The sequence below is a fragment of the Goodfellowiella coeruleoviolacea genome (genome assembly GCF_024171785.1).
Lineage (GTDB): Bacteria > Actinomycetota > Actinomycetes > Mycobacteriales > Pseudonocardiaceae > Goodfellowiella > Goodfellowiella coeruleoviolacea.
This window is the reverse complement of the sequence record NZ_JAMTCK010000004.1, coordinates 168297-283639: the sequence shown is the minus strand read 5'-3', so window position 1 is coordinate 283639 and position 115343 is coordinate 168297. Positions and strand designations below refer to the sequence as shown.

Genomic DNA, 115343 nt, shown 5'->3' with positions numbered 1-115343 from the left:
GTCGTGACGATCATGCTGGGGGTGGGCGTCGCCGAGCGCACCGGCCTGTTGTCCGCGTTGATCCGCGCGGCCTTCGGCGGCAGCAGGGGACGGCTGCTGCCCTACGCGGTCGGCGTCATCGGGGTGTCCGCCAGCGTGATGGCCGACTCGTCGATGATCATCATCCCGCCGTTGGCCGCGATGGTGTTCAAGGCCGCGGGCCGGCACCCGGTGGCCGGCCTGATCGGCGGGTTCGCCGCCGCTGGCGCCGGCTACTCCACCGCGCCCGTGCCGACCAGCCTGGACGCGCTGTTCTCCGGGATCAGCAATGCCGTGGCCGAGACGCTGCCCAATCCGGGCACGCCGGTCACCCCGGTCTCCAACTACTACTTCAACCTGGTCTCCTCGATCGCGCTCGGCCTGCTCGCCGGCTGGTTGATCGACAAGGTCATCGAGCCACGCCTGAACCGCACCAACGTGCCCCGGGACGAGGCCGGCGACCCGGACACCAGCGACCCGGACACCAGCGACCCGCAGACCAGCGATCCGGGTACCCGCGCCCCGGACGCCACTGACCCGGACGCCACTGACTCGGACGCCACTGACCCGGACGCGACTGGCGGCGCGGGGCCCGCCGGGCCCGGCACCCCTCGGCCAGCCGGCGGCACACCTCGCGCCGGCAAGGCAGGTGCTGACACGGCAGGCACCGACACGGCAGGTGCTGACGCGGCAGGTGCTGGCTGGCCGGCCGGCGCGGACGCCGACGCGGAACCCGGTGCCGGGCAGGCGGCCAGGGTCGAGCTGACCGCGGTGGAGCGGCGTGGTCTGCGCTGGGCCGGACTGAGCCTGCTGGTGACCGTGGTCGCGCTGGTCGTGCTCACCGTGTGGCCGGACTCGCCGATGCGCAACGAGACCGGCGGCTACCTGCCCAAGTCGCCCCTGATGAGTTCACTCACCACACTGATCTTCCTGGTCTTCCTGGTGCCCGCCATCGCCTACGGCACCACCGTCAAGGCCGTCACCAGGCCCGGGGACGTGCCGAGGCTGATGGGTGGGGCGATCCGCGACCTGACCGGCTTCCTGGTGCTGGCCTTCATCCTCGGCCAGTTCATCGCGCTGTTCAACTGGACCAACATCGGCACCTGGCTGGCGGTCAGCGGTGCGGACCTGCTGCGGACTCTCGGCCTGGACGGCTACCCCGCGTTCGTCGGCTTCATGGTCCTGGCCTCGCTGTTGAACCTGTTCATCATCTCCGGTTCGAGTCTGTGGACGTTGATGGCGGCCGTGTTCGTGCCCATGTTCGCGCTCCTCGGCTTCGAGCCCGGCTTCGCCCAGGCGGCGTTCCGGGTCGGCGACTCGGCCACCCAGGTGATGACGCCGCTCAACCCGTACATGATCGTGCTGCTGACCTTCCTGCGCCGCTACGAACCCCGGGCCGGCATCGGCACGCTGGTGGCCCGCATGGTGCCGTTCGTGGTGCCGTTCTGGGTGACCTGGGCGCTGATCCTGACCGTGTTCTACTTCGCCGACCTGCCGCTGGGACCGGGCATGGGAATCCACATCGGACAGTGAGCGGACCCGTGCCGGACTCAGGCTGTGCGGAGCACGGCGAGCAGTTCCGGGCCGCGGGCGACCAGCCGGTGGTGGGCCAGATCGCCCCACCACCGCGCGGCGACCACCCCGCTGGCCACCCCGACCAGCACGCCCAGCCAGGTCAGCACCGGAAGGTCGGTGAGCACGCCGACCAGGTCGATCAGCACCACCGGTCCGGCCGCGACCAGCAGCAGCAGGCTCATCACCAGCTGCCGCAGCGCCGCGGCGCAGCCCGGGTTGTTGCCGGCCGCGAACGGATTGCCGTTGCGCTGGCTGGGCACGGGGTAGGCGGCGTAGGTGGACAGCAGCAGCACCACCCCGGCACTGCCGCCCAGCACGGCCGGGGTCAGCCCGAGCACCCACGGGTAGACGCCCGGATCGCCGCTCACCGCGGGCAGCACCAGGGCCGCGGCGATCGCCACCGGGCTGACCAGGATCAGCCAGGCCAACTGCCGGCCACGCACGTCGGCGCGTTCGGCACCCGGGGTGACCAGGGTCTGCCACAGGGCTGTGCCGTCGAATCCGAACAGGTTGCCGGCCTGCAGGCAGCACAGGCCCAGCGCGAACAGGCCGCCGAACGCGATGGCGTCGACCGCTCCCCTGCTGCTGACCGTGGTGATGACCGGCAGGGCCAGCCCGATCAGCAGCGGGGAGACCAGGGTCACCCGCCGCCGGGCATCCCGCCGCCAGGTGCGCAGCTCCTTGGCGGCCACCGCGCCCACCGGCCCGGCCGGCAGCAGGCTGCGCCGCCCGGACCGGTCCGTCCGGCCGCCGCGCACGGCGGCACCCCCTGCCGAGGCCACCCTGGTCATGCGGGCCCGCAGCAGCCCGGCCCAGGCCGGCACCAGCAGCACCACCAGCACGGCCAACCCGGCCAGTGGCGCGGCCACCAACAGCCAGTCGGACCGGCCGGCCGCGTGCACCGCGACCACGCCCCAACCGCTGGGCAGGGCACGCAGCACCGCGGAGAACACCGGTGACTCGCGGTGCAGCAGCACCGGGCCGAGGGTCTCGAAGGCCAGCCGGACGGGGACGAACGCCAGGCCCACCAGGGCGGCCAGCACCACGCCCACGTCCCGGCCCCGCCGGGACCGCAGCACCGCGCCAAGGCCGGCGAACACCACCCGGGACAGCAGCACGGCGAAGGCCAACTGGAGCAGCACCGCCAGCACGGCCACGACTGCCGCGACCGGACCAAGCCGCAGGCCCTGGACCACCAGCCCGCACAGGGCCACGGCCGTGGCCAGCGGGGCCACCCCCACCAGCGCGGCGGCCAGGAACCCTCGGGCCAGTGCGGTCGACCCGATCGGCAGCAGCCGGAAGTGCTCCGGTTGCAGTGTCTCGTCGCTGCCGCCGGTCACCAGCGGCCCGAACAGCCAGCCCAGGGTCCACACGGCCAGCAGCGCGGCGGTCAGGTCGACGCTGACCTCGGGGTCGCCCACGTCCAGCCCGCAGACCAGCGCGGTGCCCACCCCGGCGATCAGGGCGAACAGTCCACCGACCAGCACCGCCGCGGCTCGCCTGCCGCGCACCGAGTTGCGCAGCATCCGCAGCTTCATCCGGATCAGGACGCCAACCACGACAACCCCTCCTGTCCCCCGACGCGCCCACCGACCAGGTCCACGAACGTGGCCTCCAGGCTCTGCCCGCCCCGCACCTGGTCCAACGGGCCACTGGCCACCACCCGGCCGCGCGCGATCACCGCGACGTGGTCGCACAGCTGCTCGACCAGCGCCATGACGTGGCTGGAGAGCACGACCGCGCCGCCGGAGGCCACGAACCGCTGCAGGATGGTGCGGATGGTGGTCGCCGACACCGGGTCGACCGCCTCGAACGGTTCGTCGAGCACCAGCAGCTTCGGTGCGTGCAGCAGCGCCGCGGCCAGCCCGATCTTCTTGCGCATGCCCGCCGAGTAGTCGACCACCAGGGTGCGTTCGGCCGAGTCGAGTTCGAGCACGCCGAGCAGTTCCGCGGCCCGCTGGGCCACGGTGGCCGCGTCGAGGCCGCGCAGTTGACCGGTGTAGGTCAGCAACTCGCGCCCGGTCAGCCGCTCGGGTAACGCCAGGCCGTCCGGCAGCACCCCGACCAGGCTCTTGGCCCGGACCGGGTCCTCCCACACGTCGACGCCGAAGATCCGGGCGCTGCCCGCGTCCGGCCGCAGCAGCCCCACCGCCATGGACAGCGATGTGGTCTTGCCGGCGCCGTTCGGGCCGACCAGCCCGAAGAACGATCCCCTCGGCACCGCGAGGTGCACCTGGTCGACGGCCGTGTTCCCGCCGAAGGCCTTGCACAGCCCGGTGAGCAGGAGCGCGGGCGCGTCCGGTGCCGCCCCGGCCCCGTAGGCGGGCAGGTCAACAGGTTCGCCAGGTCGCATGGCTCAACCCCCAGTCCGGTCGGTTCAGCCGGCGGGTGGGTGCGCCGCCGGCAATAAAGTGATATCACATTGCTAGACGTTCGCGGTGGCTCCACCCGAACCTTGAGCCCAGATGGAGGTAGCGATGGCGCAGCCGCTGACCGGCGTTGAGATGCCCACGCCGGAAGTGCGCGAGCGGGCGGCGTTCCAGCTGCCCGGGATCGTGATGTTCCTGGTCGCGCTGGCACTGGTGGTGGTGGGCGTCGCGGGTGGCGCCATGGTTAGTGACACCGGCGGCCCACTGCTGGTCGTCCCCGTGGTGTTGACCCTGCTCGGCGTGCTCACCTTCCGCGGGCTGCTGGCCGTGTCCCCCGGCGAGGCCCGGGTGCTGCAGTACCTGGGCCGCTACACCGGCACGGTCCGCACCGACGGACTCTGCTGGGTCAACCCGCTGACCACGCGCAAACCCGTGTCGACCCGGATCCGCAACCACGAGACAGCGGTGATGAAGGTCAACGACGCGGACGGCAGCCCGATCGAGATCGCGGCCGTGGTGGTCTGGCAGGTCGACGACACCGCCCAGGCCGTGTTCGAGGTGGACGACTTCGTGGCGTTCGTCAGCATCCAGACCGAGACGGCCGTGCGGCACATCGCCACCAGCTACCCCTACGACCGGCACGACACACCAGGGCTGTCGCTGCGCGAGAACGCCGACGAGATCACCGAGAAGCTGTCCGCCGAGATCTCGGCTCGGGTCCGCTCGGCCGGGGTGCGGGTGATCGAGTCCCGCCTCACCCACCTGGCCTACGCCCCCGAGGTCGCCCAGGCCATGCTGCAGCGGCAGCAGGCCGGCGCCGTGGTCGCGGCCAAGCAGCGCATCGTGGAGGGCGCGGTGGGCATGGTCGAACTGGCCCTGTCCCGGCTGGCCGACCAGGAGGTGGTCGAACTGGACGAGGAACGCAAGGCCGCCATGGTCAGCAACCTGCTCGTCGTGCTGTGCGGGGACCGGGCAACGCAACCGGTGGTCAACACGGGGTCGCTCTACCACTAGGCCCGCGACATGGCCGAGCGCAAGAGCTTCCTGCTCAGGCTGGACCCCGCGGTGCACGACGCGCTGAGCCGCTGGGCCAACGACGAGCTGCGCAGCGTCAACGCGCAGATCGAGTTCCTGCTGCGGCGGGCACTGGCCGAGGCGGGGCGGCTGCCCGACAACGCGGGCCGGCCGGCCCGCCGGGGCAGGCCGCGCAAGACCACGCCACCCGAACGACCGGAGACAGAACCACCCGGCACGGAACCACCGGACCCGAGCGGACCAGGGGATTAGGCGGGGCGGGCTGGTCGGCGCCGGTCCGCCGCACCCGTCGCTGTCCACGCCCGAGGCCGTTGTCGATTACCAGAAAGATCCGTTGCCGGACCCCGAGAAGACCAGGAGAGCAGGACTTCCCATGACAGCCGAGTCCCACGTGCGCGTCGACGGTCGGCGCCTGGCCTACGTCGACTTCGGCGGTACGGGCGCTCCGGTGTTGGCGCTGCACGGCCACTTCGGCCGGGCCCGGATGTTCGCGCCGCTGGCCGCCGCGCTCGCCCCCGGCCACCGGGTGATCGCCCTGGAGCAGCGCGGGCACGGGCACAGCGACCGCGCCGCCGAGTTCACCCCGGCCGGCTACGTCGCCGACGCCGCCGAGTTCCTGCGCCGGCTCGACCTCGGCCCGGTGGTGGTGCTCGGCCACTCCATGGGCGGGGTGGTCGCGTTCCAGCTGGCCGCCCGTCACCCGGAGCTGGTGCGCGCGCTGGTCGTGGCGGACGCCGCCGCGCGCAACCGGCAACCGGAGGTCGCCCACCCCGTGCTGGACGTGCGGGGCTGGCCCCGGCGGGCCCCCACCCTGCGGGCGCTGCGCGACCAAGTCGAGGCGCTCGGCATCCCCGATGCCACCTACTTCCTGGAGAGCGCGGTCGAGCACCCGGACGGATGGGGATTCCTGTTCGACCAGGCCGACATGATGGCCTCGCAGCAGGCGCTGGTGGGCGACTGGTGGCCGGACTGGCTCGCCTCGACCTGCCCGGCACTGCTCGTGCACGGCCAGGACAGCATCGTCCTGCCCACGGCCATGGCCAGGGAGATGGCCGGGCAGCGGCCCAACACCCGGCTGCGCGAGTTTCCCGGTTGCGGCCACTGGGTGCACGACGACGACCCAGTCGGTTTCGCCCACGCCGTCCAGGAGTTCCTCGACACGGTGTGAGCGTTGGAGGGGCCGGATCACGGCGGTGCGGCGGTGGGCCGGGCGAGCGGTACGGCCGGCGGTCGGCCGCCGGCCCGGTTCGCCTTTCCCACCTGGAATTCCCCGTTCCACCCCAAATGCCTGTCGGTCCACCCGGTAAGTTCGCATCGTCCGGACGATCACTGGGCGGCATCGCACGAACAGGATCTGGTAGGGGATCGACAGGGGGCAGCAGCCCATGCCGGAAGAGTCAGGGCGGATCGACCCACGGTTTGGCAGCGCACTGCGCCAACTGCGCATCGACCGGGGGTTGTCCCAGCAGGACCTGTGCCGGGTCATCCCGTGCAGCGCCGGCTGGTTGAGCCGGGTCGAGGCGGGCACCGGCGTGCCCACACCCGACTTCGTGCGCAGGTGCGACGAGGCCCTGCGGGCCGACGGCGCCCTGGTCACCCTGGCCAGGCAGGCCGGCGTGGGACAGCAGTCCCGGCGCCGGCCGGGACGCCCGGCCGCGCACCGCCCCGCCCAACTGCCGCAGACCGTCTCGGCCACGTTCGTCGGGCGCGACGGTGAGCTGACCGAACTGGACGCGCTGCTCGACGAACGGCCGAACGAGATGGTCACGGTCATCATCGACGGCCTGGCCGGGGTCGGCAAAACCTCACTGGCACTGCGCTGGGCGCGGCGCATCGCCGACCGGTTCCCGGACGGCGCGGTGTTCCGCGACCTGCGCGGCTTCGACCCGACCGGGCACCCGGCCGACCCGGAGGAGGTGCTGGAGGGCCTGCTCGTCGACCTCGGGGTGGCCGCGTCCACCGTGCCGCCCACGGCCGAGCGCCGCGCGGCGCTGTTCCGCAGCGTGCTCGACGGCCGGCGGGTCCTGCTGGTGCTGGACAACGCGGCCACCAGTGAGCAGGTCCTGCCGCTGCTGCCGGGCACGCCCGGCTGCGCGGTGATCGTGACCAGCCGCCGACGCCTGTCCGGCCTGGCGGTGCGCACCGACGGCCACCGGGTGACGTTGGGCCCGCTGGACCGCGTCGAGTCCGTGGCGTTGCTGCGCCAGCTCATCGGGCCGCGCGCGGAAGCCGAACCCCGCGCCGCCGCCGCCCTGGCCGACCAGTGCGGACACCTGCCGCTGGCGCTGCGCATCGCCGGGCACCGGGCCGCCAGCCGGCCCCGCCTCGACCTGTCCGAACTCGTGGACGAACTGGTCGGTGAGGAGCAGCGGCTGGAGGCGCTCACCACCCTCGACGACGTGACCGTGCGCGCCGCGTTCTCCTGGTCCTACCGGGATCTCGACCAGCGGGCGGCCCGGATGTTCCGGCTGCTGGGCCTGTACCCGGGTGAGTCGATCAGCACCGGGGCGGCCGGCGCGCTGGCCGGGGTGCCCGTCGGCCAGGCCAGGTCCACGTTGGACGGACTGACCAACGTGAACATGCTGGAGGAGGTGGCGCGTGACCGGTTCCGGTTCCACGACCTGCTGCGCGACTACGCGGCCGAGCAGGCGACCGCCGAGGAGGGGCCGGACGAGCGGGAGCAGGCCATCCGCCGGCTGGTCGACTGGTACGTGCACACCTCGCACCTGGCCAGCCTGCTGGTCGCCCCGCAGCGGCCGACCAACCTGGAGCTGATGCCGGCGGCCGCCGGGGTGGCACCGGTGCCGCTCGACTCCACCGAGGCCGCCCTGGCCTGGTACGACGCCGAACTGGCCAACCTCACCCCGATCACCCGGCTGGCCACCGACCACGGCCTGTTCGTGCAGGGGTGGCAGTTGCCGGTGACGCTGTGGAACTACCTGCAGCTGCGCTGCCCGTGGGCGGTGTGGGAGGCCACCCACCGGATCGGCCAGGAGGCCGCGCGGGCCTGCGGCGACCGGCTCGGTGAGGCGTGGGTGAACACCAACCTGGGCTACGGGCTGCACGCGCGCGGCGAGCACGACCAGTCCGAGGCCTGCTACCAGGCGGCCCTGGCGATCCGCCAGGAGATCGGCGATGTCCACGGCCAGGCGTGGACGCTCAACGGCTGGGGGTTCACCGCGCTGGACCGGGGGGACGCCGGCCGCGCCGAAGGGCTGTTCGAGCAGGCGCTGCCGCTGTTCGAGGCCGTGGGCGACCAGCACGGCCGGGGGATCGCGCTGGCCGCGCTCGGCGACGCCTGCCGGGCCCAGCACCGGGACGGCGACGCGCTGCGCCGGCTGACCGAGGCGTTGCGCGCCTTCGAGGACATGGGCGACGACCACGGCCAGGGCTTCACCCTGGTCAAGTTCGGCGAGCTGTACCGGGGGGCGGGCAACCTGGAGCAGGCGCTGGAGCACTTCACCCGGTCGCTGGTGTGCCGGCGGCGGGCCACCGACCGCCCTGGCGAGGCCGACTCGCTGGAGCGGCGGGGCAACGTGCTGGCCGAACGGGGCCACCCGCTGGCTGCCGCCCGCTCCTGGGACGAGGCGGTGGCCATCTACGAGGAACTGGGCGATCCGCGCGCCGCCGAGCTGCGGGAACGGGTGGCCAGGCTGCGCACCGGGGTGTCGGCCGGTCGGGGCTTTGACGCGTCGAGCCGGGAGATCAGCTGAGCCGGCGGGCTCCCGCCCGGAGCGGGGCCGCTGCTCGCACTGCCGCTGCCCGCCCTGCCCTGCTCGCACTGCCGCTGCCCGCCCTGCCCTGCCCGCACTGCCCTGCCCGCAGGGCCCCTGCTCGTACTGCCAGGTGCGCCCCGCCCGCTGCTCGCTGCCTTGGCCGCGGTGACGGGCGGGCGCGGCCAGCGGCGGCGCCGCGCGGGTCAGGCCGAGGGCATCAGGGCGTGCTGGATGCGTGTCAGCACGGCGGGCATGTCCGCGGCCACCGCGACCCGGACCGGCTTGCGGGCGTCGGCCGGATCGGCCGGGGTGTGGAAGCCGCGCCGGTCCACCAGGGTGGCGCCGCGCGTGCGGGTACCGGCCAGTTCCACCACCACCTGGTGCTCCTCGTAGCGCGCGAGGCTCGGCTCCAGCAGGATCACCGCGGCCACCGGGTCGTGCAGCAGGCAGCCCCGCTCGCCGCGCGCCCCGCCCATCAACTGGCTGTAGACGTGGACGTACTGGGCGAGGACCTGGTGGGCGAACTGGGCGCGCGGGCCGCTGTGGTTGGCCAGGGCGTCCAGCCAGTCGGAGCCGACCCAGGCGTGCGCGGTCACGTCCAGTGGCACGACCGTGAGGGCGAACCCGGCGGCCAGGACCAGTTCGGCCGCTTCGGCGTCGTGCCAGGTGTTGGCGTCGGCGTGGGCGGTGACGTTGCCCGGCACGTCGATGGCTCCGCCCATCCAGACGACCTCGCCGACCAGTTCGGGCAACCGCGGTTCCAGCAGCAGCGCCAGGGCGATGTTGGTGAGCGGGCCCAGTGCCAGCACGGACAGCTCACCCGGGTGCTGGCGGGCCAGGCGGACCAGTTGTTCCGCGGCGGACTCCGCGACCGGCCTGCCCTGGGGCGCGGGCCCGGTGTGGCCGCTCAGCCCGTTCTCGCCGTGGATGAACTGGCCGGTGAGCAACTCCTCCTGGTTCAGCGGCAGGTTGGCCCCCACGGCCACGGGCACGTGGGGCAGGCCGGCGGCTTCCAGGATCCGCAGCGCGTTGTCGGCACCGGTCGCCGAGGGCACGTTGCCGTGCACGGTGCCGACCGCGACGATCTCCACCTCGGGCTGGTCCACCAGGTACAGCAGCGCGACCGCGTCGTCCACGCCGGGATCGGTGTCCACCACAAGACGTCGGCGCTGTGTCTGCGCTGTCATGCCGGTCCTTTCCACCACCAGTTCGCCGAATATGCCATTTACCGTGGCTGATCGCCCCTTTCCTGGGTAGCTCCCGGGCTTTCCTGTTCATTCAGGAAACCCAGGAAACCTTCTCTCCGCGGCCGTCACGTTCGATAGTTGACTGGATCCAACCGGTAACGGTGCTGGCGGATTCGCTTCCCGAATGGGGGTTCGGGGATCGGTGGCCAGATGGGGAGGGTCCTGTGGTGTTCGGCGCGCGCACGACGCTGCGCGAACGCCGCGCGCGCGAACACGTGACGCGCGCGCGAACGCGGCAGCGCGATCAGGTGTGCCCGTGGAGCCGGCGCCCGCAGGCCGACTCCGGCCGGGCTGACCGTGCCCGGCCGCGACCGGGAACGCGGCCGGCTCCGGCCGCGTCACTTCCTCCGGACCGTTGGCCGAGGTTGGCCGTGCTGAGGCTGTCGGTCGCCGACGGGGACACGCGCTGGCCGTTGTCTCGCGGGCGCCACACCGGCGGTGAAGGGGTTGGGCAATGAGTCGATCTGGTGATGGGCCGGGCCACGCACCTCCCCGGGCAGGAGTGAACTCGACGCGCGCCGCACGCTCGACCCGGCTGGGGGCTGGGCGACTGGGGTCCGCGGTGGGCAGGACGGGAAAGGCGATCCGCGCGGTGTTGTGCTGGCCACGCTCGTGGGCGTTGTGGGCGCAACCGCGCCGCGAGGTGGTGTACGCGCTGGCCGTGGAGGCGGTCGCGGCGGTGGCCGTGGGCGTCGCGGTGTGGCGCCACCCGCCGGTGTCCGGCCAGGACTGGGCCATGGCCGGCCTGCTGTCCGTGGGCGCCACCGTCTACCTGGTCGGCACCCGACGCCAGGAGGAGCGGCGGCGCGCCGACCGCGGGTACAACCGGGTGCTGATCGACCTGGGCGGTGTGTGGTCGGTGGCCGCGATCATGCTGCTGCCGACCATGCTGGTGGTCGGCGTGATCCTGGTGTTGCGCCTGCAGCGGTGGTTCGTCGCGCGCCGACCGGCCTACCGGTTCGGTCATTCCACCGCGAGCATCCTGCTGGCCGCCACCCTCTGCCGGGCGGTGCTGGACTGGGCCGGCCCGCCCACCTGGTCGAACCCGCCCCTGGCGCACATCGCCCTGGTGTGCGCGGTCGGCGCGCTGTACTCGCTGGTGCAGGCCGCCGTGGTCGGCCTGGCCATCGTGCTGGCCTCGCCGACCCGCCCCACCTGGGGGATGGCGATGGGCACCCGGCGCGACAACCTGGAGGCCGCGCTGGGCACCGGCGTGGGCCTGCTGACCGCGCTCACCGCCAAGACCGCGCCGGTGTTCGTGGTGCTGATCGCGGTCCTGCTCGTGGCGCTCGCCCGGATCCTGCGGGACAACGAGGAACTCCGCCAGGACGCGCTGGACTCCCGGCGGGACCACAAGACCGGGGTGCTCAACCCGCAGGGCTGGACCGAACAGACCCAGCGGGTGCTGCGCCGGGCCCGACCGGACACGCCGATCGCGCTGCTGGCCCTGGACCTGGACCACTTCAAGCGGGTCAACGACACCTGGGGGCATCCGGCCGGCGACGCGGTGCTGCGCGTGGTCGGCGCCGTGCTGCAGTCGTTGACCAGGCTGGACGACATCGCCGCGCGCGACGGCGGCGAGGAGTTCCTGGTGCTGTGCCCGAACACCACGGCGAGCGAGGCCGTGGAGGTGGCCGAGCGGATCCGCGCGGCGATCGCCACGGTCCAGGTGCAGACCACCGACAAACGCGGCCAGGAGATCAGCCTGTGGGGCCGGCAGGCCCAGCACGACGAGGACGGCAACCCCATCCCGTCCCGGCAGCGGGTGCTCAGCGCGTCCATCGGGGTGGTGGCCCTGACCGGCCGGGAGGCCACCCTGCGGCGGCTGCACCAGCACGCCGACGCCGCCCTGTACACGGCCAAGGACAACGGCCGCAACCGGGTGGAGGTGGCCAGCCCCGCCGCTCCGGTGGTGCCGGCCCAGACCGCGGTCGCCGCGCCCGTCTACGCCGCTCGCCGCTCGTGAGGCCGCGGGTGCTCAGCCCGCGGCGAGCTTCCAGCCCAGGCTGAGCACCAGGGTCACCACCACGGTCAGGAACACCCGGCGGACGAACGCGGACCCCCGGCGCAGCGCCAGCCGCGCGCCGAGCACGCTCCCGGTCACGTTGCAGCAGGCCATCACCGCGCCCAAGCCCCACAGCACCTTGCCAGCCGGGATGAAGAACAGCAGCGCGCCGAGGTTCGTGGCGATGTTGACGATCTTGGCGGTGGCCGAGGCGCGCAGGAACGCGTAGCCGATCAGCCCGACCAGCAGGAAGACCAGGAACGACCCGGTGCCCGGCCCGGCGAGCCCGTCCCAGAAGCCGATCACCGCGCCGCCCCCGGCCATGGCCAGGCGCCCGGCCCACCGCCCGAAGCGGGGTGCCTCGGCCGCGCCGAGTTCCGGCTTGCGCCAGGTGTAGAGGCCGACCCCGACCAGCGCGACCAGCACCACGACGTTGAGCACGGCGGAGGGCAGTGCGTCGGCGAAGGCGGCCCCGGCCACCGAGCCGGCGAGCGCGGCCACCGCCATGGGCACCGCCGCCGACCAGTCTAGGCGGGTCCGCCGCACGTAGGTGCCGGCCGCCGCGGTGGTGCCCACCACCGCGGCCAGCTTGTTGGTGGCCAGCGCGTACACGGCTTCTCCACCGGGGGCGAGCAGCAGCATGGCCGGCAGCTGGATCAGACCGCCGCCACCCACCACCGAGTCGACCGCGCCGGCGAGGAACGCCGCGGCACAGAGAAACAGCAGCCCGGCCAGGGACACCTCGCCGAAGCCCGCCCAGTCCAGTGGAGTCGTCACTCGGACAGGCTAATGAGCCGGCCCGATCAACAAACTGGCCGACCGGTCCTGAACAGCGGCAACACCGGAGTTTCACGAGCGGGCGACAGGTCAGGTGACCAAGGACACACCACGCTGTCCAGTCCGGGCGAGAACGAGGAGTCATCGAGCCGGCCGGCGGCCACCCGTTCGGGGGGCAGAGCTTCGCCTGATTGGGAGCAGCCCCTCAGCCGCTGTTATCATCGCTGGTCGTGCCGTGTGGCATTCCGTCAGGGAGGAAGGCCGCCGGTCCGCGCACCAGGATCGGGCGTGGGTGGCGGCGCCACGACAACGCGGCACCAGAGTCGAGACGAAACCGAGGACATTCGCGTGGCCAACATCAAGTCACAGCTCAAGCGGATCAAGACCAACGAGAAGGCGCGGCTGCGGAACAAGGCCGTGAAGTCGTCGCTGAAGACCGCGATCCGCAAGTTCCGCGAGGCTGCCGAGGCCGGTGACAAGGAGAAGGCCACCGCGCTGCTCCAGGACGCCTCCCGCAAGCTGGACAAGGCCGCCAGCAAGGGCGTGATCCACGCCAACCAGGCCGCCAACAAGAAGTCGGCCATGGCCAAGCGCGCCAACCAGATCTGACTTCGGCTGCCCAGCGGCTGACGACAACGGCACCACCCGGGTCCACGGGTGGTGCCGTTGCCATGTCGACACCCCGCACCGGGGTGCCCGAAACCGGGTGCCGGCGGAAGTCGATTGCCCGGGAACCGCGAACCGCCCTAGCGTCTCCGCCGTGACGCCACCCCTGCGCACCCGTCGGCTGACACTCACCCCGTACGAGCGCGCGGACGAGGAGGACTTCGTGGCGTTGCTGGGCGACGAGAACGTCTCGCGCTGGATGGGTGACGGCCCCATGCCCGAGGCTGCGATCCGGGCACTGTTCGACCGGGTCTTCACCAAGGTCTACCCGCGGAACCTGTTCGACGTCTGGGCGGTGCGCGACCGGCGCGACGGCCGCTACCTGGGGCACGCCGAGATCAAGCACACCGAGGTCGTGGCCGGCCACGAGATCATCTACGCCCTCGCGGCCCACGCCTGGCGCCAGGGCCTGGGCACGGAGCTGGCCGAGGCCGTGACCGACTACGGCTTCGCCGTGCTGGGGCTCACCGAGGTGCACGCCACCGTGGCCGCGCCCAACACCGCGTCGCTGGCCCTGCTGGCCAGGATCGGCTACCGGCACGTGCGGGACATCGTCGAGGACGACGGCGAGCTGGTGCGCGTGCTGACCCGCCGGCGGCAGGACCACGGCCGGGTGCCGCTCAGTCCTGCCGATGCGCCGACACGATCCTGACCACGGCCCGTTCCAGCGCGTAGTCCGCGTCCGCGGCCACGCCCTTGACGTCGGCGTTCAACTCGGCGACCACCTGCATGGCCGTGGCCAGGCCGTGCTGGCCCCAGCCCCGCGCCTGCCCCTGCGCCTTGCGCACCTTCCACGGCGGCATGCCCAGTTCACCGGCCAGCCGGTTCGGGTCGGCCCGGCCGACCGCGGACACCCTGGCCACGGTGCGCACCGCGTCGGCGAGCGCGTCCGCCACCAACACGTGCGGCACGCCCAGCTGCATGGCCCAGCGCAGTGCTTCCAACGCGCCGGCGTAGTCGCCGACCACGGCCTTCTCCGCCACGGCGAACCCGGTGACCTCGGCCCGCCCCCGGTGGTAGCGGCGCACCGCGGCCGCGTCCACCCTGCCGCCGGTGTCGGCCACCAGCTGGGAGGCGGCGGCGGCCAGTTCCCGCAGGTCAGAACCGACCGCCTCGATCAGCGCGGCCAGCCCCTCGGCGTCGATCCGCCCGCCGGCGCGCCGAACCTCCTCCCGGACGAAGGCCTCCCGCTCGTTCGCCCGGGTGATCTTCGGGCACTCGACGACCCGGGCGCCGGCCTTGCGCAGCGCGGCCGGCATCTCCTTGGCCAGCTTGCCCCGGCCTCCGCCGGTGTGCACCACGACCAGGGTCACGCCGTCGGCCGGCTGCGCGCAGTAGGACAGGATCGCCTCGGCGATCTCCTTGCCGGCGTCCTGGGCGGCCTCCAGCACGACCACCCGCCCCTCGGCGAACAGCGACGGGCTGACCAGCTCGGCCAACTCGGGCGGGGTGAGTTCGCTCACCCGCACCCGGCTCAGGTCGGCCTGCGGGTCGACCTGCCTGGCGGTGGCCAACACGTCCCGCACCGCGCGCTCTACCAGCAGTTCCTCTTCACCGAGCACGAGGTGCAACGGATCGATCGGGCCGGCGGTCCCACTCACGCCGGCCATCCTCCCACGCGCCCGTGACACCCCGCCCGCTCCCGGATGGTGGACCTCACCTGGTCAGCCCGGGACGCGATGTCGTAGCGTGACCGGCACAACTGAACAGCTCATCCAGAGGGGCAGAGGGATCGGCCCGAAGAAGCCCCGGCAACCGGTGTCGGCCACACGCGTGCACACGTGACTGCGCGAGGCCGTCGATGACCACGGTGCCAATTCCGGCCCGCTGACGCGGGAAAGATGAGGAGAGACCTCGCGATGACGACTGTCGATGCCCCGGCGACCGCCGCCACCACCTTTGACCTCGGTCCGGCCCGCGCGCTGTCCTGCCGGGAATGCGGCCACCAGGTTCCGCTCGCCGCCGAGTTCGCCTGTGGTGAGTGTTTCGGGCCACTGGAAGTGGCCTACGAGTTCGGCCCGATCACCCGGGCCACCATCGAGTCCGGCCCCAAGTCGATCTGGCGCTACCGCGACCTGCTGCCGGTTCCGTCCGATGTGGACCGACACCCCAACACCGAGCCCGGGCTCACGCGCCTGGTGCGGGCCGACCGGCTCGCCGCCGCGCTGGGCGTGAAGCGGCTGTGGGTCAAGGACGACACCGGCAACCCCACCCACTCGTTCAAGGACCGGGTGGTCGCCGTCGCCCTGGCCGCCGCCCGCCAACTCGGGTTCACCGTGCTCGCCTGCCCGTCCACCGGCAACCTCGCCAACGCGGTCGCCGCGGCGGCGGCCAGGGCTGGCTGGCGGTCGGTCGTGCTGATCCCCTCCTCGCTGGAACGCGCCAAGGTGCTGACCACGGCGGTGTACGACGGCGCGCTGATCGCCGTGGACGGCAACTACGACGACGTCAACCGGCTGGCCACGGAACTGGCCGCCGAGCACGAGGACTGGGCGTTCGTCAACGTCAACGTGCGTCCCTACTACGCCGAGGGGTCCAAGACCCTGGGCTTCGAGGTCGCCGAACAGCTCGGTTGGCGGCTGCCCGAGCAGGTGGTGGTGCCGGTGGCCTCCGGCTCCCAGCTGACCAAGGTGGACAAGGGCTTCCGGGAACTCGGCGAACTCGGTCTGGTGGAGCCAACGCCCTACCGGGTGTTCGGCGCGCAGGCCACGGGCTGCTCGCCGGTGGCCGCCGCCTACAAGGCCGGCCAGGACGTGGTGGCACCGGTGCGGCCGGACACCATCGCCCGGTCCCTGGCCATCGGCGCCCCCGCCGACGGCCCCTACGTGCTCGACGCGGTTCGCCGCACCGGTGGCGCGGTCGAGGACGTCAGCGACGAGGAGGTCGTCGAGGGCATCCGACTGCTGGCCAGGACCGAGGGGATCTTCGCGGAGACCGCGGGTGGGGTGACCGTGGCCACGGCCAAGAAGCTGATCGACACCGGCAAGCTCGACCCGGACGCGGAAACCGTCCTGCTGATCACCGGTGACGGCCTCAAGACCCTGGACGCGGTCGCCGACAGGGTGGGTCCCAAGGCGACGGTGCCGCCGTCCAGCAAGGCCGTGCGCGAGGCACTCGGCTTCTGAACCTCCTGTTCTGTCCGAAGCGGACATTCCTGGGTGGCCGGCGCGCCGGCCACCCAGGCGCGGCAGCGGAGGGCGGCAGGAGTCGCCCGCCGTCATCCGCGCCGCGGGCTCACGGTGGCGCCCCAGCCGTGGCCAGCCGCGCCACTCGCAGGCCGGCCGGGCTGGCCAGCACAGCGCTGTCGCCGTCCCGGTCGGTGCGCAGCACCATGGCGCCCTGCTCCCCCAGTGTGTCCACTATGGACTGGTTGGGGTGCCCGTAGCGGTTGCCCGCTCCCACGCTGATCAAGGCCACCCTCGGTCGCACCGCCGCCAGGAACCGGGGCAGCGAGTTCCGCGACCCGTGGTGCGGCACCTTGAGCACATCCGCGCTCAGGTCCACACCGCTGTCCAGCAACTCCTGCTGGGCGGCCACCTCCACGTCTCCGGTGAGCAGCACCCGCCCGGCCGGTGTGGTCGCGCGCAGCACCAGCGAGGCGTTGTTGACCGGCGACTCGTCGCCGCCGACCAGCTGGCGCGGTCCGAGCACCTCGATGACCAGCCCCGGCCAGGACAGCCGCTGCCCCGCGCCCAGCTCCACCAGGGGGACACCGGCGCGCTCGGCCTGGCCCCGCACCTCGTCCCACGCCCACCTCGGTTCACGCGACGCCCCCACCGCCACGGCCCCGACCTCGTGGTCGGCCAGCACGGCGCTCAACCCGCCGACGTGGTCGGCGTGCAGGTGGCTGAGCACCACCAGGGGTACGGTCCGCACCTCCAGCCGACGCAGGCAGCGGGCCAGCAACACCGGCTCCGGCCCGGTGTCCACCAGCACGGCTCGCCCCGGGTCCGCGGTGGCCAACGCGATGGCATCGCCCTGGCCCACGTCGCAGCCCACCGCCGCCCACCCGGAGACCGGCCAGCCGGGGCTGCCCAGCCGGGTGGGCAGCACCAGCAGCAAGGTCGCCGCCAACACCACCGCCAGCAGCGCGCGCAGCCTGGGCAACCGCACCAGGCCGACCACGGTCGCGGTCACGCCGAGCAGCAGCAGTCCACCACCCCACCCGCTGGGCCAGCCGATGGCGGCGTTCGGCACGGCGGCCGCGTGCCTGCCCACCCAGATCAGCCAGTTCACCTCCGGCTCGGCGAGCCGCGCCGCGAACTGGGCGATGCCCAGGTGCAGCGGGGCGGCAGCGGCAGCGACCACCCCGAGCACGGTGGCCGGCGCCACCACCGGGCCGGCGACCAGGTTCGCGATCACCGTGACCAGGCTGATCTGCCCGGACAAGCCGGCGATCAGCGGCGCGGTGGCCAGCGCGGCAGCCACCGGGGTCACCACGGCGTTGGCCAGCAGCGCTGGCACGCCCCTGGCGCGCAGCCGGGCCGACCACGCCGGCGCGAGCAGCACCAGCGCCGCCGTGGCCAGCACGGACAGGGCGAACCCCGGGGCCACACCCAGTTGCGGGTCATGCAGCACCAGCACGACGACCGCCGTCGCCAACGCCGGCAGCGCCGACCGCTCCCGCCCGAGCGCCAGGGCGAGCAGCCCCACCGCGCCCATCACCGCCGCGCGCAGCACACTCGGCTCCGGCCCGGCCAGCACCACGAACCCGGCCAGCGCCAGCAGCGCCAGGGCAGCGGACAGGCGTGGGCCGCAGCGCAGCAGCCTGAGCAACAGCAGCACCGCACCGCAGATGATCGCCAGGTTCGCCCCGCTCACCGCGGTCAGGTGTGCCAGCCCGGCCACCCGGAACTCATCGGTCACCTGCGGTGGCACGCCGGTCGTGTCGCCCACCGTCAACGCCGGCAGCAGCCCGGCGGGTTCCGGTGCGAGAACCGCGCAGGCACGCCGCAGCCCCGCGCGCAGCGACTCCGCGGCCCGCTGCCAGGCCGGTGCCGGAGCCACCTGCTGAGGTGGGCCGCGCACCCGCAGCACCGCGACGGTCAGGTCCCCGCCCCGGGGCGCGGCCAGGGTGCCGACCGCGGTCACCTCGTTGCCGGGCAGCAGGTCCAGCCAGCGCTCCGCGGGCGCCAGCAGCAGCACCCGGCCGTCGCGCTCGATCCGTTGACCGCGCACCTGCGCCGACCGGAGTTCGGCGCCCACCACCACCCGGTCGACGCCGCCCCTGCGCTCCCCGAACCCGGCTGCGGTCACACCGCGCGGCCGTTCGGTGAGCGTGACCCGCACAGTGGCGGGACTGTTCTGTTCCGCCAGCGAGCGCAGCGGGTGCACGCTGGCCCGGTGGGCGGGCACGGCGATCCAGACAACGGCGGCGAGCCCCGCGCCCAGCGCGGCGACCACGGCGGTGCGCGTGGCCCAGCCCCGCAGCAGGGCCGCGCCGGCGAGGCCGGCGGCGAGCAGACCGGCGCCCGCCGCGAACGGCCATCCGCACAGCAACCCGACCAGCGCGGACAGCCACACGGTCACCGCCGCCGGCACCAGCCGGAGGTCGACGCGGCGGGCGCCGCCGCCTGCCGGATCCGGCTCGCTGTCCTGGGCCGCCGCGTCCGCCCCAGTGGCCGACGAGGTGGCCGACGAAGTGGCCGACGCGCCACCCGCTGGTCCGCTGGCGGCGGCCGGCCCCGCACGCGACGGGCTGGCCGCCGATGCCGGTGGAGCATGCGGTGCCGTGGTGCCGGAAGGCCGCGCACCAGCGGACGGCGGGTCGGTGGGCGAGGTGCCTCTCGGTTCGCTCACGTGGTCACGAACTCCTTGAGTCGAGCCAGCCGGCCATCACCGATGCCGTCGACCTCACGCAACTGGTCAACTGAGTGGAACCGGCCGTGGCGCACCCGCCAGGCGATGATCCGCTGGGCGGTGACCGGACCGACACCGGGAATCGCGTCCAACTGCGCCTGCGAGGCGGTGTTGAGGTTCACCTTGGGCTGTGCGGCCGGCTCGCCCGAGGCGCCCGCGGTGTCACCGCCGAGGCCGTTCCCACCCGCGGTGCTCCCGTCGGCGACACCCCCGCCCGGGACGCCGTCGGCGGTCGCGGGCAGCGGAACACCCACCGCGATCTGCTCCCCGTCACCCAGCCGGCGTGCCAGGTTGAGGCCGTTGAGGTCGGCGTCGGCGAGCGCGCCCCCGGCGGCCTGGACCGCGTCAGCGACCCGCGCCCCCGCGGGCAGCGTGACCAAGCCGGGGCGGGTGACCTTGCCGATCACACTCACCACGAGTTGCTCCGACTCACCAGACCGGTCCGCCCGGCTCGACTCGTCGCCCCGGCTCGCCCGGTCACCAGCGGCGTCCGGCGCCGCGGTGGCGCTGACCGGTTGGCCGACGGACACGACCGGCAGCGCCGGCGCCGGTTCCGCCACCGGCCCACTGGTCAGCCAGGTGGCGATGGCAGCGAGTGCCGCGCCAGTGGACAGCAGCGCGCTGACCACCACGGCGAGCGCACGCCGCCGCCCGGAGCCGGGCATCCAGCGCCGGACGAGGCGGCCCACCCGGACCGACGCCGTCATCCTCCGACCACGGCCACCGGCAGCAGCGGTGGCCGCGACGTCGGACGGGTCCGCACTGGGCCCGCACACCGGGTCGGCAGCCGGCTCGGTGCGCGGTCGATGGGGCGGTGGATCGGGGTTGGTGGTGCTGCGCTCGGAGACGACCGTGAACACCACAGCCGGCTCATCCTCGGCTGCCCGCCCGGCGTCGCGGTCGCTCACGCGTGGAACGGCCGCCGTGAGCGGCTCGGCGACCATCCGGAACTCCGGTTGACTGGGCTCGCCCACCAACTGCGCCAACCCGGCGAGCGTGGCAAGGCGGCGCCGGGCGGAGCGAGCCTGGGTGCGGCTGCGTCTGGGGCTCAGTTCGACCATGCCGTCGACGCTAGGGCGACTGACCGCCCACACACCCGCCCCTGATCGCGAGCTGTGGACAAGTGGGGCAGCTGTGGATAACTCCGACTCGAAAGGGTGATGCGGACGAAATGTGTCGGGGGTGGGTGCAACACTGGACGGTTGGGCCAGCGGCACTCGTGTCGGCCGTCTGGGTGATCGCACCCAGTCCGGCCCCACCCGCGCCAGCTGCGGCACCGGTTGGCGCAAGCCACTGTCGGCGCGGCTCACCCGGTGTCCGGCCGACCGCCCTCCCCTGCCAGTCCGCCGGGTAGAACCACCACTCCCAGCACGCCCGGCCCGGTGTGCGCGCCGATCACCGCACCGACCTCGGAGATCAGGCAACCGGCCGACTGGGGCAGGCGCTCGTCCAGCCGGGTGGCGAGTTCGGCGGCCCGGTGCGGCGCGGCCAGGTGGTGCACGGCCAACGCCACCTGGCCCGTTCCCGCCGCCGCGGCGGCCAACTCCACCAGCCGGGACATCGCCCGGCCGGTCGTGCGGACCTTTTCCAGCGGCAGGATGCGGCCGTTGTCCACGTGCAGCACCGGCCGGACCGCGAGCGCGGTGCCCAGCAGTGCCGCCGCCGCACCGATCCGCCCGCCCCGGCGCAGGTGCTCCAGTGTTTCCAGGCAGAAGAACGTGCGAGTCCGCGCGGCCGCGTCAGCCGCGGCGGTCAGCACCTCGCCGAGCTGGCCGCCGGCGGCGGCCACGGCGGCGGCGCGCAGCACGGCGAACCCGAGCCCCATTCCGGCGGACCGGGAGTCCACCACCCGCACCCGGTCCGGGTCCACCTCCTCGGCGGCCAGCCTGGCCGCTTCCCACGTGCCGGACAGTTCCCTGGACAGGTGCACCGACACCACGGCGTCAGCCGATCCGGCCAGCGCCGAGCGGTAGGCCAGCGCCAGTTCGGCCGGGGTGGGGCGGGACGTGGTGACGTGCTGGTGTTCGGCCAGTGCCCTGGCCAACTCCCCCGGCCCCACGTCCACGCCGTCCAGGCCGCCGTGGCCGGCGCCGGACACGTGCAGCGGGACCACGCGCACGGAGTACCGCTGGGCAAATCCCTCCGGCAGGTAGGCGGTCGAATCCGTGACCACGGCGACAGGCACAGGTCCGGAGCCTACGGCTCCCGCCAGGCGGCCCACTGGCCCGGCCGCTCCCCATTCCCGTGCCGCGCCTGTCGCCACTGGAACTCCCGCGCCCCACATCGGGCGACCGGCGATCCACTCCAGGTCGGCGCCGATCAGCTGGTGGCTCAGCGCGCACCGGTCTCCGAAGCCCCCGCCTGGGTGGTCACCCCGCCCGCCAGGCCGGCCACGGCCTCGCCCACCCGCTGGTGCGCGGCCCACCCCCAGTGCATGCCGTCGGGGTTGCCGTGCCCGCCGCGCACGTGGTCGCCGACCAGTTCCGGCAGGTCCAGCAGGGTCACACCGGGGGTGGCCGCCGCCCACGCGCGCACCGCCCGTTCACCGGCGGCGCGTCCGGTGTGCACCTGGGCGTAGGCGTCCGCGCGATGCACCGAGGGCACCACGCCGATCACCGGCAGGCCGGGGCGTATCGCCCGCACGGCGCGCACGCAGTCGGCCAGGTAGCGCACGGTGAGCCGGGGCGGCAGCGCGACCGGCCGACCCCCGGAGATCCGGGCGAGGGTGGGCTGGGCGGCCAAGTAGGTGCGCCTGGCCAGCCGACGCACCCGGTCCGGACGCAGGTACCGCAGGCCCTCCCGCAGGTAGGTGGGCAGCGGTGAGGGCAGCGTGTCCATACTGCCCACCGCCAGCACCAGCACGTCCGCCCTGGGCAGCGCCGCCCACACCCGGGGGTCGCCGGTCAGTGCCCACCACGCGTCCCTGGCGGTCCAGCCGAACCCGGCGGCCAGTTCGACCCGGGCGCCCAGTGCCGCCGCGGCGATGTTGGGCCACAACCGCGGGTCATCAGCGGGCAGCGGGCCGGCCGGCCCGTGGAATGCCAGCGAATCGGCGAAAATCAACAGTTCCACGCCTGCGGCGCCCCTCGTGTCCGCTGCTGCTCTCTGCGTCCCTTGGACACAGCCAGGGGACCCGGTTGGGCGGTTGGCGCGCCGGCCAGACGCGCCGGGGTCAGCCGGTGATGCCGGCGTTGTAGGTGGACAGCCGCCAGGTCGGGGTGTCATCGGTCGGGCGGCGGGTGAACACCGTCCAGTGGCAGTTCCCGATCCCGGCGAGCTGCGGCCACACCGGCAGCGGCAGGCCGAGCAGCCGGGCGGTCAACGCGACGATCAGCCCGCCGTGCGCGCACAGCATCACCGTGCCGTGCAGGTCCCGGTCGAGTTCGGCGACAACGCGGGCGGCCCTGGCCGCCACGTCGACCCGGCTCTCCCCGCCGGGTGGCGCCCACTGCGGGTCGTGCTGCCAGGAGTGCATGACGCCTGGCCACTCCTCCTCGATCTCGCTGGCGGTGCGCCCCTGCCACTTGCCCAGGTTGGTCTCGCGCAGCCGGTCGTCAATGCGCAGCGGAACGCCGGTCGCACTGGTGAACACGGTCGCGGTGTCGGTGGCCCTGCGCAGATCGGAGGCCACCACCAGTTCGGGGGCGAACTTGGCCAACACCGGGACGGCGAAGCGAGCCTGGTTCCAGCCCGTCTCGGTCAGGGCCGAGTCCAGGTGGCCCTGCATGCGCCCAGACGCGTTGTAGTCGGTCTCGCCGTGCCGCCACAACACGAGCCGGCTCAGTGCCATCTCACAGACCCTTCCTGGCGCGGCGGTGTAAACCGGGAACCTGCGTCACTGCCCGTCGCCGGTCTCTGGCGTGTCCTGCGGGTCCTCGTCGCCGCTGGGCTCCTCGCCGCCCGCCGCGGCCATCGGGTCGAACGGGATGCGCGGGCAGTCCTTCCACAGCCGCTCCAGGCCGTAGAAGCTCCGCTCCTCCACGTGCTGCACGTGCACGACCACGTCGACGAAGTCCAGCAACACCCACCTGCCCTCGCGGGCGCCCTCACGCCGGACCGGCTTGGTGCCCGCGGACCGCATCTTCTCCTCGATGTTGTCCACGATCGCGCCGACCTGGCGCTCGTTGGGCGCGGAGGCGATCACGAAACAGTCGGTGATCACCAGCTGGTTCGACACGTCCAACACGACCACGTCGTGCGCTTTCTTGTCCGCCGCGGCGTTCGCGGCGACCAGCGCGAGTCGGCGCGCCTGTTCGGTGGCTGCCACGTCACTCCTTTGCTTCACGATCCTGTGGGTGACCGTGATCTGCCTGATTGTGCTGCTCGTACCCGTTCCCGTCGCACACCGGATCCGGACTGCACGAACTTGAGCAGCCTACCGGGCGACCGGAAACGAAAATGGGCCTCACGCGTCCTCAACCGGCTCGCGGTAGAGCCGGCGCTTGCTGATGTACTGGACAACGCCGTCCGGAACGAGGTACCAGACGGGCAGGCCGGCCGCGGTCCGCTCCCGGCAGGCGGTGGAGGAGATGGCCATCGCCGGGACGTCGATCAGGCTGACCGTTCCCTGCGGCAGGTGCTCGCTGACCAGGTGGTACCCGGGCCGGTTCACCCCGATGAAGTGGGCCAGGTCGAACAGGTCGTCGACGCGGTGCCAGGACAGGATCTGTTCGAGCGCGTCCGCTCCGGTGATGAAGAACAACTGGTCACCGGGGTAGGCGGTGTGCAGATCGCACAGGGTGTCAATGGTGTAGGTGGCGCCGCCCCGGTCGATGTCCACCCTGCTGACCGAGAACCGGGGGTTGGACGCCGTGGCGATCACGGTCATCAGGTAGCGGTCCTCGGCCGGACTGACCACTCGGTCACTCTTCTGCCACGGCTGGCCCGTCGGCACGAAGATGACCTCATCCAGGTCGAACCGAGCCTGCACCTCGCTCGCCGCGACGAGGTGCCCGTGATGAATGGGGTCGAAGGTTCCCCCCATGACGCCGATACGGCGACCGCTGGACATATTCGGGAAGCCTACGTCCCATTTCGGGCTGCTTCGCTCCCACCGGGGGGTGTGCGGGGCGACGAGTGACAAGAACCACGCACGAACCACCCGGGGCGGCCGCCGGTGCCGGACCGACCCACCAGGGCCGGCCCAGCACAGCACGGCACTTCTCCCGCCCGCACCGGCTCGGCCGGCTGGCCGGGCACGGCGCGTGGCCGGCGGTCACTGCTCGGGGGCCACCACCTCGCCGGTGGCGGCGTTGCGCACCAGGATCGCCTCAACCGGGCAGGACTCGGCCGCGTCGCGCACGGCCTCCGCGGGCTCGACCAGTTCGTTGATCGGGTGCGAGGTGTCCTTGACCAGCTCGAAGTGGTCCGGTGCGGTGCCAACGCACAAGCCCGACCCGATGCACGTGGCTCCGTCCACCTCGACGCGCCAACGCCCCTCAGTCATCGCAGTTCCCTCGTGGTCGGGGAAGCCGATCGGCTTCCTGACGGTTGTTCGTTATCCGCGCGTCTCGCGCACGTCCACCCTGCCACTGGCGCGCGAGCCCACCGCGGGGGCGCACCGGGCAGACGTCACGGCGCTCACCAGGCGACCGGCAGGGCCGACAAGCCCCGCACCAACCGCCCCTGCTTGAAGACCATCTCCTCGATCGGCACGGCCGGACGCAGCGTTGGGAACCGGGTCAGCAGGGACTTGAGCGCGATCTGCAGCTCCAGCCGCGCCAGCTGCGCCCCCAGGCAGTGGTGGACACCGTGGCCGAACGCCACGTGCGCGTTGTCCTGCCGCTCCAGGTCGATCTGGTCGGGGTTGTCGAAGACCTGGGCGTCCCGGTTGGCCGACGCGGTGCTGACGAGCACCGCCTCGCCAGCCTTGACCAGCACCCCGCCGAGTTCCACGTCCTCGACGGCGACTCGCGCGAACGCGGCCGAGTTGCCCAGCGGGATGAAGCGCAGGAGTTCCTCGACCGCGCTGGGCACCAGGTCCAGGTTGTCCCGAAGCTTCGCCAACTGCTCCGGGTTCGCCATCAGGGTGTAGACGAAGTTGCCGATCTGGTTCGCCGTGGTCTCGTGGCCCGCCACCAACAGGGTGATGCCGAAGTCCACCAGTTCGTCCTCGGTGAGCTTGTCGTCCTCGTCCCTGGCCTGCACGAGCACGCCGAGCATGTCGTCGCTGGGTGTGCGCCGGCGTTGCTCGATCAGTCCGGCCAGGTAGGCGCGGAACTCGGCGCGGGCCTGTTCGATCTCCTCGGCGGTGAACGCGGTCACCCCGAGCAGTTGGTCCGACCAGGCGCGGAACCGGTCCCGGTCGTCGAACGGCACGCCCAGCATCTCGCAGATCATCGTGATGGGCAGGGGCAGGGCCAGTCCCTCCACCAGGTCCGCCGGTGGCCCCTGCTCAGCCATCCGATCCAGCAGTTCGTCCACCACCTGCTGGGCGCGAGCGCGAAGCCGCTCGATCTGTCGAGCCGTGAACGCCTTGGCCACCAGCTTGCGCAGCCGGCTGTGCTCGGGCGGGTCCATGCTCAGGATCGTGGTGCCCTGCTGCCTGGCCGGAGTGGTGCGAGGAATGTCCTTGCCGACGGTGGCCGCCCGGCTGAAGCGCGGATCGGACATGACCGTCTTGACGTCGGCGTACCGGGTGGCCAGCCAGCCCTCGCCGCCGTAGGGCAGCCGCACGCGGGCCACGGGCTGCTCGTCCCGCAGGGCACGGTAGGTGGGGTCGAGTTCGAGTCCTCGGGCCTCGCTGAACGGGTAGGTCCGAGCTTCTCCGGCAGTGGTCATGACGCTGCTCCCTTCCCAGCAGCGAGCACTCACTCCACAAGTTGTAAGCACTCGCTTACATTGCCGGACAATAGAGTTTTGACCACGCAACGTCAATGGCTCACTCCACAGCGCACACCTGGCCGCTCACTCGCCTGGTCGGATGTCCACCCGTTCCAGCAGCGTGCGCACCGCCCGCAGCACGTGGTCGCGGACGGCCTGGGGGTCCGCGCTGGCCAGCGGCTCCGTGGGGAGCACCGAGCGCAGCAGACCGATGCCCAGCAGCCAGGCCAGCACCAGCACGGCACGCACGTCCGCGTCCTCGGCGCCGGTCAGCGCGGCAAGCGCGCCCGTGTACTCATCCCCGAGTTCCGCTCGGATCGCCGCCGCCGCCTCGTCGTGGCTGCTCGAGCGCAACAGCGCCACCAAGGGGTTCGCACTGCGCTTGGGCGAGTCCGGGTCGAGCAACAAGTCCAGCGTACGCCCGACGAGCCGCTCAGGAGGCGCGCTGTTGATCAGCTCCCGGCTCCGGTTCGCGATGACCAGCGCGAACAACTCGTCCTTGGTGCCGAAGTACCGGAACAGCAGCGCCTGGTTGACCCCGGCGCGCTCGGCGATGTCCCGCACGGTGGCGCGGTCGAAGCCGCGTTCGTTGAACAGTTCGGTGGCGGCGGCCAGCAGGGCAGCTCGGGTGGCCGCGGCGTCCCGGCGCCGCGCCGGTGGTTCACGGCCCTCCGTCACGCGCTGCCCTTCTCCCGCCCGAGCATGTCGGCAAGAACCTACGGTTCCGTGACGGGCAACGCCAGGAGGGTCGGCGGGCCGGCCCGCTCGCCACGAACGACCGGCCGGTCCAGGGGCTCGCCTCAGGACTTGCCGCGCACGTGGCCGTCGCCCCAGAGCACCCACTTGGTGGAGGTCAGTTCCGGCAGCCCCATCGGCCCCCTGGCGTGCAGCTTCTGCGTGGAGATGCCGATCTCGGCCCCCATGCCGAACTCGCCGCCGTCGGTGAACGCGGTGGAGGCGTTGACCATCACGGCTGCGGCGTCCACCCGGGCGGTGAACTGCCTGGCCGAGCGCACATCCGAGGTGACGATGGCCTCGGTGTGGCCGCTTCCGTGGGCGGCGATGTGCCGGATCGCCTCGTCCAGCGAGTCAACGACCTTCGCCGCGATGTCCAGGGAGAGGTACTCGGTGTCCCAGTCAGCGTCCACCGCCGGCACCACGCCCGACTCCACGTCCCCGGCCAGTGCGGCGAACCTCTCGTCGGCGTGCACGGTGACCCCGGCGGCGCGCAGTGCGCCAACGATCCTGGGCACGAACTGCTCGGCCACGTCGGCGTGCACCAGCAGCGTCTCGGCCGAGTTGCACACGCTCGGGCGCCTGGCCTTGGAGTTGACCACGATCTGCTCGGCCTGGTCGAGGTCAGCGGTGGCGTCCACGACAACGTGGCAGTTGCCCACCCCGGTCTCCACCGTGGGCACGGTGGCCTGCTCCACCACCGCGGCGATCAGGCCGGCCCCGCCGCGCGGGATGACCAGGTCGACCAGTCCCCTCGCGGTGATCAGGTGACGCACCGAGGCCCGGTCGTGGCAGGGCAGCAACTGCACCGCGTCCGCGGGCAGCCCCGCCGCGGCGACGGCGTCACGCAGGATGGCCACCAGCGCGGTGTTGGACTGCTCGGCCGAGGACGAGCCGCGCAGCAGCACGGCGTTGCCGGACTTCAGGGTGAGGCCGGCGGCGTCGACCGTGACGTTGGGGCGTCCCTCGTACACCATTCCGACCACCCCCAGGGGCACCCGGATCTGCCGCAGCTCCAACCCGTTGGGCAGCACCCCGCCGCGCACCGACTCGCCAACGGGATCAGGCAGCCCCGCGAGCCCGCGCAGCCCTTCGGCCACGCCGGCGATGCGCTGCTCGGTCAGGGTGAGCCGGTCCAGCAGTGCCTCGGACAGGCCCGCGGCCCGCCCCGCGTCCAGGTCGGCCCGGTTGGCCGTGAGCACCTCGCCGGCCCGCTCGGTGAGCGCGTCGGCCATCGCGTGCAGCGCGCTGTCCTTCTGCTGTCTGGTCGCCATGACCAGCTCAGCCGCTGCGATCCGGGCTCGACTGGCCGCGGCGTGGACCTGTTCGCGCAGGTCGTCCCCGGAGTTGCTGGTCTGGGCGAGGTCAGCGTTGGCGGTCGCGGTGCTCACGGGGAAAGCCTACGGCGTCTGGCCGAACGTCGTCGCCGCGATATCGGTTGGCCCGGCCCAGCAGACACCCGGCAACCGTGTCTGGTGGACACCCGCACCGTGTCCACCAGACGCAGAGGGATGCGGTATGGATGGGGGGTGGACGAACAGGCACTCCGGGAACTGGCCGAGCACCGACTGCGCGCCCTGGCCGGTCCCCACGCGCGACTGCGCCCCGACCAGTGGACGGCGATCCACGCACTGGTGGCTCAGCGCAGGCGCGCGCTGGTGGTGCAGCGCACGGGGTGGGGCAAGTCAGCGGTGTACTTCGTCGCCACGGCCCTGCTCCGGGAACTCGGGGCCGGACCGACCGTGCTCATCTCCCCACTGCTGGCCCTGATGCGCAACCAGGTGGCCTCCGCCGCACGGGCGGGTGTGCACGCCGCCACCATCAACTCGGCCAACCAGGACGAGTGGGCAGCGGTGCGGGACCAGGTGGCCGCCGGTGAGGTCGACGTCCTGCTGGTCAGTCCGGAGCGGCTGAACAACCCGGACTTCCGCGACTCCGTGCTGCCGAGGCTGACCGCGTCGGCCGGCCTGCTCGTGGTGGACGAGGCGCACTGCGTGTCCGACTGGGGCCACGACTTCCGCCCTGACTACCGCCGGCTGCGCACGCTGCTCGCCGACCTGCCGGACGGGGTGCCGGTGCTGGCGACCACGGCGACCGCGAACGACCGGGTGGTGCGTGACGTGGCCGATGTGCTGCTCACCGGCACCACCAGTGGCACCGCCACCGGCTCCGACGGTGACCAGCTGTCGCACCGCGATCCCCGGGACACCGTCGACGGGTCGTCCACGTCCTTCGACAACGGGGCCGGCACGCTGGTGCTGCGGGGTCCACTGGACCGGGAGAGCCTGCGGCTGTCCGCGCTGCGGCTGCCCACGGCCGAGGCCCGGCTGGGCTGGCTGGCCGAACACCTGACCGAACTTCCCGGCTCGGGAATCATCTACACCCTCACGGTGGCGGCCGCCGAGGAGGTGGCCGCGTTCCTGCGGGACCGCGGGTTCGCGGTGACCGCGTACTCCGGGCAGACCGATCCGGCCGATCGGGAGCGTGCCGAGCAGGACCTGCTGGCGAACCGGGTCAAGGCCCTGGTGGCCACCTCCGCGCTGGGCATGGGCTTCGACAAACCCGATCTGGGCTTCGTGGTGCACCTCGGCGCACCCGCCTCGCCCATCGCCTACTACCAGCAGATCGGCCGGGCCGGGCGCGGGGTGCGACGTGCCGAGGTGGTGTTGTTGCCTGGCGCGGAGGACCAGGACATCTGGGCCTACTTCGGTTCCCTGGCGTTTCCCGCCGAGCGCGTGGTGCGCCAGGTGCTGGCCGTGTTGGCCGAGGCGAACCGGCCGCTGTCCACCGCGGCGCTCGAACCCCGGGTCGACCTCTCCCGCACCCGGCTGGAGGTGGTGCTCAAGGTGCTCGACGTGGACGGCGCCGTGCGGCGCGTCCGCGGCGGGTGGGAGTCCACGGGAGTGCCCTGGCACTACGACGCCGACCGGTACCGCCGGATCGCCTCGGCTCGTCAGGCCGAACAGCAGGCCATGCTCGACTACCTGGCCACTTCTGGTTGTCGGATGGAGTTCCTGCTGCGCCAGCTGGACGACCCGCACGCGCGCCCCTGTGGCCGGTGCGACAACTGCACGGGACAGCGGTTGTCGGCGGAGGTGTCTGCGGGCGCGGCCACGGCGGCCGGGGAGCGGCTGCGCCGCCCCGGTGTTGACCTGGCTCCCCGCCGGCAGTGGCCCACCGGCATGGCAGCGCTGGGGGTGCCGGTGTCCGGACGCATCGGGCCGGCCGAGAACGCCGCCCCGGGGCGGGTGCTGGGGCGGCTGACCGACATCGGCTGGGGCACTCGGTTGCGTGCCGTGCTGGCGGAGTCAGCCGACGGGCAGGCGGTGGACGGTGCGCTGCCCGAGGATCTGGTGGCGGCGTGCGTTCAGGTGCTGGCGGCCTGGGACTGGGCCGCGCGACCGGTGGGCGTGGTCACCGTCGGCTCGCACCGCCGGCCACAGCTGGTGGCGAGTCTCGGCGAGCGACTGGCGGCCATTGGCCGGCTGCCGCTGCTGGGCGGCCTGACCCGCCGGCCCGGCCCGGCGCGGCGAGCCAACAGCGCCCAACGGCTGGCCGAGGTGTGGCACGCGCTGAGCCTGCCGGACGGCCTCGCCACCCGGTTGTCCACTGTGGAGGGTCCGGTGCTGTTGGTGGACGATCAGGTGGACAGCGGCTGGACCATGACGGTGGCCGCCCGGCTCCTGCGCCGGGCCGGCGCTCCGGCCGTGTTGCCGTTCGCCCTGGCCAGCACGAGCTGACCGGTCCGGCCACGGCCGTCGTGGGGACCGCTCCCCGCCGACCAAGGCCCCTGCGCCCAACTGCTCGTGCGCGGCTGACGTGCGGAGCTGTACTGGCGGAACACGCGCGACGGGTCACCGTGTGGTCGCTGACCGCGCACCACCCGCCGATGGCCGCGCCACTGGCCAACCGATGCCTCGCCGTTGTCCGACCAGCAATCCGCCCACCCTAGTACGTCTGCGGTGGACCACCGTTGGATTCACTCGTCCGATGAGCAGGTTGTCCACAACCCTGGTGGTTGTCCACAGCCATGGCTCCGCGAGCACCACCACGCACCGGGAACGACTAGGCTGGAGCAGGGCTCGCCCCCCGGTGGTGGGTGGGGGCTGGGCAGGCGGGGTCTCTGGAATGTGGCCCAGCGACACGCTGGATCAGGCTGTTCGAGCAGTACGGCTGCGTTGGGCAGCCGGAGTCGTCCCGGTCGGCCCCACGCGAACGCCGCATCGGGTACCGGCACAGCAGGTCACAGGAAGCGCAGCGGTACCAGGTCGTCGGCGTGCACGACCTCGCGCCGCTGTTCCGGTGGCAACTCGTGGCTGGAGCGGCCGATGAGGGCCGGCAGTTCCTCGGCGTCGAAGGCGACCACGCCCCGCGCGACCACCCTGTCCTCGACGTCCACCAGTTCCACCACGTCGCCCGCGTCGAACTCCCCGTCCACCGCGGTGATCCCGGCGGCCAGCAGGGACCGCCGGCCGCGCACCACCGCGGTCACCGCCCCGTCGTCCAGCCACAGCCGGCCTGCGGCACCGGCCGCGTGACCGAGCCAGAACCGGCGGGCCGACAGCCGAGGCCCGGTCACCGCGAACGCGGTGCCCACATCAGCCGGGCCCAGCGCGGCCGCCGCCTGCTCCGCCGAGGCCAACAACACCGGGATACCCGCGGACGCGGCCAACCGGGCCGCGGCCAGTTTGGACGCCATCCCCCCGGTGCCCAAACCGGACGCACCGGTCCTGCCGGCCCGCACACCCTCCACATCGGACGGACCCGTCACCTCGGCGATCCGCCGCGCGTCGCCCTTGCGCGGATCACCGTCGTACAGCGAGTCCACATCGGACAGCAGGATCAACGCGTCAGCCATGACCAGGTGGGCTACCAGCGCCGCCAGCCGGTCGTTGTCACCGAACCGGATCTCGTCGGTGGCCACGGTGTCGTTCTCGTTGACCACGGGCACCACACCGAGCGCCAACAGCCGGGACAGCGTGCGCTGGGCGTTGCGGTAGTGCGAGCGCCGCACCACGTCGTCAGCGGTCAACAGCACCTGACCCACGGTCAGGTGATACCGCTCGAACGAAGCGGCATAGGCGTGGGCCAGCGCCAGTTGCCCGACGCTGGCGGCCGCCTGCTGGGTGGCCAGGTCCTTCGGCCGGCGCTGCACACCGAGCGGGGCCAGCCCCGCGGCAATGGCGCCCGAGGAGACCAGCACGATCTGGCTGCCCCGCTCCTGCCGACTGGCGATGGCGTCCACCAGTGCGTTCAACCGGGCGGGGGCAAGGCCACCCGCCGCCGTGGTCAACGACGACGACCCGACCTTGACCACGACCCGACTGGCAGCCGCCACCGCCTTCCTGGCCGGGGACAACTCGGAAAGGACCTCGGTCACTCCCAGTCCTCGTCGGTCTCGTCGAACTCGTCGGCCCGCTCGCTGTTCTCACCGGTCTCGCTGTCCGGCCCGCTGCTGGCCCGGCGCGCCTGCTTGGCCGCCTTCCGCTCGGCAGCGGTGGCCCGGTCGCTGCGGTCAAGGCGCGGGTCGCTGCCCCGGCCAGCCATGGCCACGGCCACCCCCGCCGGCGTGGACGGCTCCCAGTCGAAGGTGACGCTGCCGATGGTCACCGGACAGCCGGGCACCGCACCCATCCCAGCCAGCATCTCCTCCACGCCGAGCCGGGCCAGCCGGTCGCCGAGGTAGCCAACGGCCTCGTCGTTGTCGAAGTTCGTCTGGCGCACCCAGCGCTCCGGGCGGTCGCCACGCACCACGAACCCCCCGGGGTTGTCCGGGTCCGGCTCCACCGTGAACCCGGCGTCGTCCACGGCCGCCGGCCGCAACACCACCCTGGTCGCCTCGGGTTCGGGCTGCGCGGCCCGGTTCTGCTCGACGATGCGGCCCAGCGCGTAGGTCAGCTCCCGCAGACCCTCCCTGGTCGCGGTGGACACCTCGAACACCTCAAGGCCACGCGCCTCGAAGTCGGGCCGGACCATCTCGGCCAGCTCACGTGCCTCGGGCACGTCAACCTTGTTGAGCACCACGATCCGCGGCCGCGCCGCCAGATCACCGCCCAACGACGGTGTGTACCGCGCGAGTTCCTGCTCCAGGGCGTCCACATCGGACACCGGGTCGCGGTCGGCCTCGTAGGTGGCGCAGTCGACCACGTGCACCAGCACCGCGCACCGCTCGATGTGCCGCAGGAAGTCCAGGCCGAGCCCCTTGCCGGCGCTGGCACCGGGAATCAGCCCGGGCACGTCGGCCATGGTGAACACGGTCTCCCCCGCGGTCACCACCCCGAGGTTGGGCACCAGCGTGGTGAACGGGTAGTCAGCGATCTTGGGCCGAGCCGCGGAGAGCACCGAGATCAGCGAGGACTTGCCAGCGGAGGGAAAGCCGACGAGACCGACATCGGCCACCGACTTCAGTTCCAGCACCAGGTCCCTGGCCTCGCCAGGCTCACCGAGCAGCGCGAATCCCGGTGCCTTGCGCGCCCTGGAGGCCAGCGCCGCGTTGCCGAGCCCACCGCGGCCGCCCTGGGCAGCCACGAAACGGGTGCCGTGGCCAACCAGGTCGGCCAGCACCTCGCCCTTGTCGGACAGCACCACGGTGCCGTCGGGCACGTGCAGCTCCAGGTCCTCGCCAATGGCGCCATCCCGGTGGCTGCCCTGCCCCTGCCGGCCGTTGGTGGCCTTGGCGTGCGGTCGGAAGTGGAAGTCCAGCAGGGTGTGCACGTTGGAGTCGACGACGAGCACCACGTCCCCACCCCGGCCACCATTGCCGCCGTCAGGGCCGCCCAGCGGCTTGAACTTCTCGCGGTGCACCGACGCACAGCCGTTGCCCCCGTCACCAGCAGCGGCGTGGATCACCACCCGGTCGACGAATCGGGACACTGCTCTTCCTTTCCTCGCGAGTGGCCCCGCCGGCGTCCTCACCTGCCAGCCACCCTGCAACAAAACGGCGAGGGGCGGGCCGGTATTCCGGTCCGCCCCTCGCCGGGGTGATGTCTGCGACGTGTCCCAAGAAGGCGGGCCAGAGGCCCACGAACCGGTCCGGCCGGTCTCAGCCCTCGGTTGGGACGATGTTCACGGTCTTGCGGCCACGCTTCTCGCCGAACTGGACCGCGCCAGCGGCCAGGGCGAACAGCGTGTCGTCGCCGCCACGACCAACGTTCACACCGGGGTGGAACTTGGTGCCGCGCTGGCGGATCAGGATCTCACCAGCGCTGACAACCTGGCCGCCGTACCGCTTCACACCCAGTCGCTGAGCGTTGGAGTCACGCCCGTTGCGGGAGCTGGACGCACCCTTTTTGTGTGCCATGGCTGCTCAGGTCCTTACTTGCCGGTGATCCCGGTGACCTCGACGCGGGTCAGCTTCTGGCGGTGACCCTGACGCTTGTGGTAACCGGTCTTGTTCTTGAACTTGTGGATGCGGATCTTGGGACCCTTGGTGTGCTCGACGACCTTGCCAGTCACCGAGATCTTCCCCAGGGCTTCGGCGTCTGCGGTGACGTCAGTGCCGTCCACGACGAGTAGCGCCGGGAAGGTGATTTCGGTGCCCGGCTCGCCGACGAGCTTCTCGACCTCGACGACGTCGCCGACAGCGACCTTGTACTGCTTGCCGCCGGTCTTGACGATCGCGTACATCAGGACGGAAGTCTCCTGCTACTCGACGGTGACGGGGCCACGCGAACGCCGGCTCCGCAAAGCTTGTGGTGCCGGGTTACGCACGACAGGGCCCACCGGATGGCGGGCCAGGTAACAGGCTACGTGGCCGCCGGGACAGAGGTCAAACCGGGGGTGCCTTGAGCCGCCACGACCAGGATCGACACCGGCACCCCGGAGCCGAGCAGCGGTGGCACCGCCGGACGGACCAGGGACAGCTCGGCACCGACCAGCCCCTGGTGTGCGGATGAGCGTCCAGAACGCCCGCCGCACCCCTGATGACGTTTTCGGGGGCGGTGTTGGTCAGCAGCCCCAGGTGCCCCTCTGGAGGGGTGACAGGCCACGCCAGAGCGACCTGGGGAACCGAGAAGGCGTGCGGCACCGAGGTGTGGGGCACCGAGGTGTGGGGCACCGAGGTGTGGGGCACCGAGGAACACCAGAGCGACCGAGGCAACAGGGAACGAAGTGGAGCGCGGGCGTTCCACAGCGGAACACGCAGCTACAACTCCGGGGCACTCACGAGCGGTAGTGGAACGGACGCGGATTTCCGACAGCGGAACGACACGGGCAGCCAGAGGCCAGCAGACTCAGTAGGGGAGCAACGGTCTTCCTTTCTGGAGCGGTAACGATCCTCAACGGAGCGGTAACGTTCCACAGAGGAGCTTGGCAACTCCGCGTGCCAGAGCGGAGCGCGGGAGTACCGGATCAGGACTTGGCAGATCAGCAGCAGCAGCCAGTGGTGGACTGTGGGGTGCCCCCGCCCGCCAGACCGGCGGGGCGTGACTGGCAGCCAGTGGAGTGCGCCACACCCGGCGCGGTACCCACACCCGGCGCGGTAGCCGACCCTGGCGGACTACCCAGATCCGGCGGGTGCGCAGAGCCAGCGGGGGCCGAGAGCCGTGGGCGTCGAGAGCCGGGGGCACCGAGAAACAGGGGACGGCCAGACACCGCCCTGTACGGCTGTCTGTCGCCCGACACGGCTGTCTGCGGGCGTGCGAACACCGTGGACAGCAGACTGCCCCAGCACCCGTTGCTGAGGCGGGTGCTGGGGCAGCGTGGTCGTTCCGCTGTGGAACTACCCAGGGCTACACGGTGCCGACGGGCGGGCCGGCCGGCCGCGAGGCGGCCCGGCGCACCGCGCGCCGCCGGGTGATCACCACGGGTTCGGCCTGCTCCCGCCTGGTGTCCTGCTGCTCGGTCGGCCCGGCCTGACCAGCCTGACCGGTCTGACCAGCGTTGGCCGTGTGGCCGTTGACCTGCCGGGGCTCGGTGGGTGCCGGCACGGTCACCGGCTCGACCGGTGCCGCCTGCACGCTGGGCCGGCCAGCCGCACGCCGGGCCACCCGGCGCTGCCGGCCGTTCTCCCGCCGGGGCTGTGCCGACTGCCCGGTCGACTCAGCGGAACCGGAACCGTCAGCCGGCTGGCCGGAAGTGGCCAGCCTGTCGGCTGCCGCCGGCTCGGGGGTCACCGGTTCCGGGTGGACCTGTTCCGGCCGGGGTGCCTCCCTCGGTGGCTCGACCCGCTGCTCGGGGGTGCGCTCCACCGGCCGGTGCTCGGCGACGCCGTTCGCCTCGGCCCGGTGCTGCCCAGCGCCGCTCCGCTGGTCTGCGTGCCTGGACTCGGACCGGCGGACGTGCCGCCGCCGGTGCGTGACCGGCGGGGCCTGGTCGGCGCGCACCTCGGCAGGTGCCTCGGCCAACGACGCGGCCGGCTCCTCGGCCGGGGCCGGCTGCTCGGTCACCCGTTCCTGCGCCGCCGGTGGTGGTGCCTGCTCAGCGGCTGGTGTGACCTGCTCCGGCACCACCGCGCCGGACTGGGCCGCCGCCGGCCGCCCGGTGTCCGTCCCGGCTGCTGCCGCCACCGGCTCAGCCTTGGCCGGTTCGGCCTGGGGCTGCTCCGCGTGGGCTGGCCCGGTCTGCGCTGGCCCGGTCTGCGCTGGCCCGGTCTGCGCTGGCCCGGTCTGCGCTGGCCCGGTCTGCGCTGGCTCGGCCTTGGCGGCCGGCTGCTGGGCGGGCTCGGGCGCGGGTTCGGCGTGTTCGCTGGCCCTGGCCCGCTGCTTGGCCTTGCGGCCCCCCTGCTGCTGTTGTCCGCCGTTCTGCTGGCCGGCGCCGTTGTGCGCGCCGACCGGCTCGGTGGACACCAGCACACCACGGCCTCGGCAGTGCTCGCAGGTGGTGCTGAACGCCTCCAGCAGGCCGGTGCCGACCCGCTTGCGGGTCATCTGCACCAGACCCAGCGAGGTCACCTCGGCGACCTGGTGGCGGGTGCGGTCCCGGCCCAGGCACTCGGTCAGCCGACGCAGCACCAGGTCCCGGTTGGCCTCCAGCACCATGTCGATGAAGTCGATGACGATGATGCCGCCGACATCGCGCAACCGGAGCTGGCGGACGATCTCCTCGGCCGCCTCCAGGTTGTTCCGGGTGACCGTCTCCTCCAGGTTGCCACCCGATCCGGTGAACTTCCCGGTGTTGACGTCGATCACCGTCATCGCCTCGGTGCGGTCGATGACCAGGTAGCCGCCCGAGGGCAGCCACACCTTGCGGTCCAGCGCCTTGAGCAGCTGCTCGTCGATGCGGTGCTCGGTGAACACGTCGGTGTTGCCGACGTGCCGCCGCAGCCGGCCGACCAGGTCGGGCGCCACGTGCCGGACGTAGGCGTCGATGGTGTCCCAGGCGCTGTCGCCCTGCACCACCAGCGCGGAGAAGTCCTCGGTGAACAGGTCCCGCACGACCTTGATCAGCAGGTCGGGCTCCTCGTAGAGCAACTGGGGAGCCTGGGCGCGCGGCTGGTCGGCCTTCTCCTTGATGACCTCCCACTGCGCCTGCAGCCGGCGGACGTCGCGGCCGAGTTCCTCCTCGCTGATGCCCTCCGAGGCGGTCCGGATGATCACCCCGGCGTCGTCGGGCACGACCCGCTTGAGGATGTCCTTGAGCCGCTTGCGCTCGATGTCGGGCAGCTTGCGGCTGATGCCGGTGGCGCCGCCGCCCGGCACGTAGACCAGGAACCGGCCGGGCAGGCTGATCTGCGTGGTCAGCCTGGCTCCCTTGTGGCCGACCGGGTCCTTGGTGACCTGGACCAGCACGCTGTCGCCGGTGGACAGGGCCTGCTCGATCTTGCGGGCCTTGCCCTCAAGGCCGGCGGCGTCCCAGTCGACCTCGCCCGCGTACAGCACGGCGTTGCGGCCCCGGCCGATGTCCACGAACGCCGCCTCCATGCTGGGCAGCACGTTCTGCACCCGGCCGAGGTAGACGTTGCCGACCAGCGAGCCGGTGCCGGTGGAGGTCACGAAGTGCTCGACGAGCACGCCGTCCTCCAGCACCCCGATCTGGGTGCGGTCGCCGCGCTCGCGCACGACCATGGTCCGCTCGACCGACTCCCGGCGGGCCAGGAACTCGGCCTCGGACAGCACCGGCACGCGCCGGCGGCCGGCCTCCCGGCCGTCCCTGCGGCGCTGCCGCTTGGCCTCCAGCCTGGTCGAGCCGCGCACGCCGCGCACCTCGTCCTGGGCGGCGGCCGAGTCGGCCTTGTCGTCGCGCACGTCTCGGACGTGCACCACCGTATTGGGCGGGTCGTCCTCGCTGAGCGCGGCCTCGTCGTCGGCCCCGCCCTTGCGGCGGCGCCGGCGGCGCCGACGCCGGGAGGTGGCTCCCTCGGTGACGTCCTCCGCGGTGTCCTCGGCCGGTTCCTCCTCGGCCTCGGCGGTCTCCTCCGGCTCGGGCTCGGCCTCCCGGTCCTCCAGGGACTGCTCGATGTCGTCGTCACCCCCGGCGCCCTTGCCCCGGCCGCGCCCACGCCGGCCGCGCCGACGCCGACGCCGGGCGCCGGTCTCGGTCTCCTCGCCGAACTGGCCGTCCACCTCGGCGGAGTCCTCTTCGGCCTGGTCGACCTCGTCCGGCTCGACGTGGTCGGTGACCGCGGGGGGCGGCGCGCTGGTCCTGGTGGCGGGCCGGGCAGCGGCCCTGGCCGGGGGCTGCTCCTCCCGCTGTTCCACCGGCTGGGGCGGCAGGAACAGCGGTGACGGCGGCGCGAACACCGGGGCCAGGCCGACTGGCGGCTCCGGCGCCGGCGTCGGCGCGACCGCGGCGGGCGGTTCGGCCCGATGTGTGGTGCTCTCGTCCTGGTCGACCACTCCGGCCTGGTCAGCGGCTTCGGCGGCGCTTCCCCCGGTGTTGTCCTGCACGGTGTCGTCCTGCTCAGGGGAGTCCTGCTCAGGGGCGTCCTGTCCAGGGGTGCCCTGCTCGGGCAGCAGGGCGTCCGCCACCTTCAGCGCTGTCTCGCGGTTCACGCTCGACTGCGCGCTGCGTACGGATTCGCCCAGGTCGGCGAGTACCGAGAGGACCTCCCGGCTGCTCACCCCGAGCAGTTTGGCCAGCGCGTGCACGCGCAGCTTGGGTGGCAGGTCGACCAACTCGGCGATTCCGGGTGTGGCCCAGTCCCCGCCGGTCGTCCCGGCGGGCGTGTCAGTGTCCGACATACGTCTCCTCCGCCCCCGGGCGCGTCCTTCCCCAGACGCGGCCGCACAGGGGCCTTTACTTGTCCGCTCTCCGCCGCTGCTGGCGGCGGGAATCCTTGCCTAACATCACCCGGCCCCGGATTGACGAACCCAGACCTCAGGCGACAGGTCCCCCGACAACGTCCTCGCCCGGCTCCTGCTCCCCAACCGCCGGTGCGGACGCCGCCGCCCTCTCCCGGGCGAACGGGTCGACTAGGCGGCCGTCGTCGTCGAGCCGTCCCTGGGCCATCCGGGTCGCCTTCGCGGGCACCGGCGGGACCAGGTCAGCGACGACGCGAAGCGCGCTCAACACGTCATCGGGTCGAACAGCAGGTGTGGTCTGCCGTACGACCGTTACGAGTATCCCACATGAGCGCGGCAGACCCGCCGAATCGTCTGGCTGAACGTGGCCGACTTCCGGTGGCGCGCCGTGGTCGGCCGCGCTCCCGGCGTCCTGGCCGGCTCCGGACACGGCGGTCGGGGCGGCGGTGTCGGTGCCGCCAGCCGCTGTCGAGTCGGCCACGACCTCGGCGGACACCACGGCCGGGCGGACGTCGATCTCGCGGCGGCCGTCCTTGGTGAGCCGCTCCACCTGAACCGATTCCGCGGCCAGCAGCGCGGCCACGGCGGTGCGCAGCTCGTCGGGGGTTACCCCGGGCAGTTCGATGCGCCAGCGGCTGGCCTCGATCCGGTCGGCCAGCGCGCCCGGACCCGCCTCCACGGTCTCCAGCACGTCCAGGCCGGGCGGCAGGGCCGCGTCCAGCGCTGTTCGCAGTGCCCGCGGGTCGACCGGCTCGACGACCTGGATCTCCACGTACTCGGCTTCACTGGCCACCCCGGTGGGGGAGGCGCCGATCCAGGAGACCTTGGGGTGCGGGTTGAACCCCTGCGAGTAGGCCATGGGCACCCCGGCCCTGCGCAGGGCACGTTCGAAGGTGCGCGCGACGTCACGGTGTGACGTGAAGCGCAGTCGGCCCCGCTTGGCGTAACGGATGCGCAGCTTCTGCACTGGCGGCGCCGACGGATTGGGCTGATCTTGACGGCTCAGGGCTACTCCTCCCGGCTGGTTGACATGTCCGCCAGGACGGTACCTGGGGGCGTATTTGGGCTTGTGCGCTTGTCTGGGCGAGCGAGCCTGGTTACCGTCCGGCTGAACACGGACAGTGGGCTCCCCGAACCAGGCCCGCCCAGCCCAGGAGGTCACGCGTGCCTCTGTTCCGCCGCGTCCGAGCCGTTGCGGTCAGCGCCGCGCTGCTCACGACCGGTTGTCTGACGATAGCGCCGCTGGCGGGCGCGGACCCGGCCGGTGAGTTCTCGCCCGAGTGCAGGCAACCGGGTCCCGTCCTGCGCTACCTCGTCGTCTTCGACCGAGGCACCTCCGAACAGACAGCGACCGGCGACATCCTCGCCGCGTGTGGCACCACGACCGTCTACTACCCGCAGATCGCGGTGGCCGTGGCCACCTCGCCCGACCCCGACTTCCTGCGGCGCATCGGACCGGACCGGGCCTACAGCGCGCAGGCCGAGGCCGTCTCCAGCAGGACGGGGACCGCGACCCGGCGCAAGGTCGACGAGGTGGAGACCAACCAGCGGACCGCGCGCGGCACGACCGGGCCGGCCCCGGACCGCACGGCCGAGCAGTGGAACATGGCCATGATCCGGGCCGACGAGGCACACAAGATCACGCTGGGTAGTCGCAGTGTGGTGGTGGGCGTGCTGGACTCGGGCGTTGACGCCGACCACCCCGACCTGGCCGGCGCGCTGGACCCCACCCTGTCCGCGGGCTGCCTGACCGGCCGACCCAACAGCAGCCCCTCGGCGTGGACGGCCACCACCTCGCCGCACGGCACGCACGTGGCCGGGATCATCGCCGCGGCCGACGACGGCCACGGCATCACCGGGGTGGCCCCGGGGGTGCGGATCGCCTCGGTGAAGGTGGTCGACGACGACGGTTACATCTACCCCGAGTACGCGGTGTGCGGCTTCATGTGGGCCGCGAGCACCGGGATGAGCATCACCAACAGCAGCTACTACATCGACCCGTGGGTGTTCACCTGTGCGGAGCAACCCGGGCAGGCGGTGGTCTACGAGGCGGTGCGCCGCGCGGTGGACTACGCCGCGGCCCGGGGGGTGCTGTCGGTGGCCGCCGCCACCAACGGTGGGGTCGACCTGAGCAACCCGGGCAAGGACACCCGCAGCCCGGACAACGCCCCGGCCGGCAAGCAGCGGCCCCGGTCGCTGGACAGTTCGTGCGCGGTGCTGCCCGGGCAGTTGCGCAACGTGGTGGCGGTCTCGTCGGTGGGCGCGCAGCGCCTCAAGGCCGGGTACAGCTCCTACGGGCTGGGCGCGGTGGACATCGCCGCGGCGGGTGGGGACCGCCGGCAGCAGCCGGACGGCCCTGGCCGGTCGTGCGTGCTGTCCACGGTGCCCGACGGCGGCTACGACTACTCGTGCGGCACGTCCATGGCGGCCCCGCAGGTGTCCGGGGTGGCCGCGCTGCTCGCCTCGACCTACCCGGGTGCCTCCCCCAGCCAGCTGCGCCGGTTGCTCAACAACCAGGCCAGCACGATCGCCTGCCCGGCCGACTACGACCTCAACGGCACCGGCGTGCAGGACGCGTTCTGCACCGGCTACTCCGGCTACAACAGCTTCTACGGGCACGGGCTGGTCGACGCGCTGGCCGCGGTCACCGTGCCCTGAACGCGCCACCGACACCGGCCCCGCCCCGGACCCGGCTGCCCCGCCGGTGGTGGGGTCGGGGCAGCCGCCGGGCGGTTCAGTGCCGGGTGAGCGCGGGGTTGCGCACGGGTGAGCCCTTGCCCACCGGGGAGATCGGCAGCAGGGTGCGGCCGCTGGGGCCCACCTCGATGTCGGTGCCCATGGCCGGGCACACCCCGCAGTCGAAGCACGGGGTCCACCGGCAGTCGTCCTGCTCCTGCTCGTCCAGGGCGTCCTGCCAGTCCGCCCAGAGCCATTCCTTGTCCAGCCCGGAGTCCAGGTGGTCCCAGGGCAGCACCTCGGTCTCGTCGCGCTCCCGGGTGGTGAACCAGGCCAGGCTCACGCCCAGCGGTTCGAGTTCGGCCGCGGCCGAGTCCACCCAGCGCTGGTAGGAGAAGTGCTCGCTCCAGCCGTCGAACCGCCCGCCAGAGCGCCACACCCGCTCGATCACCCGGCCGACCCGGCGGTCGCCCCTGGACAGCAGTCCCTCGATCAGGCTGGGCTTGCCGTCGTGGTAGCGCATGCCGATGTTGCGGCCCAGGCTGCGGTCGCTGTTGACCGCCTCGCGCAGCTTGCGCAGCCGACTGTCCACGGTGTCCGGATCGCACTGGGCGGCCCACTGGAACGGCGTGTGCGGCTTGGGCACGAACCCGCCGATGGAGATCGTGCACCGGATGTCCTTGCGGCCACTGGCTTTGCGGCCGGCGCGGATGACCTCCTGGGCCATCCGCGCGATCTGCAGCACGTCCTCGTCGGTCTCGGTGGGCAGGCCGCACATGAAGTACAGCTTCACCTGCCGCCAGCCGTTGGCGTAGGCGGTGCTGACCGTCCTGATGAGATCGTCCTCGGACACCATCTTGTTGATGACGCGGCGGATCCGCTCGCTGCCGCCCTCGGGCGCGAACGTCAGGCCGGAGCGCCGCCCGTTGCGGGACAGCTCGTTGGCCAGGTCGACGTTGAAGGCGTCAACGCGCGTGCTGGGCAGGCTCAGGCTGGTGTTGGTGCCCTCGTAGCGGTCGGCCAGTCCCTTGGTGATGTCGGCGATCTCGGAGTGGTCGGCGCTGGACAGGGAGAGCAGGCCCACCTCTTCGAAACCGGTGGCCTCCAGTCCTTTGTGCACCATCGCGCCGATGCCCTCGATGGAGCGTTCCCGCACCGGCCGCGTGATCATGCCGGCCTGGCAGAACCGGCAGCCCCTGGTGCAGCCGCGGAAGATCTCCACGCTCATCCGCTCGTGCACGCTCTCGGCCAGCGGCACCAGCGGCTGCTTGGGGTAGGGCCAGGCGTCCAGGTCCATGGTGGTGCGCTTGAAGACCCGGTAGGGCACCCGGTCCCGGTTGGGCACCACGCGCTGGATGCGGCCGTCCGGCAGGTACTCCACGTCGTAGAAGCGCGGCACGTACACGCCGCCGGTCTCGGCCATCCTGGTCAGCAACTCGTCACGGCCACCGGGGCAGCCCTGCGCCTTCCAGGTGCGGACGATGTCGGTGAGTTCCAGGACGGCTTCCTCGCCGTCGCCGAGCACGGCCGCGTCCACGAAGTCGGCGATGGGCTCGGGGTTGAACGCGGCGTGCCCGCCGGCGACGACGACCGGGTGCTCGTCGGTGCGGTCCGCGCTGTGCAGCGGGATACCGGCCAGGTCCAGCGCGGTGAGCAGGTTGGTGTAGCCGAGTTCGGTGGCGAAGCTGACGCCCAGCAGGTCGAACGCGCCGACCGGGCGGTGGGCGTCCACGGTGAACTGCGGGACACCGTGTTCCCGCATCAGCTTCTCCAGGTCGGGCCAGACCGCGTAGGTGCGCTCGGCCAGCACGTCGGGCTGCTCGTTGAGCACCTCGTAGAGGATCATCACGCCCTGGTTGGGCAGACCCACCTCGTAGGCGTCGGGATACATCAGCGCCCACCGGACCGCGGTGCTGTCCCAGTCCTTCACGGTGGCGTTGAGTTCCCCGCCGACGTACTGCACCGGCTTGGACACCCTCGGCAGCAGGGGTTCCAACTGGGGGAAGACAGACTCGACGCGCACCTGACCCATGCTAACGGCAGGCGGGCGGGGCGCACCGGTTGGCGTGGGCGATGCGCGCGGCCAGATCGGCCTTCTCGTTGCGGCCCCTCCGGCACGGCCACCGGTCCGGCGCGCGCCGGACCGGGAGAACAGTGCGGAGTGGAGCGCGCGCGTCCCACTGTGGAACCCGGCTGTTCCGTTCTGGGCCCGGCCCCACCCAGAGCGGTTTCTCACCCGGCTGGCACCGGTGCTTCTGGGCCGGCTCGCCCATCCGGTCCCGCTCCCCGAGCACCGCGTGTGCTCGAGGTGTTTGGCCCGGCCGGTGGCCGCGGCACCGCTGTCCGCCGACCATGGCCAGCAACCGCCGCGCGTTGTGACCGGCTGGGATCCGGCGCGCACGCCGATTCCCGAGCCGTTGTCGAAGACGCGGGCAGCGCACCCGACGCGACCAGCGGGCGGCGGCCAGCTCGCGTTCCACCGCGACCACTCCGGCGATCCGCTGGCGGGCCACCGCGACCTCGTCGACCACCGGGGTCGGCGGCCAGCTGGTGCGGCGGGCAGGGGCCGCTCCTGGCGCGCCGTCCGCTGGCTTCAGCCCCGGTGGAAGATCGTGGAGCGCTCGGGATCGGTGCTCTCGTAGGTCAGCTCCCCGTCGCTGCCGAGCCGCAGCACCGTGCTCTCCGGCTTGACGCAGCTGTAGCCGTCCTCGGGCTGTTCGGTCTTGTCGACCTCGGTGACGGTGAGTTCGTCGTCGGTGACGGCGGTCAGCACCAGACTGGCCACACAGCCACCGAGCGGGCGCCGGAAACTGCCGATCTCCTCACCGATGCCGTTGCTGGTGATGGTGATGGTCGCCTCGATGTCCTCGTCGTCCTCGTCCGCCGCCTCGAAAACGCCGGTCCGCCGGCCGACGAAGGCGTCAGGCACCTCACCCCGGCCCCGCCGCAGCGTGGCGGTGGCGTCGGTGTCGCGCCCCACGTAGGAGAGGGTGCCGTCCGCGCTCACCTCCAGGGTGATGCTGGCGGACTGGTCGCAGGTGTGGCGACCGGACTTCTTCGCGTCCAGCCGTTCGGTGACCTTGATCTTGGTGGCGGACACCGAGTCGAGCACGTAGGTCGAGGCGCATCCGGAGACCGGCCTGGTGGACCGGCCGATCTGGTCGCTGACCCGGCCCTCGGCGATGGCCACCACCACCGGGTAGGTCGCCCGCCCCTTGTCGGCCGGTTCGATGGTGCCGAACCAGTTGCCGATGAACGCCTGCGGCACGGTGCTGGCCGCCCCGTCCTGGACCGGGCCCGACGCCGTCGAACCGGTGGTGGCCTGGCCCGTCGCGCTCGTCGAGCCGCTCTGCTGGCCCTCGTTGGCGGCGCCGGACCTGATGTTGGCGGCCACCAGGGCGGTGATCGCCAGGGCGAGCACCCCGGCCACGGCGAGCCCGGTGACCAGTGTGGCGCGCCGCCGTTTCGGTGTGGGCGGCACTGGTGTCGCCGCGGCCGGCGCCGGTACCGGGGCGGTGTGTCCGGCCATGGCCGTGAGCGGGTGGTGGCCGGCGGCGGCCCGGAAGTCCGGCAGGCCGCCCTGGGGCCGGGTGGCGTGCTGGTCGGGTGTGCCGACGGGCTGCTGACCGGGGGTGGGCTGCCGGGTGGCCTCGGCCTGGGACCGCAGCAGCCGCGCGGTGTCGGCCCGCTCCCGCACGAGGTCGCGGGTCGCCGGGATCAGCCAGTCCCCGGACACCGGGCCGACGAGGTCGAACAGCTGCTCCGGGCTCGGCCGCAGCGCCGGGTTCCGGTGCAGGCACGCACCGACCAGTTCGCGCACCGCGGCCGGCAGCACGGTCAGGTCCGGGTCGGTGTGCACCACCCGGTAGAGCATCCTGGCCGCGGAGGTGTCCCCGAACGGGCTGGCCCCGGTCGCGGCGAAGTACAGCGTGCTGCCCAGCGAGAACACATCGCTGGCCTGGGTCAGTTCACCGCCCTCGACCTGTTCTGGCGACATGAACCCGGGGGTGCCGACCATGAAGCCGGTGGTGGTGAGCTTGCTGTCGGTCTCGGCCGCGCGGGTGATGCCGAAGTCGATGACCCGGGGGCCGTCCTCGGTGAGCAGCACGTTGCTGGGCTTGAGGTCGCGGTGGATCAGGCCCACCCGGTGGATCTCCCGCAGTGCCGCGGCCAGGCCGGCGGCCAGCGCCAGCACCGAGTCGGCCGGCAGCGGCCCGTGCCTGGCGACGGCGTCGGCCAGGGACGGCCCCGGCACGTAGACCGTGGCCAGCCAGGGCTGGTCAGCGGTGGGGTCGGCGTCCATCACGGCCGCGGTGTAGGCGCCGCTGACCCTCCTGGCGGCGGCCACCTCGTGGGCGAAGCGCTTGCGGAAGCGCGGCTCGGCGGCCAGGTACTGGTTGATCACCTTCACCGCGACCAGGCGTCCGTCCACGGACAGCGCCAGGTACACCCGGCCCATGCCGCCCGCGCCGAGCCTGCCGATCAGCCGGTACCGGTCGATGCTCGTGGGATCACCGGCCGCCAACGACTCCATGCCACCCCCACCCTGTCGTGCCACCAGGAAGACCCCCACGCCGGTTCCGCGACCACTGGCCGGACCTCGGACACACGGCCATCCCTTGGACGCGCCCCGGACCTTCCCCGTTCCCCGGAAGACCGTACTGGGTGGCGGAACCACCACAGCGGAACCGTCGGCCACCACAGCGGAACCGTGAGCCACCAGAGCAGAACCGTCGGCCACCACAACGGAGCAAGCGACTCCCACTATGGAGCTGTCACCTACCACAGTGGAGCGTGGAACTTCCACATCGAAGGCGTGCACTCCTGTCCTGGATCGGCCAGTCACCGCAACAGCAGCCGGGCGATCCGCTTGGTGGCCACCAGCAGTCCCACCACGGCCATCAGCACCAGGTACAGCACGTGGCCCAGCAGTCCCCAGTGGACATAGCCGGTGACCAGCCCGCGCAGCAACGCCACCCCGTGGTACAGCGGCAGGCACTCCACGGCGATCCGCAGTGGCCGGGGGTAGACCGACAGCGGGTAGAACGTGGTGGAGAACAGGAACAGTGGCATGACGGCCAGGTTCACCAGGTCGAAGTCCTGCCAGGACCGCATGAACGTGGTCGCGGCCATGCCGACGGCGGCGAACGCGAAGGCCACCAGCAGCGCGGCGGGCAGCGCCAGCAGGCCCCAGGCGGAACTCACCAGGCCCATGCCCAGCAGCACCACGACGAACCCGGCCGCGTACAGGCCGCCGCGCAGCAGCGCCCAGCTGGTCTCGCCGACCGCCACGTCCAGCGGCCCCAGCGGCGTGGACAGCACCGCGTCGTACAGCTTGGCGTAGCGCATCTTGTGGAAGATGTTGATCGTGGCGTCGTACACGGCGCCGTTCATGGCCGAGGCCGCCAGCAGTGCGGGCGCCACGAAGGCCACGTAGTCCATGGGCTGCCCGTCCGGCCCGGTCACCGTGGAGACCAGGGTGCCGAACCCCAGCCCGAGGGCGAACAGGAAGAACAGCGGTTCGAAGAACCCGGACACGACGGCCAGCCAGGAGCGCCGGTTCACCAGGAACGACCGCTCGACCAGCATCCTGGCCCGGCCCGCGTACAGGCCGGGCGGCACGATCCGCAGCAGCGGGCTGGGCCGCTGCTCGGTCTGGTCGCCGCGTCCCGGTCGGGGTGGCGCGGTCAGCTCGTGTGCCATTGCCGGTCTCCCATGCTCGTTCTCCCCCGGTGCCGACTCGCCCCGCACGCCTCGGCGGACCGGTCCGCCGGGCGCGGCCGCCATCGCGTCACACCAGCAGCCGCCGCGTGAACTGGCGCCGCGTCAGCAGCACCCCGACCGCCAGCACGGCCAGCAGGTATGCGAGGTGGCCCAGGGTGGGCAGCGGCGACATCGACTCGAACGCCGCCGCCCTGGCCAGTTCGGTGCCGTGCCACAGCGGGGTCACCCAGGCCAGCGGCCACACCCAGACGGGCAGCTGGGACACCGGGAAGTACGTGCCGGCGAACAGGGTCATCGGCACGACGACGAACCGGAACACCGCGTTGAAGCCCTGTCCCTCGTCGCGCACGCTCGCCGAGTAGGCCACCAGCGGGGCGCTGAACGCCATACCCGCCAGCACCGCGAAGACCAGTGACAGCAGCACGCCCGGCCCGGTGAGCGCACCGAACAGCGCGGCCACCACCAGGTAGGCCGCGCCCGAGGTGAGCAGCCGCAGCGCGATCCACAGCAGCTGGCCGGCCACCAGCTGTCCGGGGCTAATCGGGGTGGCGATGATGCCCCAGTAGGTCCTGGCCCACTTGAACGACGACAGCACCGGGTGGGTGGATTCGCCGGCCGCGTTCTGCACGGCGCCGGCCACCAGCAGGGCCGGCGCCAGGTAGGCCAGGTAGGGCAGGCCCTGGGTGGCCTCGCCCGGCCGCACCTGGGAGCCGAAACCGAACCCGAGGGCCAGCAGGTAGAGCACCGGCTGGACAACGCTGGACACCACGGTGGCCCGCCAGTTGCGCCGATACCAGGCCCACAGTCCCTCGACAACGAGCAGCGCGGCGCGCACCGACCCGACCGGCCGGGCCACGGCGGGCGTCCCGCCGGGGTCGGCCGCTGCTGAGGCGTTGTCCACCAGGGCTCCCCTCGTCCGGCTGCGCCGCGGCGGGCAGCCGGACCGCTGCCGTTGCTAGTCGACCAGGCTGCGGCCGGTGAGCCGCAGGAAAACGTCTTCCAGGGTGCTGCGCCGGATCAGCGTGCTGGCCGGGCGCACGTCGCGCTCGTGCACCGCGGCCAGGGACGCCTCGCCGTCGGCGGTGTAGAGCAGCAACCGGTCAGGCAGCACCTCGACCCGGTCGGCCAGGGTGGCGACCACGGGCAGGGCGTCCCGCTGGTGACCCGGGGCGAACCGGAGTTCGAGCACTTCCCTGGTGGAGTAGCGGGCGATGAGTTCGGCCGGTGAGCCCTCCGCCACGATCCGGCCGCCGTCCATCACCACCAGCCGGTCACAGAGCTGCTCGGCCTCGTCCATGTAGTGGGTGGTGAGGATGAGCGTGACGCCGGCGTGCCGCAGCTGGTACAGCCGGTCCCACAGCAGGTGCCGTGCCTGCGGGTCCAGTCCGATGGTGGGTTCGTCGAGCAGCAGCAGTTCCGGGTCGTTGACCAGCGAGCGGGCAATGGTCAACCGCCGCTTCATCCCGCCGGACAACGGTTCGACCTGGTCCTCGGCCCGGTCGCTGAGCTGGGCGAACTCCATCAGCTCCACGGCCTTGCGCCGCACCGTGTCCCGGGAGAGGCCGAAGTAGCGGCCGTAGACCTGGAGGTTCTGCCGCACGGTGAGTTCGTTGTCCAGGGTGTCCTGCTGGGGTACCACCCCCAGTCGCGCCCTGATCCGCGGGCCGTCCCGCTGCGGGTCCATGCCCAGCACCCGCAGTTCACCGGCACTGCGTGGGGACACGCAGGCGATCATGCGCATGGTTGAGGACTTGCCGGCGCCGTTGGGGCCGAGAAACCCGAAGGCTTCGCCGCGGCGGACCCCCACATCGATCCCGCGCACCGCCTCGACGTCGCCAAAGCGCTTCACCAGGCCGCTGGCGTGCACCAGGAGTGAGTCAGCTGCGGTCACGGGGCGGAACGGTAACCGAACCCCGCGCGGTGTTCGAGGTGTTTTGCGGCCAGGACGCGGGGTGGCCGCGGACCGCGGATCCGGATCGCCGCGCGGTGGTGTCACGTCGACGGCAGCGCGCGGTCGGCGTCTGCCGCCGGTGGCCGGCCGATCCCGTGGTCGGCCGGCCACGTTCAGCGCCCGGTCGCGATCGGTTCGCTCAGAGCGAGGGGAACCAGAGGGCGATCTCCCGCTGGGCGGATTCCGGCGAGTCCGACCCGTGCACCAGGTTGAACTGGGTCTCCAGGCCGAAGTCACCGCGCAGGGTGCCCGGGGTGGCCTTCTCCACCGGGTCGGTGCCACCGGCCAGCTGGCGGAACGCGGCGATGGCCCGCGGCCCCTCCACCACCGCGGCCACCACCGGGCCGGAGGTGATGAAGTCGAGCAGGTCACCGAAGAAGCCCTTGCCGGCGTGCTCGGCGTAGTGCTGCTCGGCGAGCGAGCGCTCCACGTTGCGCAGCTCCAGCGCGACCAGCTTCAGGCCCTTGCGCTCGATCCGGGAGACAACCTCGCCAACCAGTCCCCTGGCCACGCCGTCGGGCTTGACCAGAACCAGGGTGCGCTCACTCACGGTCGTTCGTTCTCCATTCGTTGCTTGCTCGTGGGGACACCCGCACGCGCGCGATGTCGGCCGGCGGCACGGCGTCGCCGTCCAGGAACTGATTCCGAGGGACACGGCAACGCCCGCCAGCGATTCCGGCAAAGCGTAACCGGACGGGGTGCCGGCCAGCGCGGGAGGCGGCCACGTACCACGCCGGCCGCGTGCGCGGGACGGACCAACCGGGTCAGGCGGGACGCAGCGTGGTCGACCAGAGGTCGGCGCCGGTGGCGTCGCGCAGCCACACGGTCAGCTCGCCGCTGCCGCCGTCCACGTACACCTCGCCAAAGTGCTGGAAACCGTCCAGCGGCGAGGTGTTCGCGGTTGGTGGGGCGTGGACGAACACCGCTTCCGGGCCGAACGTCGGGTCCAGGGCGTTCGGCCCGAACGCGCCGGCGTTGAGCGGACCGGACACGAACTCCCAGAACGGGTCGAAGTTCTGGAACGCGGCTCGGTCGGGCGAGTAGTGGTGGGCCGCGGTGTAGTGCACGTCCGCGGTCAGCCAGACCACGTTGCGCACCTTGCGCCTGGCGATCTCCCCGAGCACCCAGGCCAGTTCGTGCTCGCGGCCACCCGGCCCGCCGGGCAGGCCGTTGGCCACCGCCTCGATGTCCTGACCGTCCGGCACCACCAGGCCGATCGGCATGTCCGCGGCCACGATCTTCCAGGTGGCCCTGCTGCTGCTCAGCGCGTCCACCAGCCACCGGGCCTGTGCGGTGCCGAGAATGCGGCCGACGCCGTCCTTGGGTGAGGTGTTGGCGTCCCGGTAGGTGCGCATGTCCAGGATGAACACCTCGACCCGCCGGCCGTGGCTGAACCTGCGGTACACCCGCCCGTCCACGGCGCGGGCCGCGTCGACCGGTTGCCACTCGTGGAACGCCTGGAAGGCGCGGGCGGCCAGCACGTCCACCCGCTTCTCGGTGTACTCGGGACGGTCGTTGAGGATCTCGCCCGGATACCAGTTGTTGGTGACCTCGTGGTCGTCCCACTGGACGTGGGCGGGGACGGCCGCGGCGAACCGGCGCAGGTTCTCGTCGAGCAGGTTGTAGGCGAACTGACCGCGGTACTCGGCCAGGGTCTCAGCCACCTTGGACTTCTCGGCGGTGACCAGGTTCCGCCAGGTCCGGCCGTCCGGCAGGGTGACGTTCTCGGTGAGCGGGCCGTCCGCGTACACCGTGTCCCCGCTGTGCAGGAAGAAGTCGGGCCGCCGGTCGGCCATCGCCCGGTAGATGGTCATGCCGCCGAGGTCGGGGTTGATGCCCCAGCCCTGGCCGACCACGTCGCCGGACCACACGAACCGGACGTCGGACCGCCCGGTGGGCGCGGTGCGGAAGGTGCCGGTCAGGGCCTCGCTGCGGGTCCGGCCGTCCAGGTCCTCGGCGCACACCCGGTAGTGCACCTGCCGGCCGGGCGGCAGGTTGGTCAGCCGCAGCTTGCCCGTGCCATCCGTGTCCGGTGTCAGCAGCGGTCCCCGGACCAGCCTGGCGTTGCGGAACGACGGGTCGGCGCTCACCTCGACCAGCATCCGGGACGGCCGATCGGCCCTGGTCCACACGAGCGCGCCGGACGGGGTGACGTCCCCGGACTGCACACCGTGGGTGAGCACCGGTCGGTCGCGGCGCACCACGGCCGGGGCTGCCGGTTGACCGGCCTGGGCGGAGGCGGCGGGCACGCCGAGCGCTCCGGCGGCGGCCAGCGCGCCACCGCCGGCCACGCCGGCCCGCAGCACGGCACGTCGACCCATACGAGGCTGTTGGTCCATGTGCCGCGTTGTATCCGCCCAGGTCAACCAGCCCGCCAACCGCAGCCGTGCGGGAGGTGAACCCCGCGCGGCGGTTTCCCGCGACCGCGTCCACCGGACACGACCCGCGGTGCGGCGGTGCGTGCTGCACGCACGCCGACGGCACCCTGCTCGCAGGCCGTACCTGCCCGAGACCACCACCGACCTCGGCTGACCACAGTGGACTGACCACAGTGGACTCTGGCCGGATCGGGGTGGCCGGATCGGTCCGCACCCTGGCGTGATGGTGCCTGTTCCTGGCGCGGGGTCGAAGCCGAGACTGAGCCGGTGACCAACGCGCTTCTCGTCATCGACGTACAGGAATCCTTCTGCCAGCGGGCGAGTTGGCGGCTGGCGTCCAATCCGGACATCGTCGCCAAGGTCAACGCCCTGGTGGCCAAGGCCAGGTCGGACAACGACCTCGTGGTCTGGGTGCTGCACACCGAGCCGGGCACCGGCACCGTGTTCGACCCCGCCAACGGTCACGTCCGGCTGATGCGGGGACTGGTTCCCCGCGAAGGGGAACCAGTGCTGCACAAGACCGCGCACAACGCCTTCACCACCACCAACCTCCAGCGGTTGCTGACCGCGCGCGGCATCCGGGAACTCACCGTCAGCGGCATCCGGACCGAGCAGTGCTGCGAGACGACCGCGAGGATCGCGTCAGACCTGGGCTTCGACGTCACGTTCGTGACCGACGCGACCGCGACCGAGCCGCTCCGGCACTGGACGGCGCCGGCCGACATGACCCCGGAGCAACTGCTCGCCGACCCCAGGACGCTCAGCGTCGAGGACGTCATCACCCGCACCGAGTACGCGCTGGCCGGCCGCTTCGCCACGATCCGCACGGTCGCCGAGCTGACCGGGGCCGAGCACTGACCGCGTGCGCACCCCGTCCCAGCGGCTGCTCCCCCGGGAACGGACGCGCGCCCAGCGCGTGGCCCCGCTTCCGGGCCGCTCCGGCTGAGGTGGGTGGGCCGGCGGACGGGGAACCGAACCGCGCTCGTCCCTACTCGGTTTCCACCACGCCCGCCAGCAGCTTCGCGGTGCCCTCGGGTGCCTCCACCGGGAAGTGGTGGCTGCCCAGGTCGACGAGCACGATGTCGAAGCGGTCCCCGTAGCGGTCGATCGCCTCTCGCGTCACCAGGTCGCGTATCCCGAACACGGTGATCGGCTGCGGTGTCCCGCGCAGTGCCGCGTCCATGTCCCAGCGCACCAGGCCCTCGATGGAGCGCAGCCCCGCGGGCTGCCGCACCGCGACCATCTTCTCGAAGTACGCGTCCTTGAGCGCGGTGTCGGTGCCGGCCGGCGAACCTTCCTCGACGAGGCCCCGCACCCCACCGGCGAAGTCCGTGCGGAACACGCGCAGCATCGCCTCGGCCCGTTCCGCGCTCAGCGCGGGGAACAGGGACAGGTAGTGCAGCGCGTCGAGTGCGACCACGTGTGAGACCGTGTCGGGGAGCAGGCGGCCGACCTCGACGGCGACCGCTCCGCCGAGGGAGTGCCCGGCCACGACGCAGGTGCGCACCGACTCGGCGTCCAGCACCGCCGCCACGTCGTGCGCGAACTCCGCCATGGTCCAGACCTCGCGCGTGGAGCGCGACTCGCCGTGCTCAGCGAGGTCGATCGCGATGACGCGGTAGTTCTCGGGCAGGTGGTCGGTCACCGCGTCGAAGTCGCGGCGGTCGCACGCCCAGCCGTGGATGAGTGCCAGCGTCGGCCCTCCGGCCGGACCGCTGACCGTGTACCGGATGGTCGTGTGGCCCGCTCGCTGAACGTCGAGGTCCTTCCTGACCCTGCTCGTCGTGCTCGTGTTCGTGTTCGCCACGGTGTCTCCTTCCTCCGCGCCGGGGGACTTCGCTCTGGGGAACGCATGGGGCTGTCGTTGTGGACGACGTCGCATCGGGGAGCGACGCGTCGCTTGATGTGGTGGAGGTGTCCCGGCTCCGCTGCCGCCGGCCGGGGGCCTCGGCCTCCCACCCGCACGGGCCGTGACGGCGGGACGGGCCCGGCTCACGAGATGGTGCGGGGCAGCCCGAGGCTCAGCACGCCGGTCACCGCGATGGCGCCGAGCCAGGCCAGCAGCGCCGCCAGCAGCGCGTCCCGCATGCCCCACGGGCCGAGCAGAGCCAGGAACAGCGAGCCGATCGTCGCCACGCCGAGCGCGAGCGCTGCTTGCTGGGTCGTGGTCAGCACGCCGCTGCCCACCCCGGCGCGTTCGTGCGGCACGTCCGAGAGCACGATGCGGAAGAGCACCGGCAGTTGCAGGCCCTGGGCGAACCCGGTGACCACGAACGCGGGCGCCAGGCCCCACGCGCTCAGGTGCGGCCAGTAGCGCCACGACGTCAGGACCAGCAGGGCACCGCCAACCAACTGCAGCAGGCACGAGAACGTCACCAGCCGCCCCGCGCCGTAGCGGGCGACCAGGCGGGGGCCGGCGAACGAGGCGGCGAACACGGACAGCGCGAACGGTGCCAGCGCGACACCCGCGACCACCGCGGTCATCCGCAGGCCCTGTTGCAGTGCGATGGCCAGCACGAACATCAGGCCGCCGAAGCCGATCCCGAAGGGCGGCAGCAACGCGAGGCCGCGCCGCAGCGAGTCAAGGCGCAGCAGGCTCGGCGGTAGCAGCGGGGTGCGGCCCAGCCGGTCGGCGCGCGCCTCGACGCGGTGGAAGGCCAGCGCGAGGACCGGACTGGCCGCGAGCAGGACCCAGGTCCACAGCGGCCATCCCGCCGCCCTGCCCTCGGTGAGCGGCAGCAGCAGCGCGGCGAGCGCCGCGGCGAGCAGGACGGTGCCGGGGACGTCGACGGGTTCGGGCCGAGGGGAGCGGGTTTCCGGCACGGTCCGCAGCGACAGCAGCAGGCCCACCGCGGCTATCGGCAGGTTCACCAGGAAGATCGAGCGCCAGCCGGTGCCCCAGGGGTCCGCGGCGACGAGGAGGCCGCCGAGGATCTGGCCGACCACCATGGACAGGCCCTGGGTCGCGCCGTACAGGCCCACCGCCTTCGCCCGGCGGTGGCCGGTCGTCGCGGCGTGGATGGTGCCCAGGACCTGCGGCACCATCATCGCGGCCGTGGCACCCTGGGCCGCCCGGGCGACCACCAGCACCCAGGGGCTGGGCGCGAGCCCGCACGCGAGCGAGGTGAGTCCGAAGGCGGCCAGGCCCGTGACGAAGAGCCTGCGGCGGCCGAACGTGTCGCCCAGCCGCCCGCCGAGCACGAGCAGGACCGCGTAGGCAAGGCCGTACCCGGCCACCACCAGTTCGAGCAGTGCGGGGCCCGCGTCGAGGTCCTCCTCGATGGTGGGCAGGGCGACGTTGACGATGAAGAAGTCGATCAGCGGCAGGGCCGCGCCGAGCAGGACGGAGAACAGGCCGAGCGCGCCCAGTTCTGGCCGCTGGTGGTCGGGCAGGCCGTGGCCGTCATCGCTCACCGCGGTGGCGGGGACGGCGACCGGTGCCCTGGCCGGCTCTGGGCGGGTTGTTCCGCGAGTTTCGGTTCCACTCACGCCGTCGACGATTCGACACCCGTCAGCCTGTTACCAGAGTCTCTTTATCCTGGTAGAAAAACCACCTTGTAACAGGGTGGATCGTCAGGGCAGGGTGGCGGCATGAGAACCCGCGCCGACAGCGCCAAGGCCCCCAACGCGCGCCGGCAGGAGCTGGCCGACTTCCTGCGCAGCCGCCGCGAGCGGATCGCTCCCGAGCAGGTCGGCCTGGCGCGTGGTGCCAGGCGGCGCACGCCGGGGTTGCGCCGTGAGGAGGTCGCGCAGCTGGCCGCGGTCGGGGTGACCTGGTACACGTGGCTGGAGCAGGCCCGCGACATCCAGGTCTCCGCCAAGGTGCTGGACGCGCTGGCGCGGGCGCTGCTGCTGGACCCGAGTGAGCGCGCGCACCTGTTCACGCTCGGTGGGACGGCGGACCCGGTGCCGGAGGAGCCCTGCACGGTGGTCACCCCCGCCCTGCGGGCGATGCTGGATCGCCTCGACCCCTTCCCGGCCTGCGTGCAGAACGCGCGCTACGACATCCTCGCCTACAACCGCGCCTTCAGCCTGCTCATGTGTGACATGGACGGCCTGCCGAGGGAGGACCGCAACTGCATGTGGCTGGCCTTCACCAACGACCAGTGGCGGGCCGCGACGGGTGACCTGGAGGACGAGACCCGGGTCATGGTGGCGAAGTTCCGCGCCGCCATGGCCGAGCACGTTGCCGAGCCCGCGTGGAAGGCCATGCTGGCGCGGCTGCAGACGCTGCCGGAGTTCCGCGCGCTGTGGGACAGGTTCGAGGTGGTCGGGGTCTCCGACAACACCAAGCACGTCGACAACCCGCACGTCGGATACCTGAAGCTGCTGCACAGCAGCTTGTGGCTCGCCCCGCAGTCGGGCGCGCGGCTGGTCAGCTACGTGCCGGAGAACGACGAGACCAGGGCACGGCTGGAGCGGTTGCGGCTGCTGGCCGGCCCGGAACGCGCTGCCGGCGAGGCCGGCGAGCCCGCGGCGGCCAGTTCCGAGGGCGGCCGGGCGCCCGAGGACGACCACCGGCGACCGCGCCCCCAGCCGGCGCGCGCGAGGAGGCACGGCACCGCGCCCCTGGTGCCGGCCGAGGTCTGAGCCACACCGCCGGGCTGACCAGTCCACCGGCCCGGTGATCCGCCCGCTGGCCCACGCCGGTCACTGGCGCGCGTGGTCAACCCGCGCTTGGTGGGCCGGCTCGCCGGGCGGCCGTCGGCGCGGCCACGGAACCGGCCAACGCACCGGGGCGAGCCGCTGGCCTCGGTAGCCTGACCGGGTCATGGCACGCGTCGTCTTCCTCCTGGTTCCCGGGTTCCACCTGCTCGACCTCGCCGGGCCGGCCCAGGTGTTCGCCACAGCGGCCGACTTCGGCGTCGACTACACCCTGCACTACCTGGCCGAACAGCCCGAGGTGAGCGCCGCCCAGGGACTGCCGGTGCGGACCGGGACCACGTGGCCCACCCTGACCGCGGACGACCTCGTCATCGTTCCCGGGTGGCGGGCGCCGCGCCTGGCCGGCACCGCCCGGCTGACCGAGGCCAGCCTGCGGCGGTTGGTCGAGCACCACGCCGCCCACGGCACCGTGGCCAGCGTGTGCTCGGGCGCTGACGCGCTGGGCCGGGCCGGCCTGCTCGACGGCCGCCGCTGCACCATCCACTACGAACTCCAGGACGAGTTGGCCAGCCGCCACCCCAGGGCGATCGTGGTGCCGGACGTGCTCTACGTGTCCGACGACCGGGTGGTGACCTCGGCGGGCATCGCCAGCGGCATCGACCTCGCCCTGTACCTGATCGCCACCCGGCACGGCCCGGCGGTGGCCGCGGGCGTGGCCCGCGCCATGATCGTGCCCGTCCGGCGGCACGGCGACGAGCGGCAGGCCAGCGCCGTGCTGCGGCACCGCGCGCATCCCGACGACGTGGTGCACCGGGTGCAGGACCTGATCGACGCGCGGTTCACCGAACGCCTGCCCCTCGCCGAGCTGGCCAGGGCGGCCGGCTGTGGCGAACGCACGCTGACCCGCCTGTTCGTCCAGGCCACCGGCATGACGCCGCTGCGCTACCAGCAGGCGCTCCGCGTGGAACGGGTCGAACACCTCGTTGGCCATGGCGCGACCGTGGATGCGGCCGCGCGGGCCGTGGGTTTCGCCGACGCCCGCATGGTGCGCCGGCTGCGCGGCCGAGCGAGGACGTGACCGCCGGAACGCCTGCGCCGCCTGACGAAGCCCCGCGCCGCCGGTGCGGTGAGCGCGCGATCACCGCCGCGTCCACCGCAGTCACCGGCTTCTACGGGCAGAACGGGACGGCGATCCGCACCGCGGCTCGGGGTGGGCTCCGCTCGCTGCCGGAACCGGCATCACGGGTTTCGAGAACGGAATTCAGCCGCCCCGCACTGGACTGATCAACTCCCAGAAGGGGGCGCCGGGGTGCCGTTGACGGCAGCTCGCCGAACTGGAACTCCCGGCATCCGCTGTGGACGTCCCCCGCTCCCCTCCACCACCCTGGACAACACCGGCTGTGGTACCCAAGGGGTCATGGACGTTCACCTCCGTGACCTGCGGTACTTCCTGGCCATCGCGGAGGAGCTGAACTTCACCAAGGCAGCCAGCCGGCTGTTCATCTCCCAGCCGGCGTTGAGCAAGCAGATCCGCCAGCTTGAGGACGGGCTGCGGGTCCGGTTGTTCGAACGCGACCGGCGCACGGTCACGCTCACCGCGGCGGGCCAGGCGCTGCTGCCGGTGGCCCGGGAACTGCTGGGCACCTGGGACCGGGGACAGCGCGAGATCAGCGCGGCGGTCGCCGCCGAGAACGCGGTGCTGACGCTGGGGCTGTCCACCAGCGTGGGGCGGGGCCTGCTGCGGGGTGCCCGCACCCGGTTCGCCGAGCAGCGGCCGGCGTGGCACCTGCGGATGCGGCAGGTCAACTGGGACGACGCCACCGCTGGCCTGGCCGGCGGTGAGGTGGACGTGGCGCTGGTGTGGCTGCCCATTCCCCAGCAGCAGGCGTTCCGGGTGCGGGTGGTGGCCACCGAGCCGAGGTGGGTGGCACTGCGGACCGATCACCGGCTGGCCAGCCGTGCCGAGGTGGCCTTCGCCGAGCTGCTGGACGAACCTTTCCTGGCACTGCCCCCGCAGGCCGGACCGCTGCGCGACCACTGGCTGGCCCTGGACCAGCGGGGTGGCCGACCGCCCCGGATCGGAGCGGTCGTGTCCAACGCCGAGGAGACGTTCGCGGCCGTTGAGGAGGGCAGCGGCGTGGTGCTGCTGGCCGAGGGCAACGCCGCGATCTACCAGCGGCCCGGCATCACCGCGCTGCCGGTCACCGGGCTGCCCGCCAGTGAACTCGCGGTGGCCTGGCGGCCGGACGACCAGCGACCCGCCGTCCGCGACCTGGTCGAGGCGTTGGCTTCGGCGGCGCGCTGACCTCGGATCCGCCACCTCCGATCACTCCAGAAGGGGATGGAAGGCATCCAAACAGGAGCACAGAAAGACCGAATCGGAGCGTGGGAGTTCCACAGCGGAGCGGTTGAGTGCCGGATCAGCGCGGCGTTGTCCCGAATCGGGTGCAGCCGCCTCCAATAGTCGGAGCGACATCACCCCGAATCGGAGCGACATCACCCCGAACAGGAGTTGCGGCCGTAACGGAACGTCCGGTCGTGGCGGACGATCTCGGCGCCGGGCGGCAGCACCGGCGAGACCAACCCCGGCAGGTCCAGGCCCGCCCAGTCCACGCCAACGCCGATGGCGTCCGGGTCATCGCGGGCGGTCTCGTCGACGTCCGGAGCCAGCACCGCCCACACCGCGTCCTCGGACATGCCCGCGTACCTGCCGTCCGCCTCGGGATGGCCGCCGTGGTCCTCGGCGCTCTGGTTGAAGACCAACTCGGTCAGGCCGGGCACCGTGACCCGCAGGTGCGGGTAGACGTCGCGCTCCGCGACGAGTCCGCCCCGCTGGTACACCCGCACCACACAGGTCTCACCAACGCCCCGCGGCAAAGGCCCCGGTGCGCACGTAGTCGCGCACGGCCCGCTCGATCTCCGGCAGGCCGGCAGCCACCTCGACGAACTCCCACCCGCCGCCGCCCTGCCAGAACGAGGCGTCGAACAGGTAGCAGCTGCGCAGTCCGACCGCCTCCCGACGTCACACCGCTGGCGGCTGCTGGCTGGGCAGGCGCCCCTCGGCCATCCGTTTGGCCACGTCCCGGCGCAGCCACAGCAGGTAGCCCCAGACCAGTGCGAACAGGATGCCGATCACGCCGAGCGGCACCAGCACCACCACCGAGGCGATCATCACCAGCTGCAGCGCGATCACCACGCCGATCGCCCACCGGAACCGCAGCAGTCCGCAGGTCACCACCAGGGCCGCCACCAGCGACAGCGTCAGCACGCCCGCGGTGGTGCCGATGCCGCCGCTGTTCAGCGTGGCCACCGGGATCGCCAGCGCCACCACGATGGCCTCCAGCACCAGCGTGCCGGCGGTGATCCCGCGAAACGCCTTCATCGGGTCCTTGGCCGGTGGCCGGGGCGCCGCGGTCGGCTGGCTCTGCGGTTGCTCGGTCATGCTCGTGCCTCCAGCCTGGGCAGTTCCAACCACGGCAGCTCCAGCGACAGCGACAGCGGCCGGGCCGGCGGCCGCCTGACCACCACTGGCGCGTCCGCGCGCACCGGGCGGCCGGGGTCGGAGCGCCAGTTCACGCGGGTTCCTTGCCGAACAGGGCCCGTGCCTCGCCCGCGGTCACCACCGACCCGGTCACCACCACGCCCCCGCCGGACACCCGCTCACCGGGGTCGTCGGTCTCCTCGGCCAGCCGCACCGCCGTCTCGATCGCGTCGTCCAGCCGGGGCACCACCACGATCCGGTCGTCACCGAACACGGGTCCGGCCAGTTCGGCCAGCTCGTCCACGTCCATGGCGCGGGGCGAGGAGTTGGTGGTGAGCACCACCTCGGAGAGCACCGGCTCCAGCGCGCCGAGGATGCCGGCCACGTCCTTGTCCCGCATCACCGAGATCACGCCGACCAGGCGCCGGAACGCGAATTCCTGGTCCAGCGCGGCGGCCAGGGCACTGGCGCCGTGCGGGTTGTGCGCGGCGTCCACCAGCACGGTCGGCGCGGAACGGACCCGTTCCATCCGGCCGGGGCTGGTCACCGAGGCGAACGCGTCCCGCACCGCGTCCACGTCGAGCTGGCGCTGGGCGCCCGCACCGAAGAACGCCTCCACCGACGCCAGTGCCAGGGCCGCGTTCTTGGCCTGGTGCTCGCCGTGCAGGGGCAGGAAGATCTCGTCGTACACACCGCCGAGGCCCTGCAGGCGCAGCTGCTGGCCGCCCACGGCGACCTCGCGCTGCAGCACGCCGAACTCCATGCCCTGTCTGGCGACGGTCACGTCGAGTTCGACGCAGCGCTCCAGCACCGCGCGGTTCGCCTCCGGGGGCTGCTCGCCGAGCACCACGATGGACTCGGGCTTGATGATGCCGGCCTTCTCCCTGGCGATGCCGGCCAGGTCCGAGCCCAGGTACTCCACGTGGTCGATGCCGATCGGGCAGATCACCGCCACCCTGGCGTCGGCCACGTTGGTGGCGTCCCAGCTGCCGCCGAGGCCCACCTCGATCACGGCCGCGTCCACCGGGGCGTCGGCGAAGGCCGCGAACGCCATGCCGGTGAGCACCTCGAACTTGCTCATCGGCACGTCGCTGCCCCGGTCGACCATGGCCACGTAGGGCTCGACGTCGCGGTAGATCTCGACGTAGCGCTCCGGGCTGATCGGTGCACCGTCCACGCTGATGCGCTCGGTGGCCAGTTGCAGGTGGGGGCTGGTGTAGCGGCCGGAGCGCAGGCCGATCCGGGTGAGCAGGGCCTCGGCCATCCGCGCGGTGGAGGTCTTGCCGTTGGTGCCGGCGACGTGCAGCACCGGATAACCGCGCTGCGGGTCGCCGAGCAGGTGGACCAGGGCCGCGATGCGCTCCAGCGACGGCGCGATCTTGGTTTCCGGCCACCGCGTGTTCAGCTCGGCCTCAACCTCGCGCAACGCCGCCAACGCCCCGGGATCGATGTCGGGCACGCTGTCACTCCCCGGGAATGTCGCCTGTGTCCTTGCTTGGGTGCTGGTGCCGTCGGCCGAACCAGGCCGCGCTCGTCCAGCTCTCGACGGACCGACCGATCCGCCCGTCCAGTGTACGGTCCCGGGTCGGCCGGTCCGCCGGCCGGCGGGCGGGGTCGGCGCTGGCACCACGCGCTGGAGGCTGCTGGTCACGCCTGGTTCTGGTCGTGACCAGCAGCCTGGCGTCGGAGTGCCGGCCTCCGGCTCGCCGCCCCGCCCGCCCTCGGCTGCCCCTCGGGGTTGCCGGCTCGGGGGTCAGGACCCGAGCAGCGCCTCGATGCGGGCGGTGATCCGGTCGATGTCCTGCTGGGCGGCGGCCCGCCGCTCCCTGATCTTGGCGACCACCTCGGCGGGTGCCCGCTCGGTGAACGCGGGGTTGTCCAGCTTGCCCTCGCACTGGGCGAGTTCCTTCTCGGCGGTGGCCAGGTCCTTGGCCAGGCGCTTGCGCTCGGCGACCACGTCGATCGCGCCGGAGGTGTCCAGCTCGACCTTGACCGTGCCGGTGGGCAGGCCGACCTCGAAGGTCACCGACGCGGCGTAGCGCTCGCCCGGCTCGTCCAGCCTGGTGAGTGCGCGCACCGAGGGCACGTGGTCGAGCAGGTCGGCGCAGCAGGCCCCGCGCACCCGGCCGGCTACCCGCTGACCAGGCTTGATGCCCTGGTCGGCGCGGAAGCGGCGGATCTCGGTGACCAGCTTCTGCACGCCCTCCACGCGCCGCGCCGCGGTCTCGTCGGGCTGCTGCCCGCTGGGCGCCGGCCACGCGGCGACCACCACGGACTCGGCGCCGGTGAGCGTGGTCCACAGGGTCTCGGTGATGAACGGGATCACCGGGTGCAGCAGCCGCAGCACCACGTCGAGCACGTGGCCGAGCACCGCGCGGGTGGCGTCGGCGCGCTCGCCGCCCTCGGCCAGCTGCACCTTGGCCAGTTCCACGTACCAGTCGCAGAACTCGTCCCAGGTGAAGTGGTACAGCGCGTCGCACAGCTTGCCGAACTGGAAGGCCTCGAACAGGCCGTCCACCTCGGCGGTGGTGGCGTCCAGCCGGTCGAGGATCCACCGGTCCACGTCGGTGAGCTGCTCGCGCGGGGGCACCGGCTGGGCCGTGGTGGCACCGTTGGCCAGGGCGAACCTGGTGGCGTTCCACAGCTTGGTGCAGAAGTTGCGCGAGCCGGCCGCCCACTCCTCGGCCAGGGCCATGTCGCTGCCCGGGTTGGTGCCCCTGGCCAGGGTGAACCGCAGCGCGTCCGCGCCGTAGCGGTCGGCCCAGTCCAGCGGGTCGATCACGTTGCCGCGCGACTTGGACATCTTCTTGCCGGAGGCGTCGCGGATCAGCCCGTGCAGGAACACGTGGTCGAAGGGCTGGACGTCGTCCATGGCGTACAGCCCGAACATCATCATCCGGGCGACCCAGAAGAACAGGATGTCGTAGCCGGTGGACAGCACGGTGGTCGGGTAGAACCGGGCGAGGTCGGCGGTCCGCTCGGGCCAGCCCAGGGTGGAGAACGGCCACAGCCCCGAGGAGAACCAGGTGTCCAGCACGTCCTCGTCCTGGTGCCAGCCCTCGCCGGTGGGCGGCTGCTCGTCCGGGCCGACGCAGACCGTCTGCCCCTCCGGGCCGTACCAGACCGGGATGCGGTGGCCCCACCACAGCTGGCGGGAGATGCACCAGTCGTGCAGGTTGTCCACCCAGTCGAAGTAGCGCTTGGCCAGCTCGGGCGGGTGGATGCGGGTCCGGCCGTCGCGCACGGCGTCGCCGGCGGCCCTGGCCAGCGGGGCGACCCGGACGAACCACTGCAGCGACAGCCGGGGCTCGACCACGGTGTCGCACCGCGAGCAGTGGCCGACCGCGTGCAGGTAGGGGCGCTTCTCCGCGACGATCCGGCCCTGCTCGCGCAGTGCGGCGACCACGGCGGGCCTGGCCTCGAAGCGGTCCAGCCCCTCGAACGGGCCGTGCGCGGTGATCACGCCCACCTCGTTCATGACGGTGATGGACGGCAGGTTGTGCCGCTGGCCGATCTCGAAGTCGTTGGGGTCGTGCGCCGGGGTGACCTTGACGGCACCGGTGCCGAAGGCCGGGTCGACGTGTTCGTCGGCCACGATCGGCACCCGGCGGCCGGTCAGCGGCAGCTCCACCTCGGTGCCGATCAGGTGCTGGTAGCGCTCGTCGTCGGGGTGCACGGCCACGGCCGTGTCGCCGAGCATGGTCTCGGCGCGGGTGGTGGCCACCACGATGGCGTTGTCGCCCTCGCCGTAGCGGATCGAGACCAGCTCGCCCTCGTCCTCGGAGTGCTCCACCTCGATGTCGGACAGGGCGGTGCGGCAGCGGGGACACCAGTTGATGATCCGCTCGGCGCGGTAGATCAGGTCGTCGTCGTAGAGCTTCTTGAAGATGGTCAGGACGGCCTTGGACAGGCCCTCGTCCATGGTGAAGCGCTCACGGGACCAGTCGACGCCGTCGCCGATCCGGCGCATCTGCCCGAGGATCTGGCCGCCGGACTCGGCCTTCCACTGCCACACCCGCTCGACGAACTTCTCCCGGCCGAGGTCGTGCCGGGACAGGCCCTCCTCGGCGAGCTGGCGCTCCACCACGTTCTGGGTGGCGATGCCGGCGTGGTCCATGCCGGGCAGCCACAGCACCTCGTAGCCCTGCATGCGGCGGCGCCGGGTCAGCGCGTCCATGACGGTGTGGTTGAGGGCGTGGCCCATGTGCAGGCTGCCGGTGACGTTGGGGGGCGGCAGCACGATCGTGTAGGGGGGCTTGTCGCTGCTGGCGTCGGCCGTGAAGTAGCCCCGGTCTACCCACCGCTGGTACAGCTCCGCCTCTACCTCCGCCGGGTTCCAGCTCGGCGGTAGCGTGGGGGTCTGGTCTGCGGTGCGGTGTTCGGTCACGACTGGTGATTCTACGAACCTCGGCCACTCGGCCTCACCTGCCTTCCCCCGCGCGTGGGCAGCGTCCGACCAGCGGCGCCGGGTGATGTTTGCCGGCGGGTAACCCGGGGAACGTCAGTGTCCGATGATCCAATCGGGAGTGATGTCGTCGGGCTGAGGGGGACACCGTGGACGAGTGCGCACCGGGCGGTCGCCGAACGGGTGGGGGTGGCCGGTGGGCCGCGGCCAAGGACTGGCTGTTCACGGTGACCGCGCTGGCGCTGCTCGCGGTGGTGGCGGTGCAGACCTACCGGCAGGGGCACCTGCACTTGCGCTGGCCGGTCGGGGAGGTCTCCGCCGCGGAGGTCCCGGTGGTCCCGAACCCGGGCCTGGATGGGCTGGTCCCGCTGCGTCGGTGACACCGGGTGACCCCGGTCTCGGCTGTCCGGTCTCGACTGCCCAGACTCGACTGCCCGGACTCGACTGCCCGGGCTGAACTTCCCGGGGCGGCGACCCCGGTGCCGGCGTCCCCGCGCGGTCCACTCGCGCACCACCGGGGGAAATGTCGTGAAAATCCCCTCTGGGCTGGGCCAATCGGTGCCGGGCGCTGGTGTGGAGTCAGTTGCCCGGCGCAGGATTGTGCCATGAGCAAACCACCGCGGCAGGACATCGACGAGTCCGAGTTGCACGTCGGGGAGCCCAAGCAGTGGGCGGCCGGCATCCCCGGGGTGCTGGTCTCGTTGCAGCGCGGCATCCAGCAGATGGGCCCCGGTCGCACGGTGCGCGCGCTGCGGGTGCTCAACCAGCGCGAGGGCTTCGACTGTCCGGGTTGCGCGTGGCCGGAGCCGCAGGGCCACCGCAAGCTGGCCGAGTTCTGCGAGAACGGTGCCAAGGCCGTGGCCGAGGAGGCCACCACCCGTCGGGTGGGGCCGGAGTTCTTCGCCAGGCACCCGGTGGCCGAACTGGCCGAGCGCACCGACTACTGGCTGGGCCAGCAGGGCCGGATCACCCACCCGATGGTGCTGCGGCCGGGTGGCACGCACTACGAGCCGATCAGCTGGGACGAGGCGTTCGACCTCATCGCCACCGAGCTGTCCGCATTGGACAGTCCGAACGAGGCGGTCTTCTACACCTCGGGGCGCACCAGCAACGAGGCGGCGTTCCTCTACCAGCTGCTGGTGCGCTCCTTCGGCACCAACAACCTGCCGGACTGCTCGAACATGTGCCACGAGTCCTCGGGCGCGGCGCTGAACGAGACCATCGGCATCGGCAAGGGATCGGTCAGCCTCGCCGACCTCATCCAGGCCGACCTGATCATGGTGGTGGGCCAGAACCCGGGTACCAACCACCCGCGCATGCTGTCCGCGCTGGAGCAGGCCAAGGGGGCCGGCGCGCGTGTCGTCGCGGTCAACCCGCTGCCCGAGGCCGGCCTGATGCGGTTCAAGAACCCGCAGAACGTGCGGGGTGTGCTCGGTCGGGGCACGCCGCTGGCCGACGAGTTCTGCCAGATCCGGCTGGGCGGCGACCTGGCGTTGTTCCAGGCCATCGGCCACCTGCTGGTGTCGTGGGACGCGGACGCGCCGGGGACGGTGCTGGACGCGGAGTTCCTGCGCGAGCACGCGCACGGTTTCGCCGAGTACGCCGAGCACGTGCGGGCACTGGACTGGGCCCTGGTCGAGGAGGCCACCGGTCTGGACCGGGAGCAGATCACCAAGGTCGCCCGGATGGTGGCCGACGCCGAGCGGGTGGTGGTGTGCTGGGCGATGGGCCTGACCCAGCACCGGCAGTCGGTGCCGGCGATCCGCGAGATCGTCAACGTGATGCTGCTGCGCGGCATGATCGGCAAGCCGGGTGCCGGGCTGTGCCCGGTGCGGGGCCACTCCAACGTGCAGGGCGACCGCACCATGGGCATCTGGGAGAAGATGCCCGAGTCGTTCCTGGCCGCGCTGGAGCGGGAGTTCGGCATCACCGTGCCGCGTGAGCACGGCTACGACACGGTGGCCGCGCTGCGCGCGATGCGGGACGGCGGTCCGGCGAAGGTGTTCATGGGGCTGGGCGGTAACTTCGTGTCGGCGACGCCGGACACCGAGGTGACCGAGCGGGCGCTGCGGTCGTGCCGGCTGACCGTGCAGGTGTCCACCAAGCTGAACCGCTCGCACGTGGTGCCCGGTCGCACCGCGCTGATCCTGCCCACGCTGGGGCGGACCGAGCGGGACGTGCGCGCCGGCCGAGCCCGGTTCGTCACGGTGGAGGACTCCATGTCGGTGGTGCACCGCTCGCGTGGGCGGCTGGCGCCGGCCAGTGAGCACCTCCGGTCCGAAGTGTCCATCCTCTGTGGACTGGCGCGGCGGCTGTTCGGCCCGGACCACCCGGTGCCGTGGGAGCTGTTCGAGCGGGACTACGACGAGATCCGCGAGCGGATCGCCCGGGTGGTGCCCGGGTGCGCCGACTACAACCGGAAGGTGCGCCAGCCGGACGGGTTCGTGCTGCCGCACCCGCCGCGTGACGCGCGCGAGTTCCCGACCGCCACGGGCCGGGCGAACCTGACGGTGAACCCGATCGAGGTGCTGCGGGTGCCGGCGGGTCGGTTGCTGCTGCAGACCATGCGCAGCCACGACCAGTACAACACCACGATCTACGGGTTGGACGACCGCTACCGGGGGGTGAAGGACGGCCGGCGGGTGGTGCTGGTCAGCCCGGCCGACCTGGCCGAGTTGGGGCTGGCCGCCGACCAGCTGGTGGACCTGGTCAGCGAGTGGCCGGACGACCCGACTGGGGTGACCGAGCGGCGTGCGGAGCGGTTCCGGGTGGTGGCCTATCCCACGGCGCGGGGTTGTGCGGCGGCCTACTTCCCGGAGGCCAACGCCCTGGTGCCACTGGACTCGGTGGCGCAGACGTCCAACACGCCCACGTCCAAGTCGATCGTGGTCCGCTTGGAACCGGTGGCCTGACACCTCGGCCCGACGCGGTGGCCCGACGCGGCGGCCTGACGCGGCGGCCTGACGACGTGGCCTGACGTCGTGGCCTGACGTCGTGGCCTGGCGTGGTGGCCTGGCGTGGTGGGTCCGACGCCATGGGTCCGGCGCCGTCGCCCGGAGTCGTGGGCCTGGGGTGGCGGCCGGTCCGGTGCAGGGCGGGCGGCCGGTCCGCTGCCACCACCAGCGGCGGGCGGCTACCACCTCTACACGGATCACGCAAGTCGTTGTCCACAGCCGCTGGAGTTGTCCACAGGCTGCTCGCCGCCCTGTGCCCGGGGCTGGTGCGCGGATAGGCTGGACCCGGGGTCGCCCCCCTGGGAGGGCGGGGGCTGGCCTTCTCCAGGCCGGACGACAAACAACCCGCCACCCGCCACCCGCTGCCCCGAGTGGACAGCACCGCAGGTCAGCCGGTTGGCACGCACGTGCTCACAGCCAGCCGCGGTCTCGCCCGCGGGCTGCGCCCGCGCCCCGGGTCACCCCCGCCGCGGGGCCCGGCCGGACCGGACGTGGCCGGCAGCCGGGAGCAGGCGCGCGCTCGGCTCAGCCCGTGAACAACTGGGTGACCTTGCGGATCAGCTCGTAGAGGCCGTAGCCGAACGGCAGCCCCACCCACGCCCAGGCCAGCACCAGCGCCACCGGGCTGACCCGACGGCTGCCGCCGGCCCTTGCCTGGCCGGGCCCGGGTTCCGCGACCGGCCGTGCGTCGGCGCCGTCCGCGGGCTGGTGATCGGCCTCGTGGTGGCTGCTGGACACCGGGCGGATCAGCTCGTTGGCCACGAACCCCACCACCAGCAGCGCCAGCATGACGTACAGGGCGGTGGTGTAGAGGGCGGGGCCGGTCTGGCCGGTGGCCTTGCGCGCGTCCGCGATGGCGTTGACGATCAGCGGCCCGAGCACACCCGCCGTGGACCACGCGGTGAGCAGCCGGCCGTGGATGGCGCCCACCTGGTAGCCGCCGAACAGGTCCTTCAGGTAGGCGGGCACCGTGGCGAAGCCGGCGCCGTAGAAGGACAGGATGAGCATGGCGCACACCGCGAACAGCACGACCGAGCTGCTCCCGGCCAACGCGATCACCAGGTACAGCAGGGCACCGACCCCGAGGTAGAGCCGGTAGACGTTCTTGCGGCCGATCACGTCCGAGGTGGTCGACCAGACGAACCGGCCGAGCATGTTGGTCAGCGACAGCAGCGCCACGAAACCGGCGGCGGCGCTCGCGGCCACCGGCGTGGGGGTGCCGGCGAAGAAGTCCGTGATCATCGGCGCGGCCTTCTCCAGGATGCCGATGCCGGCCGTGACGTTGACGCACAGCACCACCCACAGCAGCCAGAACTGGGGGGTGCGCAGGGCGCGGGCGGCCGACACGTCCGGTGCGCTGACCGTGCGCGCCCGCACCGGCCGCGCCGGTGCCGCGCCAGGCCCCTCGGCCGGCCGCCAGCTCGGCGCCGGCACCCGGATCAGCAGCACACCCAGGCACATGAACACCGCGTACGCCAGGCCGTGCACGGTGAACGCCTGGGCGATGCCGGTGGTGGTGCGGCCGAACGCGTCCAGCATCCGGGTGGACCACGGCGAGGCGATCAGCGCTCCCCCGCCGAACCCCATGATGGCGATCCCGGTGGCCATGCCCGGCCGGTCCGGGAACCACTTGATCAGTGTGGACACCGGTGAGATGTAGCCAATGCCCAGCCCGACCCCGCCGATGCCCCCGTAACCCAGCACCACCAGCCAGAACTGTCCGGTGGCCACGCCCAGGGCGGACACCAGGAACCCGGTGGAGAAGCACACCGCCGAGACGAACATCGCCCAGCGGGGGCCGTTGCGCTCCACCAGGGTGCCGGCGAAGGCGGCGGACAGCCCGAGCATCACGATGCCCAACTGGAACGGCAGCGCGCTCTGCGTGCCGGTCAGGTCGAGCGCGCCCTCCAGGGGCGGTTTGAACACGCTCCACGCGTAGGCCTGACCGATGGCCAGGTGCACGGACAGCGCCGCGGGCGGCACCAGCCACCGGCTCCAGCCGGGTCGGGCGACAGTGCGCGACCGGCTGAGAAATCCAACACTCATGCGACACCTCCGTCGTGGCTGCGCTGCGCAACATATGGTCGCGACGTCGCGATGGTCACGGAGAAGACGCCGAGCGGTCAGCGCCACGCGGGGAACGGCCGCTGGCGGCGGCAACACCGCACCCGGCGGGAACGCCAGAAAACGGATGTCGGGGAACCCACATCGGGGGTCCGTCGTCCTCTGGGTAGGCACGAGACGCACTGGGGGGACGATGAGCGAGGACACCGACGAGGACGACGGGGCCGGCCGGGCCCAGCCGCCCAGGCCCGGCCCGATGCCGCCGTTGCCGACCGCGGTCGACGGGCCGCCGATCGGGCGGCGCCGGCTCACCCGCCGGTCCCTGCTGACCTCGGCCGGGATCGCCGGCCTGGTGACCGTGGGCGTGGTCGGCACGGCGACCAGCTCGGCCCCGGCCGGCCGGGCCCTGCGGGAGGCGCTGGGCGCGGCCGGTCCCACCCCCACCCGCCGGCGCGCGGTGACCAGGCTGGAGCGGGTGCGCTCGGCGGCCAGGGGGCAGGACGTGGACCTGCTCACCGTGCTGCCGCCGAACGTCGCGGCCGAGGGCCTGCCGGTGGTGCTGCTGCTGCACGGCCTCAACGGCAGCGCGCGCCGCGCCCCGGTGGGCGGCCTGGCCGACGTGCTGGCCACCTCGGTGGTCAACGGGGTGGTGCCGCCGTTCGCGTTCGTCGCCGTGGACGGCGGCAACAACTACTGGCACGAGAACGTGCCTGGCGACGATCCGATGGCCATGCTGCTGACCGAGGTGCCCGGCTGGCTGGCCGAGCGCGGCTTCGGCGGGGCAGGCGGTCTGCCGGTGGCCTGCGCGGGCGTGTCCATGGGCGGGTTCGGGGCGCTGGTGTACGCCAGGCGCCGCAACGAGCAGGGCCAGCCGCTGCGGGCGCTGGCGGTGATCTCCCCCGGGCTGATGACCTCCTGGCAGGAGATGAGCAAGCGGCACGCGTTCGCCAACGAGGCGGCGTGGGCGGCGCTGGACCCGCTGCGTCACGTCGACCGGCTCGGCTCGGTGCCCACGGGGGTGTGGATCGGCAACCGCGACCAGTTCGTGACCGGCACCAGGCAGTTCATCCGGGCGGCCAGGCCGGCCGTGGCGTCGGTCACGCCGGGCGGGCACGACGAGAACTTCTACCGCAAGATCACCCCGGACGTGGTCCGCTTCCTGGGCTCCCGGCTGCGCGGGTGAGGGCCGGCCCACGTGGGCACGCGACCCGCTCCCGAGAGGTCACTCACCGGGCGCGGCCCGGTCGGGGTCAGCGGCCGACCAGCGGGGTGTGGCCGGTGCGGGCCCAGGACAGCACGGCCGGCCACGGCCCGTAGCCGGCGTCGATGTTCAGGTGCGCGCCACCGGGGATGACGTCGTGCTCCACGCCGAGGGCGGCGGCGTACGCCGCGGCGGCCTGGTCCGTGCAGTAGGGGTCGCCCGTGCCGGTGACCAGGCGGGTCCCTCCGGCGGCGCGGCGCAGCCCGGCCGGGTCCAGTGGTGGCGGCAGGAACGAGCGCACCCTCGGCTCGGCCACGTCCGAGGCGGGTGGGGCGACCAGCAGCACCCGGTCGACCCGCAGCGCCGGGTCGGGCTGGCGGGCGCAGTGGTGCAGCCACAGCAGTGCCCCGAGCGAGTGGGTGATGACCACCCGGTGGCCCTCGGCGGGTGCGGCGGCCAGGTGTTCGCGCAGCTCGGTCAGCCAGGTGTGGAGTTCGGGCCGGTCCGGGTCGGTGAACCGGGGGATCTCCACCTGTCCGCCTCGGCTGGCCAGTTCCCCGGCCAGCCAGTTCTGCCAGTGGCCCGGCCCGGAGCCGTCCAGGCCGTGCACGAGGAGCACGTAGGGCAGGTTCACCTGGGTGTCCCGCTCAGGCGGACTTCTCGCGGCGCTCGCGCCGGCTGGGCTGGCGCGCCACGATCGTCGGGTTGACGTTCTCCTTGACCGTCTGCTCGGTGATGACGACCTTGGCGACGTCGGTGCGGCTGGGGATGTCGTACATCACCGGCAGCAGCACCTCCTCCATGATCGCCCGCAGGCCGCGCGCGCCGGTGCCGCGCAGGATGGCCTGGTCGGCGACGGCCTCCATGGCGGTCTTGGTGAACTCCAGTTCGACGCCGTCCATCTCGAACAGCTTCTGGTACTGCTTGACCAGGGCGTTGCGCGGTTCGGTGAGGATCTTGACCAGGGACGGCTTGTCCAGGTTGGTGACGCTGGCCACCATGGGCAGCCGGCCGATGAACTCGGGGATCAGCCCGAACTTGATCAGGTCCTCCGGCATGGCCTCGCTGAAGTAGTCCGCCGAGTCCAGTTCCGCCTTGGCCCTGATCTCCGCGCCGAAGCCGAGGCCCCGCTTGCCCACCCGGTCCTGGATGATCTTCTCCAGCCCGGCGAACGCGCCCGCCACGATGAACAGCACGTTCGTTGTGTCGATCTGGATGAACTCCTGGTGCGGGTGCTTGCGGCCGCCCTGCGGCGGCACGCTGGCGGTGGTGCCCTCCAGGATCTTCAGCAGGGCCTGCTGGACGCCCTCACCGGAGACGTCCCGGGTGATCGACGGGTTCTCGCTCTTGCGGGCGATCTTGTCGACCTCGTCGATGTAGATGATCCCGGTCTCGGCCCGTTTGACGTCGTAGTCGGCCGCCTGGATCAGCTTGAGCAGGATGTTCTCCACGTCCTCGCCCACGTAGCCGGCCTCGGTCAGCGCGGTGGCGTCGGCGATGGCGAACGGCACGTTGAGCAGCTTGGCCAGGGTCTGCGCCAGGTAGGTCTTGCCGCAGCCGGTGGGCCCGAGCATGAGGATGTTGGACTTGGCCAGCTCGACGCCGTCGTCCCGGCCCTCGCGGCTGCGGTCGCCGGCCTGGACCCGCTTGTAGTGGTTGTAGACGGCCACCGACAGGGTCCGCTTGGCCTCGGTCTGGCCGATCACGTACTGGTCGAGGAACTCGTGGATCTCGGCCGGCTTGGGCAGTTCGTCGAGCTTGACGTCGCCCGCCTCGGCGAGTTCCTCCTCGATGATCTCGTTGCAGAGGTCGATGCATTCATCGCAGATGTACACGCCGGGGCCGGCGATGAGCTTTTTCACCTGCTTCTGGCTCTTCCCGCAGAAAGAACACTTCAGCAGGTCTCCGCCGTCACCGATACGCGCCATGACCGCTGACCTCTGTCCCCTCCGGCACACCGGGTTGGTGTGCCTGGCTGTCCTGATAGCTCAACACCGCGGTGGTCCGGGTGTGGTGTTGTCCCGGCCGCACCCGCGAGTCTCGCGCGTTGCTCTCGACGGTACCCGCCCACCCCGGCTGGGCGGGAGGACCAGCCTGCCCCCGCCACGCCGAACCGCCCGGGAAGTGCGGCCCGCTCGGCGTGTCGGAGGACATCGATTCAGTCGCCCGGTGGAATGGGCCGCGCCCACCCCGCCGAGTCCCGCACGCGCTGTCCGTTGTGCTGTCTGTCGGCTTCCAGGAGAGCCGCTCCGGCGCGGGCTACCCCGGCTGTGGCGAGGTCACGGTCAGCGCCGACGCGAATCTCCCACCACCGACCTTAACGAACGCGGGCGGCGTCGACTGGCCGACACCGCCCGCGTTCGCTCAAGGCTTCACTGCTTGTCGGTCGACCCCTCGGCCGACTCCGCCGCGGTCTCGCCGGCCGCGGCCGGCGTGGCGTCGGTCGCCTCCGCGTCGGCCGTCTCGGCCTGCTCGGCCTTGGGCTCGCCGAACAGCTCGTCGAGGTCCACGGTGTTGCCCGAGGCGTCCGTCACAGTGGCCTGGCGCACCACCGAGGCCAGCGCCTTGCCCCGCCGGACATCGGCGAAGATGGCGCCGAGCTGGCCGGACTGCTGGGCCCGCTGGACGTACTCGTCCGGGCTGATGCCGAAGCGCTGCGCCTGGTAGATGATCCGCTCGGTCAGCTCGTTGTCGGAGACGCTGACCTGCTCGGCGTCGGCGATGGAGTCCAGCACCAGCTGGGTCTTCACGGCCTTCTCCGAGGACTCGCGGATCTCCTCCTCGAACTGCTCCTTGGTCTGGCCCTGCTGCTCCAGCCACTCGACGAAGCGGTCCTCGTCGTGGTCGAACGGGTGCACCGCGTCGTGGCGGCGCACGTCGATCTCGCCCTGCACCACGCCCTCGGGCAGCGGCACGTCCACGGTCTCCAGCAGCGCGTCCAGCACCTTGTCCCTGGCCTGCACGCCCTGCTGCATCTGCTTGACCCTGGCCAGCCGCTCGCGCAGGTCGGCGCGCAGCTCCTCCAGCGTGTCGAACTCGCTGGCCATCTGGGCGAACTCGTCGTCGGCCTCGGGCAGCTGGCGCTCCTTGACGCTGGTCAGCGTCACCTGGACCTCGGCCTCGCGGCCGGCGTGCTCGCCGGCGACCAGGGTGGTCGTGAAGGTCTTGGTCTCGCCGGCGGAGGTGCCGATGAGCGCGTCGTCGATGCCCTCGATGAGCTGGCCGGAGCCGATCTCGTAGGACAGCCCGGAGGTGCGGGCGTCCTCGACGTCCTCCCCGTCGACCGTGGCGGCCAGGTCGATCAGCACGAAGTCACCCTGCTGGGCGGGCCGGTCCACGCCGGTCAGCGTGCCGAAGCGGGCCCGCAGCTCGTCGAGCTGGGTGGCCACGTCCTCGTCGGTCACCTCGACGTCGTCCACGGTGACCGAGAGTTCGCCGAACGCCGGAACGGTGATCTCCGGGCGGACGTCGACCTCGGCGGTGAACTCCAGGGACTGCCCGTCCTCGATCTTGGTCACCTCGAAGTCGGGGCGCCCGAGGGTGCGGACCTCACCGCTGTTCACGGCCTCCAGGTACTTGGCGGGGATGGCTTCCTGAACCACCTCGTCGAGCACCACGCCGCGGCCGAGCCGGGTCTCCAGGACACGCGCGGGCGCCTTGCCCGGCCGGAACCCGGGGATGCGCACCTGCTTGGCGAGCTTCCGGTACGCCCGGTCGAAGCTCGGCCGGAGCTCGTCGAACGGCACCTCGACGTTGATCCGGACCCGCGTCGGGCTCAAGTGCTCGACGGTGCTCTTCAACGTGGTCTCCTCGTTTCGATTCTCGCCCGCCCTACACCACGTGCGGACGCCGCCCGAGTTTAGGCGAGTACATCCGGGTGAACGCCTGCGGCCTGCCGCGGGATACCCCCAGCGACAGGCCGCAGCCCCGCAAGTCGGGCTGACAGGATTTGAACCTGCGACCCTCCGCTCCCAAAGCGGATGCGCTACCAAGCTGCGCTACAGCCCGCCCCACCCGTGGGTGGTGTGACAAGAGCGTAGCGCGACACGCTAGGCTTGTTCGCGCACCCCGTCGATCGGGGTGCACGCGGGTGTAGCTCAATGGCAGAGCCCCAGCCTTCCAAGCTGGTCATGCGGGTTCGATTCCCGTCACCCGCTCAGCGTACGTCGCAGCACGCCAGCAGGGGTGTCTCTCACTCGTGGGAGGCGCCCCTCGTGCGTGTCGGGCCCGGTTCCCACCACCTCGTCGCCGGCCGGCCCGCCGGCCATCGCCCGGGTGGGGTGCCCCTGGCGCGCGGTGGCGGAGCAGCGGGCGGTGGCCGCGCCTAGCGTCGAGTCCAGGGGTTCGTGTGCCCCACAGGATCGGGATGCCCCGCAGGATCGGGGAGCACCAGAGGGTCGGGTGCCCCAGTGGGTCGGGTGCTGCGGGGTTCGTGCGCGGGGAGGGCCGCCGTGGCTGGTCTGGATCGCCGGAATTTCGACTCGCCCGAGGAGGTCTGTCCGTTCGAGGACGACAAGGGCCGCCTCGACCTGGTCCACACCGAGGCTGGCGTGGTGGGCCGGGGCACGTTCCAGCCGGGCTGGCAGTGGTCGAAGCACGTCAAGCCGATCGTCCGGACGGACAGCTGCACGGCCAGCCACGTCGGTTACGTGATCTCTGGCCGGCTGCGGGTCCGGATGGACGACGGCGCCGAGGAGGAGTTCGGGCCGGCCGACCTGATCACCGTCCCGCCCGGGCACGACGCCTGGGTCGTGGGCGACCAGCCGTGCGTGATCGTGGACTGGACCGGCTACGGCGGGTACGCGCGGCCGCGCTGACCCTCGGCGGCGCACCCGGGGGCGGGCCCGCCCCCGGCCCTACGATGGGCGGCCGTGACGGCCGACTGCCTGTTCTGTCGACTCGTGGCGGGGGAACTGCCCGCCAGGGTGGTCCACGAGACCGACAGCGTGCTGACCTTCCACGACATCGACCCGAAGGCGCCAACCCACCTGCTGGCCATTCCCAAGCGGCACTACCGCGACGTGGGCGCCATGGTCGAGGCCGACCCGGGCCTGGCCGGGGAGGTCCTGGCGGCGGCGCACACCGCGGCCACGCTCGCCGGCATCCACACCTCCGGGTACCGGCTGGTGTTCAACACCGGCGCCGACGCCAGTCAGACCGTGTTCCACGTCCACTGCCACGTCCTCGGCGGCCGGCGGATGACCTGGCCGCCGGGCTGACCGGCGGCTGACCTGCCCGTGCCCGGGTGGGCCCGCACGCGCGGTGTCCCCGGCGCGCCCAGCTCACCGGCTGGTGGTCGCCCCGCATCGGGAACCAGATCGGTAGCGTCACCGTTGTCCGATTTGACGGCGGCAGATTGGCCGCTGGACATCCTGGAGGAAACCGTGGTCACCGCTGTGGTGCTGATCGCGCTCATCGTCATCGTGGTCGGCGGCGGCCTGATGTACGCGAAGAACAAGGCCGCCGCCCGGCAGAAGGAGCTGGACGACGCCAAGGCGGACGCCCGCAGGTGGGTCGAGCGGCTGGGCGGGCAGGTGATGAACCTCACCGGCACCGACCCCGCGTCCAAGCAGGCGCTGGCGGACGCGTCGGAGCGGTACACCGCGGCCGGCTCGCAGATGGAACAGGCGACCACGCCCGCGCAGTGCAAGCTGGTCACCCAGACCGCCATGGAGGGCCTGTACTACGTGCGCGCCGCGCGCAAGGCCATGGGCCTCGACCCTGGCCCGGAGCTGCCGGACCTGACCGGTCAGGGCAGGGCTGGCCAGGTCAGCGAGCACCGCAAGGTCGAGGTGGAGGGCCACCAGTACGAGGCGTCCCCCGATCCGGGCGCGCGCACCCCGCACTACTACCCGGGTGGCATGGTCGCCGGGCGGCCGGTGCCGCAGGGCTGGTACAGCGAGCCGTGGTGGAAGCCCGCGCTGGTCGCCGGCGCCTGGGGGGTTGGCTCGTTCCTGCTGTTCGACGCGATGTTCTCGGGCATGTCCGGGGTGCCGGCCGACGCGCTCAACGCCGCCTACGCCGAGGGCTACCAGGACGGCGCCGAGGCTGACGGCGGCGACGCCGGGGACGCGGGTGGCGACGCCGGTGGGGATGTCGGTGGCGACGCGGGCGGCGGCGACTGGAGCTTCGCCGACGGTGGCGGCGGCGACTGGGACTTCGGCGGCGGCGACTTCGGTGGTGGCGATTTCGGCGGCGGCGACTGGTAGGACCAGCGGGAGTTCTCCTCGGCTGGCCGGGACGCGTTCCCGGCCAGCCGCTGTGTTTTCCGGGTGTCCTGTCCAGTCGACGTCACTGGGCCGCGCGCCGGCTGGTGCGCGTGCTGTCCGGTCTGGCTCAGCCCCGGTGCGCCGGCTGGCAGGTGGGGCACCAGTAGAGGTTGCGTGCGGCCAGCTCGCGGGTGGCCACCGGGGTGCCGCACACCAGGCACGGCTGCCCGGTGCGGCGGTAGACGTAGACCTCGCCGCCGTGCCGGTCCTGGCGTGGGGGCCGGCCGGTGGCCTCCGGGGTGTGCTCGGGGCGCACGGTGTCGATCCGGCCGACCCGCACCCCCTCCCGCATGAGCAGCACCAGGTCGGCCCACAGCCGCTGCCACAGCTCGGCGCTCACCTGCCGACCGGGCAGCAGCGGGTCCACGCCGTGCCGGAACAGCACCTCGGCCCGGTAGACGTTGCCCACGCCGGCCAGCACCGACTGGTCGAGCAGCAGCACGGCCACGGGCTGGCGGGAGCGGGAGAGCCTGGCGAACGCCCGGTCCGGTTCGGCGTCCGCCCGCAGTGGGTCCGGCCCCAGCCGGTTGCGCAGCGCCTCCACCTCGGCGTCGGTGAGCAGTTCGCAGGTGTTGGGGCCGCGCAGGTCCGTCCAGTGCGTCTGCCCGGCCATGCGCATCCGCACCTGGCCGACCGGTTCGGTCACCGGCCGAGGCGCCTCGGTGAACGTCCCGTACAGCCCGAGGTGCACGTGCACCACCGCGTCCGGGCCGTAGACGTGGAACAGGTGTTTGCCGTGTGCCTCGGCCCGGGCCAGCACCCGCCCGTCGATCTGCGCGGCGGCGCGCGCGAACCGGCCCTGGGGGCTGGTCACCTCGACCGCGGCACCCGCGTAGCGGTGCTGGTGCAGTTGGGCGAGCCGGTGCAGGGTGTGTCCTTCTGGCATGCGGTGTTCTTCTACCGTCGCTTTCGTCGGGGAGGTCTTCGAGGTCTTCCGCCGGGCGCGGGGCGGCCGGGTGGCGGCTGCCCGGGGTGGGCGGGGCCGGGCGTCAGCCGGACAGCCAGGCGACCGCGGACAGCACCACGTAGAGCACCAGGCAGCCGGCGGCCACGAGCAGGCCCCGGCGCAGCACCGCGCCGCGCGGATCGGTTCTGTGGCGCAGCGCGACCACGACCCCGGCGATCATGGCGACGCACGTCACACCAAAGCCGTAGCCGATGAGCTGGACACCGATGCCCAGCCCGCAGGCCGGGCGGGCGTTCTCGTCGCAGCCGCCGCCCAGTGCGGGCACCAGGGCCGCCTGGGCATAGTACAGGGCGATGACGCCGGCAACGGTGGTCAACACCGCCACCAGCGGGGTCAGTGGCCAGAAGGTCGACTGTTGTTGGTCCTGCTCACGCACGTCACCCAGCCCCCTCAGGTTGGCTCAGGACGGTGGTAGTGCGGGTGGGGTCCCGGTCCGCTCGTAGTCGGCCAGCATCTGGATGCGCCGGACGTGCCGGGGATCCTCGGAGAACGGGGTCCGCAGGAACGCGTCCACGATGCGCAGGGCCTCCTCGGTGGTGTGCATGCGCGCACCGACCGCGATCACCTGCGCGTTGTTGTGCTCCCTGGCCAGGGTGGCGGTCTGCTCGTTCCAGCCGAGGGCGGCCCGGCAGCCGGGCACCTTGTTCGCGGCGATCTGCTCGCCGTTTCCGGAACCACCGATCACCACGCCCAGGCTGCCCTCGTCGGCCACCACCCGCAGCGCGGTCTGCACACAGTACGGCGGGTAGTCGTCCTGGGCGTCGTACGCCGCGGGGCCGACGTCGACCACCTCGTGGCCGAGTTCGGTCAGGTGCGTGACGAGGTGAGCCTTGAGGTCGAAGCCGGCATGGTCGGACCCGAGATACACGCGCACGTTCACTGAGTCTGCCATCAGTTCCGGGGCAGCGTCGCGTTGGGCGAGGCCAGCGGTGCCCGGGGATCGAGGTCGCCACCGACCGGGTGACGCGTCCGGGATAACCGGTCGACAGCGCGTGTTCGATCCGCTGGGATGCGTCACCCGGTTCGACGCACTGGGCAGGGACGAGCAGAACGGGGTGGAACGTGGTCGGGAGCGTGTTCCAGCAGCGGGGCCACCGGGTCCGGATGGAGTGGGGCGGCGAGGGGGTGACCGCGTTGGCCGGGCGGTGCGCGGTGCTGGTCGTGGTGGACGTGCTGTCCTTCGCCACCTCGGTGGACCTGGCTCTCGGCCGGGGCGGGCGGGTGCTGCCACTGCCCTGGCGGGACGAGCGGGCGGCTGAGGCGGCGCGGGCGGCCGGCGCGGTGCTGGCCGGCGAGCAGCGGTGGACCCTCCGGCCGTCGTCGCTGGTTGATCTGCCCAGGGGCACGCTGCTGGCGCTGCCCTCGCCCAACGGCGCGACGCTGTGCGCGCGGGCCGCCGGCGGCGGCTGCCGGGTGCTGGTCGGGTGTCTGCGCAACGCCCGCGCGGTGGCCGCGGCGGCGGTGCGGCTGGCTGGGGGCGGCCCGATCGGGGTGATCGCGGCCGGGGAGCGGTGGGGTGTGGTCGCCGGGCCGCTGCGCCCCGGCATCGAGGACCTGCTGGGGGCCGGCGCGGTGATCAGCGCGCTGGTGGAGTTCGGCCACGCCGGGCTGTCCCCGGAGGCCGAGGTGGCGGCGATCGCCTACCGGGGTGTGGCCGACGGCGACCTGGTCGCGGTGCTGGCGGGCTGCTGCTCCGGTCGGGAACTGATCGCACAGGGCGACGGTGACGATGTCGTGCTCGCCGCCGAGCACGGGGTGAGCGCGGTGGCTCCGGTGCTGGTCGACGGCGTGCTCGAACCGGCGTGACCGCTGGGCTAGCCTCGCCGCGTGGACGCGAGCGCGGCGCCGGAAACCGGGTGGTGGGTCGAGGTCGGCGACGGGGTGCTGGTCCGCAGGCACCGGGAACTGGACCTGTCCCTGGGGCTGGTCCTCGGCCAGGACCGCTGCCTGGTCGTGGACACCGGCGGCGACCAGGGCCAGGGCGCCGAGTGGGTGGCGGCGATCCGCGCGGTCACCACGCTGCCGTGGACGGTCGTGTTCACCCACGCGCACTTCGACCACTGTTTTGGAGCTGCCGAATTCTGGAGTGGAGCCTCCGAGTTCCGTTGTGGAAGTAGCGAGCACCATTCGGGTCGACCCGACCGCTCGATACAGGAGTTCCGATCCGGGGCTCACGAGTCCCACTTCCGAACTCAGGAGACCCGTTTCCGAACTCAGGAGGCCCACTTTCGAACTCACGAGTCCCGTTTCGGGACGGCGGACGCCCGTTCTGGAACAGACGGCGACCATCTCGGAGCGGAAGAAGGCCGGTGCGGGCGCGGAGAAAACCATCCTGGGGTGAGGCGGATCCACAGCGAGACGGATCAGTCCGCGCGCGGGCCGAAAGAAGGCCGCTCCCGGGCGGAGGCGCTCGGTTCCGGGGCGAAGGAGCCCGATTTCAGGACGGAAGAGTCCAGTGCCGGAGCGGAAAAGCCCGCTTTCGGGACGGAAGAGTCTTGTTTCGGGACGGAAGTGTCCAGTTCCGGGACGAATGGGCCCTGTTCCGGGGCGGAAGAGTTCGATTCCGGAGCTGCGGAGTTCCGGTCCGCGCCGATCTGGGCGCATCGGGGTTGTCGGTCGGAGTTGGTGGCCACCGGCGCGGCCCAGCGCGAGACCTGGGCGCGGCACTACGCCGAGGTGGGCCGGCCCGAGGTGGCTGCCCGGATCGCAGCGAGCGAACTGGTGCTGCCCGAGCGACTGGTGGACCGGCGCGCCGAACTGGATCTGGGCGGTCGACGGGTGGTGCTGGCGCACTTCGGTGCGGCGCACACCGATCACGACCTGGTGGTGCACCTGCCGGACGATGGCATCACCTTTGCCGGTGACCTGGTGGAGCAGGGGGCGCCGCCGGCGTTCGAGGACGCTCACCCACTGGACTGGCCGGGCGTGCTGGACGCGGTCCTGGCTCTCGGGGCGGACGTGATCGTGCCTGGTCACGGCGAACCGGTGGACCGGGGTTTTGTCCAGCGGCAGCGCGACGAACTGGCCGAACTGGCCGAACTGTGCCGCGCGGTGCGGGCCGGGGAACTCACTGCCGAGCAGGCCGTAGCCCGTTCGCCCTACCCGGCCGAGCCCACGCGCACCGCGCTGGCGCGAGTGGTCACTGGCTGACCGGCCCCACCGAACGCGGCCCAGGCAGGCGTCGACCACCCAACCGGCCACCAGCCCAGCGCCCACCAACCCAGCGCGCACCAGCCCAGCGCCCACCAGCCCAGCGGCCACCGTCCAGGGGCCACCAGGCGCGGCCCGATCAGGTCCGGCCAGATCCGGCCAGAGCCGGCCAGCGGTTCCCTTGAACGAGGCACGCGGGACAGGCCGGATCAGCTCGGGGGCGTGCGCCGGAACAGGCCGCCCGCACGCGGTTCAGACCGACCGGGCCGGGCTGGCTGTGGCCGAACCCCGAACTGGTCGGGCGAGCGGACCCGCCCGACCGGTCCCGGTCTGATCTGGTGTGCCGGCCGCGCCCGGGTCAGGTCTGGATGGACTTGATCTCGGAGAACTCGTCCAGGCCGTAGCGACCGAACTCGCGGCCGTTGCCGGACTGCTTGTAGCCGCCGAAGGGTGCGCTGGTGTTGAACGCCGCGCCGTTGATGTCCACCTGGCCGGTGCGCAGTTGCCGCGCCACGGCCATGGCCCGATCGGTGTCGGCGGAGAAGACCCCGCCGGCCAGGCCGTAGATGGTGGCGTTGGCGATCCGCACGGCGTCGTCCTCGTCGGTGTACGGCAGCACGGACAGGACCGGCCCGAAGATCTCCTCCCTGGCGATGGTCATCTCCGGGCGAACCCCGCCGAACACCGTGGGCCGCACGTAGAAGCCCCGGTCGAGCCCGTCGGGCGTGTCCGGGCCGCCGTGGGCCAGCACCGCGCCCTCGGCCACGCCGGTGCGGATGTAGTCGCGCACCCGCTCCCGCTGGGTGGCGGACACGGCCGGTCCGATCCGGGTGGTCGGTTCGGTGGGGTCGGCGGGCTGGTACTTGGCGGCGGTGGCGGCGGCCAGTTCGACGGCCTCGTCGTGCCGGTCGGCCGGCACCAGCAGCCTGGTCCAGGCGCTGCACGCCTGGCCGTTGTTCATGTAGCAGTTGGCGACCCCAATCTTGACCGCCTTGGCCAGGTCGGCGTCGTCGAGCACCACGTTGGCGGACTTGCCGCCCAGTTCGAGGGCGACGCGCTTGACGGTGTCGGCGGCCAGTGCCGCGACCCGGCGGCCCGCCCTGGTCGACCCGGTGAAGGACACCATGGCCACGTCCGGGTGGGCGGCCAGCGCCTCACCCACGACCGGCCCCACCCCGTGCACCAGGTTGAGCACCCCGGCTGGCACGCCGGCCTCAGCCACGACCTCGGCGAGCAGGCCGGCGGTGAGCGGGGCCAGCTCGCTGGGCTTGAGCACCACGGTGTTGCCCGCGGCGATGGCCGGCACGATCTTGGCGACCATCTGCTGCAGCGGGAAGTTCCACGGCGTGATCGCGCCGACCACGCCCACGGGTTCGCGCAGCACCAGCGAGTTGCCGATGCGTTCCGGCTCGAAGTAGCCGGCCTCGACCACCTCGGCGATCCCGGTGGCGATGGCCACCGGGTTGGGCACCTGCACCTTGCTGGCGAAGGTGATGGGGGTGCCCATCTCCGCGGTCATGGTGGCCGCCAGTTCCTCGGCGCGGGCGGTCAGGCCGTCGGCGATGCGCCGCACCGCCTTGGCGCGCTCGTCCACCGGCGTCCGCGACCAGCCGGGGAACGCCTGGTGCGCGGCGGCCACGGCGGCGTCCACATCGGCGGGCGTGCCCGACGGCACCTGGGCGATCACCTCTTCGGTGGCCGGGTTGACCACGTCGATCTGCTCGGCCGAGCCGTGCCGGCGTTCGCCGCCGATCAGGTGGCCTGTGTGCGTGGTGACCGGAGCCGCCATGGATCCATCCCTCCCGAGACCGTGTGACACCCGAGTGCACTGCGGGTCAAGGGTGTCACGCGGAATCGGCGGGAGCCAGTGGCCGACCACCCGCTGACGGGGGTGTTTCGATCAGGAGAAGTCCAGCTCTCCGGTGCGGGTGCGCTTGAGTTCGAAGAAGTACGGGTAGTCGGCGAGCAGGCGGGCGCCGTCGAAGATGCGGCCGGCCTCCTCGCCCCGAGGGATCCGGGTCAGCACCGGCCCGAAGAACGCGGTGCCGTCCACGTGGATGGTGGGGGTGCCGACGTCCATGCCGACCGGGTCCATGCCGGCGTGGTGGCTGGCGCGCAGCTCCTCGTCGTACTCGGTGCTGGTGGCGGCCTCGGACAGCTCGACGGGCAGGCCCACGTCCTGCAGTGCCTGCTTGGTGACCTCGACGAAGTCCCGGTTGCCCTGGTTGTGGATGCGCGTGCCCATGGCGGTGTACAGCGGGGCGAGCACCTGCTGGCCGTGGTGCTTCGCGGCGGCGATGGCCACCCGCACCGGACCCCAGGCCCGGTCCAGCAGCGCCCGGTAGTCCTCGGGCAGGTCGCGACCCTCGTTGAGCACGGCCAGGCTCATCACGTGGAAGTCGAGGTCGATGTCGCGGACCTTCTCCACTTCCAGGATCCACCGGGAGGTGATCCACGCGAACGGGCAGACCGGGTCGAACCAGAGGTCCACCTTGGCCCTGGTGCCGGTCTGCTGCTGCGCTTCAGTCATCTGCTTCTCCCCATTGGTTCCCCGCCGGGTGCGGTCCCGGCTGGGCCACTCGTGCGAGTGCTGTCGACTACCCACAACCGTGTGGGTGTTCCTCTTCATTCCCCTCGGCGGCGTCGTTCCCCCGGGGGAGGACCGGCCAGCTCGGGTACCCGCCGCGGTGTGGGGTGGGGCGACTCGGTGGGCGGCCACGCGGGCGGCTACCGGACGGGATGGCCGAACACGTGATTGGATGCGACTGTCGTGTTCATCCGAACCGTCTTCCGCTCTGCTCACGCCGCTTCGCGGCGCTGACGAACACATTCCGATAGACGAGGTGACCAGTGGCCGCACCCAACCTCACGCGCGACCAGGCCCAGCAGCGTGCGCACCTGCTGGAGGTGGGGTCCTACCAGATCGAGCTGGATCTCACCGACGGTCACGGAAAGCCCGGGACGGCCACCTTCCGCTCGACAACCACGGTGCGCTTCCGCAGCCGTGAGGTGGGTGCGTCGACCTGGATCGACATCGTGGCCGAGTCGGTGGAGCGAGCCGTGCTCAACGGTGTTGAGCTGGACGTCTCCGCCTACCGGGAGGACGACGGCATCGCCCTGCCGGACCTGGCCGAGAACAACGAGCTGACCGTGTGGGCGAACTGCCGGTACATGAACACCGGCGAGGGCCTGCACCGGTTCGTGGACCCGGTGGACAACGGGGTGTACCTGTACTCCCAGTTCGAGACCGCCGACGCCAAGCGCATGTTCACCTGCTTCGACCAGCCCGACCTGAAGTCCACCTACCAGCTCACCGTGGTCGCGCCCAACGACTGGAAGGTGATCTCCAACGCCCCGGCCGAGCGGGTCGAGACCCAGACCGGGCCGGACGCGGCCGCCGCGCCGGTCAGGCACGTGTTCGAGACGACCAAGCCGATGTCGACCTACCTGGTCGCGCTGGTCGCCGGCCCGTACGCCGAGTGGCGTGACGAGTACCGCGACGAGCAGGGCAGCATCCCGCTGGGCATCTACTGCCGGGCGTCGCTGGCCGAGTTCATGGACGCGGACCGGCTGTTCACCGAGACCAAGCAGGGTTTCGGCTTCTACCACCGGGCCTTTGGCGTGCGCTACCCGTTCGGCAAGTACGACCAGTGCTTCGTGCCGGAGTTCAACGCGGGCGCCATGGAGAACGCGGGCTGCGTGACCTTCCTGGAGGACTACGTCTTCCGCAGCCGGGTCACCGGCTACATGTACGAGCGGCGTGCCGAGACCGTGCTGCACGAGATGGCGCACATGTGGTTCGGCGACCTGGTGACCATGCGCTGGTGGGACGACCTGTGGTTGAACGAGTCGTTCGCCACGTTCGCCAGTGTGCTGGCGCAGGCCGAGGCCACCGAGTACAAGCACGCCTGGACCACGTTCGCCGCGATCGAGAAGTCCTGGGCCTACCGGCAGGACCAGCTGCCGTCGACGCACCCGGTGGCCGCGGACATCCCGGACCTGCAGGCCGTCGAGGTCAACTTCGACGGCATCACCTACGCCAAGGGCGCCAGCGTGCTCAAGCAGCTGGTCGCCTACGTGGGCCTGGACAACTTCCTGTCCGGCCTGCGGGTGTACTTCGACAAGCACGCCTGGGGCAACGCCACCCTGGCCGACCTGCTGGCCGCGCTGGAGGAGGCCTCCGGCCGGGACCTGTCCTGGTGGAGCGCGGAGTGGCTGGAGACCACCGGCCTGAACCTGCTGCGGCCGAAGTTCTCCGTGGACGACAACGGCAGGTTCACCGAGTTCGCCATTCTGCAGGGGCCGGCGCGGCCGGGTGGGGGCGAGCTGCGCACGCACCGGCTGGCCGTGGGTGTCTACGACGAGGACGACAACGGCAAGCTGGTGCGGGTGAACCGGGTGGAGCTGGACGTGTCCGGTGAGCGCACCGAGGTGCCGCAGCTGGTCGGTGCCGCCCGGGGCAAGCTCGTGCTGGTCAACGACGACGACCTGACCTACTGCACGATGCGGCTGGACAACGACTCGCTGGCCACGCTGATCGACCGGATCTCCGACATCACCGAGCCGCTGCCGCGCACCCTGTGTTGGTCGGCGGCGTGGGAGATGACCCGTGAGGCCGAGTTGAAGGCCCGCGACTTCGTCAACCTGGTGCTCGGCGGGGTGGGCGCGGAGACCGAGGTCGGGGTGGTGCAGCGGCTGCTGCTGCAGGCCCAGACCGCGTTGTCCTCCTACGCGGACGCGTCCTGGTGGGACACCGGCTGGCAGCGGTTCGTGTCCACCGTGCTCGACCTGGCCCGTTCGGCCGAGCCGGGCTCGGACCACCAGTTGGCCTACGTCAACTCGTTGACCAACTCGGTGCTGGACGCGGACACGCTGGCCGTGCTGCGGGGCTGGCTGGACGGTTCGGACGTGTTGCCCGGCCTGGTCGTGGACACCGACCTGCGCTGGCGGCTGCTGCAGGCGTTGACCGCGCACGGCGTGGCCACCGAGGCGGACATCACCGCCGAGGCGGAGCGCGACGCGACCGCGACCGGACAGCGCCGGGCCGAGCGGGCCAGGGCGCTGCGGCCCACGCCGGAGGCCAAGGAGGAGGCGTGGCAGCGGGCGGTGTTCGACGACGACATGCCCAACGCGGTGAACGAGGCGATCATCTCCGGCTTCCCCCACCCGGGGCAGAAGGCGCTGCTCGCCCCGTACGTGCGGCGCTACTTCCAGGACGTGGCCGGGGTGTGGCAGCGCCGGTCCAGTGAGCGGGCCCAGCCCGTGGTGATCGGCCTGTTCCCGGCGTGGGCGGTGGAGCAGGCCACGGTGGACGCGGCCGACGAGTGGCTGGCCGGTGACCACCCGCCCGCGCTGCGCCGCCTGGTGTCCGAGGGCCGCGCCGGCATCGTCCGGGCGCTGGCGGCGCAGGAGTTCGACCGCGCCTGACCCCGCGAGAACAGCGAGAACAGCGAGAACAACACGAGCAGGGCGCCGCACCGGATCTGGTGCGGCGCCCTGCTCGTTGTTCTGGTCCTGCTAGCTCCGGGGTGCGGGGCCGGCCTGGTCGGCGAGCATGCGCAGGCCGCTCACCAGGCCCCCGATCAGGTCACCCTCCCGGAAGGAGGCGACCATGCTCATCACGGCCAGCTTGCAGCCCCGGTCGGACAGCCGCCGGTGGGACTCCTCGCCGGTGACGACCTCCACCGCGCGCTGCCCTGGCGAGACCGCGACCAGCACGGCGTTGCTGGCCGCCTGTCCCATGGCGGCGTGCAGCTGTTCGGCCCGCTGCCGGGTGTCCTCGCCGAGTTCACCCAGGTAGACGCTGAAGTCCAGGCCGGTCTCCCGGGAGCCCAGGGTCAGCGCCTCGTCCAGGCTGGCCAGCTGGCCCGCGCTGAACGGCAGCTTGGGGCGGGACACGACGTGGGTCCTGGCGACCGAGATCCGGCCGCTGATCGTCACCGCCTCGCCGACGCCCAGCTCTCGGCCGGCGTCTGGCTGCGCGCCCTGACGTTGCACCACATCACCAGCTACCACGGGCACCTCCCCGCGCGGTCGCCGGCCGCGAGCCGGCCGCGCCCTCCTGGCCTGCGTCATTCAGCGTGGCGTCGGCGGCGGCCAGGGCAACGTTCTGCAGCGGCTCCAGGCCGCCCGGGTTGGCCGACCACCACACGGGCTCAAAGGTCCACTCCTGGCCAGCGCGGTACCTGGGCTTGCGAGCGGCCCTTGGCGCCAGTGTCATCAGCGCGATCACGCCGTAAATGGCCAGCGGGATCAGCGCGAAGACAAGAACGGTCTCCACGACGGTCACGACCGGTACGTTAACCGATCCTGGCGCAGCTCACCGACTCAGGTGTGTCCTCGACCGGCCGGCGTACCCGCGTCCCAGGATCCGGTCACCCCTGGTTGACGCTGGGTAGTGTCACTCCCCCGATCAGGGCGAATCAGCGGGGGCCGCCAGTTGCCACGGGATGGCCGCGCATCTGGCCGCGTCCATCCGGCCGCAGACCGGACGGCGGCAAATGGCGGACGTTTTGGTGGCTTGTCCAGCGCAGCGAACCCTCCTAGCTTTTTCACCTGTACGGACCTTGCGGATCAGTTTTTCAGCCTATTTTGGGCTGCCCAGCCGGTGGAGGGACACAGCATGCACACCGCAACTGCACCCGTTCAGACCAGGATTTCCACCCGTTCGAGCCAGAATTGGTCACACACTCGTTACGGAGTGAATTCATTGCGGGCTGTTGAGGCGACTGACTCGGTTCGTATCACCGCCATGGATGACTCCGTCCGCATTACCGCCACGCACGGTTTCATCCCGTTCGTCCCCGGCACAGCCACCGCCGCCGGTTCCGTCCGGATCACCGGGATCGCCGACGCGGCCCGGATCACCGCGGTCGACGGCTCGGTCCGGATCACCGCATTGGATGATTCCGTCCGCATCACCGGACTGGCCGGCTCGGTGCGCAGCACCGCGCACCGCGGTTCCGTTCGGATCACCGCGGCGGACTCGGTGCGCATCACCGGTTCGGTGCGCATCACCGGTTCGGGCGACCCCGTGGGCGGGAAAGCCGTCATGGACGGTTCCGTGCGCATCACCGCACTGGCCGATTCCGTCCGCATCACCGGCCACCACAACTCGGTGCGCATCACCAGCCGCGCCGACTCCGTGCGGATCACCTCGGCCGCCGATTCGGTGCGGATCACCGGCCACGACCGCTCGGTCCGCATCACCAACCGCGCCGACTCCGTGCGCATCACCAGCTCCGTCCGGATCACCGCACGTGACGGTTCGGTGCGGATCACCGCGCTGGCCGGTTCGGTCCGCATCACCGGGCGCGCCGGTTCGGTGCGGATCACCTCGGCCGCCGACGGCTCGGTCCGCATCACCGGGCGCCAGGACTCCGTGCGGATCACCGGGCACCTGGACTCGGTGCGGATCACCTCGGTGGCCCCCGGCTCGGTGCGCGGCACCACGCGCCAGCGGTTCGCCCGGCCCGGGGGCAGGAGCGAGTACGCGCTGGCGGCGTGATGCGCCCGCACAGGTCAGGCGGCTTCTCCCAGGTAGGGCAGCCACAGCGGGTCCGTGTCGGTGACCCCGGCCAGCAGCCGCCAGTGCGGGCCCCGGGGCGCGACCGGCACCACCCGCAGCCGCCACCCCAGCTCCGAGAGCAGCTTGTCCGCCTTGCGGTGGTTGCACTTGGCGCAGCAGGCCACGCAGTTCTGCCAGGTGTGCTGGCCACCCCGGCTGCGCGGCACCACGTGGTCGATGGTCTCGGCCCGGCCACCGCAGTAGGCGCAGCGGTAGCGGTCCCGCAGCATCAGACCGGCCCTGGTCATCGGCACCCGGCCGCGGTAGGGCACGCGGACGTAGCTGCTCAGCCGGATGACCGAGGGCACGACCACCGTCGACGACGACGAGTGCAGCACCAGGCCGGCGGGATCGCCGTGCACCACCTCGGCCTTGCCACGCACGACGAGCACCACCGCCCGGCGCAGTGGCAGCGCGGTCAGGGGTTCGAAGGTGGCGTTGAGCAGCAGGACCCGCCGCCGGCTCCAGCCGGGCGAGCGCGGCGACCCGGCGCGGTCCGATCCGTCCCGGATCGCGTCGATCGCGGAATTGGCCACCTCGCGCACCACCAGGCTGGCCACCGCGGTGGGCTGGGGCGGCCCCTGTCCACCGCTGGGCCGACTGGCCAGTGCTGTGTCCGAGCCCATTGGGCAAGCCGAGGCTCTCGGCACCACCCCAGCAGGGGAGCCGATCGGAGTCGGTTGTCGGTCGGGCACGCGACCACCTCCACCGGTTCGGCCACTAGTCGACCACAAAACCAGCCCCGAACGCACGTGTGATACGTGACGTGTCATTGAGCCGTGGCCGATCACCCGCCGCATCCCCCGGACGCGTCAGGGCTATTGGTGATGGTTTTCACACGGCTCGTTAGGGTCGTGCCCGTGACTGAACCCGTGTCCGGGGCGCTTCCCGCCACGATGATCTATCCCCCTGCCCAGCGCTTGGACCTGGTCGAAGACCTGCACGGCCACCAGGTGCCCGACCCCTACCGCTGGCTGGAGGACCCCGACGACCCCCGCACAGCCGAGTGGTCGCAGGCGCAGGACCTGCTGGCCCGGTCCTGGTTGGACGCCCTGCCCGGCCGTGCGGAACTGGCCGAGCGGCTGCGCGGACTGCTGCACACCGGCGCCATCACCCCGCCCACCTGGCGCGCCGGACGCGCGTTCTTCACCCGGCGCGGCCCGGGCCAGGACCACCCCGTGCTGGTGCTGCGGGAGCGGGACGGCGCCGAGCGGGTGCTGCTCGACGTGAGCGAACTCGACCCGACCGGCCGCACCACCCTGGACACCTGGTCGCCGAGCCCGGACGGCCGCCGGCTGGCCTACCAGCTCTCGGTGGGTGGCAACGAGCAGTCGCTGCTGCACGTGGTGGACGTGGACTCGGGTGCGTTGCTGGAGGGGCCGATCGACCGGTGCCGGTACTCGCCGGTGGGCTGGCTGCCCGGCGGCGAGGAGTACTTCTACGTCCGCCAGCTCGATCCGGCGACCCTGCCCGAGGACGAGCGGCTGTTCCACCGCCGGGTGTGGCGGCACCGGGTGGGCGCCGACCCGGACACCGACCTGGTGGTGCTCGGCGAGGACCTCGACCACACCTACTACTACGGGCTGTCCGTGTCGCCCAGTGGGCGGTGGCTGCTGGTCAACGGGGTGCCCGGAACGGTGCGACGGAACTCGGTGTGGATCGCCGAACTCACCGACGACACGCGTGAGCCGGTGTTCACCGAGGTGCTGGCGGCCGAGGCCGGGGCCCGCTGCGTCGCCTGGGTGGATGTCGACGACCGGCTGTACCTGCTGACCACCCTGGACGCGCCGCGGTTCCGGCTGTGCGTGGCCGACCCCCGGCGGCCCCAGCCCGAGCACTGGACCGAGTTGATCGCCGAACAGCCCGACTCGGTGCTGGAGTCCGTGGAGCTGGTGCGCGCGCCCGAACCCACCCTGGTGGTGGCCAGGACCAGGCACGCCGTGTCCGAACTGCACCTGCACGACGCCGCCACCGGCGCGCACCAGGCCCGGGTCGCCCTGCCGGGCACGGGCACGGTGCACCGGATGACGACGGTGGACCCGGCGACCGCCGAGGGCGCGGACACCGTGTGGTTCGGCTGGTCGGACTTTGTCAGCCCGCTGTCGGTGCGGCGGTTGTCGCTGCGCACCGGGCGGGTGGAGCTGGCCGCGGCGGCGCCGGGGGTGGACGCGGCCGACGTGCCGGCCGACGTGCACACCCAGCAGGTGGAGTACACCTCGCTGGACGGCACCACGGTGCGGATGTTCGTGGTCGCCCCGGTGGCGCGGCCGGACCGGCCCAGGCCGACGCTGCTCACCGGTTACGGCGGCTTCGGCGTCGGCCGCGGCCCCGGCTACAGCGCGTCCACCCTGGCCTGGGTGCAGGCCGGGGGCGTGTGGGTGCACGCGTCCCTGCGCGGCGGCGACGAGGAGGGCGAGCAGTGGCACCACGCCGGCATGCGGGAGCGCAAGCAGAACGTGTTCGACGACTTCCACGCGGCGGCTGAGCGGCTGGTCCGGGACGGCTGGACGATTCCGCAGCAGCTGGCCATCATGGGCGGCTCCAACGGTGGCCTGCTGGTGGGCGCGGCCCTGACCCAGCGTCCCGAGCTGTACGCGGCCGTGGTGTGCTCGGCGCCGCTGCTGGACATGGTGCGCTACGAGCGCTTCCTGCTCGGCCGGCTGTGGGCCGAGGAGTACGGCAGCGCCAGCGTGCCCGAGGAACTGGCGTGGCTGCTGGCGTACTCGCCCTACCACCAGGTCCGGCCGGACGTGGCCTACCCGGCGGTGCTGTTCACGGTGTTCGAGTCGGACAGCCGGGTCGACCCCAACCACGCGCGCAAGATGTGCGCGGCACTGCAGCACGCCACCACCAGTGACTCGACCAAGCACCCGGTGCTGATCCGGCGGGAGACCGAGGTCGGCCACTCGGCCCGGTCGGTGGCCCGCACCGTCGACCTGCTCGTGGACGAACTGAGCTTCCTGGCCGGGGCCACCGGGCTTGACCTGACCGGCCTGGGCCGGACACTGGGCTCACCACGCTCCGGCGTGCCGGCCTGATCGTGGTCGTGGCTGTTCGTGATCACCGCCTGATCGTGATCAGGGCAGCCGACCGGACAGCGCCGGCAGGGCGGTGGGCAGTGGTTGGCGGGACAGCGGACAACGTGATCGTGGAGGAAGTGGCCCGGTGGGCGAGACAGTCGACGAGTTAAGCCAGAGATCGACGGAAGCCGCGAACTGGTTTTCCCAGAACTGGCCGACGATCGTCGCCAAAGCTGGTCAGATCGTGCTCATCCTGCTGATCGCGTTCGCCGCGCGGCTGTTACTGCGGCGCCTGATCGACGGGCTCACCAAGGGCAGCAGCAGCGGGAACGTGCCGGTGCTGCTGCGGCCGCTGCGGGAACGCGCCCCGCAGGCGCTCGGCCAGCTGCTGTCGGAGCGGCGCGAGCAGCGCGCCAGGACGATCGGCTCGGTGCTGAAGTCGATCACCACGTTCCTGGTGTACGGGACCGCGGCCATGATGGTGCTCGCCCAGTTGGGCATCCAGCTGGCCCCGGTGCTGGCCTCGGCCGGGATCGCCGGGGTCGCGCTGGGTTTCGGCGCGCAGAACCTGGTGCGCGACTTCCTGTCCGGGATCTTCATGATGCTGGAGGACCAGTACGGCGTCGGTGACGTGGTGGACGTGGGTCCGGCGACCGGCACGGTGGAGGCGGTTGGCCTGCGGGTGACCACGTTGCGCGATGTCAACGGCACGGTGTGGTACGTCCGCAACGGGGAGATCCTGCGGGTGGGCAACTCCAGCCAGGGCTATGCCGTGGCCGTGGTCGACCTGCCGCTGGGTTACGGCGCGAACGTGGACCGGGCCACGAAGCTGGTGGACATGGTCGCCAGCGAGGCGGTCGAGCAGGAGCCGCTGGCCGCGGACGTGCTGGAGCCGCCGGAGGTGCTCGGCATCGAGAAGGTCACCGCGGAGAGCATCACGCTGCGGCTGACCGTGAAGGTGCGGCCGGGCCGGCAGTGGGGGGTGCAGCGGGCGTTGCGCGCCAAGATCATGGCCGCGTTCGAGGCCGCCGGCATCGAACCGCCGCTGGGCCGCTGGCTGAACAGCCCGACCGGATCGATCGGTTCGGCCGGTTCGGCCAGTTCGGTGAGCCCGGTCGGTTCGGCCGGTTCGGTGAGCCCGGGTGATCCGGTGAACAGCAACTGACCAGCCGGGCGCGGGCCCGGGGCGGGGCCGGTGGCCGAGGAGTCGGGAAGCAATCCGCCGCCCCGTAACGTTGTGTCAACGAGGCGGTCGGGCCAGGTCGGTACCTGACCCGGCCGCCTCGCAGTGCGTTCGTCAGAGCCGGGATGGGGAGCTGTGGGCAATCCGGAATCGTTTTACCAGGCTGTGGGTGGGGAGCAGACGTTCCGGGGGATCGTTTCCCGCTTCTACGCCGAGGTGGCCAAGGACGAGGTGCTGCGGCCGCTCTACCCGGAGCAGGACCTCGGCCCGGCCGAGGAGCGGCTGCTGCTGTTCCTGATGCAGTACTGGGGCGGCCCGCACACCTATTCGGAGCGGCGCGGTCACCCGAGGCTGCGGATGCGCCACGCCCCGTTCCAGATCGGCCCGATCGAGCGGGACGCGTGGCTGCGGTGCATGCGGGTGGCGGTGGACGAGGCCCCGCTCACCGAGGAGCAGCGCCAGCAGCTGTGGCAGTACCTGGAGATGGCCGCGCACAGTCTGATGAACTCCTGGGGCTGACCCCCGCCTGGTTGGAGCTGTCCCGGTTGGAGCTGTCCTGGTTGGGTGCTCCCCCGGCGGGCACCGCGCCGGTTCGGTGGTGGTGATCGTCACCACATGAATCGATGATGGACAGGGATTTCACGCTCAGCGATTTTTTGCCTCCCCCGGAAGGGCAGACCAGGGCACTGGTCGGATGGCAGGATTACTCTTCGTGCGACGCTCCGCCGACCTTGAAGAGATCGCCGACGAGTCGAGCTGGTGGCGCGACGCCGTCTTTTACCAGGTCTACGTCCGATCGTTCGCCGATTCCAACGGCGACGGCGTCGGCGACCTGGACGGCGTCCGCAGCCGGCTTGGCTACCTGGAGTTACTGGGGGTGGACGCCCTCTGGCTGACGCCGTTCTACCGCTCCCCCATGGCCGACCACGGCTACGACGTGGCCGATCCCCGGGATGTCGACCCGCTGTTCGGTGACCTGGACGGTTTCGACCGGCTGGTGGCCGAGGCACACGAGCGCGACATCCGGGTGACCGTCGACCTGGTGCCCAACCACACCAGCGACCAGCACGAGTGGTTCCAGGCGGCACTGCGCGCCGGCCCGGGCAGCCCGGAGCGGGAGCGGTACCTGTTCCGCGACGGCGGGGGCGAGCGGGGTGAGCTGCCACCCAACAACTGGACCAGTGTGTTCGGCGGCCCGGCCTGGACCAGGGTCGCCGACGGCCAGTGGTACCTGCACCTGTTCGCCCGGGAGCAGCCCGACCTGAACTGGGCGCATCCCGACGTGCGCGACGACCTGGCCCGCACCCTGCGGTTCTGGCTGGACCGGGGCGTGGACGGGTTCCGCATCGACGTGGCGCACGGCATGGCCAAGCCCAGCCACCTGCCCGACATGCCGACGCCGGCGAGCGGCCCGGAGCTGGTGCTGCGGGACGAGGCCGCTGATCCCCGGTTCGACGACGACGGGGTGCACGACATCCACCGGATGATCCGCGCGGTGATCGACGAGTACCCGGACCGGATGGCGGTCGGGGAGATCTGGGTCACCGACGACGAGCGGTTCTCCCGCTACCTGCGGTCTGACGAACTGCACCTGGGTTTCAACTTCCGGCTGGTCAGCGCCGAGTTCGAGGCGGACGCGATCCGGTCGGCCATCGAGCACTCGCTGGGCACGGTCGCGTCGGTGAACGCGCCGGCCACCTGGACGCTGTCCAACCACGACGTGGTCCGGCACGTCACCCGCTACGGCGGCGGCCGGCGCGGGGTGGCGCGGGCGCGGGCCATGGCCCTGGTCGAGCTGGCCCTGCCCGGCGTGGTGTACCTGTACAACGGCGAGGAGTTGGGGCTGCCCAACGTGGACCTGCCGAGCTGGGCGTTGCAGGACCCGGTGTGGGAGCGCTCCGGCCACACCGAACGCGGCCGGGACGGCTGCCGGGTGCCCATTCCGTGGGAAGGCGGGGAGCCGCCGTTCGGTTTCGTGGCCGACGGACACCGCGACGGCGCGTCGGGTCTGGCGTCGAACGCGTGGCTGCCCATGCCGGCGGAGTGGGCCGCGCTGACCGTGGAAGCCCAGATCGAGGACCCGAACTCGATGCTGTCCCTGTACCGGCAGGCCCTGGAGATCCGCAAGTCCAGTCCGGGCTTCACCGGTACCGAACTGGAGTGGTACGGCGCGCCGCCCGGGTGCTTCGCGTTCCGCCGCAAGGGCGGTGGCCTGATCTGCGCGTTGAACACGTCGGCCGTGTCGGTGCCGCTGCCCGCCGGTGCGGTCGTGCTGTCCAGCGGCCCGATGGACGGCGACCTGCTTCCGCCGGACACGGCCGTGTGGCTGCTGTGACCGCCGGATAGCGCTACCGCTACCTGAGGACACTGTTTCCGGGAGGGATTGTTTCTGCCGGCCGCGGTAGCCGGTGAACGCAGTGTCCGTCGCAGACGGTTTCCGGTGGACACTGTTTCCGTCGGCCACTGTTTCTGCTGGATGCTGTTTCCGTCAGCTGCGAGATGGCCACCCGGCCCTGTGGGTAACGGTGGTGGCCACTCCGGCCCTGGCTGAGCCGGTGGTGGCCACTCCGCTGGACACCGCTGTGCTCGACGCCGCTGTGCTCGGCACTGGCTCGACACCACCGTGCTCGACACCGCTGGCTCGACACCGCCGCGTTCGCTGAGCCGGGCGCCGCGGGTGGGCCAGCTGGCCCGCTGTTGGTGGGCGGCCGAGCCAGCCTGTCGAGGCGCCGGTCGTGGTCGGGTCAGACCAGCAGCGGCAGCAGGGCGTGCCGGCGACGGACGATCGCGCCGTAGCGGGCGTCAATGCGCAGCCACGCGTCGGTAGCGGTCACCCGGACGTTCTCGCCGCCTTCGCCGCCACCGAGAAAACCCATTCCGGACAGGGCGAACAGGCAGCGCAGCGGCACCTTGACCTCCAGTCCGCTGCCGCTGACCGTGAGCACGGTCTGGTCCAGCAGCGAGGCCGGCGGGGTGCCGTGCGGGCCGGGGTTCTCCCGTGCCAGGGCCACGCCCCGGTCGGTCAGCTCGGACAGCACCGAGGCGGGCAGTTGGTCGACCGGCTGCCAACCCTGGGTGGGTGGCAGTGCGGAACGCCACAGCAGGTCCTGGGCGTGCCCGGGGTCGATCCGCGCGCTTCTGGACACGGCCAGTCCGGCCAGCAGGTCACTGCCGGCCACGGACAGGTCGGCCGGTTCCACCCGGCCCGGCACCGATCGGGTGACCAGCACGTCGAACGGGGTCACCGCCCACAGGTCGAGCAGTTGTCGGCCGGTGTCGTGGCCGGCTGGTTCGCGGTTGCGCAGCCGCACCACGGTCTGCGGCTCCAACCGGACCGCCCTGGCCACGAACGCGCCGATGTCGTCCCGCTCGGCCGGGTCGGTCAGGATCAGCTCAGCCACTGGTCACTCCGGCTCTCCACCCGGCGAGGAAGTCGCGCTCGGCGTCGGTGAGCCGGCGGGGCCGGGCGGTTTTCACGTTGTACGGAACCATCAGGGTCTCGGCGGTGGCGACGACCGCGCTGGCCGCGGCCCGGCTGCTGCGCACGGTGTAGTCGAGCGTGAAGGAGGCCGAGCGGAGTTCCCGCACGGACATCTCCACTCGCACGTCCTCGCCGGTGAACAGCAGCGGGGTGTGGTAGTCGACGGCCAACCGGGCGACCACGACTCCGCTGGCCATGTCCACGGCTTCGTGCCTGGCTGCCTCGCCGAACAGCAGCGCTATCCGCGCTTCCTCAAGCAACGTCACCGTATTCGCATGGTTGACGTGTCCGAAAGCGTCCATGTCAGACCACCGTGGACGCACTTCGGTTACGAACACACCCAAGGAAAGCGCCTCCTGCCTTGGATCTCCGGCGGACTCATGACCCTAGTGGATCACTGCCATCCGAAAAGCCTCCGGTCGTGTCTAGTTGGGTGGCCGACCGCGCGAGTGCCGTTCAGCACGGGTGCGCGTGCCCTTACCACAACCCGTGGGCGGTACCGGCGGATTCAGCCGTCTGGGGCACAGGTTGTCCACACCCTCCCGGGTTGTCCACAGGCCCGGTCTCCGCCACGTGCACGGCCCGGGGGCGCCGATAGGCTGGACCCGGGGTCGCCCCCCTGGGAGGGCGGGGGGCTGGCCTGGGGAGTTTCGCGGCCGTTGTCGCGGTAACCGGGCGGGTGGGCCGGCCCAGCCACACGAACGTATCTGGCCACACGCACCAGTGTGCGTCCGGGGCCGGGCCGGTCAACAGCCCGGCCCCGGATCGGCACCGGCACGCCCTGGCGGGCCGCGCCGCCGGGCTCAGCGGTCGCGCCAGCGGCGGCGGCGCAGCGCCGGGCCGGCGGTCAGGGCGACCACAGGGGGGTCACCGCACGATGCTGCGGATCTGCCTGGCCGCCACCGACAGCGTGGCCAGGTCCTGCCGGCCGGCCCGCTTGATCTCCTGCAGTGCCGCCCTGGCCCGACCCAGCCGGGACGCGTTGGTCTCCTCCCACCGGGCGATCTTCTCCTCGGGGCTGTCCCCGGGGTCGCTGTCCCGCAGCACGTCCACGGCGATGGCCCGCAGCGACGAGTACAGGTCGTCGCGCAGGGCCAGCCGGGCCAGCGCGTGCCAGCGGTTGCCCCGTTCCAGCGCGCTCACCGCGCTCAACATCTGGTCGATGTCCAGGTGGTTGGACAGCGCGTAGTACAGCTCGGCGGTCTCCTGGGGGCTGCGCTCCGCGCCGGCCGACGCGCCCTCGCGTTCGGCCAGCTCGGCCACCTCGGTGATGTCGAGCAGACCGTAGGTGTAGAGCAGCGCGGCGACCCGGTTGGCCAGCGGTTCGGGCACGCCGCGTGCCACCAGCCGCTGTGCGTCCATGCTGACCTGCTCCCGCTCGCGGCCCTGCAACAGGGTCATCATCTGCGGTGCGAGCTGGCCGACCACCCGGGAGAACCGGGCGATCTCCGAGCCGATCGGCAGCGGCTGCGGCCGGTTGGCCAGCAGCCAGCGGGACGCGCGGTCCAGCAGGCGCCGGCTCTCCAGCACCATGTCGTCGGCCACCTCGGTCGGCACCACGTTGTCCAGCGCCCAGATGTCCCGCCACAGCGTGGGCAGGTCGAACACGGTGGTGACCACGGTGTAGGCGCGGATCGCGTCGGTCGCCGAGGCACTGGTCTCCTCGGCCAGCCGGTACGCGTAGGACACCCCGCCGCCGTCGACCACCTGGTTGACGATCAGGTTGGTGATGATCTCCCGGCGCAGCGGGTGCTCGGGAATGGCGTCACCGAACCGCTCCCGCAGCTGGGTCGGGAAGTACTCGGGCAGCCGCTGCGCGAAGGTCTCCGCCTCGGGCAGGTCGCTGGCCAGCATCTCCTCCTTGAGGGCCAGCTTGGCGTGGGCCAGCAGGGTGGCCAACTCCGGTGAGGTCAGGCCCTGCCCGGCCTTGTCCAGCTCCTTGAACTGCTGGACGGTGGGCAGTGCCTCCAGCTTGCGGTCCAGCCCGGCGTGCTCCTCCATGTCGGCGACCAGTCGGGCGTGCACGGGAAGCATGGCGGCGGCGTGCGCGCGGCTGACCCCGAGCACGGCGTTCTGCCGGTAGTTGTGCGCCAGCACCAGTTCGGCGACCTCGTCGGTCATCTCGCCGAGCAGTTCGTCACGCTGCTGCTGGCCCAGCCGCCCCTGGCTGACCAGGTGGTCGAGCAGCACCTTGATGTTGACCTCGTGGTCGGAGCAGTCCACGCCGGCCGAGTTGTCCAGGGCGTCGGTGTTGACCTTGCCGCCGGCGCGGGCGAACTCGATCCGGCCGCGCTGGGTCAGGCCGAGGTTGCCGCCCTCGCCGATCACCTTGACGCGCAGCTGCGCCCCGTCCACGCGGACCGCGTCGTTGGCCTTGTCGCCCACCTCGGCGTTGCTCTCGGTGGACGCCTTCACGTAGGTGCCGATGCCGCCGTTCCACAGCAGCTGCACCGGCGCCAGCAGGATCGCCTTGATCAGTTCGGCCGGGGACAGCCGGCGCACCTCGTCGGGCAGGCCCAAGGCGGCGCGCATCTGCTTGCTGATCGGCACCGACTTGGCGGTGCGCGGCCACACCCCGCCGCCCTCGCTGATCAGGGTGCGGTCGTAGTCGTCCCAGGAGGACCGGGGCAGGGCGAACAGCCTGGCGCGTTCGGCGAAGGAGCGGGCCGCGTCCGGGGTGGGGTCGACGAACACGTGCCGGTGGTCGAAGGCGGCCACCAGACGGATGTGTTCGGACAGCAGCATGCCGTTGCCGAACACGTCGCCGGACATGTCGCCGATGCCGACGGCGGTGAACTCCTCGCGCTGCACGTCCACGCCCAGTTCCCGGAAGTGGCGGCGCACGCTCTCCCAGGCGCCCCGGGCGGTGATGCCCATGGCCTTGTGGTCGTAGCCGACGGAACCGCCCGAGGCGAACGCGTCACCCAGCCAGAAGCCGTAGCCGCGGGCCACCTCGTTGGCGATGTCGGAGAAGGTCGCGGTGCCCTTGTCCGCGGCCACCACCAGGTAGGTGTCGTCGCCGTCGTAGCGCACGACCTGGGGTGCCGGCACCACCTTGCGGGCGTCCAGGTTGTCGGTCAGGTCGAGCAGGCCGGAGATGAACATGCGGTAGCAGGCGATGCCCTCGGCGAGGAACGCCTCCCGGTCCAGCCCGGGGTCGCCGGTGGGCTTGGGGGGCCGCTTGACCACGAACCCGCCCTTGGCGCCGACCGGCACGATCACCGCGTTCTTCACCGCCTGGGCCTTGACCAGGCCCAGGATCTCGGTGCGGAAGTCCTCCCGCCGGTCCGACCAGCGCAGGCCGCCCCTGGCCACCGGGCCGAACCGCAGGTGCACGCCTTCGACGCGGGGCGAGTACACGAAGATCTCGAAGCGGGGCCGGGGTTGGGGCAGGTCCGGCACGGACCTGGGGTCGAGCTTCATCGCCAGGTAGGGGCGGTGCCGGCCGTCGGCGTCGCGCACGAAGTAGTTGGTGCGCAGGGTGGCGGTGATCAGCGTCAGCAGGCTGCGCAGGATGCGGTCGGCGTCCAGGCTGGTGACGTCGTCGATCATCTGGTTGATCTCGGCGACGAGCGCGTCGGTGCGGCTGGCTCGGGTGGACTCGGCCGCGCCCGGGTCGAACCGGGCCTCGAACAGCCGGACCAGGGCGGTGGCGATCTCGGTGTGGCCGAGCACCGCGTCCTCGATGTAGTCCTGGCTGTAGGGGGTGCTGGCCTGGCGCAGGTACTTGGCGTAGGCGCGCAGCACGGAGGCCTGCCGCCAGTCCAGTCCGGCCAGCAGCACCAGCGAGTTGAACCGGTCGACCTCGGCTTCGCCCCGCCAGGCCGCGGCGAACGCGTCCTGGAACCGGGTGCGCACCTCGTCCATGTCCTCGGCGCCGAGCCGGTCCAGTGCGGGCGGCTGGATGCGCAGCCCGAAGTCGAAGATCCAGTACCGGACGCTGCCGTCCCAGTGCAGCTCGTAGGGGCGCTCGTCGACCACGTCCACGCCCATCCGCTGCAGCATGGGCAGCACCTGGGACAGGGTGACGCGTTGGCCGGCCAGGTAGAGCTTGAACCGGCGTTCGCCCGGTTCGGCGTTGGCCGGGATGTAGAACGACATCTCCAGGTCGCCCTCGGCGAGGGCCTCGACGCGCCGCACGTCGTCCAGGCCCTCGGCGGCGGTGAACGCCTCCTTGTAGGCCTCGGGGAAGACCGCGGCGTAGCGCTGGCCCTGTTCGGTAGCGGACTCGGCGCCCAGCGGGGTGGCACCGGTGCCGCCGGCCTCGACCGCGTCCGCGTGGGCCTGGGAGTGTTCGGCGAGCACCGCCTCGACCATGAGGTCGTCCCAGCTGCGCACCACGTCGCTGAGCCGCTGCTGGATCAGGGCGGTGTTGGGCTCGATCTGGTTGCCTGGCTCGGTGTGCACCATGAAGTGCACGCGGGCCAGCGCGGACTCGCCGACCCTGGCGCTGTACTCCAGGCTGGAGCCGCCGAGTTCGGCGAGCAGCACCTCCTGCATGGCCAGTCGGGAGCGGGTGGTGTAGCGGTCCCTGGGCAGGTAGACCAGGCAGGAGAAGAACCGGCTGTAGGGGTCGCGGCGCAGGAACAGGCGCAGCCGGCGCCGCTCGGCCAGCGCGATCACGCCCGTGGTGGTGGTGTAGAGCGTGTCGGTGTCGGTGGAGAACAGTTCGGCGCGCGGGTAGTTCTGGATCACCTCCAGCATGCCCTGGCCGGAGTGGGAGGCCAGCGGGAAGCCGGCGCGGTGGATGACCTCCCGCACGCGTCGCTCGATCACCGGGATGTCGAGCACGTTCTCGTGCAGCGCGGTGGTGGTGAACACGCCGAGGAACCGGTGTTCACCGGTGACCGCGCCGTCGGCGTCGAACGTCTTCACCCCGACGTAGTACGGATACACCGAACGGTCCACTGTGGACTGTGCGCTGGCCTGGGTGAGCACCAGCAGGTTCGGGGCGAGTGCCTGCCGGCCGGCGTCCGGGCCGGCCGTGAGGCTGCGGGCGGCGAGGTCGTCCTTGCGCAGCACGCCCAGGCCGGAGGCCAGCACCGCGCGCAGGGCGGGTTCCCCGTCGGTGCTCGGGTCGTCCCTGACCACCTCGTAGTGGCGGTAGCCCAGGAAGGTGAAGTGTCCGTCGGCCAGCCAACGCAGCAGGTTGGCGCCGTCCTGGACCTCCTCGCCCGGCAGCGACGACGGCGGGTTCGCGGTCAGCTGGTCGGCGAGCTGGCGCGCGGCCTCGGCCATCCGGTCGGTGTCCTCGACGACCTCGCGGACGTCGTTGAGCGCCGACTGCAGCCGGTTCTCCAGTTCCCTGGCCCGGTCGGGATCGGTGATCAGGTCGATCTCGATGTTCATCCAGGATTCGGCCAGCGAACCCGAGGGCGGCTCGGCGGGGTCGGCGCCGGGCAGCACCTCGTGCAGCACCCCGGCCACGTCGCGGCGCACCACCACGATGGGGTGCACCACGCGCTGCACCTGCACGCCGCTGCGGGTCAGCGCCGAGACCACCGAGTCGACCAGGTAGGGCATGTCGTCGGTGACGACCTGGACGACCGTGGCCGAGCAGCTCCAGCCGTCGTGGGCACGGGTCGGGTTGAGGGTGCGCACCAGGGGCCGGCCTGGCACGCGGTTCTCGGCGAGTTGGTAGTTGGACCGCACCGCGCCAACGAGGTCCGCCGGGTCGTCGGCGATGACTTCCTCCGGTGGCACGTACCGGTAGTACAGCCGGATCAGGTCGGCGAGTTCGGGTGCGGCTTCGGCGGCCCGGTCGATCAGCTCATCGCGGATCTGTTCCGGGCTGACCGTGGTGACATTGCCGGAATCGGTCGCGTTGCCTTTGCTTCCAGCGTCCACGCTGTCGTGATGCGACGGCTTTCCAGTCGAGGTCATTCGGGCGACTCCACGCTATTCGGCACATCCGTGTGCCGGGTCCGCTAGCCACCCTATGACTCCCGAGGGCGTGCCGGGGCGGCGGGGATAGGGCCGAACGGAGCTGAATCGAGCCCTGAATCGAGCCACCTGACGGAGCAACCGAGGGGGTCACCTGGGCTTGTGCCGGCCACTGGTCGGCGCTGTCGGGCCGTTCGGCGCCCTCCGAAGTTGATCTTCGTGACAAACACCACGCCAACGGGTCACGCGCCGCCCCCTGTTCGGTGGGCGCTCCACCGGTTGCCGGTTGCGTGGCCGCGCAACCGCGAGCGAGGTGGCCGAACCCGTTGTGCGGACAGGACAAGCGTGGTGCGGCTCGACCGGTTCGCCCTGCCCGCGCGGATGCGCACCGTTGTGCGGAAAGGGGTTTGTGCCCGCAACGGCACGCGTGTCCGCCCCGGGACCGCACAACCGGTGCGGATTCGCGGCGACCCGGGGGCGGGCAGGGCGCGACGGGCGCGACGGCCCAGTCCGGCGCGGTTGCTCGGCCGGTGGTGGTGGTCGGGGTGGTCCCTGGTGCGGGGTCAGTCGCCGGGCAGCCGCCAGTCCCGGTCGAAGGACTCCCACCCGAATTCCTCGTCGAACCGGTTGGCGCCGAGGTTGTTGCCGTACTGGTCGGTGCCCGAGTTGTTGGCGCCGAACCGGTTGTCGTCGAACCGGTTGGCGCCGGGCCGGTTGTCGCCGGGCCGGTTGTCGCCGTGCCGGTTGTCGCCGGGCCGGGAGTCGGGATCGCCGCTGGTCCGGTCGGATCGGGTGCTGAAGCTGGCCGGCCCGGTGCTGTCCGTGCCCCGGTGCGCGGTCCCGGTGCTGTCGAAGCCGGACCGCGTCGATCCCGGAGCCGACTCACCCGCGGCGTGCGCCGGCTGGTCGGTGATCCGGCGGATGGGTCCGGTGCGTTCGGTGTCGAGTTCGTCCGTGCCCCACTCGCCGGTGCTGCCCCGATCCCCCGGTGCTGCCTGGGCCGAGGCGCGGGCCTCCGGTGGGGCGGTGGCCGCCGGCGGAGCGCCGAATCCTGCGGCGCCGAATCCTGCGGCGTCGGGCCGGGCGGTGTTGGCTCCGGTCGCGTCGGCGTGGGCGGCGTCCGAGGAGGTGGCCGGGTCGGTGGACACGCTGTGCACGGCCGCGGAGAAGGCGCTCAGGTCGTCGTCGTCCGGGATGCCGCTGCCGCGTCGACCGGTCTCGTAGGCCACCATGGCCTCGGCCAACAGGTCGGCCAGGCCCAGGTCGCGCAGGGAACCCAGGTCGTCGTCGGCGTCGCCGGCACCTCCGGCCTGGTCCTCGGTCGAGGTGGACTCGCCGGCGGCTGCGGTGTCGCCGCTGTTCTCGTCCTGCCCGGCCGCGCGCTCACCGGGTGCCGTGGCGGTTGTGCCCCCGACACCGGTGTGGCCTGTGCTGGTGTGCCCAGCGCTGATGTGCTCGGGGCCGGTGGGCTCGGTGCCGGTCCTGCTGGCGCCGGCGTCGGTGCCAGCGGCGGAAAGCCCGGACGTGCTGGTCGACATCGGGGTCCGGGCCAACGGGACCGCGGTCTCCGCGGAATAGGCCCAGCCCACCGCCGTGGCCTGGGCGCTGCCCTGCTGCACGGGCAGCACCGGGTCCGCCGGTGTGGCCAGCGGGCCCAGCGCGGTGGCCAACTCGGGCAGGGCCAGTTCCGGGGTGGCCCGGTCCGGCTGGGTGTTGTTGGGCAGACCGTGTCGCCCGATGGCCGGGTGGGGAACGGTCGGCGCCTCGGACAGGTCAACGGCCACCGGAGCGAACGGGTCGCCGGTCGGCGTGATGTCGACCTGGTGCCGCCGGCTGGCCGGTGGTTCCACCTTCCAGCGCACCTCGCCGAGCACCGGGGTAGCGGCGCCCGTGCCGCTGCCGCCCGCCGGTGGGCTGGTGGCCCGCTGGTGGGCGGTGGGCTGGCCGGTGCCGCCGCTGTCCAAGCCGGCCCGTGCCCCGGCGGCTCGGCCGGTGCCGTGCCGACCACCACCACCGCTGCCGCCGCCGCGGTTTCCCGTGCCGGAACCGCCCGTCCCGGAACTGTCCGTGGCGGACGCCGAGCCGAAGCCGTCCACAGCGGACCGGTCCGTGTGCTGACCGCCCGGGCCGGTGGCTGGCCGGCCAGCACCGAGGGTGCCTTCCCCGGCCGGGCCGGGGCTGGTCGAGCCGGAGTCGGCGTGGCTGGGCGGTGCGTGACCGGACGCTGTGCCGATCTGGTCACCAGCGCGGGCGCGGTCGCCACCGCCGCCACCGGTGTGTGGATCGGTGGCAGACGGGTCCGCGCCGGACGGCCCGGCCAGCCCCTGGCCCGCGTCGGTGGTGTCGGTCACCGGCCAGTCCAGCGCGTCCCGGTCCCGGGTTTCCTCGGGCTGCGCGGACTGGTCCGCGCGGCGGCGGCGCCGGAACATCCGGCGCGAGCCGAGCAGCCCACCGTCGCTGGCCCGGCTGACCAGGAAGCCCGGTGTGTCGTGCCGGGACGCGGTCGACGGGGTGACCGGGTCCCCGGTGCCAGCCGACTCGCTGGCGTGCGCGCCCGACGAGGGCGGTGCCGAGGCCGCGTGCCGGTCGCGGCCCGAGGCGGGGTCCGCCGTCGGGGTGTGCGGCTCTCCGGATGCCTGCCCGGCCGCGCCGGCCGAGGACCTGCCCTCGGTGGCGTCGCCGTCCGGGTCTGGAGCGGCGTGCCGGCGGGGTAACCGGTCGAAGTCGATCCGGCTGATCATCATGGTCGGCCAGGAGTCCATGGTGCGCGGCGGACCGGTTCGCCCGGGCCGCGCCACCACGGCGTCGTCGCCGGTTGCTCCCTCGGTGCCGGGTTGGTTCGGGCCGTGCCGCTGTCCGCTCCCGGGAGGGCCGTCCCCGCCCGGCCCACGGGTCGAGGCGGCCGGGGACGGCGTTGCCGGGTGGGCTGGTGCGCTGGCTCGGCCGGTGCCGGGCTGGTCGGTCCCGGGCTGGTCGGTGCTGGACTGGTCGGTGCTGGGCTGGCGGCTGGTGCTGGCGGTGTCCCCCGGTTCGGCGGCGCGGCGCCGCCCGCCGGTGCCGGCCACCGGGAACCGGCCGGCCGCGCGGAGCACGTCCACGGCTGGCGCGGTGTCGGCGGCCCGCCGCGTCGCCTCGGCCGCCCCCGCCTCGGCCTGCGGGGCTGGCGCGGTCTGGTCAGCCGCTCGCCGCCGGGGTCGGCGGATCGGGGCGGGCCGGGTGCCGTGGTCCTCACTGGGCCAGGCCGGGGTGGTGCCGCTGTCGCCGTCAGCCGCGGTGGCGCGCCGCGGTGCGTCGGTGTTGCTCGCGCGGGCCCGGGTGGCCCGGGTCGAGCCGCTGACCGGCCACTCCGGCTCGGCCTCGGGTCTGCTGTCCGCCGCCGCGTGGGCGGCGTGCGCGGCCGGGCTGCGCCCGGTGCTCCGCTCACCGGCGCTCCGCTCCCCGACCGACCGGTCACCAGTGGACCGGTCGCCAGTGGACCGGTCCTCGGTGGGCCGGTCGGCGGGGTGGTCGGGTGCGGACCGCTCCGGGGCTGATCGCCCGGAAGCAGCGGCTGCGGTGGTCGAGTCCGGTTGGCGCGCGGCGCGGCGCCGGCTGTCCGCGGTCTCGGTCGACGGCGCTACCCCGGTGCCGGCCGCGCCGGTCGGGTCCTGGTCCGGCGTTTCAGCGGGCCACTGGGCGTCGCTGTCCGGGGAGCCGCCCCCGGGCCGGCGCGCGCGCAGCCGCCACCGGCTGGCCGCCTCGGCCCAGGCGCCTCCCTCGTCCTCGGTGCGGCGGAGCCGGTTGCGGGCCGCCTCGACCCGGTACACCTGGCCCAGGCTCTCCAACCGGGCGCGGTCCGCGTCCATGTCGTCGGCCGCGCCACCCGTGGACGCCCCGGCCCGGCTGCTGCCCAGGCCGGGCCAGACGAACTCCTCGGGGTCGGCCGTGTCGGCCCGGCGGGCCCGGCTCCTCCCGGTGCTCTTGGCCGCTGCCAGCGCCCGGTCCGCCTCGGCGATCAGGGTGTCGCCGGTGCCGCCCGAGTGGTGCTGGGCGATGCCGACGTGCACGTCCACGGACAGGTCGGGTGCGATGCGGTTCCAGTCGGTGGTGGCCACGGCGTCGCGCACGCGCTCGGCCCACTGCCTGGCCTGTCCTCGGGTGGTGCCGGGCAGCAGCACCGCGATCTCCGCGTCCGCGGCCCTGCCCAGCGCGGCCGGCGTGGGTGACGCGGAGTTGGCCCGCCGCGCCACCGCCGCCACCAGCCGGTCCACCAGCTGCGGGTTCGCCGTGCTGGCCGCGTCGGCCGAGGGCGCGACCTCCAGCAGTACCAGGGCCAGCCGGGTTTCCCCGGTGCTGGCGCCGACCAGGGTGTCCAGCCGGCGGCGGAACGCGCGGCGGCTCAACAGGTCGGGGCTGTCCTCGGCCGGTGTCTCGGCCGGCCAGATGTTGTGGCCGGCGGTCGCGTCGGCGCTGTTGTCCGCGCCGGGCACGGTGCTGATGCCGGCCGGGTCGCCGGCGGGCGCGGTCACCGGGTAGGCGGCCCTGCCCTTGCGCAGCAGCGCGGCGAACTGCTCGCGGATGCCGGTGCGCTGCCGCTGGGCCGTGGCGAACTCCTCGGCCAGCTGCGCCCGGACCGCGTAGACCGTCCTGGCGCGGCGCCGCTCCGCGGCGTGCGCCGAGCGCAGGCAGTTCAGTGCGTCGTTGAGCTGACCGGACAGCTCGTGCACGTGGGCGAGGGCGAGCAGGCTCTCGGTCAGCAGCGGGTCGAGCTGGTGGCGCCGGGCGCTGTCCTCGGCGTCGCGCAGCAGGTCGGTGGCCTGGTCGACCTGGCCGAGCGGCAGGTGCAGCCGGGTGGCCAGGACCAGCCGGAGCCAGCCGAGCACGTCGGCCGCCGGGGCCCGGACCGGCTGGTCGAGCAGGGGTGCGGCCACCTCGGCCGCCTTGCCCGGCTCGTCCAGGTCCATCAGCGCGCAGACCAGTTCCAGGCTGAGCCGGCCCCGGGTGTAGCCGCTGTCCGAGGCCGGGTCACGCAGGTCGTCGAGGAGGGCGAGCCCGTCCCTGGCCGCGGCGGCGGCCGTGGCGAAGTCGCCCCAGCGGCGCTGGTGGCCGGCGGCGGACGCCTGGAGCAGCGCCCTGGACAGCAGCCTGCTGTCGTGTTCGAGTTCCTGGTCGAGGCTGAGCAGCCGGTCGGCCTCGCTGATCGCCTCGGTCAGCTCCCGGCTGCGCCCCAACCGGGCCAGGCACTCGCTGGCCCTGGCCAGGGCTTCGGCCCGGAGCGCCGCGGGCACGCCGGCGGCGTCGAGCACCGGCCGCACCGCGGCGAAGCCGGTCAGTGGCACGCCGGCCGACTTGGCGCACTGGGCCAGTTCGACGCGCAGCCGCCACGCGGTTTCCTGTTCTCCCGCGGCCTGGGCGGACCGCAGAGCGGCGAGTGCCCGCTCCGCGATCCGCAGTCCGCGTTCCAGCCGGTTGTGCGCGGACACCACGAGCAGTTCCGCGCGCAGCCGGTCGGCCTCGTCCCGTCGCGCCGTGGCCAGCGCGACGGCCCGCTCGGCGAGTACCAGGGTGAGTTCCGGCGCCTGCCAACGCAGCCGCCAGGCGGACGTGACCAGCGCGCCCACCTCAACGTCCGCCTGCACTTCGCCCCTCGCCGCCAAGACGGATGCCCCTGTTCAGTCGCGGGTCAGCTTGCGGTGGGTGACCCGGTGTGGCCGGGCGGCCTCCGCGCCCAGTCGGTCGATCTTGTTCTGCTCGTAGCCCTCGAAGTTACCCTCGAACCAGAACCAGCGGGACGGGTCGTCGTCAGTTCCCTCCCACGCGAGGATGTGCGTGGCCACGCGGTCCAGGAACCACCGGTCGTGGGAGATCACCACGGCGCAGCCGGGGAACTGTTCGAGGGCGTTCTCCAGCGAGCCCAGCGTTTCCACGTCCAGGTCGTTGGTGGGCTCGTCCAGCAGGATCAGGTTGCCGCCCTGCTTGAGGGTGAGCGCCAGGTTGAGCCGGTTGCGCTCGCCACCGGACAGCACGCCCGCCGGCTTCTGCTGGTCCGGCCCCTTGAACCCGAACGCGCTGACGTAGGCGCGGGAGGGCATCTCGACGTTGCCGACGTGGATGTAGTCCAGCCCGTCGGAGACCACCTCCCACACCGTCTTCTTCGGGTCGATGCCGGCCCGGTTCTGGTCGACGTAGGACAGCTTGACCGTCTCGCCGACCTTCACCGAACCCGAGTCCGGCTGTTCCAGGCCGACGATGGTCTTGAACAGGGTGGTCTTGCCGACGCCGTTCGGGCCGACCACGCCGACGATGCCGTTGCGCGGCAGGTTGAACGACAGGTCGTCGATCAGCACCCGGTCGCCGAACCCCTTGGTGAGGTTGTTGACCTCGACCACCACGTTGCCCAGGCGCGGGCCCGGCGGGATCTGGATCTCCTCGAAGTCCAGCTTCCTGGTCTTCTCGGCTTCGGCGGCCATCTCCTCGTAGCGCTGCAGCCTGGACTTGGACTTGGCCTGCCGGGCCTTGGCGTTGGACCGGACCCAGGCCAGTTCGTCCTTGAGGCGCTTCTGCAGCTTGGCGTCCTTCTTGCCGGCGACGGCCAGCCGCTCGGCCTTCTTCTCCAGGTAGACGGAGTAGTTGCCCTCGTAGGCGTGGGTGCGGCCGCGGTCCAGCTCCAGGATCCACTGGGCCACGTTGTCCAGGAAGTACCGGTCGTGGGTGACGGCGAGCACGGCGCCCGGGTACTGCGCCAGGTGCTGCTCCAGCCACAGCACGCTCTCCGCGTCCAGGTGGTTGGTGGGCTCGTCCAGCAGCAGCAGGTCGGGCTTGCTGAGCAGCAGCTTGCACAGGGCCACCCGGCGGCGCTCACCACCGGACAGCACCTTGACGTCGGCGTCGGGCGGCGGGCAGCGCAGCGCGTCCATCGCCTGTTCCAGCTGCGACTCCAGGTCCCAGGCGTCGGCGTGGTCCAGCTCCTCCTGGAGCTTGCCCATCTCCTCCATCAGCTCGTCGGAGTAGTCCACCGCGAGCTTCTCGGCGATCTCGTTGAACCGGTCCAGCTTGACCTTGATCTCGCCGACGCCCTCCTCGACGTTGCCGAGGACGGTCTTGTCCTCGTTGAGCGGTGGCTCCTGCTGGAGGATGCCCACCGAGTAGCCCGGCGAGAGGAACGCCTCGCCGTTGTTCGGCTGGTCCAACCCGGCCATGATCTTCAGCACGCTGGACTTGCCGGCGCCATTCGGACCAACGACGCCGATCTTGGCACCGGGGTAGAACTGGATGGTCACGTCATCGAGGATGACCTTGTCCCCGTGCGCCTTGCGCACCTTCTTCATGGTGTAGATGAACTCGGCCATGGCCGCGATCGTAGAGCCGGCGGCGTGGGGCGAGTAGCGCGGTCACCGGCATCGACTCGTACGGCGGTGGTGCGGTGGGAGCACGGTAACCCTTCCGGGGCATGTGCCGTGCGGTCCCGGCCGGTGCCGGTCGCGGGACACCGCCCCGCCGGTCACCGCCGTCCTGCCGGATGTGACTCCGGCCACCACTGTCCGTTCCTCGTCGCCGGCGGGCCACCCCGTCAGCCGACCTCCGACCTTCCCTCCTTCTCAGCGCCGTGGGCGGCGCGGACGACCCGCTCGCCGGGTGCGTCCCGCTCGCACTCGTGGTCTCCATCTTCTCGTTGTCGTGCTGGGTTGCGATCCGCGTCTGCCGCCGGCACCGCACAGAAACCGACGCGCGTCTCAGGCAGCGGCCGCTACCGCCGCGATGCCCCTCGCTGACGCGCCGTCCATCGTGTCAACGCCGGAACCGGCGTCCGTCATCCCGGGGTGTGCGGATTTGCCCGGATCGGCGTCGGTGGCGCGGGCGCCCGGCCCCAGTCGCGCGGTGCAGCGGGACAGGTCGGGGCCGACGGCGAACGCCTCCACGTCGTAGCTCTGCCTGCGCTGCCCGTCCACCTCGTAGCTCCTGGTGTTCAGCCGGCCGGTGACCACCACCGGGTCGCCCTTGGTGAGCGAGGCGACCACCCCGCTGGCCAGCCGCCGCCAGCAGGTCACGTTGAGGAAGAGCCGCCCGCCGTCGGTCCACTCGCCGGTGGCGCGGTCCAGCCGGCGCTCGGTGCTGCCGACGCGGAAGTTCACCACCTCCACGCCGTCCTGCACCTGGCGGTGGCGCACCTCGCCGACGATGGTGCCGACGACGGTCACCTGGGTCTCGTTCATCACGGTTCCTCTCCTGTGGGCGACACCGGCCGGTGTCGACCGCCGTGTTCTGCCGCCTCCAGGTTCGAGCAGCCACCCGGCCCGGGAAAGCCGCTGCTGGCCCGCTGTGGACAACTCCCCGGCCTGTGGACAACCCAGGTCCCGAACGGGTGAAAACCGGGCCGGGGGTCGGAAGGTGTGGTAGCCCCACCCAAACTGAGTGAGTTCTCACTCATTGACATGAGTGAGAACTCACTCATATGGTCGCACCATGACTGACGCGCCCGACCAACCCCAGCGCCGGAAACGAGCACCGGCCATGAGCGTCGAGCAGCGGCGGGACGCCATCGCCCAGGCCACCCTGCCGCTGCTGGCCGAACACGGCGCGGACGTGACGACCAGCCAGATCGCCAGGGCCGCCGGGATCGCCGAGGGCACGGTCTTCCGCGCCTTCCGCGACAAGCAGGAGCTGATCGGCTACTGCCTGCAGGTCGCGCTGCGGGTGGACCCCGAACTGGACCGGATCGCCGCGATCAGCCCGGACCTGCCCCTGGCCGAGCGGCTCGCCCAGGCGCTGGAGACGATCACCGGCTACCAGACCCGGGTGTGGCAGGTGCTCGCCCCGCTGCGCCAGGCCAGGTTCCAGCCCCGCCGCGACGAGGACGGGACGGACACCGACGAGCACGCCGAGGCCAAGGGGCCGCAGGCGCAGATGCAGCGGCTCGCCGGGGCCACCACGGAGCTGATCCGGCCGGACGCGGACCGCCTGCGGATCCCCCCGGAGCGGGCGGCCCTGCTGCTGATCGGCCTGATGTTCGCCGACCGGATCTCCGAGCAGCTGGGTGAGCCGTTGACCCCGCCGGCGCAGCTGGTCGACCTGTTCCTGCACGGCGTGACCACCACGGGCGCGCCGCCCACGACCACCCCGCCCACCGGCGGGCCAACCACCACAGGGGAGCGAACACCATGACCGAGACCATGATCGAGGTCGCCGGCCTCGGCCGGACCTTCGGCGCGCTGCGGGCGCTGGACGACGTCACCCTGACCGTGCCGAAGGGCACCGTGCTCGGCCTGCTCGGCCACAACGGGGCAGGCAAGACCACGCTGGTCAACGTGCTCACCACGCTGTTGCCGCCCACCGAGGGCAGGGCGTCGGTCGCCGGGTTCGACGTGGTCCGCCAAGCCCACCAGGTGCGCGGCCGGATCGGGCTCACCGGCCAGTTCGCCGCCGTGGACGAGCAGCTGTCCGGCACCGACAACCTGGTGCTGATCGCCCGGCTGCTCGGCGCGAGCGGCCGACAGGCCAGGGCGCGGGCCGCCGAGCTGCTGGACGCCTTCGAGCTGACCGGCACCGGCCGACGCCCGGCTCGCACCTACTCCGGTGGGATGCGCCGCCGCCTGGACCTGGCCGCGAGCCTGGTCGGCCGACCGGACGTGATCTTCCTGGACGAGCCGACCACCGGGCTGGACCCGACCAGCCGGATGACCATGTGGCGGATCGTGGCGAAGCTGGTCGACGACGGCACCACCGTGCTGCTGACCACCCAGTACCTGGACGAGGCCGACCGGCTCGCCGACTCGATCGCGGTGCTCTCCGGCGGCCGGGTGGTGGCCTCGGGCACGGCCGCCGACCTCAAGGCCGAGGTGGGCCAGCGCACCGTGTCGGTGACCCTGGCCGAGCCCGACGACGCGGTCCGGGCCGTGACCGCCCTCCAGCGGGCCGGCCTGCACCCCGTGCCCGATCCGGCCGGCCGCGCGCTGACCACCCCGGTCACCGCCTCGCGCGAGCTGGCCGTGGTGGTGCGCGCCCTGGACGAGGTCGGCGTGGACGTGGCCGAGCTGGCGTTCAGCGAGCCCACCCTGGACGACGTGTACCTGGCGCTGGCCCACCACGGCGCGTCCACCCCCACCGCCGCCTGAGCCCCCGACCCGCACCCCACCCCAGGAGCCCTCCGATGACCAACACCAGTGCGGCCGCGGCGCCGACCGTCCCCGGCTGGCGCGGCAGCAGCCCGCGCACCCAGATCCTGGTCCTCACCACCCGGTCGCTGCGGGCCGTGGTGCAGGATCCCCGACTCATCGTCTTCAGCCTGGTGCAGCCGCTGGTCATGCTGCTGCTGTTCAGCCAGATCTTCAGCAGCGTCGCCAACACCCCCGGGTTCCCGGCCGGCGTCGGCTACATCGACTTCCTGATGCCGGCGATCCTGGTGAACACCGCCATGCAGGCCGCGCTGCAGTCCGGCGTCGGGCTGATCAACGACATGCGCAACGGCGTGGTGGCCAGGTTCCGCTCGCTGCCCATCCGGATGGGCTCGGTGCTGGTCGCGCGCAGCCTGTCCGACCTGGTGCGCACCGCGCTGCAACTGCTGGCCATGCTGGTGTTCGCCACCCTGCTGTTCGGCTTCTCCCCCGCCGGCGGCGCGGCCGGCGTGATCGCCACCCTGGCGCTGGCGCTGGTGGTGAGCTGGGGGCTGGGCTGGCTGTTCCTGGCGATCGCCGCCTGGTTGCGCAACGCCGAGGTGATGCAGATGGTCGGGTTCGTGGCGATGTTCCCGTTGATGTTCGCGTCCAGCGCGTACGTGCCCGTGGCCAACCTGCCCGGCTGGCTGCGGGCGGTGGCCACGGTCAACCCGGTGAGCCACGCGGTGGACGCGGCCAGGGCGCTGACACTGGCCCAGCCGGGCGCGGGCGGCGCGACCACCGCGATCGGGGTCAGCCTGGCCATCGCCGCGGTCGGCGCCGGCCTGGCGGTCCGCGGTTTCCGCCGGCCACTGCCCCGGTAGCCGGGTGCCGGTGGGCGGGGCCAGGCGCGGGTCAGGCCTCGCCCGCCGGGCCGCCGGAGGTGGCCGTCGGGGGGTCGGCCGGTTCCTGGCCGGCCGGAGCCGAACCCGCCGGGGCCGGATCCGCCGCAGCGGTGTTGGCCGCAGGGGTGTTGGCCCCAGCGGGGCTGGCGGCGGACCGGCTGGCGGCGGTGCCGTCCCGGTTCGTGCTCGGCTCGGCCAGGGTGCGCAGCATGGCGTTGTAGGCGGCCAGGTCGGCGTCACCGTCGGCGTCGGCGCGCCGGTCGGCCCGCCGGGCGGCCCGCTCGTCCGCCCTGGCCCACTGCACGAGCAGGGCGATCAGCACCAGCACCAGCGGCACCTCACCGGAGGCCCAGGCCAGGCCGCCGCCGAGCCGCTGGTCACCGAGCAGGTCGTCGGCCCACGGCAGGCTCAGCGACCGGTAGAAGTTCTCGCCGATCACCGACTGCATGCCCATCAGGGTGATGCCGAAGAACGCGTGGAACGGCATGGACGCGAACAGCAGCCCGAGCCGCCCCAGCGGCGGCAGCCGCCCCGGCGCCTGGTCCACGCCGATGACCGGCCAGTAGAACACGTACCCGGCCAGCAGGAAGTGCGCGTTCATCGCCAGGTGCGCCCAGTGGTAGTTCAGGGCGAGGTCGAACAGGCCGGAGAAGTACAGCGCGTAGAACGAGCCGACGAACAGCACCAGCGCCACGATCGGGTTGGTCAGCACCCTGGTCAGCGGCGAGTGCACGAACGCGAGCAGCCACTCGCGCGGCCCGGTCGGCCGGTCCCGGCCGGCCACCGGCAGGGCGCGCAGCGCCAGCGTGACCGGGCCACCGAGCACCAGCAGCACCGGCGCCAGCATGGACAGCAGCATGTGCGCGCCCATGTGCGCGCTGAACAGGGCCGGCGCGTACCGGCCCAGCCCCGAGGAGGTGGCCAGCAGCACCACCAGGCAGCCGGCCAGCCACGCCACGGTGCGGCCCACCGGCCAGTGGTCGCCCCTGGCCCGCAGCCGGCGCACCCCGACCAGGTAGGCCAGGGCGAGCACGATCGCGACCGTGCCGTAGACCAGGTCGAACCGCCAGGCGAACAGCAGCCGGGCCACGGTGGGCGGGCCGGGCAGGTCGTAGCCGATCAGCAGCTCGACCGTGCTGGGCGTGGTGACCGCGTCGCTGGGCGGCGGGGTGCGGCTCAGCCCGGCGGCGATGCCGATGGTGAGGAACATGACCAGCACCTCGGTCCCGGCCAGGCGCAGCAGCGCCCGGCCGGACCCGCCGTCGGCCAGCTGCCGCACGCCGCGCTGCCGCTGGACGTAACCGAACCCGCCGAGCACCACCAGGCAGGCGATCTTGGCCAGCACCAGCCGGCCGTAGGCGGTGCTGACCAGGTCGGACACGGGCAGCCGGACCAGGGCGTTGACCACCCCGGACAGCGCCATCACCACCCAGCACACCAGGGCCAGCCAGGAGAACCGGCTGGCGGCCATGGCGAGGTGGTCGCCGCGCCGGCGGCCGTGGGCGAGCAGCGCGACCAGCCCGCCGACCCACAGCGCCGCCGCCACCAGGTGGTAGAGCAGGCTGTTGGTGGCCAGGTCGTGCGCGCCGCCGCTGGAGGAGTGCCCGGTCACGGTCACCGGCAGCAGCCCGAACAGGGCGAGGAAGAACAGCGTGGTGGTCCAGCCCCAGGACAGCACCATCCGGCAGCCGATGGCGACCAGGGCGGTGATCACCGCGGTGACCACCCACGCCTCGGCCTGTTCGACCAGGCCGACCCGGGACAGCAGCACCGCCGGGTCCAGCACGTCGGTGACCGGCGAGCCGGTGGCGTCGGCCACGGTGAACGGCACGGACAGCAGCGCGCCGACACACCACACCAGCGCGGACCAGCCGGCGGCGCGCAGCGCGGCGTAGCCGTCCGCGGACAGGGTGCCGGACCGCTGCGGCGGCACCAGGAACGCGGCCAGCAGCAGGAACCCGATGCACAGCACCGAGCCGGTCTCGGTGACCACCCGGATGACGGGCAGCCCGTAGGTGGTGAGCTGGCCCGGGGAGGGCAGGCCGTAGACGACGTACTGCCGGTCACCGGACAGCGCGCTCAGGGCCGCCGCCACCAGGGCGGCGAGCGCGCCGCCACACACCAGTAACGGGATCAGGGCCGCCCTGCGGCGTGGGTTTCCCGCCGGCTCGGGGGTGGTGGTATCCGCTGGTGAGGCGTGTGAGGACACCTCACGAGGGTAGCGAGCGGCGGGGTGTGACCTCGACCTCGCTGATCGGACGATCCCGCTGCGGCATTCGCCCGGGCTGGCCTGCGCCGGGGCTACCCGGCGGTGCTGCTCCTGGCGGGCTGGGACGGCTCGGCGGCGCCGCGGCGCACGGCCCGGTGCGCCAGCCACACGGTGGGCGCCATCAGCGCGGCCACGGC

88 protein-coding genes, 2 tRNA genes, 1 pseudogene and 1 riboswitch (2 of these 92 cut by a window edge) are annotated in these 115343 nt (G+C 72.4%); of the genes and pseudogenes, 34 read left to right on the top strand and 57 right to left on the bottom strand.

Annotated features, from left to right (window positions below; translation table 11 throughout):
* Positions 1-1551: the 3' portion of an AbgT family transporter gene (locus tag LX83_RS10060; protein WP_253769667.1), read on the top strand. The gene continues 282 nt to the left of window position 1, outside the view; 1551 of the gene's 1833 nt are visible here — the last part of the coding sequence; its start codon lies beyond the left edge, outside the window; it ends in the stop codon at positions 1549-1551.
* A gap of 17 nt (positions 1552-1568) precedes the next feature.
* On the opposite strand, the gene LX83_RS10055 is transcribed toward LX83_RS10060, so the two are convergent.
* Positions 1569-3152 (bottom strand): hypothetical protein, encoded by a 1584-nt coding sequence (locus tag LX83_RS10055; RefSeq protein ID WP_253769665.1) that lies wholly within the window; start codon positions 3150-3152, stop codon positions 1569-1571.
* Entirely contained in the window at positions 3137-3946 is an 810-nt protein-coding gene (locus LX83_RS10050; RefSeq protein WP_322791102.1) for an ABC transporter ATP-binding protein, read from the bottom strand. Before LX83_RS10050 ends, LX83_RS10055 begins: the two co-directional genes overlap by 16 nt.
* A 124-nt stretch (positions 3947-4070) precedes the next feature.
* Here LX83_RS10050 and LX83_RS10045 point away from each other — a divergent pair, with 124 nt between their 5' ends.
* The 4 genes from LX83_RS10045 (at position 4071) to LX83_RS10030 (ending at position 8710) form a co-directional block, all read left to right on the top strand.
* A complete protein-coding gene (locus LX83_RS10045) occupies positions 4071-4976 on the top strand; it encodes an SPFH domain-containing protein (RefSeq protein WP_253769663.1) in 906 nt (301 codons plus the stop codon).
* A 9-nt stretch (positions 4977-4985) separates the two neighbouring features.
* Positions 4986-5249, top strand: a complete 264-nt coding sequence (locus LX83_RS10040; protein ID WP_253769661.1) for a hypothetical protein — start codon at positions 4986-4988, stop codon at positions 5247-5249.
* A 121-nt stretch (positions 5250-5370) separates the two neighbouring features.
* Entirely contained in the window at positions 5371-6165 is a 795-nt protein-coding gene (locus LX83_RS10035; RefSeq protein ID WP_253769659.1) for an alpha/beta fold hydrolase, read from the top strand.
* A 217-nt stretch (positions 6166-6382) separates the two neighbouring features.
* Complete coding sequence (locus LX83_RS10030) at positions 6383-8710, top strand: tetratricopeptide repeat protein (protein ID WP_253769657.1); 2328 nt, start codon at positions 6383-6385, stop codon at positions 8708-8710.
* 206 nt (positions 8711-8916) lie between these two features.
* Here the strand turns inward: LX83_RS10030 and LX83_RS10025 are convergent, their stop codons facing one another.
* Entirely contained in the window at positions 8917-9900 is a 984-nt protein-coding gene (locus tag LX83_RS10025; RefSeq protein ID WP_253769656.1) for a nucleoside hydrolase, read from the bottom strand.
* Between the two features lie 622 nt (positions 9901-10522).
* On the opposite strand from LX83_RS10025, the gene LX83_RS38380 reads away from it, so the two are divergent.
* The gene (locus LX83_RS38380; protein WP_253769655.1) at positions 10523-11926 is read left to right on the top strand and encodes a GGDEF domain-containing protein; all 1404 of its coding nucleotides are present in this window, start codon (positions 10523-10525) and stop codon (positions 11924-11926) included.
* Between the two features lie 12 nt (positions 11927-11938).
* Here LX83_RS38380 and LX83_RS10015 read toward each other — a convergent pair whose 3' ends face one another.
* Positions 11939-12742, bottom strand: a complete 804-nt coding sequence (locus LX83_RS10015; RefSeq protein ID WP_253769654.1) for a TSUP family transporter — start codon at positions 12740-12742, stop codon at positions 11939-11941.
* Between the two features lie 348 nt (positions 12743-13090).
* On the opposite strand from LX83_RS10015, the gene rpsT reads away from it, so the two are divergent.
* Together rpsT and LX83_RS10005 are read left to right on the top strand one after the other, a co-directional pair.
* Positions 13091-13351, top strand: a complete 261-nt coding sequence (gene rpsT, locus LX83_RS10010; protein WP_253769653.1) for a 30S ribosomal protein S20 — start codon at positions 13091-13093, stop codon at positions 13349-13351.
* 151 nt (positions 13352-13502) lie between these two features.
* Complete coding sequence (locus LX83_RS10005; protein WP_253769652.1) at positions 13503-14060, top strand: GNAT family N-acetyltransferase; 558 nt, start codon at positions 13503-13505, stop codon at positions 14058-14060.
* Here the strand turns inward: LX83_RS10005 and holA are convergent.
* Positions 14029-15009: a DNA polymerase III subunit delta gene (holA, locus tag LX83_RS10000; protein WP_253769651.1), complete on the bottom strand. Its 981-nt coding sequence runs from the start codon at positions 15007-15009 to the stop codon at positions 14029-14031. The two genes, LX83_RS10005 and holA, sit on opposite strands and share 32 nt — an antisense overlap.
* Before the next feature lie 107 nt (positions 15010-15116).
* Positions 15117-15256: riboswitch (SAM riboswitch) on the top strand.
* Positions 15257-15267: 11 nt separating this feature from the next.
* Here holA and thrC point away from each other — a divergent pair.
* Entirely contained in the window at positions 15268-16533 is a 1266-nt protein-coding gene (gene thrC / locus LX83_RS09995) for a threonine synthase (RefSeq protein WP_253769650.1), read from the top strand.
* Between the two features lie 109 nt (positions 16534-16642).
* Here the strand turns inward: thrC and LX83_RS09990 are convergent, their stop codons facing one another.
* The 11 genes from LX83_RS09990 to LX83_RS09940 form a co-directional block, all read right to left on the bottom strand.
* The gene (locus tag LX83_RS09990) at positions 16643-18949 is read right to left on the bottom strand and encodes a DNA internalization-related competence protein ComEC/Rec2 (RefSeq protein ID WP_253770156.1); all 2307 of its coding nucleotides are present in this window, start codon (positions 18947-18949) and stop codon (positions 16643-16645) included.
* 254 nt (positions 18950-19203) lie between these two features.
* Complete coding sequence (locus tag LX83_RS09985; RefSeq protein ID WP_253769648.1) at positions 19204-20328, bottom strand: ComEA family DNA-binding protein; 1125 nt, start codon at positions 20326-20328, stop codon at positions 19204-19206.
* Between the two features lie 245 nt (positions 20329-20573).
* Entirely contained in the window at positions 20574-21452 is an 879-nt protein-coding gene (locus LX83_RS09980; RefSeq protein WP_253769646.1) for a DegV family protein, read from the bottom strand.
* A gap of 146 nt (positions 21453-21598) precedes the next feature.
* Positions 21599-22339 carry a diglucosylglycerate octanoyltransferase gene (gene octT, locus LX83_RS09975; protein ID WP_253769644.1) on the bottom strand — a complete coding sequence of 247 codons (741 nt, stop codon included), beginning with the start codon at positions 22337-22339 and terminating at the stop codon, positions 21599-21601.
* Between the two features lie 100 nt (positions 22340-22439).
* On the bottom strand, positions 22440-23057 hold the full coding sequence (locus tag LX83_RS09970) for a histidine phosphatase family protein (RefSeq protein ID WP_253769642.1): 618 nt from the start codon (positions 23055-23057) through the stop codon (positions 22440-22442).
* A gap of 45 nt (positions 23058-23102) precedes the next feature.
* Positions 23103-23534: a ribosome silencing factor gene (gene rsfS / locus LX83_RS09965; protein ID WP_253769640.1), complete on the bottom strand. Its 432-nt coding sequence runs from the start codon at positions 23532-23534 to the stop codon at positions 23103-23105.
* Between the two features lie 138 nt (positions 23535-23672).
* On the bottom strand, positions 23673-24278 hold the full coding sequence (gene nadD, locus LX83_RS09960; protein WP_253769638.1) for a nicotinate-nucleotide adenylyltransferase: 606 nt from the start codon (positions 24276-24278) through the stop codon (positions 23673-23675).
* Between the two features lie 204 nt (positions 24279-24482).
* Positions 24483-24713, bottom strand: coding sequence for a ferredoxin (locus tag LX83_RS09955; protein ID WP_253769636.1), 231 nt, complete (start codon positions 24711-24713; stop codon positions 24483-24485).
* Between the two features lie 134 nt (positions 24714-24847).
* Positions 24848-26047 carry a cytochrome P450 gene (locus LX83_RS09950; RefSeq protein WP_253769634.1) on the bottom strand — a complete coding sequence of 400 codons (1200 nt, stop codon included), beginning with the start codon at positions 26045-26047 and terminating at the stop codon, positions 24848-24850.
* 126 nt (positions 26048-26173) lie between these two features.
* Positions 26174-26767, bottom strand: a complete 594-nt coding sequence (locus LX83_RS09945) for a TetR/AcrR family transcriptional regulator (RefSeq protein WP_253769632.1) — start codon at positions 26765-26767, stop codon at positions 26174-26176.
* 122 nt (positions 26768-26889) lie between these two features.
* Positions 26890-28215: a glutamate-5-semialdehyde dehydrogenase gene (locus LX83_RS09940; protein ID WP_308203945.1), complete on the bottom strand. Its 1326-nt coding sequence runs from the start codon at positions 28213-28215 to the stop codon at positions 26890-26892.
* A 138-nt stretch (positions 28216-28353) separates the two neighbouring features.
* On the opposite strand from LX83_RS09940, the gene LX83_RS09935 reads away from it, so the two are divergent.
* Positions 28354-30564 (top strand): RecQ family ATP-dependent DNA helicase, encoded by a 2211-nt coding sequence (locus tag LX83_RS09935; protein ID WP_253769630.1) that lies wholly within the window; start codon positions 28354-28356, stop codon positions 30562-30564.
* Between the two features lie 503 nt (positions 30565-31067).
* Here LX83_RS09935 and proB read toward each other — a convergent pair.
* The 6 genes from proB to LX83_RS09905 all read right to left on the bottom strand — a co-directional run bounded on the left by proB (position 31068) and on the right by LX83_RS09905 (position 39970).
* Positions 31068-32183: a glutamate 5-kinase gene (gene proB, locus LX83_RS09930; protein ID WP_253770152.1), complete on the bottom strand. Its 1116-nt coding sequence runs from the start codon at positions 32181-32183 to the stop codon at positions 31068-31070.
* 17 nt (positions 32184-32200) lie between these two features.
* Positions 32201-33697, bottom strand: coding sequence for a GTPase ObgE (gene obgE / locus LX83_RS09925; protein ID WP_253769622.1), 1497 nt, complete (start codon positions 33695-33697; stop codon positions 32201-32203).
* Positions 33698-33866: 169 nt separating this feature from the next.
* The gene (gene rpmA, locus LX83_RS09920; RefSeq protein ID WP_253769621.1) at positions 33867-34124 is read right to left on the bottom strand and encodes a 50S ribosomal protein L27; all 258 of its coding nucleotides are present in this window, start codon (positions 34122-34124) and stop codon (positions 33867-33869) included.
* Positions 34125-34138: 14 nt separating this feature from the next.
* The gene (rplU, locus tag LX83_RS09915) at positions 34139-34450 is read right to left on the bottom strand and encodes a 50S ribosomal protein L21 (protein ID WP_253769620.1); all 312 of its coding nucleotides are present in this window, start codon (positions 34448-34450) and stop codon (positions 34139-34141) included.
* 1103 nt (positions 34451-35553) lie between these two features.
* Entirely contained in the window at positions 35554-38943 is a 3390-nt protein-coding gene (locus LX83_RS09910; protein WP_253769619.1) for a translation initiation factor IF-2 N-terminal domain-containing protein, read from the bottom strand.
* 136 nt (positions 38944-39079) lie between these two features.
* Positions 39080-39970, bottom strand: coding sequence for a TIGR03936 family radical SAM-associated protein (locus tag LX83_RS09905; RefSeq protein WP_253769618.1), 891 nt, complete (start codon positions 39968-39970; stop codon positions 39080-39082).
* A 197-nt stretch (positions 39971-40167) separates the two neighbouring features.
* Between LX83_RS09905 and LX83_RS09900 the strand changes: the two genes are divergently transcribed.
* Positions 40168-41661, top strand: a complete 1494-nt coding sequence (locus tag LX83_RS09900; protein ID WP_253769617.1) for a S8 family peptidase — start codon at positions 40168-40170, stop codon at positions 41659-41661.
* Positions 41662-41737: 76 nt separating this feature from the next.
* On the opposite strand, the gene LX83_RS09895 is transcribed toward LX83_RS09900, so the two are convergent.
* From LX83_RS09895 to LX83_RS09865, 7 genes are all read right to left on the bottom strand, one after another.
* Positions 41738-43711: a TIGR03960 family B12-binding radical SAM protein gene (locus LX83_RS09895; RefSeq protein ID WP_253769615.1), complete on the bottom strand. Its 1974-nt coding sequence runs from the start codon at positions 43709-43711 to the stop codon at positions 41738-41740.
* A gap of 561 nt (positions 43712-44272) precedes the next feature.
* Positions 44273-46213, bottom strand: a complete 1941-nt coding sequence (locus tag LX83_RS09890; RefSeq protein WP_253769613.1) for a serine/threonine-protein kinase — start codon at positions 46211-46213, stop codon at positions 44273-44275.
* Positions 46214-46521: 308 nt separating this feature from the next.
* Positions 46522-47382 carry an ABC transporter permease gene (locus LX83_RS09885; RefSeq protein ID WP_253769611.1) on the bottom strand — a complete coding sequence of 287 codons (861 nt, stop codon included), beginning with the start codon at positions 47380-47382 and terminating at the stop codon, positions 46522-46524.
* A gap of 88 nt (positions 47383-47470) precedes the next feature.
* Complete coding sequence (locus LX83_RS09880) at positions 47471-48304, bottom strand: ABC transporter permease (RefSeq protein WP_253769609.1); 834 nt, start codon at positions 48302-48304, stop codon at positions 47471-47473.
* A gap of 54 nt (positions 48305-48358) precedes the next feature.
* Positions 48359-49294 (bottom strand): ABC transporter ATP-binding protein, encoded by a 936-nt coding sequence (locus LX83_RS09875; RefSeq protein WP_253769607.1) that lies wholly within the window; start codon positions 49292-49294, stop codon positions 48359-48361.
* Positions 49295-49493: 199 nt separating this feature from the next.
* Positions 49494-49904 (bottom strand): nucleoside-diphosphate kinase, encoded by a 411-nt coding sequence (gene ndk, locus LX83_RS09870; protein WP_253769605.1) that lies wholly within the window; start codon positions 49902-49904, stop codon positions 49494-49496.
* A gap of 214 nt (positions 49905-50118) precedes the next feature.
* The gene (locus LX83_RS09865; RefSeq protein WP_253769603.1) at positions 50119-51675 is read right to left on the bottom strand and encodes an alkaline phosphatase D family protein; all 1557 of its coding nucleotides are present in this window, start codon (positions 51673-51675) and stop codon (positions 50119-50121) included.
* 324 nt (positions 51676-51999) lie between these two features.
* On the opposite strand from LX83_RS09865, the gene LX83_RS09860 reads away from it, so the two are divergent.
* Positions 52000-52590, top strand: coding sequence for a cysteine hydrolase family protein (locus LX83_RS09860; protein WP_253769601.1), 591 nt, complete (start codon positions 52000-52002; stop codon positions 52588-52590).
* A gap of 130 nt (positions 52591-52720) precedes the next feature.
* On the opposite strand, the gene LX83_RS09855 is transcribed toward LX83_RS09860, so the two are convergent.
* Both LX83_RS09855 and LX83_RS09850 read right to left on the bottom strand, forming a co-directional pair.
* Entirely contained in the window at positions 52721-53539 is an 819-nt protein-coding gene (locus LX83_RS09855; RefSeq protein WP_253769599.1) for an alpha/beta fold hydrolase, read from the bottom strand.
* A gap of 185 nt (positions 53540-53724) precedes the next feature.
* A complete protein-coding gene (locus LX83_RS09850) occupies positions 53725-55221 on the bottom strand; it encodes an MFS transporter (protein WP_253769597.1) in 1497 nt (498 codons plus the stop codon).
* 102 nt (positions 55222-55323) lie between these two features.
* Between LX83_RS09850 and LX83_RS09845 the strand changes: the two genes are divergently transcribed.
* The 3 genes from LX83_RS09845 (at position 55324) to LX83_RS09835 (ending at position 58642) form a co-directional block, all read left to right on the top strand.
* A complete protein-coding gene (locus LX83_RS09845; RefSeq protein WP_308203944.1) occupies positions 55324-56322 on the top strand; it encodes a helix-turn-helix transcriptional regulator in 999 nt (332 codons plus the stop codon).
* Positions 56323-56503: 181 nt separating this feature from the next.
* Complete coding sequence (locus tag LX83_RS09840; protein WP_253769595.1) at positions 56504-57415, top strand: GlxA family transcriptional regulator; 912 nt, start codon at positions 56504-56506, stop codon at positions 57413-57415.
* 339 nt (positions 57416-57754) lie between these two features.
* Complete coding sequence (locus LX83_RS09835; protein ID WP_253769593.1) at positions 57755-58642, top strand: LysR family transcriptional regulator; 888 nt, start codon at positions 57755-57757, stop codon at positions 58640-58642.
* Positions 58643-58833: 191 nt separating this feature from the next.
* On the opposite strand, the gene LX83_RS09830 is transcribed toward LX83_RS09835, so the two are convergent.
* The 5 genes from LX83_RS09830 to LX83_RS09810 form a co-directional block, all read right to left on the bottom strand.
* Positions 58834-59184: a hypothetical protein gene (locus LX83_RS09830; protein WP_253769591.1), complete on the bottom strand. Its 351-nt coding sequence runs from the start codon at positions 59182-59184 to the stop codon at positions 58834-58836.
* A gap of 175 nt (positions 59185-59359) precedes the next feature.
* Positions 59360-59779, bottom strand: a complete 420-nt coding sequence (locus tag LX83_RS09825) for a DUF4233 domain-containing protein (protein ID WP_253769589.1) — start codon at positions 59777-59779, stop codon at positions 59360-59362.
* Entirely contained in the window at positions 59776-59913 is a 138-nt protein-coding gene (locus tag LX83_RS09820) for a hypothetical protein (RefSeq protein WP_253769587.1), read from the bottom strand. Before LX83_RS09820 ends, LX83_RS09825 begins: the two co-directional genes overlap by 4 nt.
* The gene (gene folC / locus LX83_RS09815) at positions 59910-61277 is read right to left on the bottom strand and encodes a bifunctional tetrahydrofolate synthase/dihydrofolate synthase (RefSeq protein WP_253769585.1); all 1368 of its coding nucleotides are present in this window, start codon (positions 61275-61277) and stop codon (positions 59910-59912) included. The genes LX83_RS09820 and folC overlap by 4 nt, the downstream gene beginning before the upstream one ends.
* A 294-nt stretch (positions 61278-61571) precedes the next feature.
* Positions 61572-64205 (bottom strand): valine--tRNA ligase, encoded by a 2634-nt coding sequence (locus tag LX83_RS09810; RefSeq protein WP_253769583.1) that lies wholly within the window; start codon positions 64203-64205, stop codon positions 61572-61574.
* Between the two features lie 167 nt (positions 64206-64372).
* On the opposite strand from LX83_RS09810, the gene LX83_RS09805 reads away from it, so the two are divergent.
* A complete protein-coding gene (locus LX83_RS09805) occupies positions 64373-64603 on the top strand; it encodes a hypothetical protein (RefSeq protein ID WP_253769581.1) in 231 nt (76 codons plus the stop codon).
* Positions 64604-64828: 225 nt separating this feature from the next.
* Positions 64829-67135, top strand: a complete 2307-nt coding sequence (locus LX83_RS09800; RefSeq protein WP_253769579.1) for an FdhF/YdeP family oxidoreductase — start codon at positions 64829-64831, stop codon at positions 67133-67135.
* Between the two features lie 567 nt (positions 67136-67702).
* On the opposite strand, the gene LX83_RS09795 is transcribed toward LX83_RS09800, so the two are convergent.
* Positions 67703-69223 (bottom strand): OFA family MFS transporter, encoded by a 1521-nt coding sequence (locus tag LX83_RS09795; RefSeq protein ID WP_253769577.1) that lies wholly within the window; start codon positions 69221-69223, stop codon positions 67703-67705.
* 274 nt (positions 69224-69497) lie between these two features.
* Here LX83_RS09795 and LX83_RS09790 point away from each other — a divergent pair, with 274 nt between their 5' ends.
* Positions 69498-70424, top strand: coding sequence for an alpha/beta hydrolase (locus tag LX83_RS09790; RefSeq protein ID WP_253770150.1), 927 nt, complete (start codon positions 69498-69500; stop codon positions 70422-70424).
* Between the two features lie 67 nt (positions 70425-70491).
* Here the strand turns inward: LX83_RS09790 and LX83_RS09785 are convergent, their stop codons facing one another.
* From LX83_RS09785 to LX83_RS09770, 4 genes are all read right to left on the bottom strand, one after another.
* The gene (locus LX83_RS09785) at positions 70492-71076 is read right to left on the bottom strand and encodes an RBBP9/YdeN family alpha/beta hydrolase (RefSeq protein ID WP_253769575.1); all 585 of its coding nucleotides are present in this window, start codon (positions 71074-71076) and stop codon (positions 70492-70494) included.
* 13 nt (positions 71077-71089) lie between these two features.
* The gene (gene clpX, locus LX83_RS09780; RefSeq protein WP_253769574.1) at positions 71090-72370 is read right to left on the bottom strand and encodes an ATP-dependent Clp protease ATP-binding subunit ClpX; all 1281 of its coding nucleotides are present in this window, start codon (positions 72368-72370) and stop codon (positions 71090-71092) included.
* Between the two features lie 444 nt (positions 72371-72814).
* Positions 72815-74242 carry a trigger factor gene (gene tig, locus LX83_RS09775; RefSeq protein ID WP_253769572.1) on the bottom strand — a complete coding sequence of 476 codons (1428 nt, stop codon included), beginning with the start codon at positions 74240-74242 and terminating at the stop codon, positions 72815-72817.
* A 134-nt stretch (positions 74243-74376) separates the two neighbouring features.
* Positions 74377-74450: transfer RNA gene (locus LX83_RS09770), tRNA-Pro, on the bottom strand.
* 78 nt (positions 74451-74528) lie between these two features.
* On the opposite strand from LX83_RS09770, the gene LX83_RS09765 reads away from it, so the two are divergent.
* The 4 genes from LX83_RS09765 to LX83_RS09750 all read left to right on the top strand — a co-directional run bounded on the left by LX83_RS09765 (position 74529) and on the right by LX83_RS09750 (position 76651).
* Positions 74529-74599 (top strand) — tRNA-Gly (locus LX83_RS09765).
* 294 nt (positions 74600-74893) lie between these two features.
* Entirely contained in the window at positions 74894-75259 is a 366-nt protein-coding gene (locus tag LX83_RS09760) for a cupin domain-containing protein (protein WP_253769570.1), read from the top strand.
* 54 nt (positions 75260-75313) lie between these two features.
* The gene (locus LX83_RS09755; RefSeq protein ID WP_253769567.1) at positions 75314-75661 is read left to right on the top strand and encodes a histidine triad nucleotide-binding protein; all 348 of its coding nucleotides are present in this window, start codon (positions 75314-75316) and stop codon (positions 75659-75661) included.
* 165 nt (positions 75662-75826) lie between these two features.
* Positions 75827-76651 (top strand): hypothetical protein, encoded by an 825-nt coding sequence (locus tag LX83_RS09750; RefSeq protein ID WP_253770148.1) that lies wholly within the window; start codon positions 75827-75829, stop codon positions 76649-76651.
* Between the two features lie 127 nt (positions 76652-76778).
* Here the strand turns inward: LX83_RS09750 and LX83_RS09745 are convergent, their stop codons facing one another.
* From LX83_RS09745 to LX83_RS09735, 3 genes are all read right to left on the bottom strand, one after another.
* Positions 76779-77597, bottom strand: a complete 819-nt coding sequence (locus LX83_RS09745) for an Fpg/Nei family DNA glycosylase (RefSeq protein ID WP_253769565.1) — start codon at positions 77595-77597, stop codon at positions 76779-76781.
* Positions 77598-77700: 103 nt separating this feature from the next.
* The gene (locus LX83_RS09740; protein WP_253769563.1) at positions 77701-78054 is read right to left on the bottom strand and encodes a hypothetical protein; all 354 of its coding nucleotides are present in this window, start codon (positions 78052-78054) and stop codon (positions 77701-77703) included.
* A 24-nt stretch (positions 78055-78078) separates the two neighbouring features.
* Entirely contained in the window at positions 78079-78552 is a 474-nt protein-coding gene (locus LX83_RS09735; protein ID WP_253769561.1) for a ribose-5-phosphate isomerase, read from the bottom strand.
* A 230-nt stretch (positions 78553-78782) separates the two neighbouring features.
* On the opposite strand from LX83_RS09735, the gene LX83_RS09730 reads away from it, so the two are divergent.
* The 3 genes and pseudogenes from LX83_RS09730 to LX83_RS09720 all read left to right on the top strand — a co-directional run bounded on the left by LX83_RS09730 (position 78783) and on the right by LX83_RS09720 (position 80828).
* Positions 78783-79484 carry a 2-phosphosulfolactate phosphatase gene (locus LX83_RS09730; protein ID WP_253770146.1) on the top strand — a complete coding sequence of 234 codons (702 nt, stop codon included), beginning with the start codon at positions 78783-78785 and terminating at the stop codon, positions 79482-79484.
* 21 nt (positions 79485-79505) lie between these two features.
* Positions 79506-79760, top strand: a pseudogene (locus tag LX83_RS09725) (MBL fold metallo-hydrolase); the annotation flags it as partial.
* Positions 79761-80015: 255 nt separating this feature from the next.
* Complete coding sequence (locus LX83_RS09720) at positions 80016-80828, top strand: MBL fold metallo-hydrolase (protein ID WP_308203954.1); 813 nt, start codon at positions 80016-80018, stop codon at positions 80826-80828.
* Positions 80829-81186: 358 nt separating this feature from the next.
* Here the strand turns inward: LX83_RS09720 and LX83_RS09715 are convergent, their stop codons facing one another.
* Together LX83_RS09715 and LX83_RS09710 are read right to left on the bottom strand one after the other, a co-directional pair.
* Positions 81187-82617 carry an aldehyde dehydrogenase family protein gene (locus LX83_RS09715; RefSeq protein ID WP_253769559.1) on the bottom strand — a complete coding sequence of 477 codons (1431 nt, stop codon included), beginning with the start codon at positions 82615-82617 and terminating at the stop codon, positions 81187-81189.
* A 111-nt stretch (positions 82618-82728) separates the two neighbouring features.
* On the bottom strand, positions 82729-83358 hold the full coding sequence (locus LX83_RS09710; protein ID WP_253769557.1) for a mycothiol-dependent nitroreductase Rv2466c family protein: 630 nt from the start codon (positions 83356-83358) through the stop codon (positions 82729-82731).
* Between the two features lie 320 nt (positions 83359-83678).
* Here LX83_RS09710 and pepN point away from each other — a divergent pair, with 320 nt between their 5' ends.
* The gene (gene pepN / locus LX83_RS09705; protein WP_253769555.1) at positions 83679-86255 is read left to right on the top strand and encodes an aminopeptidase N; all 2577 of its coding nucleotides are present in this window, start codon (positions 83679-83681) and stop codon (positions 86253-86255) included.
* Positions 86256-86345: 90 nt separating this feature from the next.
* Here pepN and LX83_RS09700 read toward each other — a convergent pair whose 3' ends face one another.
* Positions 86346-86843 carry a DUF5130 family protein gene (locus LX83_RS09700; RefSeq protein WP_253769553.1) on the bottom strand — a complete coding sequence of 166 codons (498 nt, stop codon included), beginning with the start codon at positions 86841-86843 and terminating at the stop codon, positions 86346-86348.
* Complete coding sequence (gene ctaJ, locus LX83_RS09695) at positions 86830-87117, bottom strand: aa3-type cytochrome oxidase subunit CtaJ (protein WP_253769551.1); 288 nt, start codon at positions 87115-87117, stop codon at positions 86830-86832. Before ctaJ ends, LX83_RS09700 begins: the two co-directional genes overlap by 14 nt.
* 333 nt (positions 87118-87450) lie before the next feature.
* Between ctaJ and LX83_RS09690 the strand changes: the two genes are divergently transcribed.
* Complete coding sequence (locus LX83_RS09690) at positions 87451-88335, top strand: hypothetical protein (RefSeq protein WP_253769549.1); 885 nt, start codon at positions 87451-87453, stop codon at positions 88333-88335.
* 14 nt (positions 88336-88349) lie between these two features.
* Here the strand turns inward: LX83_RS09690 and LX83_RS09685 are convergent, their stop codons facing one another.
* Positions 88350-89090, bottom strand: a complete 741-nt coding sequence (locus tag LX83_RS09685) for an HNH endonuclease (protein ID WP_253769547.1) — start codon at positions 89088-89090, stop codon at positions 88350-88352.
* A gap of 165 nt (positions 89091-89255) precedes the next feature.
* Between LX83_RS09685 and LX83_RS09680 the strand changes: the two genes are divergently transcribed.
* From LX83_RS09680 to LX83_RS09665, 4 genes are all read left to right on the top strand, one after another.
* A complete protein-coding gene (locus LX83_RS09680; protein ID WP_308203942.1) occupies positions 89256-91433 on the top strand; it encodes a prolyl oligopeptidase family serine peptidase in 2178 nt (725 codons plus the stop codon).
* A gap of 127 nt (positions 91434-91560) precedes the next feature.
* A complete protein-coding gene (locus LX83_RS09675) occupies positions 91561-92580 on the top strand; it encodes a mechanosensitive ion channel family protein (RefSeq protein ID WP_253769545.1) in 1020 nt (339 codons plus the stop codon).
* 153 nt (positions 92581-92733) lie between these two features.
* Positions 92734-93117 carry a globin gene (locus LX83_RS09670; protein ID WP_253769543.1) on the top strand — a complete coding sequence of 128 codons (384 nt, stop codon included), beginning with the start codon at positions 92734-92736 and terminating at the stop codon, positions 93115-93117.
* Positions 93118-93310: 193 nt separating this feature from the next.
* Positions 93311-94933 (top strand): glycoside hydrolase family 13 protein, encoded by a 1623-nt coding sequence (locus tag LX83_RS09665; protein ID WP_253769541.1) that lies wholly within the window; start codon positions 93311-93313, stop codon positions 94931-94933.
* 409 nt (positions 94934-95342) lie between these two features.
* Here LX83_RS09665 and LX83_RS09660 read toward each other — a convergent pair whose 3' ends face one another.
* The 6 genes from LX83_RS09660 to ssb all read right to left on the bottom strand — a co-directional run bounded on the left by LX83_RS09660 (position 95343) and on the right by ssb (position 110154).
* Entirely contained in the window at positions 95343-95999 is a 657-nt protein-coding gene (locus LX83_RS09660) for a hypothetical protein (RefSeq protein ID WP_253769539.1), read from the bottom strand.
* Entirely contained in the window at positions 95992-96423 is a 432-nt protein-coding gene (locus tag LX83_RS09655; RefSeq protein ID WP_253769537.1) for an acyl-CoA thioesterase, read from the bottom strand. The genes LX83_RS09660 and LX83_RS09655 overlap by 8 nt, the downstream gene beginning before the upstream one ends.
* Positions 96424-96946: 523 nt before the next feature.
* On the bottom strand, positions 96947-101962 hold the full coding sequence (locus LX83_RS09650; RefSeq protein WP_407649515.1) for an NAD-glutamate dehydrogenase: 5016 nt from the start codon (positions 101960-101962) through the stop codon (positions 96947-96949).
* A gap of 563 nt (positions 101963-102525) precedes the next feature.
* Complete coding sequence (locus LX83_RS37770) at positions 102526-107580, bottom strand: diguanylate cyclase domain-containing protein (RefSeq protein ID WP_308203941.1); 5055 nt, start codon at positions 107578-107580, stop codon at positions 102526-102528.
* A 33-nt stretch (positions 107581-107613) separates the two neighbouring features.
* Positions 107614-109290 (bottom strand): energy-dependent translational throttle protein EttA, encoded by a 1677-nt coding sequence (gene ettA / locus LX83_RS09640; RefSeq protein WP_253769530.1) that lies wholly within the window; start codon positions 109288-109290, stop codon positions 107614-107616.
* 384 nt (positions 109291-109674) lie between these two features.
* Entirely contained in the window at positions 109675-110154 is a 480-nt protein-coding gene (gene ssb / locus LX83_RS09635) for a single-stranded DNA-binding protein (protein ID WP_253769528.1), read from the bottom strand.
* Between the two features lie 250 nt (positions 110155-110404).
* Here ssb and LX83_RS09630 point away from each other — a divergent pair, with 250 nt between their 5' ends.
* The 3 genes from LX83_RS09630 to LX83_RS09620 are packed head-to-tail and all read left to right on the top strand — an operon-like array spanning position 110405 to position 112916.
* Entirely contained in the window at positions 110405-111103 is a 699-nt protein-coding gene (locus tag LX83_RS09630; RefSeq protein WP_253769526.1) for a TetR/AcrR family transcriptional regulator, read from the top strand.
* A complete protein-coding gene (locus LX83_RS09625; RefSeq protein ID WP_253769524.1) occupies positions 111100-112053 on the top strand; it encodes an ATP-binding cassette domain-containing protein in 954 nt (317 codons plus the stop codon). Before LX83_RS09630 ends, LX83_RS09625 begins: the two co-directional genes overlap by 4 nt.
* A gap of 35 nt (positions 112054-112088) precedes the next feature.
* Positions 112089-112916: an ABC transporter permease gene (locus LX83_RS09620; RefSeq protein ID WP_253769522.1), complete on the top strand. Its 828-nt coding sequence runs from the start codon at positions 112089-112091 to the stop codon at positions 112914-112916.
* Between the two features lie 31 nt (positions 112917-112947).
* On the opposite strand, the gene LX83_RS09615 is transcribed toward LX83_RS09620, so the two are convergent.
* A complete protein-coding gene (locus tag LX83_RS09615) occupies positions 112948-115146 on the bottom strand; it encodes a cytochrome c oxidase assembly protein (protein WP_407649514.1) in 2199 nt (732 codons plus the stop codon).
* Positions 115147-115238: 92 nt separating this feature from the next.
* Positions 115239-115343: the 3' end of an MFS transporter gene (locus tag LX83_RS09610; RefSeq protein WP_253770137.1), read on the bottom strand. It continues 1101 nt past the right edge of the window; the window shows 105 of its 1206 coding nt (coding positions 1102-1206); its start codon lies beyond the right edge, outside the window; it ends in the stop codon at positions 115239-115241.

Excerpts from the sequence above, each read along its gene's own strand:
- LX83_RS10050 (WP_322791102.1), bottom strand. The coding sequence starts at position 3,946 with ATGCGACCTGGCGAACCTGTTGACCTGCCCGCCTACGGGGCCGGGGCG.
- LX83_RS10045 (WP_253769663.1), top strand. The coding sequence starts at position 4,071 with ATGGCGCAGCCGCTGACCGGCGTTGAGATGCCCACGCCGGAAGTGCGC.
- LX83_RS10040 (WP_253769661.1), top strand. The coding sequence starts at position 4,986 with ATGGCCGAGCGCAAGAGCTTCCTGCTCAGGCTGGACCCCGCGGTGCAC.
- LX83_RS10035 (WP_253769659.1), top strand. The coding sequence starts at position 5,371 with ATGACAGCCGAGTCCCACGTGCGCGTCGACGGTCGGCGCCTGGCCTAC.
- LX83_RS10030 (WP_253769657.1), top strand. The coding sequence starts at position 6,383 with ATGCCGGAAGAGTCAGGGCGGATCGACCCACGGTTTGGCAGCGCACTG.
- LX83_RS10025 (WP_253769656.1), bottom strand. The coding sequence starts at position 9,900 with ATGACAGCGCAGACACAGCGCCGACGTCTTGTGGTGGACACCGATCCC.
- thrC (WP_253769650.1), top strand. The coding sequence starts at position 15,268 with ATGACGACTGTCGATGCCCCGGCGACCGCCGCCACCACCTTTGACCTC.
- LX83_RS09985 (WP_253769648.1), bottom strand. The coding sequence starts at position 20,328 with ATGGTCGAACTGAGCCCCAGACGCAGCCGCACCCAGGCTCGCTCCGCC.
- LX83_RS09970 (WP_253769642.1), bottom strand. The coding sequence starts at position 23,057 with ATGGCACTGAGCCGGCTCGTGTTGTGGCGGCACGGCGAGACCGACTAC.
- nadD (WP_253769638.1), bottom strand. The coding sequence starts at position 24,278 with ATGTCCAGCGGTCGCCGTATCGGCGTCATGGGGGGAACCTTCGACCCC.
- LX83_RS09955 (WP_253769636.1), bottom strand. The coding sequence starts at position 24,713 with ATGACTGAGGGGCGTTGGCGCGTCGAGGTGGACGGAGCCACGTGCATC.
- LX83_RS09950 (WP_253769634.1), bottom strand. The coding sequence starts at position 26,047 with ATGACCACTGCCGGAGAAGCTCGGACCTACCCGTTCAGCGAGGCCCGA.
- rpmA (WP_253769621.1), bottom strand. The coding sequence starts at position 34,124 with ATGGCACACAAAAAGGGTGCGTCCAGCTCCCGCAACGGGCGTGACTCC.
- rplU (WP_253769620.1), bottom strand. The coding sequence starts at position 34,450 with ATGTACGCGATCGTCAAGACCGGCGGCAAGCAGTACAAGGTCGCTGTC.
- LX83_RS09910 (WP_253769619.1), bottom strand. The coding sequence starts at position 38,943 with ATGTCGGACACTGACACGCCCGCCGGGACGACCGGCGGGGACTGGGCC.
- LX83_RS09895 (WP_253769615.1), bottom strand. The coding sequence starts at position 43,711 with ATGGGTCAGGTGCGCGTCGAGTCTGTCTTCCCCCAGTTGGAACCCCTG.
- LX83_RS09890 (WP_253769613.1), bottom strand. The coding sequence starts at position 46,213 with ATGGAGTCGTTGGCGGCCGGTGATCCCACGAGCATCGACCGGTACCGG.
- LX83_RS09885 (WP_253769611.1), bottom strand. The coding sequence starts at position 47,382 with ATGGCACACGAGCTGACCGCGCCACCCCGACCGGGACGCGGCGACCAG.
- LX83_RS09865 (WP_253769603.1), bottom strand. The coding sequence starts at position 51,675 with ATGGGTCGACGTGCCGTGCTGCGGGCCGGCGTGGCCGGCGGTGGCGCG.
- LX83_RS09845 (WP_308203944.1), top strand. The coding sequence starts at position 55,324 with ATGAGAACCCGCGCCGACAGCGCCAAGGCCCCCAACGCGCGCCGGCAG.
- LX83_RS09840 (WP_253769595.1), top strand. The coding sequence starts at position 56,504 with ATGGCACGCGTCGTCTTCCTCCTGGTTCCCGGGTTCCACCTGCTCGAC.
- LX83_RS09835 (WP_253769593.1), top strand. The coding sequence starts at position 57,755 with ATGGACGTTCACCTCCGTGACCTGCGGTACTTCCTGGCCATCGCGGAG.
- LX83_RS09825 (WP_253769589.1), bottom strand. The coding sequence starts at position 59,779 with ATGACCGAGCAACCGCAGAGCCAGCCGACCGCGGCGCCCCGGCCACCG.
- LX83_RS09800 (WP_253769579.1), top strand. The coding sequence starts at position 64,829 with ATGAGCAAACCACCGCGGCAGGACATCGACGAGTCCGAGTTGCACGTC.
- LX83_RS09795 (WP_253769577.1), bottom strand. The coding sequence starts at position 69,223 with ATGAGTGTTGGATTTCTCAGCCGGTCGCGCACTGTCGCCCGACCCGGC.
- LX83_RS09790 (WP_253770150.1), top strand. The coding sequence starts at position 69,498 with ATGCCGCCGTTGCCGACCGCGGTCGACGGGCCGCCGATCGGGCGGCGC.
- clpX (WP_253769574.1), bottom strand. The coding sequence starts at position 72,370 with ATGGCGCGTATCGGTGACGGCGGAGACCTGCTGAAGTGTTCTTTCTGC.
- LX83_RS09745 (WP_253769565.1), bottom strand. The coding sequence starts at position 77,597 with ATGCCAGAAGGACACACCCTGCACCGGCTCGCCCAACTGCACCAGCAC.
- LX83_RS09730 (WP_253770146.1), top strand. The coding sequence starts at position 78,783 with ATGGAGTGGGGCGGCGAGGGGGTGACCGCGTTGGCCGGGCGGTGCGCG.
- LX83_RS09715 (WP_253769559.1), bottom strand. The coding sequence starts at position 82,617 with ATGGCGGCTCCGGTCACCACGCACACAGGCCACCTGATCGGCGGCGAA.
- LX83_RS09710 (WP_253769557.1), bottom strand. The coding sequence starts at position 83,358 with ATGACTGAAGCGCAGCAGCAGACCGGCACCAGGGCCAAGGTGGACCTC.
- LX83_RS09690 (WP_253769549.1), top strand. The coding sequence starts at position 87,451 with ATGCACACCGCAACTGCACCCGTTCAGACCAGGATTTCCACCCGTTCG.
- LX83_RS09650 (WP_407649515.1), bottom strand. The coding sequence starts at position 101,962 with ATGACCTCGACTGGAAAGCCGTCGCATCACGACAGCGTGGACGCTGGA.
- ettA (WP_253769530.1), bottom strand. The coding sequence starts at position 109,290 with ATGGCCGAGTTCATCTACACCATGAAGAAGGTGCGCAAGGCGCACGGG.
- ssb (WP_253769528.1), bottom strand. The coding sequence starts at position 110,154 with ATGAACGAGACCCAGGTGACCGTCGTCGGCACCATCGTCGGCGAGGTG.
- LX83_RS09630 (WP_253769526.1), top strand. The coding sequence starts at position 110,405 with ATGACTGACGCGCCCGACCAACCCCAGCGCCGGAAACGAGCACCGGCC.
- LX83_RS09625 (WP_253769524.1), top strand. The coding sequence starts at position 111,100 with ATGACCGAGACCATGATCGAGGTCGCCGGCCTCGGCCGGACCTTCGGC.
- LX83_RS09620 (WP_253769522.1), top strand. The coding sequence starts at position 112,089 with ATGACCAACACCAGTGCGGCCGCGGCGCCGACCGTCCCCGGCTGGCGC.